This window comes from Achromobacter sp. 1012554356, from assembly GCF_059760815.1.
Window position 1 is genome coordinate 1 of the sequence record NZ_JCBANC010000023.1, and the last position, 84,189, is coordinate 84,189.

Annotated in this window: 73 protein-coding genes and 1 pseudogene; 37 read left to right on the top strand and 37 right to left on the bottom strand. The window is 66.6% G+C overall.

From position 1 onward, the window contains the following. Positions 1-83 precede the first annotated feature (83 nt). Complete coding sequence (locus tag AC6LJW_RS13825) at positions 84-611, bottom strand: MgtC/SapB family protein (protein WP_498087569.1); 528 nt, start codon at positions 609-611, stop codon at positions 84-86. Positions 612-924: 313 nt separating this feature from the next. Between AC6LJW_RS13825 and AC6LJW_RS13830 the strand changes: the two genes are divergently transcribed. Next, the gene (locus tag AC6LJW_RS13830) at positions 925-1,707 is read left to right on the top strand and encodes an SDR family oxidoreductase (RefSeq protein ID WP_498087570.1); all 783 of its coding nucleotides are present in this window, start codon (positions 925-927) and stop codon (positions 1,705-1,707) included. A gap of 123 nt (positions 1,708-1,830) precedes the next feature. Here AC6LJW_RS13830 and AC6LJW_RS13835 read toward each other — a convergent pair whose 3' ends face one another. Continuing rightward, a complete protein-coding gene (locus tag AC6LJW_RS13835; RefSeq protein ID WP_427984414.1) occupies positions 1,831-2,523 on the bottom strand; it encodes an HAD family hydrolase in 693 nt (230 codons plus the stop codon). A 123-nt stretch (positions 2,524-2,646) separates the two neighbouring features. On the opposite strand from AC6LJW_RS13835, the gene AC6LJW_RS13840 reads away from it, so the two are divergent. Beyond that, positions 2,647-3,342, top strand: coding sequence for a 2OG-Fe(II) oxygenase (locus AC6LJW_RS13840; protein WP_498087571.1), 696 nt, complete (start codon positions 2,647-2,649; stop codon positions 3,340-3,342). A 24-nt stretch (positions 3,343-3,366) separates the two neighbouring features. Here the strand turns inward: AC6LJW_RS13840 and AC6LJW_RS13845 are convergent, their stop codons facing one another. After that, the gene (locus tag AC6LJW_RS13845; protein WP_056558332.1) at positions 3,367-4,350 is read right to left on the bottom strand and encodes a Bug family tripartite tricarboxylate transporter substrate binding protein; all 984 of its coding nucleotides are present in this window, start codon (positions 4,348-4,350) and stop codon (positions 3,367-3,369) included. 89 nt (positions 4,351-4,439) lie between these two features. On the opposite strand from AC6LJW_RS13845, the gene acnA reads away from it, so the two are divergent. The 3 genes from acnA to AC6LJW_RS13860 are packed head-to-tail and all read left to right on the top strand — an operon-like array spanning position 4,440 to position 9,063. After that, positions 4,440-7,070: an aconitate hydratase AcnA gene (gene acnA, locus AC6LJW_RS13850; protein ID WP_498087572.1), complete on the top strand. Its 2,631-nt coding sequence runs from the start codon at positions 4,440-4,442 to the stop codon at positions 7,068-7,070. Further along, the gene (locus tag AC6LJW_RS13855) at positions 7,067-7,963 is read left to right on the top strand and encodes a GntR family transcriptional regulator (RefSeq protein ID WP_427984420.1); all 897 of its coding nucleotides are present in this window, start codon (positions 7,067-7,069) and stop codon (positions 7,961-7,963) included. Before acnA ends, AC6LJW_RS13855 begins: the two co-directional genes overlap by 4 nt. A 50-nt stretch (positions 7,964-8,013) precedes the next feature. Continuing rightward, positions 8,014-9,063: a lactonase family protein gene (locus AC6LJW_RS13860; RefSeq protein WP_498087573.1), complete on the top strand. Its 1,050-nt coding sequence runs from the start codon at positions 8,014-8,016 to the stop codon at positions 9,061-9,063. On the opposite strand, the gene AC6LJW_RS13865 is transcribed toward AC6LJW_RS13860, so the two are convergent. From AC6LJW_RS13865 to AC6LJW_RS13875, 3 genes are all read right to left on the bottom strand, one after another. Then, positions 9,060-11,522 carry a TonB-dependent siderophore receptor gene (locus AC6LJW_RS13865; RefSeq protein WP_498087574.1) on the bottom strand — a complete coding sequence of 821 codons (2,463 nt, stop codon included), beginning with the start codon at positions 11,520-11,522 and terminating at the stop codon, positions 9,060-9,062. The two genes, AC6LJW_RS13860 and AC6LJW_RS13865, sit on opposite strands and share 4 nt — an antisense overlap. A gap of 94 nt (positions 11,523-11,616) precedes the next feature. Continuing rightward, positions 11,617-12,588, bottom strand: a complete 972-nt coding sequence (locus AC6LJW_RS13870; RefSeq protein WP_498087575.1) for a FecR domain-containing protein — start codon at positions 12,586-12,588, stop codon at positions 11,617-11,619. Further along, positions 12,585-13,103 (bottom strand): sigma-70 family RNA polymerase sigma factor, encoded by a 519-nt coding sequence (locus AC6LJW_RS13875; RefSeq protein WP_427984425.1) that lies wholly within the window; start codon positions 13,101-13,103, stop codon positions 12,585-12,587. The genes AC6LJW_RS13870 and AC6LJW_RS13875 overlap by 4 nt, the downstream gene beginning before the upstream one ends. A gap of 141 nt (positions 13,104-13,244) precedes the next feature. On the opposite strand from AC6LJW_RS13875, the gene AC6LJW_RS13880 reads away from it, so the two are divergent. Continuing rightward, on the top strand, positions 13,245-14,888 hold the full coding sequence (locus tag AC6LJW_RS13880; protein WP_498087576.1) for an ATP-binding protein: 1,644 nt from the start codon (positions 13,245-13,247) through the stop codon (positions 14,886-14,888). An 18-nt stretch (positions 14,889-14,906) separates the two neighbouring features. On the opposite strand, the gene AC6LJW_RS13885 is transcribed toward AC6LJW_RS13880, so the two are convergent. The 5 genes from AC6LJW_RS13885 to AC6LJW_RS13905 all read right to left on the bottom strand — a co-directional run bounded on the left by AC6LJW_RS13885 (position 14,907) and on the right by AC6LJW_RS13905 (position 19,852). Further along, entirely contained in the window at positions 14,907-15,254 is a 348-nt protein-coding gene (locus AC6LJW_RS13885) for a hypothetical protein (RefSeq protein WP_056558356.1), read from the bottom strand. Between the two features lie 71 nt (positions 15,255-15,325). Next, positions 15,326-17,797: a TonB-dependent siderophore receptor gene (locus AC6LJW_RS13890; RefSeq protein ID WP_427984428.1), complete on the bottom strand. Its 2,472-nt coding sequence runs from the start codon at positions 17,795-17,797 to the stop codon at positions 15,326-15,328. Positions 17,798-17,961: 164 nt separating this feature from the next. Then, positions 17,962-18,963 carry a FecR domain-containing protein gene (locus AC6LJW_RS13895; RefSeq protein ID WP_498087577.1) on the bottom strand — a complete coding sequence of 334 codons (1,002 nt, stop codon included), beginning with the start codon at positions 18,961-18,963 and terminating at the stop codon, positions 17,962-17,964. Between the two features lie 11 nt (positions 18,964-18,974). After that, on the bottom strand, positions 18,975-19,451 hold the full coding sequence (locus tag AC6LJW_RS13900) for a sigma-70 family RNA polymerase sigma factor (RefSeq protein ID WP_235511986.1): 477 nt from the start codon (positions 19,449-19,451) through the stop codon (positions 18,975-18,977). 158 nt (positions 19,452-19,609) lie between these two features. Next, positions 19,610-19,852: a hypothetical protein gene (locus AC6LJW_RS13905; protein ID WP_056558365.1), complete on the bottom strand. Its 243-nt coding sequence runs from the start codon at positions 19,850-19,852 to the stop codon at positions 19,610-19,612. A gap of 258 nt (positions 19,853-20,110) precedes the next feature. On the opposite strand from AC6LJW_RS13905, the gene AC6LJW_RS13910 reads away from it, so the two are divergent. Beyond that, a complete protein-coding gene (locus AC6LJW_RS13910) occupies positions 20,111-22,216 on the top strand; it encodes a PTS sugar transporter subunit IIC/EAL domain-containing protein (protein ID WP_056558368.1) in 2,106 nt (701 codons plus the stop codon). Here AC6LJW_RS13910 and AC6LJW_RS13915 read toward each other — a convergent pair. Then, on the bottom strand, positions 22,209-23,111 hold the full coding sequence (locus AC6LJW_RS13915) for a prohibitin family protein (RefSeq protein ID WP_056558371.1): 903 nt from the start codon (positions 23,109-23,111) through the stop codon (positions 22,209-22,211). The two genes, AC6LJW_RS13910 and AC6LJW_RS13915, sit on opposite strands and share 8 nt — an antisense overlap. Before the next feature lie 244 nt (positions 23,112-23,355). Then, positions 23,356-23,991, bottom strand: a complete 636-nt coding sequence (locus AC6LJW_RS13920; RefSeq protein ID WP_056566175.1) for a DMP19 family protein — start codon at positions 23,989-23,991, stop codon at positions 23,356-23,358. Positions 23,992-24,185: 194 nt separating this feature from the next. Between AC6LJW_RS13920 and AC6LJW_RS13925 the strand changes: the two genes are divergently transcribed. Continuing rightward, positions 24,186-25,250, top strand: coding sequence for a M4 family metallopeptidase (locus tag AC6LJW_RS13925; protein WP_056558373.1), 1,065 nt, complete (start codon positions 24,186-24,188; stop codon positions 25,248-25,250). Then, positions 25,247-25,579, top strand: coding sequence for a protealysin inhibitor emfourin (locus AC6LJW_RS13930; RefSeq protein WP_056558376.1), 333 nt, complete (start codon positions 25,247-25,249; stop codon positions 25,577-25,579). The genes AC6LJW_RS13925 and AC6LJW_RS13930 overlap by 4 nt, the downstream gene beginning before the upstream one ends. On the opposite strand, the gene AC6LJW_RS13935 is transcribed toward AC6LJW_RS13930, so the two are convergent. After that, a complete protein-coding gene (locus AC6LJW_RS13935) occupies positions 25,500-26,792 on the bottom strand; it encodes an MFS transporter (protein ID WP_498087578.1) in 1,293 nt (430 codons plus the stop codon). The two genes, AC6LJW_RS13930 and AC6LJW_RS13935, sit on opposite strands and share 80 nt — an antisense overlap. A gap of 142 nt (positions 26,793-26,934) precedes the next feature. Between AC6LJW_RS13935 and AC6LJW_RS13940 the strand changes: the two genes are divergently transcribed. Then, a complete protein-coding gene (locus AC6LJW_RS13940) occupies positions 26,935-27,741 on the top strand; it encodes an AraC family transcriptional regulator (RefSeq protein WP_056558383.1) in 807 nt (268 codons plus the stop codon). A 20-nt stretch (positions 27,742-27,761) separates the two neighbouring features. On the opposite strand, the gene tam is transcribed toward AC6LJW_RS13940, so the two are convergent. Both tam and AC6LJW_RS13950 read right to left on the bottom strand, forming a co-directional pair. Continuing rightward, positions 27,762-28,535, bottom strand: coding sequence for a trans-aconitate 2-methyltransferase (tam, locus tag AC6LJW_RS13945; protein WP_056558386.1), 774 nt, complete (start codon positions 28,533-28,535; stop codon positions 27,762-27,764). Between the two features lie 199 nt (positions 28,536-28,734). Then, entirely contained in the window at positions 28,735-29,721 is a 987-nt protein-coding gene (locus AC6LJW_RS13950) for a TerC family protein (RefSeq protein ID WP_056566177.1), read from the bottom strand. 108 nt (positions 29,722-29,829) lie between these two features. Between AC6LJW_RS13950 and AC6LJW_RS13955 the strand changes: the two genes are divergently transcribed. From AC6LJW_RS13955 to AC6LJW_RS13965, 3 genes are all read left to right on the top strand, one after another. Beyond that, the gene (locus tag AC6LJW_RS13955; RefSeq protein ID WP_498087579.1) at positions 29,830-30,723 is read left to right on the top strand and encodes a LysR family transcriptional regulator; all 894 of its coding nucleotides are present in this window, start codon (positions 29,830-29,832) and stop codon (positions 30,721-30,723) included. A gap of 86 nt (positions 30,724-30,809) precedes the next feature. Then, a complete protein-coding gene (locus AC6LJW_RS13960) occupies positions 30,810-31,208 on the top strand; it encodes a hypothetical protein (protein WP_056558392.1) in 399 nt (132 codons plus the stop codon). Positions 31,209-31,260: 52 nt separating this feature from the next. After that, on the top strand, positions 31,261-31,920 hold the full coding sequence (locus tag AC6LJW_RS13965; RefSeq protein ID WP_498087580.1) for a hypothetical protein: 660 nt from the start codon (positions 31,261-31,263) through the stop codon (positions 31,918-31,920). 73 nt (positions 31,921-31,993) lie between these two features. On the opposite strand, the gene AC6LJW_RS13970 is transcribed toward AC6LJW_RS13965, so the two are convergent. The 4 genes from AC6LJW_RS13970 to AC6LJW_RS13985 form a co-directional block, all read right to left on the bottom strand. Beyond that, complete coding sequence (locus tag AC6LJW_RS13970) at positions 31,994-32,395, bottom strand: hypothetical protein (protein ID WP_427984459.1); 402 nt, start codon at positions 32,393-32,395, stop codon at positions 31,994-31,996. 126 nt (positions 32,396-32,521) lie between these two features. Next, a complete protein-coding gene (locus AC6LJW_RS13975) occupies positions 32,522-34,891 on the bottom strand; it encodes a TonB-dependent siderophore receptor (protein WP_056558401.1) in 2,370 nt (789 codons plus the stop codon). Positions 34,892-35,117: 226 nt separating this feature from the next. Next, positions 35,118-36,119: a FecR family protein gene (locus AC6LJW_RS13980; RefSeq protein WP_498087581.1), complete on the bottom strand. Its 1,002-nt coding sequence runs from the start codon at positions 36,117-36,119 to the stop codon at positions 35,118-35,120. Beyond that, on the bottom strand, positions 36,106-36,660 hold the full coding sequence (locus tag AC6LJW_RS13985; RefSeq protein ID WP_427985944.1) for an RNA polymerase sigma factor: 555 nt from the start codon (positions 36,658-36,660) through the stop codon (positions 36,106-36,108). The genes AC6LJW_RS13980 and AC6LJW_RS13985 overlap by 14 nt, the downstream gene beginning before the upstream one ends. Before the next feature lie 77 nt (positions 36,661-36,737). On the opposite strand from AC6LJW_RS13985, the gene AC6LJW_RS13990 reads away from it, so the two are divergent. Both AC6LJW_RS13990 and AC6LJW_RS13995 read left to right on the top strand, forming a co-directional pair. Then, positions 36,738-37,316 (top strand): YdcF family protein, encoded by a 579-nt coding sequence (locus tag AC6LJW_RS13990; RefSeq protein WP_498087582.1) that lies wholly within the window; start codon positions 36,738-36,740, stop codon positions 37,314-37,316. Positions 37,317-37,356: 40 nt separating this feature from the next. After that, the gene (locus AC6LJW_RS13995; protein WP_498087583.1) at positions 37,357-38,400 is read left to right on the top strand and encodes a histone deacetylase family protein; all 1,044 of its coding nucleotides are present in this window, start codon (positions 37,357-37,359) and stop codon (positions 38,398-38,400) included. Between the two features lie 575 nt (positions 38,401-38,975). Here the strand turns inward: AC6LJW_RS13995 and AC6LJW_RS14000 are convergent. Beyond that, positions 38,976-40,310: an MFS transporter gene (locus AC6LJW_RS14000; protein ID WP_056566183.1), complete on the bottom strand. Its 1,335-nt coding sequence runs from the start codon at positions 40,308-40,310 to the stop codon at positions 38,976-38,978. A gap of 221 nt (positions 40,311-40,531) precedes the next feature. Between AC6LJW_RS14000 and cyoA the strand changes: the two genes are divergently transcribed. The 5 genes from cyoA to AC6LJW_RS14025 all read left to right on the top strand — a co-directional run bounded on the left by cyoA (position 40,532) and on the right by AC6LJW_RS14025 (position 45,477). Then, positions 40,532-41,575: a ubiquinol oxidase subunit II gene (gene cyoA / locus AC6LJW_RS14005; RefSeq protein WP_056558414.1), complete on the top strand. Its 1,044-nt coding sequence runs from the start codon at positions 40,532-40,534 to the stop codon at positions 41,573-41,575. A gap of 63 nt (positions 41,576-41,638) precedes the next feature. After that, complete coding sequence (gene cyoB, locus AC6LJW_RS14010) at positions 41,639-43,642, top strand: cytochrome o ubiquinol oxidase subunit I (RefSeq protein ID WP_056558417.1); 2,004 nt, start codon at positions 41,639-41,641, stop codon at positions 43,640-43,642. Continuing rightward, positions 43,635-44,276 (top strand): cytochrome o ubiquinol oxidase subunit III, encoded by a 642-nt coding sequence (cyoC, locus tag AC6LJW_RS14015; protein ID WP_056558421.1) that lies wholly within the window; start codon positions 43,635-43,637, stop codon positions 44,274-44,276. The genes cyoB and cyoC overlap by 8 nt, the downstream gene beginning before the upstream one ends. Beyond that, the gene (gene cyoD / locus AC6LJW_RS14020) at positions 44,273-44,698 is read left to right on the top strand and encodes a cytochrome o ubiquinol oxidase subunit IV (protein WP_056558423.1); all 426 of its coding nucleotides are present in this window, start codon (positions 44,273-44,275) and stop codon (positions 44,696-44,698) included. Before cyoC ends, cyoD begins: the two co-directional genes overlap by 4 nt. Then, entirely contained in the window at positions 44,698-45,477 is a 780-nt protein-coding gene (locus AC6LJW_RS14025; protein ID WP_056558426.1) for an SURF1 family protein, read from the top strand. The genes cyoD and AC6LJW_RS14025 overlap by 1 nt, the downstream gene beginning before the upstream one ends. A gap of 288 nt (positions 45,478-45,765) precedes the next feature. Here the strand turns inward: AC6LJW_RS14025 and AC6LJW_RS14030 are convergent, their stop codons facing one another. The 3 genes from AC6LJW_RS14030 to AC6LJW_RS14040 form a co-directional block, all read right to left on the bottom strand. Then, the gene (locus AC6LJW_RS14030; protein ID WP_056558430.1) at positions 45,766-47,466 is read right to left on the bottom strand and encodes a nicotinate phosphoribosyltransferase; all 1,701 of its coding nucleotides are present in this window, start codon (positions 47,464-47,466) and stop codon (positions 45,766-45,768) included. Positions 47,467-47,513: 47 nt separating this feature from the next. Further along, positions 47,514-48,359 carry a ribose-phosphate diphosphokinase gene (gene prs / locus AC6LJW_RS14035; protein ID WP_056558434.1) on the bottom strand — a complete coding sequence of 282 codons (846 nt, stop codon included), beginning with the start codon at positions 48,357-48,359 and terminating at the stop codon, positions 47,514-47,516. 102 nt (positions 48,360-48,461) lie between these two features. After that, positions 48,462-49,115, bottom strand: coding sequence for an NUDIX hydrolase (locus tag AC6LJW_RS14040; protein ID WP_498087584.1), 654 nt, complete (start codon positions 49,113-49,115; stop codon positions 48,462-48,464). A gap of 254 nt (positions 49,116-49,369) precedes the next feature. Between AC6LJW_RS14040 and AC6LJW_RS14045 the strand changes: the two genes are divergently transcribed. Then, positions 49,370-50,476 (top strand): porin, encoded by a 1,107-nt coding sequence (locus AC6LJW_RS14045; protein ID WP_056558441.1) that lies wholly within the window; start codon positions 49,370-49,372, stop codon positions 50,474-50,476. 53 nt (positions 50,477-50,529) lie between these two features. Here AC6LJW_RS14045 and AC6LJW_RS14050 read toward each other — a convergent pair whose 3' ends face one another. Beyond that, positions 50,530-51,213: an ankyrin repeat domain-containing protein gene (locus tag AC6LJW_RS14050; RefSeq protein ID WP_427984148.1), complete on the bottom strand. Its 684-nt coding sequence runs from the start codon at positions 51,211-51,213 to the stop codon at positions 50,530-50,532. 197 nt (positions 51,214-51,410) lie between these two features. On the opposite strand from AC6LJW_RS14050, the gene AC6LJW_RS14055 reads away from it, so the two are divergent. Beyond that, on the top strand, positions 51,411-52,745 hold the full coding sequence (locus tag AC6LJW_RS14055; protein ID WP_498087585.1) for a ParB/Srx family N-terminal domain-containing protein: 1,335 nt from the start codon (positions 51,411-51,413) through the stop codon (positions 52,743-52,745). Positions 52,746-52,795: 50 nt separating this feature from the next. On the opposite strand, the gene AC6LJW_RS14060 is transcribed toward AC6LJW_RS14055, so the two are convergent. Further along, a complete protein-coding gene (locus AC6LJW_RS14060; protein ID WP_498087586.1) occupies positions 52,796-53,170 on the bottom strand; it encodes a hypothetical protein in 375 nt (124 codons plus the stop codon). 171 nt (positions 53,171-53,341) lie between these two features. On the opposite strand from AC6LJW_RS14060, the gene gvpU reads away from it, so the two are divergent. Together gvpU and AC6LJW_RS14070 are read left to right on the top strand one after the other, a co-directional pair. After that, entirely contained in the window at positions 53,342-53,788 is a 447-nt protein-coding gene (gene gvpU, locus AC6LJW_RS14065) for a gas vesicle accessory protein GvpU (protein WP_200949347.1), read from the top strand. A gap of 5 nt (positions 53,789-53,793) precedes the next feature. Next, positions 53,794-54,489: a pentapeptide repeat-containing protein gene (locus tag AC6LJW_RS14070; RefSeq protein WP_056558451.1), complete on the top strand. Its 696-nt coding sequence runs from the start codon at positions 53,794-53,796 to the stop codon at positions 54,487-54,489. 22 nt (positions 54,490-54,511) lie between these two features. Here AC6LJW_RS14070 and AC6LJW_RS14075 read toward each other — a convergent pair whose 3' ends face one another. After that, on the bottom strand, positions 54,512-55,186 hold the full coding sequence (locus AC6LJW_RS14075; protein WP_498087587.1) for a DNA-3-methyladenine glycosylase I: 675 nt from the start codon (positions 55,184-55,186) through the stop codon (positions 54,512-54,514). Beyond that, the gene (locus AC6LJW_RS14080; protein WP_056558453.1) at positions 55,183-55,587 is read right to left on the bottom strand and encodes a lysozyme inhibitor LprI family protein; all 405 of its coding nucleotides are present in this window, start codon (positions 55,585-55,587) and stop codon (positions 55,183-55,185) included. Before AC6LJW_RS14080 ends, AC6LJW_RS14075 begins: the two co-directional genes overlap by 4 nt. Before the next feature lie 114 nt (positions 55,588-55,701). Here AC6LJW_RS14080 and AC6LJW_RS14085 point away from each other — a divergent pair, with 114 nt between their 5' ends. Then, a complete protein-coding gene (locus AC6LJW_RS14085) occupies positions 55,702-56,523 on the top strand; it encodes a metallophosphoesterase (protein WP_056566194.1) in 822 nt (273 codons plus the stop codon). Between the two features lie 514 nt (positions 56,524-57,037). Here the strand turns inward: AC6LJW_RS14085 and AC6LJW_RS14090 are convergent. From AC6LJW_RS14090 to AC6LJW_RS14110, 5 genes are all read right to left on the bottom strand, one after another. Continuing rightward, the gene (locus AC6LJW_RS14090) at positions 57,038-58,114 is read right to left on the bottom strand and encodes a polymorphic toxin type 44 domain-containing protein (protein WP_082578733.1); all 1,077 of its coding nucleotides are present in this window, start codon (positions 58,112-58,114) and stop codon (positions 57,038-57,040) included. Positions 58,115-58,398: 284 nt separating this feature from the next. Next, entirely contained in the window at positions 58,399-59,448 is a 1,050-nt protein-coding gene (locus AC6LJW_RS14095) for an NADP(H)-dependent aldo-keto reductase (RefSeq protein ID WP_056566197.1), read from the bottom strand. A 113-nt stretch (positions 59,449-59,561) separates the two neighbouring features. After that, positions 59,562-62,006: a TonB-dependent siderophore receptor gene (locus AC6LJW_RS14100; RefSeq protein ID WP_498087588.1), complete on the bottom strand. Its 2,445-nt coding sequence runs from the start codon at positions 62,004-62,006 to the stop codon at positions 59,562-59,564. A gap of 220 nt (positions 62,007-62,226) precedes the next feature. Next, positions 62,227-63,213 (bottom strand): FecR family protein, encoded by a 987-nt coding sequence (locus AC6LJW_RS14105; protein ID WP_056558455.1) that lies wholly within the window; start codon positions 63,211-63,213, stop codon positions 62,227-62,229. Next, positions 63,200-63,709, bottom strand: a complete 510-nt coding sequence (locus tag AC6LJW_RS14110; protein ID WP_427984163.1) for an RNA polymerase sigma factor — start codon at positions 63,707-63,709, stop codon at positions 63,200-63,202. The genes AC6LJW_RS14105 and AC6LJW_RS14110 overlap by 14 nt, the downstream gene beginning before the upstream one ends. Positions 63,710-63,879: 170 nt before the next feature. On the opposite strand from AC6LJW_RS14110, the gene AC6LJW_RS14115 reads away from it, so the two are divergent. Beyond that, the gene (locus AC6LJW_RS14115; protein WP_498087589.1) at positions 63,880-64,662 is read left to right on the top strand and encodes a bestrophin-like domain; all 783 of its coding nucleotides are present in this window, start codon (positions 63,880-63,882) and stop codon (positions 64,660-64,662) included. A 26-nt stretch (positions 64,663-64,688) separates the two neighbouring features. Here the strand turns inward: AC6LJW_RS14115 and AC6LJW_RS14120 are convergent, their stop codons facing one another. Both AC6LJW_RS14120 and uvrA read right to left on the bottom strand, forming a co-directional pair. Next, complete coding sequence (locus AC6LJW_RS14120; protein WP_498087590.1) at positions 64,689-65,138, bottom strand: GNAT family N-acetyltransferase; 450 nt, start codon at positions 65,136-65,138, stop codon at positions 64,689-64,691. A gap of 6 nt (positions 65,139-65,144) precedes the next feature. Beyond that, positions 65,145-67,781, bottom strand: a complete 2,637-nt coding sequence (uvrA, locus tag AC6LJW_RS14125; protein WP_498087591.1) for an excinuclease ABC subunit UvrA — start codon at positions 67,779-67,781, stop codon at positions 65,145-65,147. A gap of 334 nt (positions 67,782-68,115) precedes the next feature. On the opposite strand from uvrA, the gene AC6LJW_RS14130 reads away from it, so the two are divergent. The 3 genes from AC6LJW_RS14130 to AC6LJW_RS14140 all read left to right on the top strand — a co-directional run bounded on the left by AC6LJW_RS14130 (position 68,116) and on the right by AC6LJW_RS14140 (position 71,206). Continuing rightward, entirely contained in the window at positions 68,116-69,705 is a 1,590-nt protein-coding gene (locus AC6LJW_RS14130) for an FAD-dependent monooxygenase (RefSeq protein ID WP_498087593.1), read from the top strand. 87 nt (positions 69,706-69,792) lie between these two features. After that, on the top strand, positions 69,793-70,254 hold the full coding sequence (locus tag AC6LJW_RS14135; protein WP_056558468.1) for an SRPBCC family protein: 462 nt from the start codon (positions 69,793-69,795) through the stop codon (positions 70,252-70,254). A 163-nt stretch (positions 70,255-70,417) separates the two neighbouring features. Then, the gene (locus AC6LJW_RS14140; RefSeq protein ID WP_498087594.1) at positions 70,418-71,206 is read left to right on the top strand and encodes a hypothetical protein; all 789 of its coding nucleotides are present in this window, start codon (positions 70,418-70,420) and stop codon (positions 71,204-71,206) included. 144 nt (positions 71,207-71,350) lie between these two features. Here the strand turns inward: AC6LJW_RS14140 and AC6LJW_RS14145 are convergent, their stop codons facing one another. Beyond that, positions 71,351-72,115 (bottom strand): class II aldolase/adducin family protein, encoded by a 765-nt coding sequence (locus AC6LJW_RS14145; protein WP_427985054.1) that lies wholly within the window; start codon positions 72,113-72,115, stop codon positions 71,351-71,353. A gap of 167 nt (positions 72,116-72,282) precedes the next feature. Here AC6LJW_RS14145 and AC6LJW_RS14150 point away from each other — a divergent pair, with 167 nt between their 5' ends. The 4 genes from AC6LJW_RS14150 to AC6LJW_RS14165 all read left to right on the top strand — a co-directional run bounded on the left by AC6LJW_RS14150 (position 72,283) and on the right by AC6LJW_RS14165 (position 76,762). After that, positions 72,283-72,942, top strand: coding sequence for a glutathione S-transferase family protein (locus AC6LJW_RS14150; RefSeq protein WP_498087595.1), 660 nt, complete (start codon positions 72,283-72,285; stop codon positions 72,940-72,942). Positions 72,943-73,044: 102 nt separating this feature from the next. Continuing rightward, the gene (locus tag AC6LJW_RS14155; protein ID WP_498087596.1) at positions 73,045-74,772 is read left to right on the top strand and encodes an alpha/beta hydrolase; all 1,728 of its coding nucleotides are present in this window, start codon (positions 73,045-73,047) and stop codon (positions 74,770-74,772) included. Positions 74,773-74,790: 18 nt separating this feature from the next. Next, entirely contained in the window at positions 74,791-75,519 is a 729-nt protein-coding gene (locus tag AC6LJW_RS14160) for a hypothetical protein (RefSeq protein ID WP_498087597.1), read from the top strand. Positions 75,520-75,574: 55 nt separating this feature from the next. Further along, the gene (locus AC6LJW_RS14165; protein ID WP_498087599.1) at positions 75,575-76,762 is read left to right on the top strand and encodes a hypothetical protein; all 1,188 of its coding nucleotides are present in this window, start codon (positions 75,575-75,577) and stop codon (positions 76,760-76,762) included. 74 nt (positions 76,763-76,836) lie between these two features. Here AC6LJW_RS14165 and AC6LJW_RS14170 read toward each other — a convergent pair whose 3' ends face one another. Continuing rightward, a complete protein-coding gene (locus tag AC6LJW_RS14170; protein ID WP_498087601.1) occupies positions 76,837-79,458 on the bottom strand; it encodes a carbohydrate-binding family V/XII in 2,622 nt (873 codons plus the stop codon). A 413-nt stretch (positions 79,459-79,871) separates the two neighbouring features. Here AC6LJW_RS14170 and AC6LJW_RS14175 point away from each other — a divergent pair, with 413 nt between their 5' ends. The 4 genes and pseudogenes from AC6LJW_RS14175 to AC6LJW_RS14190 form a co-directional block, all read left to right on the top strand. Next, entirely contained in the window at positions 79,872-82,154 is a 2,283-nt protein-coding gene (locus tag AC6LJW_RS14175) for a phage tail sheath family protein (RefSeq protein WP_498087603.1), read from the top strand. Positions 82,155-82,221: 67 nt separating this feature from the next. Further along, positions 82,222-82,746, top strand: a complete 525-nt coding sequence (locus tag AC6LJW_RS14180; protein ID WP_056566211.1) for a phage tail protein — start codon at positions 82,222-82,224, stop codon at positions 82,744-82,746. A 12-nt stretch (positions 82,747-82,758) separates the two neighbouring features. Further along, a complete protein-coding gene (locus AC6LJW_RS14185) occupies positions 82,759-83,484 on the top strand; it encodes a hypothetical protein (protein WP_056558487.1) in 726 nt (241 codons plus the stop codon). After that, positions 83,481-84,189: pseudogene (locus tag AC6LJW_RS14190) on the top strand (hypothetical protein); the annotation flags it as partial. The gene AC6LJW_RS14185 and the pseudogene AC6LJW_RS14190, both read left to right, overlap by 4 nt.

Consider the following 84,189-nt stretch of genomic DNA (forward strand, 5'->3'; position numbering starts at 1 on the left):
CCGGTGTCTGACACCCGCTGAGACACCGCCGCAGACCGGAGAGCATCTCCCCAGGGTGTCAGACACCGGAACAGCGTGCGCTGCTACGGTGACCCCTTGTCGTCCGTCGAGATCACGCGCTTTTCCTGGCTTGCGGAAATGCGCGCCTCGACGCGGCGCAGCACGCCCAGCACGAAGAGCGCCATCAAGGTGCTGACCACGGCAGTGGCCTCGCGGCCCATGCCGGCCGCCACGCCGATGGCGGCGGTCATCCAGATGCTGGCCGATGTCGTCAGCCCGTGGATTTCGCGCTCGGCGCCCAGCTTGATAATGGCGCCCGCCCCCAGAAAGCCGATGCCCGCGATCACGCCTTGCAGCACGCGGCTCAGGTCGCCGACTTCCATGCCGCCCTGCAACGGCACCAGCACGAAAATGGCCGCGCCCAGCGCCACCAGCATGTGCGTGCGCAGCCCGGCCGCCTTGCCGCTACGTTCCCGTTCGTAACCCAGCAGGCCGCCCAAGAGGACGGCCATGCTTAAGCGCAGCACGATGCGCGTAGCCTCTGCCACGTCGGGAATATCGGCAAATTCAGTACGCACCGCCGTCCAGATTTCCAGCCAGATTTGCGACATCGACGAGTCCTTGGAACCGAGGAGAGAACGAGCATAGCAGGCCGGCACGCGGACGCGGCACACCTGCAACGCCGGTGTCTGACACCCTTGAGGCACCCGTGCGATATGCGCAGGTGTCTGACACCCTTGAGGCACCGTTGCGATATGAAGCCGATCTCACCAGGGTGTCAGACACCTTCTGGGTGTCAGACACCGTCGACACCTCACGCCGTCGGGCCTTCAAAAAACCTTCGTCGGGTCCCACAGCGCCGCGCATCCGGTTTACAACGTCTGCAAGGCCGCGCCGATCGGCGCGCATCGACAGGAGCGCTACATGGATCTGGAGCTGGCGGGTAAACGCGTACTCATCACGGGTGCCTCCAAGGGCATCGGCCTGGCGTGCGCCATCGCGTTCGCGCGGGAAGGCGCCGAGCCGATATTGGTTGCGCGCGACGATGCCGCATTGCATGGCGCCACCGCCGCCATCCGCGAGCAAACGGGACGGCAGGCGGGCGCGGTCACGCTGGATCTGGCGCAGCCTGGCGCGGCCGAACGTCTGTGCAAGGAGACGGGGCCCGTCGACATCCTGGTGAACAATGCGGGCGCCGTGCCGGGCGGTGCGCTGGATCAGGTGCAGGACGAACGCTGGCGCGCGGGCTGGGAATTGAAGGTGCATGGCTACATCAGCCTGGCGCGCCACTGCTATCCGGCGATGCGCGATGCAGGGTCGGGCGTCATCGCCAACATCATCGGCATGGCGGGCTCGGCGCCGCGCGCGGAATACATCTGCGGCGCGGCGGCCAACGCCTCGCTCATCGCGTTTACGCGCGCGCTGGGCGGCGAATCGCCGCGCCACGGCGTGCGGGTGTTCGGCGTCAATCCGTCGCGCACGCGTACCGACCGCGTGCTGACGCTGGCACGGCAACGCGCGCAGGCGCGCTGGGGCGACGAATCGCGCTGGCAGGAAACGCTGTCGGATCTGCCCTTCGGGCGGCTGATGGAACCGGCCGAGGTGGCCGACATGATCGTCTTTGGCGCCTCGCCGCGCGCGGGTTATTTGAGCGGCACCGTGATCGATCTGGACGGCGGCGAACAATACGCCACGCACGGCCGCTGACGGCCGGCGCGGCGCATACGCGTCAAGCGGCGGCCGCGTGAAAGCACATCAATCGGCAATCGCGCGCCCCTGCGTCAAGCGGCGGCCGCCTGACAGCGCATTGTGGCAATCGGGTCCGGCGCGTCAGGCAGCAGCCGCCCGCCAACCCGAAAGCAGCGCCGGCAATTCCCGCATGTCGGTGAACACGTGCGACACGCCCACGTTGCGCAGCGCCTGGGCGCCGCTGTGGCCCGGTTCACCCGGGCTGTAGCCGAACACGGTGGCGCCGGCGGCCACGCCCGCCGTTGCGCCGGTGACCGTATCCTCGACGATCGCGCAACGCGCCGGATCCACGCCCAGCGCCTGCGCGGCCGCCAGGTACACGTCCGGGAACGGCTTGCTGCGCGGCATTTCGTGACCACTGAAGACACGGCCCTCGAAGCAGTCTGCAATGCCCACCTTGGCCAGTTGCAGCTCGACCTTGCGGCGGTCCGCGCCCGACGCCACGGCGATGCGTCCGCCCAGCGCTTCGTGCAGCGCGCGCACGGCATCGGGCGCGCCGGGGATTTCGACGAGATCGCGGTCCAGCGCATCGTTGCGGCGCTGGCGGAACTGGTCGAACCACGCTTGATCGATCGTGGCGCCGGTGCGCGCCTCGATCAGCGGCAGCTCGTCCTTGACCGCCTTACCGGTGAAGATCAGCATCGTCTCGGCGTGCGTGATGCCCCAGCCCAATTCGTTGAGCATCTCGGTCAGCACGCGGCTGGTGATGGGTTCGGAATCGACCAGGACGCCATCGCAATCGAACAGCACGGCGTCAAAGGGAAAATCAGTCATTGCGGGCAGCGGGGGAGTGTCGATGAAGCGAGTAAGCATACTGCACGGCAACTGACCGCCGGCTGGCGCGGCCCTGCGGACAGCAAACGGCGGAGTGCCGGGGCGCGCCAGCGTGGCTAAGCTGTGGATTTGTACGACGACGACCGCATCCAAGACACGCCCACGCCCAAGACCATGACCACGCCCGCCTCTCGCCCGCTAGACCAATACGACTGGATACGCATCGCGCAAGACCTGAACGCGCAGGGCTGGGCGCTGCTGTCCGCGCTCTACGCGCCGGCTGACGCACGCACGCTGGCAGGGCTGCAAGTCCTGCCCGATCCCTTACTGCCACCGCTGGCCAGCCTGCGCGCCGATCTCTACGCGCGCCTGCTGCCGGTGGCGCGCGCCTGGGCAAGCGCCCTGGACGTGGATGTCTCCTACCCGGACGATCTGCCCGCCTACATCCGGCAGAACCGCCAATCAGGTCAAACGCGCAGCCTCTCCACGATCCAGCGCCTGCACGCATCCGGCTACCAGCCGCTGCTGCAGCATGCCGACGGCGCCAGGGTGTTTCCGTTGCGGCTGACCGTGCTGCTGTCCGAGCCCGGCGTGGACTTTACGGGCGGCGAACTCGTCATGACCGAGCAGCGTCCGCGCATGCAGTCGCGCCCGATGGTGTTGCCGCTGGGCCTGGGCGATGGGGCGGTGATCGCAACGTCGCACCGCCCCGTATCGGGCGCGCAGGGCATCTACCGCGTCACGGAACGCCAGGCAATCAGCCGTGTGCGCAGCGGTGAACGCGTCGGCCTTGATTTGATGCTGCACGACTCGCCATAGCGCCCACCCGCCGCGCAACTCGTATCAGTTCTCCGCCGTGATGTTGCCGTCGGCCACGACCTTGGCAAAGACCGCCGTCTGGGCCTTGATGAACGCGCGGAATTCATCCTGGCTCATCGGCTGCACTTCACCGCCCAGCTCGCGGATGCTGGCCACGAATTTCTCGTCCTTCAGGCTGCGGTCGATGGCGGCGGCCAGCTTCTGCTGCACGTCCGGCGGCGTATTGGCCGGCACGAACACGCCAAACCAGTTTTCCAGCGCGTAGTCCTTGAGCGGCGCGTACTCGGCCAGCGCGGGAATGTCGGGTGCGAACGACGCGCGCTTTGCGGACGTCACCGCCAGCGGCTTGACCTTGCCGCTCTTGATGAACGGCAAGGCCCCCGCCAGGCTGACGAACGTGAGGTCCACGCTGCCGGCCGCCACGTCCACCAGTTGCGCTGCGGCGCCCTTGTACGGCACGTGGACCATCTTGATGCCCGCCAGCGACTGCAGCAGCTCGCCGTTCAGGTGCTGCGGATTGCCCACGCCGCTGGTCGCGTACGTCAGCTTGTCGGGATGCGCGCGGCCATACGCCACCAGCTGCTCGACATTCGCAACCGGCAGCTTGGGATTGGCGACCAGCACGTTCGGCACGCGGGCAATCAGCGCGACCGGCGCCAGATCCTTTTCCGGCTGGTACTGCATCTTGCTCTTGAAGACGAGCGGATTGATGGCCGTCTCGCCGGCCGATCCCAGCAGCAGCGTCGCGCCGTCCGGCGCGGAACGCACGACCGCCGTCGCACCCAGCATGCCGCTGGCGCCCGGCTTGTTCTCCACCACCACGCCCTGCGGCAGTTCGCTGCGCAGACGCTCGGCCAGCAGCCGGCCCATGCCGTCCACGCCGCCGCCCGCGGCAAAAGGCACGATCAGGGTGATGGGGCGGTTTGCCGGCAGGTCGGCGGCGTGGAGCGGGGTTGAGGCGGCAAGCGCCAGGGCCGCGGCGGCGGCCAGGGTACGAATGGGGGGCATGGTCTGTCTCCGTTATGGCCTTGCGTCGATGCGCGGCCGGGTTTTTCCTTAATTGCATTTTATGCAGGCAATATGCAAAACTGGCAGCTATGGAAAACACCAATGCCCCGCTGCACTGCGCACACTTCACCCTGAACGGCGTGCCGTACACCTGCCTGGACCTTCCCGCCGAATACGGCGCGGACTACTTCCGGCTGCCGGTCGTGCTGCGCCTGCTGCTGGAGAACGCGCTGCGCAACATGCAGGGCGCCGAGCGCGACGCCGCCGTCGCCGCACTGTTCGGCTGGCTGGCGCACGGCACCAGCGAATCCGAGATCGCCTTCCAGCCGGGCCGCGTGCTGATGCACGACACCACCAGCACCCCCGCCTTGGTCGACATTGCCGCCATGCGCGACGCGCTGGCCGAGGCCGGCGTCGATCCATCGGTGTTGAATCCCGTGCTGCCGGTGGACGTGTCGGTGGACCACTCGCTGGCCGTCGAGGCCTATGCGCGCGCCGATGCGGCGCAAGCCAATCTGGACCTGGAACTGCGGCGCAACGCCGAGCGCTACCGCTTTCTTCGCTGGGCTTCCAAGGCGCTGTCGAACGTGCGCATCCACCCGCCCGGCACCGGCATCATGCACACGATCAATCTGGAGCAACTGGCCACGGTGGTCTGCCAGCAGCCGGGTCCCGCCGGCACGGCCCTGTATCCCGACATGATGATCGGCACCGACAGCCATACGCCGATGATCAACGGCATCGGCGTGCTGGGCTGGGGCGTGGGCGGCCTGGAAGCGCAGACGGTTATGTTCGGCATGCCGACGATGCTGCGCATTCCCGACGTGATCGGCGTGCGGCTGACGGGCGCGCTCCGGCCCGGCGTCACGGCCACGGACCTGGCCTTGACCGTCACCCAGCGCCTGCGCGCCATCCACGTCTCCGGCGAGTTCGTTGAATTCTTCGGACCGGGCGTGGCCACGCTGCCCGCCGGCAGCCGCTGCGTCGTGGCCAACATGGCGCCCGAGTACGGCGCGACCACGGGCTACTTCCCCATCGACGGTGAGACGCTGGCCTACCTGCGCCAGACGGGCCGTACTGAAGATCACATCGCGCGCGTGGAGGCCTACGCGCGGTGCACCGGCATCGCGCTGGATCCGGACGCCGAACCCCGCTATACCCGAGTGGTGAACATCGCGCTGGATGCCGTGCAGATGCACGTCGCCGGCCCCAAGCGCCCGCAGGATCTGCATCCCTACGGACAGACGCGCGAGATTCTCGCGTCGATGGAATTCACGCCGCGCGCGCACACACCCCTTCCCCGCCACGCCATCGCCATCGCCGCGATCACCAGCTGCACCAACACGTCCGATCCGCGCCTGTTGACGGCCGCCGGGCTGCTAGCCCGCAAGGCCCGACAGGCCGGACTGCGGCCGCCGCACTGGGTCAAGACCTCGCTGGGACCCGGCTCGCCCGCCGCCGCCGAATACCTGGCGCGCGCCGGTCTGCTGGACGACCTGGCCGCGGTGGGCTTTGATATCGTCGGCTACGGTTGCACCACCTGCATCGGCAATTCCGGCCCGCTGCCTCCGGTGGTGCGCGACGCCCTGGCCGAGGGCGCCATACACCCGGTGGCGGTGCTGTCCGGCAACCGCAATTTCACGGGCCGGATCCATCCCGATCTGGACCTGGGCTTTCTGATGTCGCCGCCGCTGGTCATCGCCTTTGCACTTGCAGGCGACGCGGAAAGAGACCTGAGCCGCGAGCCGGTCCAGGTGACGTCCGATGGCCGAGCCGTGCACCTGTCCGAGCTATGGCCGACGGAAGCGGAGATCGACGCCGCGCTGGCCGCCGGGCAGCGACCCGACGACTATCGCGCCGCGTTCAAGATCGCCAGCGCGAACCCCGCCTGGCAGGCCCTGCAATCGCCCGCGTCGGCGCGGTTTCCGTGGGACGCCGCGTCCACCGCGTTGCGCCGCCCACCTTTTGCCAGCACCGAGGCCGGCAGCCAACTGGGCCGCTACACCGCGTATCCGCTGCTGGTCGTGGGCGACGACGTCACAACAGACCACCTGTCGCCCGCCAGCGCCATCCCGCCCGACAGCCTGATTGCGGACTTCCTGGTCGAACGCGGCGACGACCGCAACGACCTGAACGTGTTCGCATCGCGCCGCGGCAACTGGGAAGTCATGATGCGCGCCGCGTTCTACAGCAAGAGCCTGTCCAATCTGCTCTGTCCCGCTGCCCCCGTCGGCCACACGTTGCACGCGCCCAGCGGCCGGCTCGAACCCATCTGGGACGCCGCCGCGCATTACGGCAAGGCGTCGCAGCCCGTCGTGCTGGTGGCGGGCGCGCGCTTCGGCACCGGTTCGTCGCGCGACTGGGCGGCCAAGGGCCAGCGCCTGCTCGGAATTCGCGCGGTGCTGGCGGTCAGCTTCGAACGCATTCACCGGTCAAATCTGATCGGCATGGGCATCCTGCCGCTGCGCCTGCCCGACGGGGTTACGCCCGCGACCCTGCAGCTGCAACCGGGCGACAGGATCGAGATCGACGCCGAGGCCGCCAGGCTGACGCCCCGTGCCGCCATCCCCGCGCGCATCCTGCGCGCCGATGGCCAGGCCGAGCCGCTGACCGCCACCGCCGCCGTCGAGACCCGGCTGGAGATCCGCCTATTGCAGATGGGCGGCGTCATTCCCGCTATTCTGTCGGACACCATTTCATCGGCCGTCCGCCACCCATGAGCGCGCAAACCAATACCGTCACGAAGATTCTGGACCTCATCAAGGAAGACCGTCTGCAGGAGGGCGCGCACCTGCGCGCGCAAAAGATCGCCGACCGCCTGCGGCTGTCGCGCTCGCCGGTCAACGATGCGCTGGGCATCCTGGAGCAGCACGGCGTGGTGGCGCGCAAGCCCAACCGCGGGTACTTCCTGCTGCGCGACTTTGACGTCGCGGGTGAGGCCCCCACCGATATCGCGCCCCCATCGGCGGACGACATCGTCACGCAGACGTACTTTGCGCTTGCCGATGAACTGCTGCGCGGTGAACTGCCGATGCAGTGCAGCGAAGCGCTGCTGCGCACGCGCTACGCGCTGACCAATGCGCAGACCCAAGCGCTGCTGGGCCGCATTTCGCAGGAAGGCTGGGCACAGCGCCGGCCTGGTTACGGCTGGGAATTCTCGTCCATGATGACGACGCCCGACAGCCTGCTGCAGTCCTACCGGCTGCGCCTGGCGCTGGAGCCGGCGGCGCTGCGCGAGCCCGGATTTCGCATCGAAAAATCCGTGCTGGCGCGCTGCCGCGCCGCAGAAATGCACCTGCTGAACGGCGGCATCGCCACCGACACCGCCGACCAGCTCCACGATCGCGGCGTGCGCTTTCATGAATCGCTGGTGGAAGCCTCCGGCAATCCGTTTTTCATCGACACGATCAAGCGCGTCAACCGCGTGCGCCGCCTGCTGTCCTACCGCTCGATGCAGGACCGCAGCCGATACACGCAGCATTGCGACCAGCACCTGGCCATCCTGGATCTGCTGGAACGCGAACGCAACGACGAAGCGGCCGACGCGCTTTCCGCGCACCTGCGCAGCACGCTCGACAACCTGGCCCGCATCAGCGGCATCCTGACTTCGTAGGGCCGCGCGTGGCGCGGCTGTTTTCAACTGGCAGAAAAGAGGCTCGCGCCATGTATGTCTATATCGGCTCCCGGACCACCCGGGAACGCAATGCCCGAGGCGAGGGCATCAGCGTGTTCGACTACGCGCCCGAAACGGGAACGCTGACGCTCAAGCAGGTCGTGGGCGGTCTGCACAATCCGTCGTATCTGCTGCCGCACCCGTCGCTGCCGATCCTGTACACCGTGCACGGCGACAGCAGCGAGGTCAGCGCGCTGCGCCGCGACCCGCGCGACGGCACGCTGACGCCCTGGCACATGCAGGACTGCCAGGGCCGCAACCCCGTCCATCTGGCGCTGGGGCCATCGGCGCGCTACCTGATGGTGTCCAACCACCTGACCGGCGCGCTGGCGGTGCTGCCCGTGGCGGCGGACGGCGCGCTGCAAGCCGTGTCGCAGACGGTGCCGCTGGCCGGCGAGCCGGGGCCGCACCGCAAGGAGCAGCCGTTTTCCAAGCCGCACTTCAACGTGCTCGACCCGTCGGGCCAGTATGTCGCGGTGCCAGACAAGGGGCTGGACCGGGTGTTTCTGTATCCCGCCGACGCGCACGGCATTGGCGCGCAGCCTGCCAGCGTCGCGGCCGCACGCGAAGGCGCGGGACCGCGCCATGCGGTCTTTCATCCGTCTGGAAAATGGCTGTATGTCGTCAACGAACTGGACAACACCGTCACGGTCTATGCCGCGGACGCGGGCGCGCTGCGCCCTTTACAGGTGCTGCCCACCCTGCCCGACACCTATACCGGCAACAGCCGCGCCGCCGGCATTGCGCTGGACCCCGATGGCCTGCACCTGTACGCGTCAAATCGGGGTGACGACAGCATCGCAGTGTTTCGGGTGGACGTCGCAACTGGCCGTCTGACCCTCGTGCAGCACGCCCATACGCACGGCAAGACACCACGCTTTTTCACGCTGTCGCCCGACGGCCGCTTTGTTTTCACGCTGAACGAAGACAGCGACACGCTGCAGCGGTTTCGTGTCGATCCGGCCAGCGGCACGCTGGCGCACGACGGCTATGCGCTGCCCGTCGGCAGCCCCGTGTGCATGGTGTTTGCCGGCCGTTAAAAGTCCATCGTCGCCGACAGCATGACGGTGCGCGGCACGCCCTGCGAGATCGTGCCGTACGACGCCACGCCGGACCAATAGGCGCGATTGAACACATTGACGACGTTGGCGCGCAGCGTGACGTCCCGGCCCTGAACCTTTAGGGCATAGCGCGCGCCCAGGTCGAACGTCGTCCACGACGGCACGGACTGCGTGTTGGCCTGGTTGATGTATTCGCGACCGGTGTAGACCATGCCGCCCGTCAACGTCAGCCCGGTCACCCACGGCGTGTCCCACTCGGCGCCCAGGTTGACGGCGACGGCCGGCACGCCCACGGGCCGGTTGCCCTGCGTGGCCGCGCTGTTGGTGCGCGTCAGCTCGCCATCCAGGAACGTCACGCCACCCAACAGGCGCAGACCGCGCATCGGTTCGCCGGACACGTTCAATTCCAGCCCGCGGTTGCGCTGCTCGCTATCGGCGGCGTACACCCCGTTCGTGAGCTGCCCGCTGGGCTTGGTGATCTCGAAGGCGCTCAGCGTCACCATCGCGCTGTCCAGCTCGACCTTGACGCCCACTTCCTTCTGCTTGGCCTTGTACGGCTTGAAGACCTCTCCCGCGTTGGTGGCGGTGGCGGGCGCCACGTCGCCCTTGCTCAGGCCCTCGATGTAGTTGGCGTAGAGCGAGACGTTGTGCCAGGGCTTGATGACCAGGCCCGCCAGCGGCGTGGTCGCGCTTTCGTCGTAGCTGACGGTCCGCACGCCCGTGGCGCCGTTGAAGTTGCGCGATTCGATGCGCTGGTGGCGCAGGCCCAGCGTCAACTGCGCGCGCTCGTCCAGGATGCTGAGCGTGTCGGCCAGCGCCAGTCCGGACAGGTCGGACGACGACACCTTGGGTACGTTGGCGGGCGCGGGAATGTGCTGTTCGGGACGCGTGATCGGGCGGTAGATGTTGGACGTGAGCGGTGTGCCGTTCACGCTGGCCTGCAGGTTGCGGTCGCTGTACAGGCTGCCCATGAAGCTGATCGCGTGGCGCACCGGCCCCGTGTCCAGCTTGGCGCGCAACCCGGCGTTGTAGGTGCTGCGGTTGACCTGAAAACGGAAGTTGTTGGGCGTCACCACGGTGTCGCCGGCCTCGTTCACGATGGTGGGCGTCTGGTCCGACAGGCGCGACACGGTGGTGTCCGAGCCGCCGGCGTCCGCGAACACCGTCAGGCGGTCGCTGATGTCGTATTCCACGCGCAGCAGCGCCGATTGGCCGTCAGACTTCCACCAGCCCCACGGCTGCGTGGCGTTGCGGCGGCCGTCCGCGGCGCGCGGCACGGCAATGCCCGGCGCCACCAGGAATGGCCGCGTCGGGGCGTCGATCTTCTCGTGCTGCGTCAAGAGGTCCAGCGAGGCGCGCAGCCGTTCGCCCTGGTAATCCAGGGACAGCGCGCCGATGGTCGTACGCGATTTCATGTTGTCCAGCGGCGTATCGCCCTGCCGCTGCATGCCGTTGACCCGCACGCCCCATTCGCCCGCGTCGCCAAACCGGCGGCTCAGGTCGACCCGGGCGCCGAACTGCGAGTCGCCGACGTAGTCGGCCGACACGCGGGTCAAGTCCTCGGGCAGCGAGCGCTTGGGCACCATGTTGATGACGCCGCCCACCCCGCTGTTGGGCGACATGCCGTACAGCAGCGCGGCCGGCCCCTTCAGCACTTCCACGCGCTCGATGTAGTCGGTGAAGACGTGATAGTTGGGCGCGACGCCATACACGCCATCAAAGGCGATTTCGCCGAGGTTGCCTTCGCCGATGGGAAAGCCGCGGATGTAGAACGAATCGGTCACGCCGCCGATCTGGCCGGTAAAGCGCACGGACGGCTCCACAGTCAGCGCATCGGCCAGGGTAACGGCCTGGCGGTTCGCCAGCAATTCCGACGTGTAGCTGGTGACATTGAACGGCGCGTCCATCACGTCGCGGTTGCCCAATAGACCCATCCGCGCGCCGCGAGCCACCTGGCCGCCCGCGAACTCGGCCGGCAACGCCGAGGGGCTGACGCCTGCCCCGTCCACCGTCACGGCGGGCAGCACGGTGGTCTCGCCAGCGGCTGCCGGCAGCTTGCGCAGCGAATACGCGCCGCCGCCCTGTTCGGCCAGCGCATAACCGGACCCCGACAGCAGCCGCGCGAACCCTTCCCGCACGGTGTAGTCGCCCTGCAGGCCGTCGCTGTGATGGCCCGCCACCAGGGCGGGATCAAACGACAGCGGCACGCCCGCACTGGCGGCAAACTGCGCCAGCACGTCGCCCAGGGGTCCCGGCGCAATGGCGTAGGACTTGCGCGGCGCGGCGCTGGCGGTCTCGGCCGCGAACGTGGGCGCCGGCATTCCCGAGGCCGCGAGTAGCGCCAGCCCCAGGCCGGCCGCCCGGACCAGCGACGCCGCGGGCGACAGGACGGCAATGCCGCGCGGCAGGCGGGGCGATCGGGAGAGTCGGGAAACCATGAAACGATCCTTCGTGGGTAGGGGTGGCGCGCATGTCGCGGCGGTTCACCCGGTACACCGGACGAAGCGGAAAAAAGTGTCAGCCGATCGGCGATTAATTTGTAACGGCGGCGCGCGGCGCAATCGTCGTCCACCACGGGGTCACGCGGCTCACCCGAACCGGCAGCGTCTTTTGCAGCAGACGCAGACTGGCTTCGATGTCGTTCAACGGAAACGCCCCCGACACGCGTAGCTCGGCCACGGCGGGATCGCAACGCAGCACACCGTGGCGATAGCGGCCCAGTTCAACCACCAGATCGGCAAGCCGCCAGTTGCGCGCGGCCAGCATGCCGTCCGCCCACGACGCCGCCAACGAATCCGCCGGGACCGGCGCCGCGGCCCCGCTGGCCGTGAAGACGGTCTGCTCGCCCGCCGCCAGCACCAGGGCGCTGACGTCCGCCCGGGCCGGCCGGACCTCGACCGCGCCCTCGTACACCGCCACCCGGACGCTGGCGCCTTCGTCGCGGACCATGAATCGCGTGCCCAGCGCCCGCAGCACGCCCTGCGTCGTCTGCACCAGGAACGGGCGCGGCGCCGGCGCGGGATCGCGTCCCGTCGTCAGCAGGATTTCGCCCGCGCGCAGCCACAGCACGCGTTGCGTCGGGGTGTAGTCGACGTCCACGGCGCTGGCCGTGTTCAGCACCAGTTGCGTGCCATCGGCCAGTTCGACGCGGCGCTGCTCGCCGGTCGCCGTGCGCAGGTCCGCGCGCCATTCTCGCCAGGGCAGCTCGCGCACGCCCAGCCAGGCGGCCGGCCCCAGCACCAGCAACCCCGCCAGCGCGCGCACGGCCTGGCGGCGTCCGGTGCGGTCTGCCTGCCGCAGCGCTTGCCTGCCAATCCGCGGCGGCACCTGGCCAAAACCGCGCAGCATCGCCTCGGCGCGTTGCCAGGCGGCTTCATGATCGGCGCTGCGCGCCCGCCAACGGGCCAGCGCCGCGCGATCCGCCGCCGACAACGTCTCGGACTGCAGACGCACCAGCCAGCCGGCCGCTTCGTGGAGGATGACGGGGTCGATGGCCGCGTTCACGCGTCCGCCTGATAGGCGATCAGGCACGCGGCAAAGGCAGCCTGCATATGGCGCTTGACGGTCGACAGCGACACGCGCAGCTTGCGCGCGATCTCGTCATAGCCCATGCCGTCGAACTGCGACAGCAGAAACACCTCGCGTGTGCGGACGGGCAGCGAACGCAGCGCGGCGTCGATGGCGTGCAGCGTTTCCAGGATCAGGGCGCGCGCTTCCGGCGACGGGGCTTCAGCCTCGGGCACGTGTGCCACGGCCGCCAGGTAGGCGTCTTCAACCGCGCGGCGGCGCCAATGGTCCGCCACCAGGCCCTTGGCGATGTGGGTCAGCAGCGCGCGCGGCTCGGCGCCGGTCTCTTCGCGGCGCCGGCCCGCCATCAGCCGCACGAAGGTGTCGTGCGCCAGATCCGCGGCGTCGAAGGAACTACCCAGCTTCTTGCGCAGCCACATCGAGAGCCAACCGTGGTGCTCGCGATAAAGCTGGGTGACGTTGTCGGCGGATGGGGATAGCGGCGCAGGCAAGGCGCACCTCGGCATATATGCAAATAGGAATTGTTTTTATTCTATACGAGCCGCCTGCCCGCGCACACGCGCCCAGGCGCTGGGATAGAATCGGTCACCTCCCCCGCCCCCCTATCGAGCGCCATGCAGAACGACCCGTCCATGCCTCTGTTCCTTGCCAGCGGCGGGGAAATGGGCGCACGAGTCAGCCGCCACGACTGGTCGGCCACGCCGCTCGGTCCCATCGCTTGCTGGCCCGCCTCGTTGCGCATTGCCGCGAGCATGGTGCTGTCATCCCGGTTCCCGTCCTGTCTGGTCTGGGGGCCCGAACTCATCTCGATCTACAACGATGCGTTCGTACCCATCCTGGGCGCCAAGCCTGACGCGCTGGGCCGCCCGTTCGATGAGATCTGGCGCGAAGCCTGGTCGCTGATCGGCCCGTTCGCCGAACGCGCCTACGCCGGCGAGGCTACCTTCATCGAGGACTATCCGCTCGTCGTCCACCGATCCGGCCGCGCCGAGATGGCCAACTTCACGTTCTGCTATAGCCCCGTGCGCGATGAAAACGGCGATGTCGTCGGCATGATCGACACCGTCATTGATACCACCGCGCGGGTCGGCGCCGAAAAGGCGCAGGCCGACGCGCTGCGCCTGACCGAAGATGCCTTGCGCCAAAGCCAGAAGATGGAAGCCATCGGCCAACTGACGGGCGGCGTCGCGCATGACTTCAACAATCTGCTGACGGGCATCTCCGGCAGCCTGGATTTTTTGTCGCAGCGCCTCGCGCAGGGGCGGACCGATGACCTCGGCCGTCATATCGCGGTCGCAAAAAGCGGCGCCGACAAGGCGGCCGTCCTGACGCGCCGCCTGCTGAACTTTTCGCGCCGCCATCCGCTGGAGCGCAAGGCGGTGGACATCAATGATGTCATCGCCGACATGGAGGCGCTGATCGCGCGCAGCGCCGGATCGGCGGTCACGCTGGACTTGGACTGCGCCGCCGGGTTGTGGCCGGTCTGGGTAGACGCGCACCAGCTAGAAAATGCGCTGCTGAACCTGTGCCTGAATGCACGCGACGCGCTGTCCGCCAGCGGCACGCTGCGCATCGCGACATGCAACGTGACCCTGGACGCCGAGATCGCGCGCGAGCGCGGTCTGCAACCGGGGGACCACGTGCGGCTGCGCGTGTCCGACACAGGGTGCGGCATGTCGCCCGAAACGATACGCCGCATGTTCGAACCCTTCTACACCACCAAGCCGGCCGAGCGCGGCACCGGCCTGGGACTTGCGCTGGTTCACAACTTTGTCCGTCAATCCGGCGGACATATCCAGGTGCGCTCGCAACCGGACCGGGGCACGGATATCGACCTCTACTTTCCGCGCCATGGCGGCGCCCGCATCGAGGTCGCCGCCGACACGGCATCAGCCCTGCCGCCGCGGGCCCTGCAGGGCGGGACGGTGCTGCTGGCCGAGGACGATCCGGCCGTGCGCGAAGTCACCGCCGAACTGCTGATGGAAATCGGCTTCGACGTGATCGAAGCGACGGACGGCGCCAGCGCGCTCAAGCATCTGACCACACAGGACCGGATCGACCTATTGGTCTGTGACCTGGCCTTGCCGGGCGGCGTGAACGGGCGGCGGGTGGCGGAGACCGGCAGGATATTGCGGCCGGGAATGAAGGTGCTGTTCATCACGGGCTACGGCGAAAGCGCCGAGGGTGACAACGCGCCGGCGGCAGGTACGCCCGTGTTGCAGAAGCCATTCACGCTTGATGACCTGGCGAGCCAGGTGCATGCGCTGATGCGCTGAAACGCGGCCGGCGGGTACTCACGCGGACGGCAGGCGCCGGGTCGTGCGGATCCAGAACAGCCCCGCCCCCGACAGCAGCATGGCGAACAGCAGATACGCAAAGCAGATCAGCAGGCCGAAAAAATAATAGCGGTCATAGACGCTGGCCGCCCACCACGCCACGCCGCCATACACCGCCATGACGATGAACGGCAGCCACAGCACCGCCACGCCGGCGCGGCGCCAGCCCGGGGTGTTCAAGCGCGGAAAGCGATGCGGCCGGGCGCGCAGAAGCAAAGCCAGCGCCGACAGCGCCGGCAGCACAAAGGCCAGCACCGCCAGCACCAGCAGGCCGGCATCCAGGAACGTCGCCACGGACTCGCGCAAAATCAGCTCCTTGCACGGCGCGCACGGGTGGCGCCGTCCCGGACGTTATACACGAGCCCCCGCGCGCGTCCTTACAGCTTGGGCGCGTAGCGCACGGTCAGCATCACATTGCGAGGCTCGCCGTAGTAGTTGTTGCTGGACAGCGTGTTGTACGAAGGCACGTAGTACTTCTTGTCGAACACGTTGTTTACGTTCAGCCCGAAGCTCAGTTCCGGCGTGGCCTGGTAACCCACCCGCGCGTTCCAGATCGTGAATCCCGCCAGCTTGAATTCGCGGTCCGAGCTGATCGTCGACGTCTGCGTATTCACGCCGGCGCCCACGCTCAGGCGGTTCCACGTGCCCGGCAGCCTGTAGTTGGCCCACAGGCGCAGCATGTGCTTGGGCGTCCAGGTGTTGAAGACCTTGCCCTGGTTGTCCGGATCTTCCAGGAACTTGGTGGTGTTGTAGGCGTAGCCGGCATACAGCTCCAGCCCCTTGACCACCTCGCCGGAAATCTCGGCCTCGACGCCCTGGCTGCGGACCTTGCCGGCCGCGCGCGAGCAGTACCAGCCGTTGCAGGCGAACCCGGCGTCGTAATCGTTGACCGCACGGTTCTTGTGGTCGTAGCGGAACAAGGCAAGCAGCGTATTGACCCGGCCGTCCGCCAGTTCACCCTTCACGCCGACCTCGTAATTGTTGCCCTCGATCGGCTTGAGCAGGCTGCCCGACACCGTGCGCTCGGTCTGCGGTTCAAACACCGTGGTGTAGCTGCCATACACCGACCAGTTGTCCGTCAGCGAATACACGATGCCGGCGTACGGAATGAACTTGCCCGAGGTCGACGACGTCGTGGTGTCGCCTCCGCCGCTGTAGCTGTAGTCGAACCAGCCGACGCGGCCGCCGCCGATCAGCGCCAGGGATTGCGTGGGCTTGACGCGCCACGTGCCGTAGATGCCCTTCTGCCGGATGTCGTAGGCGCTGCGCGAATCGTAGCCGCTGGCGGCGACGATGGAATCGATGTCCTGCCATGGACGGTGATGGTCCAGATCGAAGATATTGCCGCCACTCTCCCACGAGCGGGTGAACCGGTCATTCGTCGTGAGCTTGGAGTAGTTGGCGCCGATCACCACTTCCTGCGCCATGCCCCAGGCGTTGAAGTCACCCGCCACCGACATGTCCATGCCGCGCTGGCGGCTCGTGAAGTCCACGCCGAAATTGCCGTAGTCCATTCCGCTGCCGTCACGCTGCACGGGTCCGGTGACGCGCTGGTGCACGGTCGTGTTGTCTTCGTCCATCGCCACGCCGGCAAGCCGGAAGCGCCACGAGGAATTGAAGCGATGCGTGACGTCGGCGTTGAAGATGGTCTGGTCGTTGGTGGCCCGGTTCCAGGTCGAGCCGGTGAACGTCGAGCGCGGCAGGTCCAGGCTGCCCCCATCTTCATAACGGGGATAGCCGACGAACATGGGCCGCGACCGGCTGTACCGGTTGCTGACACCCAGGCCCACCGTCGTGTTCTCGGTAATGTCGTAGTCCAGCGCGGCGTACAGGTTGCGCGTCTTGTCCCACACGTAGTCGATGTACGAATGGCTGCGGTCTTCATCCAGCACCACGCGCCCGCGCAGCGTGCCCGATTCGTTGAGCGGGCCGCCTGCATCCAGCGTCAAGCCATAGTGATCCCACGAGCCCACCTTGCCCGTCACGACCACCGACGGTTCCGCGCCGCCGCGCTTGCGCACCAGGTTGATCGCGCCGCCGGGGCTGCCCGCGCCTTGCAGCAGGCCCGCCGCGCCGCGCAGGATCTCCACGCGGTCATAGAACACCAGCGAATCCTGTTCCCAGTTGCCCAGGCTGTAGCTGTTGCGCAGCAGGGACACGCCGTCGTATTGCAGCAGATCCACGGGGAAGCCGCGCGAATTGATCGCGACGCCGGCGCCCACGCCCTGCACGCCGACCATGCCCGCCGTGTTGTTGACGGCGTCGGGCAGGCTGGTCATGTCCTGGTCGTCCATCCGCTGCCGCGTCAGCACGGTGATGGATTGCGGAATGTCTTTGAGCGCCTGCGCCGTCTTGCCGATGGTGACCGCCGGCGACGTGTAAGAACCCGTGCCGTCAGTCGTGGTGTTGTAGGTGCCCGTCACCGTCACGGGCGCCAGCGTCGCGGCCGCCTCGGCCGGCGCCTGCCGCAGGCGATAGCCGCCCTCGGCGCGCGCAACCGCTTGCAGGCCCGTGCCTGCCAGCAGGCGCTCGAGCGCGGCGTCCACGGCGTACGTGCCCGTCAGTCCCCGCGTCGTGGCACCGGCCGTCAGGCCGGGATCGGACGCCACCATCACGCCCGCCTGCACGCCAAACGTGCCCAGCGCCGCGCTCAAAGGACCCGCGGGAATGCTGAACGCAACGGCACGCGGCGCCTGGCCCTGAGCCTGGGCATGCACCGCCACCGGCGCCAGGACGGCAACCGCGGCAAGCGGCGCGAAACGCCGCAATGCGGCGCTCAGCGCCGTGCGGCGCAGGGGGAGACGGACAAGCGCCGCAGCGCTCGCGGCGCGGACAGGACGAGGTGACATGAAAGGGTTCCCAGGCTCATGAAAAGTCGGCGCAGCCTCGACATACCGGGCTGCTTTCCTTACATGAAGCGCGAGATCGGGATATCCGCCGTTGCTGTTACAAAAAAGCCGGCGATGAAGGAACTGCGACTCGCCGAGGGATGAGAATCACAGGGCAACGCGGTTCACACGTGGCTCACCGTCACCCAGTAGCGGGTGTAGCGGCGCACCTGCACCGGCAGGATTTCTTCAAGCATGGCCAGCACCTTGTCGGTGTCGCCCAGCGGGAACGCCCCCACCACGCGCAGCCCGGCGGCCGCGTCCGTGCAATGCAGCAGGCCCGGGCGGTAGCGGCCCAGTTCGTTCAGGAAGGCCGCCATGGGCATCTCGTCCGCGATCAGCATGCCGTCCAGCCAGGCGGACACGCCGGGTTCCAGCGTCCCCGGCGCAAAGCTGCCGCCCGCGGTGAATTCCGCCTGTTCGCCGGCCCGCACGCGCCGCGGCACCGTGTCCGGCGCCAAGCCGCGCACGTCCACCGCGCCTTCCAGCACCGCCACCCGCATGCGTCCGGCCTCCAGATCGCGCACCAGAAAGCGCGTGCCCACCGGCGTCACCACGCCCCCGCGCGTGCGCACGCTGAACGGCCGGCCGTTGGCATCGCGCGCCGTCGCGATCAGGATCTCGCCTTGCAGCAGCACGAGTTCGCGCTGGCTCGCGGTATAGCGCAGATCCACCGCGGTGCCGGCGTTCAATTCGACCTGCGTGCCATCCGGCAGCGTCACTGACCGGCGTTCGCCCGTGCCGGTGCGCAGGTCCGCCGACAAGCGGCGGATCGCGTCGCGCTCGCCCACGGCCCAGGCGCCCAGACCGACACCAACGGCGGCGAACATCAGGCGCATTGCGGTACGGCGGGATTGGATCAGCGGCGCCTGCAGCAAGGTGCGCGACGCCACCGACGGCCCCGCCTGCGCCACGCCCGCCGCCACGTCGCGCGTCAATGCGCCCAGCCGTTGCCATGCCAGTTCGTGGGAAGGTTCCGCCCGCCGCCAGCGCTCGAAACGATCGCGGTCGGCGGGGCTGGCGTCTTCGCGCAGACGCGCCCACCAGTCCGCGGCCTGCCGGATCACTTTGGGATCGATGGCGCCGGCCTCGGGCGCGTGCGGCCGCAGCAGCTTGGCGTTGTCCATATATCCGGGGATCAGCCGTAGACGGCCGTGTAGCAGTGCACCAGCGCGCGCGCCAGCGACTTCTGAACGGCGTTGGGCGTCAGGCCCAACTGCTGGCCGATCTCGGCATACGACAGGCCGTCGATCTGCGCCATCAGGAAGATCCGGCGGCTGGTCATCGGCAAGGCGTCCAGCAGTTCGCAGACTTCCGCAAGCGCCTCCAGGATCAGCGCGCGGGCCTCGACCGAGGGTTCGACCGCCACGGGCTGCAGCGACAGCGTCTCGGCGTAGGCGGCTTCCAAAGCGGCGCGGCGCGCCCGGCCGATCAGCAACCGGGTGGCGATGGTGCGCAGGTAGGCGCGCGGTTCATTGAGCGGTTCGCGGACATTGGCGCGGATCAGGCGCTCGAACGTGTCATGCGCCAGGTCGGCCGCATCCGACGCATTGCCCAGCTTGCGGTGCAACACGCCCCGCAGCCATTGATGATGGGCCTGATAAACGGACTGCACCTCTGCACGAGAGGCAAATGAGGAGGATGGCATGGCGGTGCGGCCCGGCGTCGCCGCCTGAGAGCAAGACGAGATGAAAATGATTCGCAATTATAGATGCGGTTTCCGTCTTTGCAAGGCTCTGCCCCACACGCCAGCCGTCTGGCGGCGTGGCGCCGCTAGTAGTCCATCGGGATGTGGCTCTGCGCGGCGCGTATCTCCTGTATATGGCGTTCGGCTTCCTGGCGTTCGACGGCGGGGGGCAGCGCGCGCCAGCTCACCAGGTTGCCCGGCGTCTTCAAGGGCATCCAGCCCAGTACGCTATACAGCGAAATCGCGGTGCTGCCGGTATCGAGCCGCGTCTCGTAATAACCCTGGCGGTCCGGCACGGTGTCGCCGGGCGTCCAATCCAAATGAGGCATCCAGGTCTCCTCCTGGTGAAGCTTATGTGCAAGGACGCGCTGTCCTCGCAGGGTGGATCACACCGATCGTATAGCGTCCGGTCCCGCTTGTCCCCTGTCAAAAAGACCGAGTTTCCTATTCTTGACAGAGGGGAATCCCTAGGCTGCCCACACGTTTTTGCATTGCTAAAGCCCAAACACAGGCGCTAGCATGCGGCAACGGATTTTTACCCCCGGACAGACACGAATCGCCCGGGCCCCTTGCGTCACACGACGGCCATGCCGAAATCGATCTTTCCGCAGTACCCAAGAGATCGGCTGGCCGCCCTGGCAAGCGCCAATTCCCTGCGCGCCATCCGCGAAGGCCTGCTGTGGGCCATGCCATGCCTGCTGGTCTCCGCCTTGTTCCTGGTGCTGTCGGTCTGCGCGCGGCTGCTCGGCCTGCCCGACGGCATCGCCGACCTGCTGGCCGGTCTGCACCGCGCACTGTCGGGCGTCATGCCGCTGCTGACCGGCACGGCCATCGGCTACATGTTGTCGATCCGCCACCGGCTTCCGCACCTGCCCACCGCGCTGCTGTGCCTGTGCTTTGTCGTCATCGCCGAAACCCTGCTGGCGCCCTACCCCCGCGCGGCCTCCACGCTTACCTTGTTCATCGCGATCGCCGCGCCGATCGCGGCCGTGCCGACGATGGCCTGGCTGCACCGGCGCCGCTGGACGCAACTGGCGCCTGACGGACTGATCGGCGAAAACGTCCGCGACTCGCTGAACATGATCGTGCCGGGCTTGCTGACGGCCGGCCTGGTGATGGCGGCGCTGTCGGCCGCGTTGCGCATCCCCGCGGTGGCGCAGGTCGACATTCCGCTGAGCCTCGCGTCGCTGGACAGCCCCTACACGTCCGGCGCGCTGGTGGCCGCGCTCAATTCCCTGTTCTGGTTCTTCGGCATACACGGCGCGCAGGCCATGGCGCCCATCATGGACGTGATGGACCAGGCGACCCGGCTCAACGCCACGAGCGTGGCCGCGGGCTACGAAGGCGTCTACGCGCTGAACGGCACGCTGCTGGGCGCCTTCGTTTTCATTGGCGGTTCGGGCGCGACATTGTCGCTGGTGGTGGCCATCCTGCTGTTTTCGCGCAGCGATTCGCTGCGGGTGCTGGCCCTGGCCAGCATTCCGGTGTCGCTGCTGAACGTCAACGAGATCCTGCTGTTCGGCCTGCCGCTCATCCTGAATCCCCGCCTGTTGCTGCCCTTCGTGCTGACGCCCGTGGTCAACGTGCTGATTGCGCTGGCCGTGGTGCAGCTTGACTGGCTGACCCCCGCCACCGTGGCGCTGCCCTTGACGTCGCCCGTGCTGTTCAACGCGTACCTGGGCGCCGGCGAGCACCTGGCGGGGATCGTGCTGCAGTGCGCGCTGGTCGCGCTGGGCGCCTGCATCTATGTGCCCTTCCTGATCGCGCTGGAGCGCCAGCGCCAGGCCGACGCCACGGTGTACTTCAAGTCGCTGGACACCACCTTTCCGCAGTTGCAGGAAGAATCCCTGCTGTATGCGCATGACCCCGTCGCGTCCACCTACGCCACGCGGGCGCGCCGCCAGGCCGAGGTCGCGCGCATCCGCGCCATCAGCGAATACGATTTCTACCTGGAGTTCCAGCCGCAGGTCTCGCTGCGCACGGGCCTATGCACCGGCTGCGAGGCCCTGCTGCGCGCCACCGGCCCTGAAGGCACGCAGCAGGCGCCGCTGGAATTCTTGCGCTGGCTGGCGCGGGCAGACCTGATGCGTGAAGTCGATCTCTGGGTGGCGCGGCAGGCCGTGCTGCAATGCCTGGCGTGGCACGCGCAAGGCTTTACGATGCCGATGACCATCAACATCACGAGCGGCACATTGACGTCGCCGGCCTTTCTGGACCGGTTGATCAAGGTGCTGGCGCAGGCGCAGGGCCAGGTCTCGGTCGAGCTCACGGAAGACGCGCTGGTCGAGGACGCCGACGCATTGCACACGGCGTTTGACCGCCTGCATGGCATCGGCGCGCGCATCTATATCGACGATTTCGGCACGGGGTATTCGGCGCTGAGCTATCTGCACCAGTTCCAGATCGACGCCGTCAAGATCGACCGCAGCTTCGTGATGGCGCAGAGCCACGACCGCGGCGCGCTGGTGATGAGCGGCCTGCTGCGATTCTGCGAGGCGCTGAACCTGCAGATCATCGTCGAGGGCGTGGAAACCGAGGGGCAGTTGTCCGCGCTGGCGTCCAGCGCGGAGATCGTCGTGCAGGGCTGGTATTACAGCAAGGCGGTGTCCGGCGAACACATCGTGGACTTCGCGCGCCGGCGGCGGGAGCTCTCCGCCCTGCCGGCGCATCCTGCCAGCGCGGCCGCTATTTGATGCCGATGAACGGCAGCGCGGCACCCGGCACTTGGGTGGACGGCAGCACGCCATCCCACTTTTCCACAGCGTTCAGGCTGACCAGATTGGTGTTGGCGGCCAGCGCCTCGGCCTTGGCGCGGATCGACGCCGCTTCCGCCTCGCCGCGCATGCGGATGCCATCGGCTTCCGCGGTGAACTGCTGACGGCGCGCATCGGCTTCGGCCTTGGCCTTGACCACCTGGATCTCAGCGGTGATCATCGCCGTTTCCTTTTGCTGACGCGTCGTCTCGATCTGCACCTGCGCCAGCATGCGCTGTTCGATCGAATGCTCGTAAGCCTGCGAAAAACCCACCTCTTCGATCTGCACGCCCACCACCTGCACCGGCGCGCCTTCCATCGTCTTGAGCACGGCGTTGTTCACGTCCAGGCCCAGCTTCTGGCGTTCCTGAATGGCGCGCACGGCCGTGTACTGGCCAAACACGTTCTTCACCGCGTCCGGCGTCTTGCGTTCCAGCACGCGCATTTGCAAGTTGGCGATGGTGCCGTACTCGGAATAGAGCTCGGCCACGTGCTCGGACGGCACGCGGTACGTGACCGACACGCGCAGCGTCGCGGGCTGCTGGTCGTAGCTGTAGGCCTCAAGCTTTTCGAACACGAAGGTGTGGTCGCGCACGGACACCGTCATCACGTTGTCGATGAAGGGCGTCTTGAAATCCAGGCCGGGTTCAGCCACGCGCACGAGCTTGCCGTTGCGCAGCACCACGCCGCGTTCGCCTTGATCCACCTGAAACCACGATCCGAAGGCGATGAACAGGATCAGCAGGAAGATGAGTGCGGTGCCAACGGCGAATTTCAGGTTGCGCGGCTTGACCGCGCCGATCGTCTTGACCATCTGGATATCTGTCGGCTTCATCTTCACTTCCAATCCCTGTCTGTTCTTTTGCGTTTACGGTCCGAGAGCACCGCAGCGATGCCGCGCGCGAGCAGATAGGCGATCACCGCCGCCCCCACCAAGATCAGGAAATACCGCATCGAGCGTCCCCCCCGGGAAAGAAGGACGGGATTCTATCCCGCAGCAGGCGCGCCGCCGCAGGCGTGTATCGACGTAATGTGGCGATACGTTTCTGAAAGTTTCTGTGGCGGAGATCGAGACGGACTTACGCGCCGTACCACCGCAATCCCAGCCGCGACAGCGAGTCCGGATATTCCCAGAATGCGTGGTCCAGCGCCTCCATCTGTTCCTGCTCTTCCTCGGTCATCGCGCCGTAGATGTCGTTGAGCTGGACCACCTCGGGCGAGGCCTCGAAACGGTCGATCAGTCCGCGCATGCGCGACAGCACATCCAGCATGTGCACGGCGCCGATCTTGCGCAGCGCCTGCAACGCCAACTGGCAGGTCTGGTCGCCCCAATTGCACAGAAACTGCATGAAGCCGCCATTATTGATGTCGGCCTCCATGCGCCACAAGGCCACCAGTTCCTGGTCGGTTTCCGACAGCCGGTCGAGCTTCCATTCCGCAGCTTGGAGCGTCGCCATGGCTTGCTCGTAGCGCAGATCCCACAGCAGATCGTGCACGTTCAGCATGCCTTCCGGCACGGGTGCGGCCAGCGCGGGCCACACGACGCCATGCCCATCGTCCACGAGCTGCCATTGCGCGCGCGCCTCGGGTGCCGCCTCGTGCAGGCGGATGTGCCGCCGGATTGGCTCCTTGACCTCGCGGCCGTCGGCAAGCGTCAACAGCACGTGCGTATCGGTCAACGACAGGGAAGTGATGCGGTAATCGGGAGTAGGCATGCAGCGGTCCGGCAAAACGGGAAAGCGCAAGACGCTACCGGATCGGCGCGGCGCTGTCGAGCCGCGCCCGTCGTCGCAGCGCATTGCGCCGCATCCTGCGCGGCGCATCCTGTTACCGCACGCCGTCCACCCATCTGCTACGTTAACCAGGCACGCGCCGGGGTCCCCTCCGGCGCCCTTGCCGGAGACCGACCATGCCCCGCCCTTCCGAGTCCGCTCCATTGATCGGAGTGGTCCCGCCGTACATGCTGGACCGGCTTGCGCAGCACACCGATGCGCGCGTCAGCATGCCCGCCGTCAAAACGATGATCATCGATCAGCAGCAACGCAGCCTGCGCGAGATGGCCGAGCAGCCGCCGCGCGCAACGCTCGCGCCGACGCGCCAGATGGCGCCGGCCGGCACGCCCGACCGCGCCGTGCATGACGCGGGCAACAGCACGTCGCTGCCCGGCAAACTGGTGCGGGCCGAAGGCGCGCGGCCCAGCGGCGATGCCGCGGTCGACGAGGCCTACGCGCACCTGGGTTCGACCTACAAGCTTTTCTGGAACGTCTACAAGCGCCACTCCATCGACGCGCACGGCCTGCCGCTGATCGGCACGGTGCACTACGGCGAGGACTACGAAAACGCCTTCTGGAACGGCGCGCAGATGGTGTTTGGCGATGGCGACGGCGAAATCTTCAACCGCTTCACGGTCGCTGTCGACATCATCGGCCATGAGCTCACGCACGGCGTGATCGACACCGAAGCGGCCCTGCTCTATCAGGGCCAATCGGGCGCGCTGAACGAATCGCTGTGCGACGTGTTCGGCGCGCTGGTCAAGCAGTATTCGCTGGGGCAGACCGCCCGGCAGGCGGACTGGCTGGTGGGCCAGGGCCTCTTCACGGAAAAGGTGCGGGCGCGCGCGCTGCGCTCCATGGCCGCGCCGGGCACCGCGTACGACGATCCAGTACTGGGCAAGGACCCGCAGCCCGCGCACATGCGCGATTACGTCGATACGCCGCGCGACAACGGCGGCGTGCACATCAACTCAGGCATTCCCAACCGCGCGTTCCATCTGGCCGCCACGGCGCTGGACGGCAATGCATGGAACGGCGCCGGCCAGGTCTGGTACGACACACTGTGCGACAAGCGTCTGCGTCACGACGCCGGGTTCAAGGATTTTGCGGGCCTGACGATTGAGATCGCGGGCGAGAAGCACGAGGCGGCCGTGCGGCGCGCCATCGAAGAGGCCTGGAAGGCCGTGGGAGTGCTGCCATGATTGAACTGCCCTCGCTCGATCTCGCCCAACTGGTGCGCCTGACCCGCGAGGGCGGCCTGGCGTATCTACCCGGCCTGGCGCAGCCGCGCCACATCGACATGACCGCCTGCCCGCCGGGCGTGCGGCAGGAAGTGTGCGAAGCGCTGCTGCATGCCGCGCCCAAGGCCGTGTCCTGCGGGCCGGATGCGCGCGGCGACCAGCGCTATTTCCACGTTGAAGTGGAGTTCGCAGGCGCGCACGCGCCGCGGATCACTTTTGACGTGCCCGAGGCGGATGCGCCGCAGACGCTGGTGCAGCTGTGGAAGCGCCAGGCCGGCCAATCTGAATAGCGCGCCCGGCGTACAGTCCGGCCAGCGCCATCAGCGCGCACAACGCGGCGCACACGCCCAGCGCGACGCCCCAGCCGCCGAGCGCGTCATGCACGCTGCCCACCAGCGTGGGGCCCGTCGCGGCGAACAGATACCCCACGCACTGCGCCATGCCCGACAGGGCCGCCGCCTGTTGCGCGTGGCTGGCGCGCAGTCCGACAAACGCCAGGCCCAGGATGATGCCCGCGCCGGTGCCCAACCCCAGGAACGCGATCCACACCACGCCCCATGCGGGCGCGGCGATCAGCCCCATGAACGCCACGAACGACGCGCCCGCCGCGCAGAACGCCGCCGCGCGCTGGTCCTTCAACCGGCGCAGCAACGGCGCCAGAAACAGCGCGGGCGCCGCGGACGCCAATTGCATGAAGCCGTGCAGCGATCCCGCGCGCTCGGCCGAAAAGCCCGCGTCGTGCAGGATGGCGGGCAGCCAGCTCACCGCCACATAGAACACGAAGGAATTGATGCCCAGGTACGCCGTGACCTGCCAGGCCAGCGGCGAGCGCCACAGACGCACGCCGTGCGGCGCATGCGCGGTGGTGGTGGCGGGCGGCGTATGGTTGCCAAGCTGCGGCAGCCACAGCAAGAGGCCGAGCAGCGGCAAGGCCAGCATGCACAGCGTCGAAAACCGCCAGCCGCCCAGTTGAAAGCCGGCCAACGGCAGGTCGGCCAGCGGAATTGCAATGGCCGACGCCAGCCCGGCTGCCAGGCCCATCGTCAGCACATAAGCCGACGTCAAGCCCGCCAGGCGTTGCGGAAAATCGCGCTTGAGCAGGCTGGGCAGCAGCACGTTGCCCAGCGCAATGCCCGCGCCGATGATGGCCGTGCCCGCGTACAAGCCCACGGCGCCGCCCAGCACGCGGATCCCGATCCCGCCGGCAATCAGCAGCAGCGCCGCAAACAGCGTGCGTTCCAGCCCGAACCTGCGGGCCAGTCCGGCGGCAAACAGTGACACCACGGCAAAGGCCAGCAGCGGCAACGTGATGAGCATTCCCGCCGCCGCCGACGACAGACCCAGCTCGGCGCGGATGAGGCCGATGAGCGGCGGCACGCCGGTGAACGGCGCGCGCAGGGCCATCGCGATGCAGAGGATGCCAAGGATCAGCAGCGCGGGGCGGCTGGCTGTGGGGTGGCTGAATGTGGGGTGGCTTGGCATCGGGTGGCGGGAGGCTTGCATGGGGTCAGCGTGGAAATTCTTCAGGCATGGAGGCCCTATTCGATCCCGCCAGCTTACGCATCGGCCGCTTTACCGAATTTCGAGATAATGACAAACTCTCTCGCAATCCGGCCAACTATGCCCTGCTCCCCGGCCGACGCCCATGCGCACGCCCGACACGCCCCCCGCCCCTTTTGATCCCGATAGCCCCACACAATGGGCATTCGCCATGCCCGTGCACGCGGCCGAGCGGGACAACGAATCGCCCACGCATCAGCATCAAATGGGCCAGCTCGTCCTGGCGCTGCGCGGCGGGGTCACATGCTCGGTGGCGCAGGGCCTGTGGATGGTGCCGCCGCAGTGCGCCGTCTGGATTCCCGGCGGCGTGCCGCACAGCAATCGCGTCACCGCCAATGGCCGCGTGTGCTTCCTGTTCGTGCCGGCCGACGCACCGCGCCTGCCCACGGCTTGCTGCACGCTGTCGATCACCCCGCTGGTGCGTGAGCTGGTCGTGCACCTGGCCCACCTGACGCCCGACGAGGCCGCGGCAGGCGCCAACCGCAAGCTGGCCGACGTGCTGCTGGACCAGTTGTCGCACATGCCCGCCGAGCAGCTGCACCTGCCGATCTCCGACCATCCGCGCCTGCGCGAAATCGCCGGCGCGCTGAACGCGGATCCCGCCGACCGCAGCACCGTCGCGCAGTGGGGCAAGCGCGTCGCCATGAGCGAACGCACGCTGGCGCGGCTGGTGCAGCAGGAGGTCGGCATGAGCTTCGGCCGCTGGCGCCAGCAGTTGCACATCATCCTGGCGCTGCAGCGGCTGTCGGCGGGCGTGTCGGTGCAACGCACGGCGGAGGACCTGGGCTATGAGTCGGTCAGCGCCTTCATCACCATGTTCAAGAAAACGCTGGGCAAGACGCCCGCGCGTTACTTTGCGGACAAGACCGACGGGCAGGCGGGCGTGCAGTAAGGGAGCCAGGCGTTGCGCCACTACGCCTGTTTGGCGCTCGCCACGATGAAAAGCCGCGGAAACGGCAGCAGCACCGTGCCGTCCGCCAGCGCGGGATAGGCCGCTTCGATCAGCGACTGATAGCGCGCCAGAAAGCCCGCCTGCTCATCGGCGTCCAGCTTGTCCAGATACGGCCGCAGCGCCGTGCCCTTGAACCATTCCACCACTGCCGCGGCGCCTGCCAGCGGATGGTGATAGGTCGTGCGCCACACATCCAGCGTGCCGCAATGCGGCTTGAGCAATTCGTAGTACCACGCCGCGCTGTGCCGCGGCGGATGCTTCACGCCGCCGGTCTTGGCAGCCCAGGGCGCCTCGCCGGCCACCTGCCGGGCAAGACGGTGCGCGGGCTCTTCCAGGTTGTCCGGCGTCTGCACCGCCAGGCTGCCGCCGGGCGCCAGCTTGGCCACCAGCGCCGGGTACAGCGTGGCATGGTCGGGCACCCACTGCAGCGCGGCATTGGCCAGGATAACGTCGAAGGCCTGCGGCGGATTCCAGCTGGCGATGTCGGCCAATTCGAACGACAGCGACGGCATGCGCTTGCGGGCGGCGTCGATCATGTCCTGCGAACTGTCCATGCCTGAAATCTCCGCATCCGGATAGCGGCTGGCCAGCACTTCGGTGGAATTGCCCGGCCCGCAACCCAGGTCCACGGCGTGCTTGACCACCAGGTTGGGCAGCGCCGCCACCAGGTCCCGCACCGGACGCGTGCGTTCGTTTTCAAAAGCGGAATACTGCTTGGCGGACCAGGTGTTCATGATCGTTCCTTGGTTTCGACTGACTGGCGCTGAGTGGCACTGACTGGCCACTCATTAGCCGCCGACTGTACGCCTGGCCCTCTCCTCTGACAAATCCACAAAGCCGCAATCTGCCATATCCCGCGCATATGGCGCCCCACAAAGAAAAACCCGCCCGCCGGATTTGCCGGCGGGCGGGTTTGCAGGGCGGGAAGCCTGATTACTGAGGCTTCAGCTCATCCGTGCGGGTCTTCCACAGCGAGAACAGCACGCCGCCAAGGATCAGGCTGAAGGTCACGCCCAGCGAGATCGCGGGAGGCACCTTGCCGATGAAGCCGACCAGGAAGATCTTCGTGCCGATGAACACCAGGACCAGAGCCAGGGCGTACTTCAGGTAATGGAAGCGGTGGATCATCGCCGCCAGGGCAAAGTACAACGCACGCAGGCCCAGGATCGCAAAGATGTTGCTCGTGTACACGATGAACGGGTCGGTCGTGATGGCGAAGATTGCCGGCACCGAGTCCACGGCAAACACCAGGTCGACGAACTCGATCAGCACCAGGGCCAGCAGCAGCGGCGTCGCATAACGCACCTTCTTGGACGTCGCCGGATCGGTCTCGGTCACCATGAACGCGTTGCCGCGCAAGCCGTCCGTGACACGCATGTGACGCTTCAGGAACTTCAGGATCGGGTTGGTCGCGATGTCAGGCGTCTGGTCCGCAATCATCCACATCTTGACGCCCGTGAACACCAGGAACAAGCCGAACAGATACAGCAGCCAGCCGAAATTGCTGACCAGCGCGGCGCCCAGGCCGATCATCGTGGCGCGCAGCACGATCACGCCCAGGATGCCCCAGAAAAGCACACGGTGCTGGTACTGGCGCGGAATCGCAAAGAAGCTGAAGATCAGCGCGATCACGAACACGTTGTCCATGGACAGCGATTTCTCGATCATGAAGCCCGTGTAATAGGCCATGCCGCTCTCGGCGCCCATGTTCCACCAGACCCAGCCACCGAACAACACGGCGGCGGAAATGTAGCCGGCGGAAAGCAGCAGGCTTTCACGCACGCCGATCTCGCGGTCTTCCTTGTGCAGCACACCCAGGTCAAAGGCCAGCAGGCTGACGACGATGCTGATGAAGAGCAGCCAGCTCCAGGTTGGCGTGCCGAGGAAATCGGCATTGAAGAAGGTGATCAAAGTGTCCATGATTGCCCCGCTAGATTCGAAGGTGCCCATGATCCGGATCCGGCGCAAATGGAGAAATCAGCCTGAAAGTGAGTTAAGGTTCGAAAAAACCGAAGTGAGCCGACACCCATGCTGAACTACCGCCACCTGTACTACTTCTGGATGGTCGCCAAAGAGGGCGGGTTTTCCCGCGCCGCCGAGCGTCTGGACATGGCCATCCAGACCATCAGCGCGCAGGTCCGCGAACTGGAAAAGAACCTGGGACATCAGCTGCTCAAGCCGGCCGGCCGCGGCGTGACGCTGACCGATGCCGGCGAAGCGGCTTTCGCCCGCGCCGAAGAAATCTTCCAGATCGGGCAGGTTTTGCCACAGGAAGTGCGCGCCGCCGCCACCAAGCCCGTCGTGCGCCTGTCCGTGGGCCTGTCGGACGGCATCTCCAAGCTGGCGGCACACGCCTTGCTGGGGCCCGTGCTGCACACGCCCGATCTGCATTTGACCTGTCATGAAGGTGAAGTCGAGGAGCTGCTGGGCGAGTTGGCGCGGCATCACCTTGATCTCGTGCTGGCCGGCCAGGGCGCCCCCGCCAACCCCAACCTGCGGCTTACCAGCGACCGTCTGGTGTCGTCGCCGGTGGACTGGTACGGCCCGGCCAAGCTGGTGCGCAAATCGGACACGCTGGACTTTCCGGGCTGTCTGGCGCGCCTGCCGGTGCTGCTGCCCACCGGCCACTCGGTGCTGCGCCAGACGCTGGACCGCTGGTTCGCCGAACAGGGCGTCTATCCGAACGTGGTCGGCGAGTTCGAGGACAGCGCGCTCATGTCGGTGTTTGCGGCGCGGGGCCTGGGCGTGTTTCCCCTCAGCCGGCTGGGCGGGGACGATGTCGCCCTGCTGCGCGGCCTGCGTCCGCTGGCGCGCTGCGACGACGTGCACGAGGAAATCCATGCCATCCGCAACCGCCGCGGCCAGCATCACCCCCTGGTCCGGCAGATCCTCGCACAGGCGAAAACTTCGGTTTTATCTTAATGTTTGTCACATCCACTCTGGTTTTTCAGAAATAGAATCCCCGGTATCGTGGCCGTTCTTTTTGAGTCATCGGAGTACCTAATCAAATGAAGAAAATCATCTGGCTCGTTTTTGCCGTTCTTGCGGCGCTCTGGACCGGGCTGGTGGCGCTGACCCTGCAACTGACCGACTGGGTGCTGGTCACCATCGCCACGGCGCAGGTGCCCGGCACCGCCATCGACACCTCGCAATGGGTGGCGCCGGCCTGGGCGGCGCCGTGGGTTGACCCGGCATGGCTGCAATCGCTGCAAGGGGGCCTGGTCTGGGCCGCGCAAGGCCTGAACCAGGTCCTGCCCTTTGCCGGCAGCCTGGGTTCGCTGATCACCGTGCTGGGCTGGATCTGCTGGGGCTTCATCATGGCGGGCCTGCTGGTGCTTGCGCTGATCCTGCACTGGCTGGCGGGCAAGCGCGAGCAGCAGGCGGCCCCGGGCCGTCAAGTGGTGTAAAAAGGGGCAGGCGACGCGCCGCCCGGCACGCTGCCATCAACCGGAGCGTGCCGTGCCCTCTCGATCTACCCGCCGTCTGATCCTGCCGTTTGCGGCGCTGCTGGCCAGCGCCGCCGCGACGTCCGGGCAGGCGGCGCCTTCGCAATCCCCATCAACGCAGGCCACATCAACGCAAACCGCGTCCCCCCACGGCATCGAAGTGTGCACGGTGACGGGGACCTCGGGGCAATACAGCGTGCGGGTGCGAAACACCAGCGACAAGGCGCTATCCCACGCGGACGTCGTGGGCGTGCATCTGAACGCCGCGGGCCAGGGCGGCGACACCGTCACCGTCAACCTGCAGGACGTGCCGCCAGGCAAGTACAAGACCGCCGTCCTGGCGCGTCACGGCGAATCGGCGGCCCTGGTCAGCATCGCCACCTACCAGACAGTCAACGGCGTCGACACGCCGCAGCAGGAGCTCTACGCCGGCAAGGTCGCCCACGTGGCGCCCGGCTCGGCGTTGCAATACACGCTGGCACCGCTGGCCCTGCGCGGCTGGACCGTGGCCTATGGCACGGCGCAGAGTCCCAAGCTGGAACCCGGCAGCGCCGTGCTCCTCATCTATCCCGCGCGCACCGGCAAGAAGCGTGACGTCACGCGGCCCGATGCCGGGCGCACGCCGGCAGATGTGGTGCCATTGCATTCCTGCGCGACGCCCCGCAAACACTGATCGCGTTCATTTACCGACGCGGAACCGCTCCGGTGCCGCGCGATCGCCGTCCAAAAGCCGCCTCGATTTCCCCTCACGTACCGCTCAGCAGGTCGCGCTCGTTCAGCAATGCGTAGACGATCTCGGGCCGGTTGTCGAAACCGCGACGGATGGCGGCGGGCAGCGACGCCCGCGTCTTGCGGCACAACCCCGGCAATTCTTCAAGCTGAATGGAAATGCCGCGCGAGGTCCGCACCTCGTTTTCGCTGGGCGTGATGTGGATGACGATGCCAAGCTGCGCCTGAATGCGCCCCTGCATCGCCCGCAGGTCGTCCAGGCTGGTGATGTTTTCCAGCCGCGCCACCAGGCGCTTTTCTTCCTCGCGCGTCAGCCGCAGAACGCGCAGGTCCGACGCCGGATTTGCCAGCAACTGCTCCCGGTCGCACACACAGGCGCCGGGAGGACATTCTTGGCGGATGGGAAACGGCAGGTTCATGGAGACGGTGCGCCAGCCAAAACGGCGCGGGACGGTATCTTCCGGATTCTAACCAGGATGAACGACCGCCCGCGGGCGCGCACTGCTCGTTTACCCGCAAGCGCGGGCCGGCCCGTCCCTGTCCCGCTACCAGTAATAATTCAGGCTCAGCATCGCCTCGCGCTCCATGCCGCGGAACGTGTAGGTGTAGTAGCGCTTGTCGAACACGTTGTTGACGTTCAGCGCGATGCGGTAGCGCGGCGTCTCGTAGGCGATTGCCACGTCGGCCAGCGTGAAGGCCGGGTTGTATTGTGTGGTGCCATCGGCCGCGGTGTTCAGCGGCGCCTTGCCCCGATAGCGCAAGCCGCCGCCCAGCATCAGGCCCTGCACCTGCTGCGGCCGGTAGTCCAGCCACAGGCTTGCCGTCTGCCGCGCGGTCTGCGTGAGCTGGCGGCCCACGTCCTGCAGGCGGTTGCTCTTGGTCGTGCGCGGGTCGATGTAGGTGTAGCCGGCCATCACGCTGAGTTCACGCGATAGCGGAAACTTGGCCTCCAGTTCGACGCCGGTGGAACGCACCTCGCCCGTCTGGACGCTGAAGCGCGGATGGTCCGGGTCCTGCGTCGTCACGTTGGTCTGGCGGATGTCGAAGACCGCCGCGGTAAAGAGCGCATCGGTGCCGGGCGGCTGGTATTTCAAGCCGACTTCGTACTGCTTGCCCTCGCGCGGCTTGAACGCCGTGCCGTCGAACTGCTTGCCCGTGATCGGATCGAATGCCGTCGAATAGCTGACGTACGGCGCCACGCCGTTGTCAAACAGATAGAGCAGGCCCACGCTGCCGGTGGTGGCCGAGTCGCTGATGCGCGGTTGCGTGGTGCTGGTCTGGTTGGTGCGCACGAAGTCGCGCCGCAGGCTCACGTTGCCGACCCAGTTGTTCCACTTGAGCTGGTTCAGCGTGTAGATGCCCGTCTGCTTCAGATCCGTGCGGGACGGATCCAGCTCGGGATACTCGATGTTCTGACCGTAGACCGGCGCGTAGATGTCGAGGTTGGGCACATCCCAGCCAAAGCCCAGTGCGTCGTTCTCCTTGTAGCGCAGGTAGTCCACGCCCAGCGCAAAGGTGTGCTGTAGGTCGCCCCACTTGAAGTCGCGCGACGCGCGGCTGTCCACGGCGAACGTCTTGCCGTTGGTGCGTTGGGCCAGGCTGCCGCGCGTGACCGTGCGGCGGTCGTCCAGCAGGTCCATCGCGTAGATGTGCCGGTAGTCGATGTCGATCTCGGAATAGCGCAGGTTCTGGCGCAGACGCCAACCGTTGTCCGTGTCGTGCTCAAAGGCGTAGCCGATGGACTTCGTGTCGCGGTCGAAGCGGTCGAAATCCGGGTCACCGGCGGTGCGGCTGAGCGGCAGGTCACCGATCTCGGGATAGGTATACAGATTGGGCCACCAGCTCTTGGGCGTCGCGCGCTCCTTGGAATACGTGCCCAGCACGGTCACCCGGGTCTGGTTCGTGATGTTCCACAGGATCGACGGCGCCACCGAGATCCGGTCGTCGCGCGAACCGTCCGTGCGGCCGTCGCTGTCGCGGCCCAGCACGTTCAGGCGATACAGCACCTTACCTTCGGCGTCGAAAGCGCCACCCAGGTCCGCCGTGAGCTGGCGCCGGTTGTACGTGCCGTAGCTGGCGCCGACGCTGTTGACGTGATCCGCGGAGGGCCGTTTGGAGACCACGTTGATGACACCGCCCGGCCGCCCCTGGCCGAACAGCACCGACGCGGGTCCCTTCAGCACTTCGATGCTGTCGAGCTCTTCGATGTTGTCGTTCCAGGACGCATACGTACCGGTCGACAGTTGCTTCAGGCCATCCTTGAAATAGGCGCTGCCGTCGCTGAACCCGCGAATGACGGCGCCCGTCATCCGTGCGTCGCTCGACCCCGACACCTCCGTCTGCACGCCGGGCGTGTAGGCCAGCGCGCTTTCCAGGTTGCGCGGCGCCTGCACCTTCAACTGCTCCTGCGTCACGATCGACACCGAACGCGGCGTCTCGATCAGCGGCACGTCCAGCTTGCCGCTCTGGCTGGACAGCGCCACGTAGCTGTCCGCCGTTCCCACCGCCACGCCGTGCACCGTCACCGGCTCGAGCTGGGCGGAGCCGCCGGACGGCGCGGTCAGCGACACATTGCGCCCATCACGCTGGAACGCGATGCCGGTGCCCGCCAGCAACCGGCGCAGCGCCTCGTCCGGCGTCAGCTGTCCCGATACCGCAGGCGCGGTGCGGCCGCGCACGGTTTCGGGCAGATAGAAGATCACCAGCGACGCCTGCTCGCCCAACTGGAGCAGCGCATCGCCCAGCGGCTGCGCCGTGATGCTGATCTGCACCGGTGCGGTCTGCGCCACCGCATCGTTGGGCATGGCGCCCCACGCCAACGCCAGGGAAATCGCCAGCGCGCCGCAGGCGCCATGCGCACCGCGTTTGGCGGCCTTGCGCGCCGATGCACGCTGCTTAACTTGCTTGTCCATCATCAGTAGAAAATTCCGGTACAACTGCCCGCGCATTGAGCGCCCGACACCCTTGGCCAAAGGTTGCTTCCAGGGTCGATCGGCTTCGCGCGTACGGCCCCTTTCATCGGATAGACGCCGCAGGCCGGAAAAAACCGGAATGATTCTCGATAGAATATTTGAAACAAAATGATTCAGGCTGGCGGCGGTCGCCTGGCGGCTTTCCGCGCGGACTTGGCCGGGACCAGCCCTAGCGCGGCGCCAGCACCGCACCGCCTCCGGCGGGATACAACACGATCACCGGGGCGATGTGAGGCAGCACGTCCAGCACCGATTCGGGCTCATCGATCGGCAGGGTGCCGGCGACGCGCAGTTGCGCGAGCTTGCGGTCGTCGATCCGCAACGGAATGCGCAGATACCGGTTCAACTCGGCCACCACCTGCGCCAGCGGCGTATCGCGGAACACCAGCCGGCCACGCTGCCAGGCCGTGATCGCAGCCACGTTTTCCTGATGCGGCGCGTCCAGGGGCGCGCCGGGCGCGTAGCGGGCGGCGAAGCCCGCCGTCAGGTGGCGCGTGGTCCTGTTCCACCATGAACCTGCGGAAAACGCCACGCTGCCCTCGTCCACCGCCAGCGCCACGGCATCGCCCTCGCGGCGGACGTTGAAACGCGTGCCCGTCACCCGCACCTGCGCCGCGCCCGCGTTCACCGTGAAGGGCCGCGCCGCATCGGGGCTAACCGTGAACAAGGCCTCGCCCGCCAGCAGTTCGACCTCGCGCCGGTCTGCATACAGCGCGACATGGAGCTGCGTGTCGGTGTTCAGCTCCACCAGGGATCCATCGGGCAAGGCCACGCGCTTGCGCTCGCCCCGGGCGGTCGCCAGCGATTGCGTGAAACCGGGCGACGGCGACCACAGCCGCGGGGCGATCACACCGGCGGCAAGCGTCAAGGCACAGGCAGCCGACAGCCCCACGGCGAACCTGCGGCGGCCCGGCCGCGCGGGGCCCTCGCCGGATCGCGCCAGGATCTCGCGCATCTCGTCTTGCGGCAGACTATCCGCCACACGCCACAAGGCCTGCATCGCGCGGTACTGGCGCGCGTGCTCCGGGTCCGCCCCCAGCCACGCATCGAACGCGCGCCGTTCGGCCTCGTCCAGCGCGCCCAGTCGCTCGCGCGCGAACCAGTGCGCCGCCTGGTCCCTCGGCGACGCAGGCGTGCGGGAGGCGTTCACGCGGGAATCAGTGCGGGGCATGATCTTGCAACCGGTCATGGATATGGGTCAGCGCGCGCTTCATGTGTTTTTCGACCGAGCTTTGCGTCAACCCGAGTTTGTCGGCGATTTCGGCCTGGGTGTAGCCCTCGAGCTTGTTCCACAGGAACACCTGCTGGCATTTGAGGGGCAGCTCGGACAGCGCCGACTTTAGCGCATCGGCAAGCTGCGCCGCGCGTATGGAGGATTCGGGATCCGCGTCGACGGGATGCTCGGCATCCGTCAACGTGTCCAGGCTCAGCACCTCGCGCCGCGACTGGCGGCGGAACTCGCCGTTCAGGCGGTTCTGGCTGGCGCCATACAGGTAGGCCTTCGGGTCCAGCACCGCGGATTCGCCATTGCGCAGCATGTTGGCCACGACATCCTGCGCGGCGTCCTCCGCATCGTGCCGGCTCGAGCTGCGCCGGGTCCACGTCCCGATCAGCTCGCGGTAATGCGCGAGCCAGCCTTTTTCGGAGGGCGGTGGACGGGACATGGTGAGCAGCAGCAGGTTGCAGGCGGAAAGGGCCGCATTATCAATCATGATTCTCATTACGACAAATGCGGCGGCAACGCCTTTTGCCGTAAGCTCCTGCCCTCGCCCTCTTTCCCACACACGACATGACGTTTTCGATCTGCCGATTTGCGACCCGCGCCGTGTTGATTCTGGCCGCGCTCGTGTTGCTGGCGGCCGCCGTGCTGGCCGCGACCGGCCTGTCGGCCAGCGCACGGGACGCCGACGTGGCGGTCGTACTGGGCAACACCGTGCAGCCCGGCGGCCAGCCTTCACCGCGCCTGGCCGCGCGGCTGGACCGCGCGTTCGACTGCTACGCCGCATCAACATGCCGGGTCCTGTTCGTCAGCGGCGGCGTCGATGCCGCCGGCACGGACGAGGCCGCCGCCATGCGCGACTACCTGCTGGCGCGCGGCGTGCCCGCCGACTGCATCGTCGTGGACAGCGGCGGCGTCGACACCTGGGCCACGGCCCGCCACGCCAGCGCCTACATGCGCGAGCACGGCTACACGCGCGCGCTGGCCGTGACGCAATACTTCCATGTGCCGCGCACAATGCTCGCGCTCAAGCGCCAGGGCGTCGCGGACGTAAGCGGCGGCTATCCGGCATTCTTTGAATTGCGCGACGTCTATTCCGTTTTGCGCGAACTGCCCGCCGTGGCGCTGTATATTTTCCGGCCGCTGTAGCGGCGCATCCGCCTGCCCTACCCTTCCAGGACTTTCCATCGTGCTGATCTTCCACAATCCCGTTCACGACAAACACAGCGGCCGCCAGGAGATGTTCCGCGGCAAGCTGGTGCCCTGCCACGAAACGCCGGCAAGGCTGGAATACTTGCTGGACGCCTTGCGCCAGCGCGGCATCGGTGAATTGCGCGCGCCCTCCGCGCCCGACATGGATTTGATCAAGCGCGTGCACACGCCGCGCTATGTGGACTTTCTGGCAAGCGCGTGGAGCGAATGGATTGCGCTGGATCCGGCCAACGCCGACCTGGACGTGCTGCCTTCGATCTGGCCCGTGCGCGGATTCCGGCACGACATCGAACCCACGAATTTTGCCGCGCGCGTCGGGCTGTTCTCGTTCGATAGCGGCTGTCCGCTGACGGCCGGCACCTGGGAGGCAGCCACCGCGGGCGCCGCCTGCGCCATCGACGCCGCGCGCGCCATTTCCCAAGGCCAGGGCCAGCGCGCCGCCATGGCGCTGACGCGCCCGCCCGGCCATCATGCCGGCGCGGACTTCTTCGGCGGTTACTGCTTTTTGAACAACGCGGCGCTGGCGGCCCAGGCGCTGCGCGACGCCGGCGCGCAGCGCGTTGCCGTGCTGGACGTGGACTATCACCATGGCAACGGCACGCAGAGCATCTTCTACGACCGCGGCGACGTGCTGACCGTATCGGTCCATGGCGACCCGACCACCGAGTATCCGTTTTACCTGGGATACGCCGACGAGCGCGGCGACGGCGCAGGCCAGGACTGCAACTTGAACCTGCCGCTGCCTGCCGGCAGCGAATTTGCAGCATGGACGGCGGCCTTGCAGCAGGGCCTGGACGCGGTCCGCGCGTTCAAGGCCGATGCGCTGGTCGTTGCGCTGGGCGTGGATACCTACGAGGGCGATCCGATATCCAAGTTCAAGTTGAAAAGCGCCGACTATCTGCAGGTCGGCCGCCTGCTGGCCGGCCTGGGCCTGCCCGCGGTGTTCACGATGGAAGGCGGCTATGCGGTCGCCGACGTGGGCGTCAACGTGGCGAACGTGTTGGAAGGATATCTGGGCTGAACGCCGGTGCGGCATGTCAAACACCGGGGCCAGGTCATCCGCTGCAGGTGTCTGACACCCTAGGCACACCGCAGCAAACCCAAGACCATCTCACCAGGGTGTCAGACACCGGGGCAGCAAGGTCATCCGCAGCAGGTGTCTGACACCCTAGGTACACCACAGCAAACCCAAGGCCATCTCACCAGGGTGTCAGACACCGGGGCAGCAAGGTCATCCGCAGTAGGTGTCTGACACCCTAGGTACAACGCGGCAAACCCAAGGCCATCTCACCAGGGTGTCAGACACCGGGGCAGCAAGGTCATCCGCAGCAGGTGTCTGACACCCTAGGTACACCGCAGCAAACCCAAGACCATCTCACCAGGGTGTCAGACACCGGGGCAGCAAGGTCATCCGCAGCAGGTGTCTGACACCCTAGGCACACCGCAGCAAACCCAAGGCCATCTCACCAGGGTGTCAGACACCGGGGCAGCAAGGTCTTCCGCAGCAGGTGTCTGACACCCTAGGCACACCGCAGCAAACCCAAGACCATCTCACCAGGGTGTCAGACACCGGGGCAGCAACTCGCTGCCCCACATTCAATCGCGGGTTTCAAGCACCTTGTTGATGCGCAGCGCAATCAACGTGCAAGCTACGCCGGACAGCAAATACACGCTGACCGCCACCAGCCCGAACCGCGCCGACAGCCCCAGTGCCACGACCGGCGCGAACGCCGCGCCGACCAGCCACGCCATGTCGGACGTCAAGGCCGCACCGGTATAACGGAACCGCCGCGTGAAGTTGGCTGTGACCGTGCCGGATGCCTGTCCATAAGACAGACCCAGTAGCGCGAAGCCGATCAAAATGAAGGCATCCTGCGCCTTCGGCCCGCCGCCCAGCAGCCAAGGCGACACGATCGCAAACACGCCGATCAGCATGGCAAGCAATCCCAGCGTGGTACGCCGCCCGATGCGATCAGCCAGCCACCCGGACGCGATCGTGCCCAGGATGCCAATCACCGCGCCGATGATCTGAACGATCAGCACATCCGAAATCTGTTGCGTGCCGCTGACAGCGATCCATGACAGCGGAAAAACCGTGACGAGGTGAAACAGCGCATAGCTGGCCAGCGCGGCGAAGGCGCCAATGAAGAGGTTGTAGCCTTGCTGGCTGATGATCTCGCGGATACCGATGGGCTCGAGTTCGCCTTCTTCAAGCAGCTGCGTGTATTCCTCGGTGACGACCAGCCGCAGCCGCGCAAACAGCGCCACCACGTTGATCGCGAACGCCACGAAGAATGGATAGCGCCAGCCCCATTCAAGAAAATCGGCCTGCGTGAGCGTCACATGCAGATAGAGAAACAGCGCACTGGCCACCAAGAAGCCGACGGGCGCACCAAGCTGACCCATCATCGAATACCAGCCGCGGCGATTGGGCGGCGCGTTCAACGCCAGCAGCGACGGCAGGCCGTCCCACGAGCCGCCAAACGCCAGGCCCTGCAGGCACCGGAACACCGCGAGCAAGGTGATGGCGTGCACGCCAATGGATTCATAGCTGGGTAGGAACGCCATGCCCACGGTCGCAGTGCCTAGCACGAACAAGGCGACGGTCAGCTTGGTTGCGCGGCCCCATCGGCGCTGAACCGCCATCGACAGCGCGGTGCCGATGGGACGCATGATGAAGGCGAAAGAGAAGATGATGAAGGCCGACAGCGTGCCTTCCAATGGGCCTTCGAAGGGAAAGAACACCTTCGGAAAAACCAGCACGCACGCAATGCCGAAGACGAAGAAATCGAAGTATTCAGAGGCGCGTCCGACGACCACCCCCACGGCGATTTCACCGGGCGCCACCTTGGCGTGGCTGGCTCCGCCGCTGATCGCCCCGGGACCGGATCCGGGAGCGGGATGACCAGGATACTGCGTGGTGGTCGACATGGATTCGCTCGCAAAAGAAGGTTCTGGATACGCCTTGTCTACGATCTTGCAACACACCAGCACCACGGTACGCGCATCATGCCGGACGCCGCAAGCGTTTTGGCCCATGACTGCCCCGCACGCGTTCCCGTGCATACTTTTGCTCTTTTTACCCTAGATTTTTCGCGGCTTCCAGCGTAGTGTTTCGTTTACTTCGCACGGTTACGTTTCGGGGTATGACTATGTCGTCCTTCGCAAGGCTCCGCGGATTGATCCTGTTTGCCGCCCTGCCGCTGCTCGCCGGGTGCAATGCGGTCCTGCTGTCGCCATCGGGTGACGTGGCCGTGCAACAACGCAACTTGATCATCATCTCCACCGGCTTGATGCTCATCATCATCGTGCCGGTCATCATCCTCACGCTGCTGTTCGCATGGCGCTATCGCGCCAGCAACAAGGAAGCCGCCTACGATCCCGACTGGAACCACTCCACGATGCTGGAGCTGCTGATCTGGGCCGCGCCGCTGCTCATCATCATTGCGCTCGGCGCGCTCACATGGGTCAGCACGCACCAGCTCGATCCCTACCGGCCGCTGGCGCGCCTGTCCGAAGGCCGCGAAGTGCCGCCCAACACCAAGCCGCTGGTCGTCGAAGTGGTTGCGCTGGACTGGAAGTGGTTGTTCCTCTATCCCGAGCAAGGCGTGGCCGCCGTCAACGAGATGGCCGCGCCGGTGGACCGTCCCATCCAGTTCAAGATCACCTCGTCGTCGGTCATGAACTCGTTCTTCGTGCCCGCGCTGGCCGGGCAGATCTACGCCATGCCCGGCATGCAGACCACACTGCACGCGGTCATCAACCACCCCGGCGAATACGAAGGCCTGTCCGCCAATTACAGCGGCTCCGGCTTTTCGGGTATGCGATTCCGCTTCCATGGCCTGGATCAGAAGGGCTTTGACGACTGGGTCGCGCAGGCCCAGAAATCGCAGGCCACGCTGGACCGCGCGGCTTACCTGAAGCTTGAACAACCCAGCGAGCGCAACCCGGTGCAGCTTTACGCCACCGTTGCGCCGGGCCTTTTCGACGCCATCGTGAACCGCTGCGTCGAACCCAACCGCATGTGCATGCGCGATGCAATGGCCATCGACGCGCAAGGCGGCGCCGGCATACCGGGCGCGCACAACCTCACCACCCTGGACCCGCAAGTGCGCGAGCAGTTGGGACTTACGGAAACGCCGCCGCGCAAGTATGTCGGCGCCATGTGCACGGCCTCTGAAGGACTGGTGCTGTAGCGCGGCAGGTTTTTCGGCACGCGACGTGCTCCATGTAAACGCGGTTTTTTTGCTGGAATCGAGATGCCTGATCAACCTGACCTCACCAAGCTGATCTTCGGCCGGCTTACCTGGGACGCCATTCCTTTTCACGATCCCATTCTGCTGGGCACCTTCTTCGTGGTGGCGGCGGGCGGCATCGTGCTGCTGGGCTCCGTCACGTACTACAAGAAGTGGGGCTATCTGTGGCGCGAGTGGTTCACCAGCATCGACCACAAGAAGATCGGGATCATGTACGTGATCCTTGGCATCGTGATGCTGCTGCGCGGCTTTGCCGACGCCATCATGATGCGTTCCCAGCAGGCCGTGGCCTTCGGCGACTCCACCGGCTTTCTGCCGCCCCACCACTACGACCAGATCTTCACGGCGCACGGCGTCATCATGATCTTCTTCGTGGCGATGCCGCTGGTCACGGGACTGATGAATTTCATCGTGCCGCTGCAGATCGGCGCGCGCGACGTCGCGTTTCCGTTCCTGAACAATTTCAGCTTCTGGATGACCGCGGGCGGCGTAATCCTGGTGATGATGTCGCTGTTCGTGGGGGAATTCGCCCGCACCGGCTGGCTGGCGTATCCACCCTTATCAGGCATCCTGCACAGTCCGGACGTCGGGGTCGACTACTACATATGGGCATTGCAGATAGCGGGCGTGGGAACACTGCTATCGGGCGTGAACCTGTTGGTCACCATCGTGAAGATGCGCGCGCCCGGCATGAAGATGATGCGCATGCCCATCTTCACGTGGACCGCGCTGTGCACCAACGTGCTGATCGTGGCGGCGTTCCCCGTGCTGACGGCGGTGCTGGCGCTCTTGTCCATGGACCGCTACGTGGGCACCAACTTCTTCACCGCGGACTTCGGCGGCAACGCCATGATGTACGTGAACCTGATCTGGATCTGGGGCCACCCCGAGGTCTACATCCTGATCCTGCCCGCATTCGGCATCTTTTCCGAAGTGGTGTCCACGTACTGCCGCAAGCGCCTGTTCGGCTATGCGTCCATGGTCTACGCCACGGTCGTGATCACCGTGCTGTCGTACCTGGTGTGGCTGCACCACTTCTTCACCATGGGATCCGGGGCCAGCGTGAACTCGTTCTTCGGGATCACGACAATGATCATCTCGATCCCGACAGGCGCCAAGATCTTCAACTGGCTGTTCACCATGTACCGCGGGCGCATCCGCTTTGAAGTCCCCATGCTCTGGACGCTCGGCTTCATGGTCACCTTCGTGATCGGCGGCATGACGGGCGTGCTGCTGGCCGTACCGCCCGCCGACTTCGCGCTGCACAACAGCCTGTTCCTGATTGCGCACTTTCACAACGTGATCATCGGCGGCGTGCTGTTCGGGCTGATGGCCGGCATCACGTACTGGTTCCCGAAGGCGTTCGGCTACAAACTCGATCCGTTCTGGGGCAAATGCTCGTTCTGGTTCTGGCTCGTGGGCTTTTACGTGGCCTTCATGCCGTTGTACGTGCTGGGCCTGATGGGCGTGACGCGCCGCGTGAACCACTTTGAAGACATGTCGCTGCAGATCTGGTTCCAGATCGCGGCCTTCGGTGCGCTGCTGATCGCATGCGGCATCGCCAGCTTCATCATCCAGCTCGTGGTCAGCTACCGCCGCCGCGACCAGTTGCGCGACACCACCGGCGATCCTTGGGATGGCCGCACGCTCGAATGGTCCACCTCGTCGCCGCCGCCCGTCTACAACTTTGCATTCACGCCGCGGGTGCATGACCTGGACGCCTGGTGGCAGATGAAGCAGCATGGCTACCAGCGTCCGCAGCAGGGCTTCATTCCGATTCACATGCCGAAGAACACCTGGGCGGGCATCGTGCTTGCCGGGATCAGCGTGGTGCTGGGCTTTGCCCTGATCTGGCACATGTGGCCGCTGGTGGTGTTGTCGTTCGCGGCGCTGATCCTCGTGTCGATCATCCATACCTTCAACTACAAGCGCGACTACTACGTGCCGGCCGCTGAGGTCGTCGCCACGGAAGACGCCCGTTCAAGGCTGCTAGCGCAACATGTCTGATACCCTCGCCCACCCCATGCCCGGCGGCGCCGCGCCGTCCCAGGAACCGGTCTTCTACGTTCCTGGCGAACATCATCCCAAGAACGGTACGCTGCTTGGGTTCTGGGTCTACCTGATGAGCGACTGCCTCATCTTCGCGTGCCTGTTTGCGGTCTACGGCGTGCTGGGCCGCAGCTTCGCGGCGGGCCCGTCCGGCGCGGACCTGTTCGACCTGCCGCTGGTGGCCGTGAACACATCGCTGCTGCTGCTGTCGTCCATCACCTACGGGTTCGCGATGCTGGAGATGCGGCGCAACCGCATCGGCGCGACGCAGTTGTGGCTGGCAGTGACCGGCATCCTTGGCCTGGGCTTTCTGTCGCTGGAAATCTACGAGTTCTGGCACCTGATCCATCAAGGCGCCGGCCCCCAACGCAGCGCCTTCCTGTCGGCGTTCTTCACGCTGGTCGGCACGCACGGGTTGCACGTGACGTTCGGCATCGTGTGGCTGGTGACGCTGATGCTGCAGGTGCGCATGCACGGCCTGATCCCTGAAAACCGCCGCCGCCTGATGTGCCTGTCGATGTTCTGGCACTTCCTGGACCTGATCTGGGTGGGCGTGTTCACCTTCGTGTATCTGATGGGAGTGCTGCCATGACGTCGCACATGGATAACCTGGCCGACACCGGCCACGGCGGCCACCACGGCCACGATCATCACGATGGCCACCATGACGATGACGACGGCGCCGGCCACGGCACCTTCAAGAGCTACATGACCGGCTTCGTGCTGGCGGCCATCCTGACGGCCATTCCGTTCTGGCTGGTCATGGACCGCGTCATCGACAGCTCGCGGGTCACCGGCCTGGTGATCCTGGCCTTTGCCGTCGTGCAGATCGTGGTCCACATCATCTACTTCCTGCACCTGGACACCAAGTCCGAAAGCGGGTGGAACATGTTGGCGTTAATATTCACGCTCGTGCTGGTCGTCATCACGCTCAGCGGATCCATCTGGATCATGTACCACTTGAACTCCAACATGATGCCCATGTCCCCGCATGACATGCGCAAGATGCCCTGATGGCTGTAGTCAAAGACATTTCTTCACGCGACACCTCCCGTAATCCGCGCAGCAAGGCAACCCTGGTCATCCTGGGGTTGCTGGCTGTTGCCATCTTCGCCGGGCTTTGCGCCCTGGGAACCTGGCAGGTACACCGGCTGGCCTGGAAGCGCGCGCTGATCGCGCAGGTGGATCAGCGGGCCCACGCCCCCGCCACGCCCGCCCCCGGCAAGAACGAATGGGCGCAGTTGACGCAGGACAACGCCGAATACCGCCACGTCACCGCGTCCGGCACTTACCACTTCGACAAGCAGACGCTGGTGCAGGCCGCCACCGAACTGGGCAGCGGCTATTGGGTCATGACGCCGCTGCAACTGGCGGACGGCGGCACCGTGCTGGTGAACCGAGGCTTCGTGCTGCCGGCATGGCGCAAGGACGCGGCCAATAGCGCCCAGCCGCCGGCGCCGGGCCAGGTCACGGGATTGCTGCGCATGGGCGAACCGGCCAGCGGCTTTCTACGCAACAACGACCCGGCCGCCAACCTCTGGTATTCACGCGATCTGCCCGGCATCGCGGCGGCGCGCGGACTTGCCGACGTGGCGCCCTACTTCATCGACGCCGATGCGGCATCCAGCCCCGGCAAGGATCCCGCCCGGGAGCCGGTGGGCGGGCTTACGATGATCAACTTCCCGAACAACCATCTGACGTACGCCATCACCTGGTATGCGCTGGCGCTGATGGTGATCGTGGGCGTGGTGATCTTCGTGCGCGAGGAAAAACGCGCGCGCCGGCCGGGCTGACCTGCTGGCACGCAAACATAACGGCGCCCCTCAAGGCGCCGTTACTGTTTCCAGGACGGTGTCAGACACCCGGCGAAGATGCCGTCAGCTTGGGGAGCGGAGCAGTGGGTGTCAGACACCTTGGGTCCGCTCTGCAAGGTGTCTGAGACCCGTCAGCAACGACCGTCAAGTTGAGCAGGCGCCACAAGGGTGTCTGACACCTTGCCCCACGAAGACCGGTCTCGCCAGCAACAACGGCGCCCAAAGGGGCGCCGTTGTCGTTTGATCTGCCGGCAAACACCTGCGGGATCAGCAGGCCGGCCAGCGGATGCTGCCGGGTTCGGGACACACCCACGATCCCTGCAGCCGCGCCCGGATTTCCGCCAGGCTTTGTTCCACCAGCAGCTCGCCATCGCGGAACACCGGCGCCAGCGCGCCGCCCGCCGCCTGCTCGGGCGTCTGCTGGTCGTGCAGCACGAAGCCGTCCGGCGTCTCGTCCACGCGCAGCAAACCCTTGGCGGACTTCTTCACGCCGGAATCGGTGACCGGGTCCTTGACCAGTTCCTGCGGCTCGCCGTTGACCTCGGCGTACGTGGCCTTCAGCGCCCAGCCGAAGGTGTCGCGGGTCAGGTACTGATAGGTGTACGACCCGATGCCCAGCACCACGTTGCCCGACGCAAAGCCCTTGCGTTCCAGGCGCACCAGGATGTCGCGCGCCCGCGTCAGCGTGATGGAATCGCCGTAGATCAGGCCGACGTGCGGATCCAGCAGCTTGTAGCCGCGATCGGTCTCTACGCCGCCGAACGTGTCCCACAGGCATTGCACAGCGCCCTTCACCTCGGGCGCGCGCAGCGTCTGCTGGGCGCTGGCGTCCTCGCCCAGCAGCCAGTACGTCCCCGTGGCCGCATCGCGCACGGCCTCGAAGCCCGCGGCCTGCGCCGCTTGCAGGGCAGCGCGGTCCTGCACGCCCGGCACATCCGTGCAGAAGTAGCCGGTCAGGATCTTCACGGGGTCGCCGGAATCAGGACGGAACACGACCTTGGCGTTGCCCAGCGCATCCGGCTGGCGGCTCATGATCTCGGACTTGAGCGCCGCGGCAAAGTCCGTCACCACCTGCCAGAAGTCCCAGGTGTCAGACACCACCGACACGATGCCCGCCGGATACACCTGCTTGACCAGGCGGCGGATGGTCTCGATCTCGCCTTCCTTGCTGCCCAGGCACATCACGGAGTGCTCTGTCGCGGGCACCGAGCCGCCGATGAGTTCCCGGTCGGAATCCGCGTTGTAGATGTCTTCCAGGTAGTCGATGGCCGGGATCGTGTCGGTGCCGGTGAAGGACAGCAGGTGACCCGCGCCGCACTTGCGCGCGTCGTACAGGCCGGCCATGCCGCGCATCGAAAAGTCGTGGCCCTGCCAGTCCACGAACGCCATCGGACTGCCGGTCAGTTGCGCGAAATAGGTCAGCAGCTTGCGGTATTCGAAGGCGATGGTGGCGACGGTGGACGGCTTCCAGGACTCGCAGCTGAACAGGGTTTCGATGTAGGTCACCAGCCAGGCGAATTCCGGCCGGGTGTTGATGAAGGTGACTGGCGGCACGCGGATGTCGACGCGCGCGCCTTCGGGCACCGAGCGGATTTCCAGCGGCAGGTAACCCAGGTCGTGCAGCGCCTGCAGGTGATCCACCGTGACGGCGCCCTTGCCCAGGGCGTTGTCCACGCGGCGTTGGTACTGGCGCACGGCCGTGGTGGCGGGTTTGGCGAAGAACTCGCGGTTGAACAGGCCGATCAGGATTTCCTTGATGAAGCCCTGCAGGCCGAACCAGACGATCTTCTCGTCGAACAGTTCCGGTAGCACCGGCGCCAGGCGCGCCGAACGCGGCGTGAAATTGGCCAGGATCTTGTTCGTGCCCTTGGGGTACTGGAACGGGTGGCCGGTCTTGTAGAAATCCGCCTGCAGGAAGGGATTCAGGCCGTTCTTGAGCGCGGGGGCCAGGGTGTCGGGGGCATTCATGGCGGGTTCCTTCTTAGTTGACCAGCATTGTTCGTTGACCGGAATTCTCAGTTGACCAGCACGGCGGCGGCGCCGGGCGCGGCGGCCGCTTCCGTGCGGGTCCAGTCGTAGGCGGTGAAAATCTCTGCGTAACGGGCCTTCAGTTCCGTCAGGCCCTTGCTGAAGATGCCGTGCGTGACATACAGGTAGAGCGGCTGGCGGGTCTTGCCGGCCAGGGCGGCGGCCAGTTCCAGGAATGTGCGTCCGCCGTCGCAGATGTCGTCGACGACCAGCAGTGGCTGGTCCGGGATATCGTCGGGCACGCGGGTTTCAGTGATGCGGCCGGTCTGCGGGTCGCGGACCTTTTCCGCGTAGCGCACGTCCGCGACGCCCAGTGCCTTGGCCAGCGCCTGCACCCGCTTGCGAGCGCCGGCGTCCGGGGCCATCAGCGTGACGCCCTGGGCAAAGGCCGACGCGGCCAGCGCATTCTTCAGGAACGCGGCGGCGTCGACCACCCGCACCCGCTGCAACAGCGCCGGCGTGACGTCGCTGTGCGGTTCCACGATGGTGACGGTGGCGTACTGCTGGTCGTTGATGAGCTTGCAGAACACGGAGGCGCCCAGCGCCTCGCCCGGGTTGCAGACGCGGTCCTGGCGGGCGTACGGCACGTAAGGCATGTCCAGATGCACGGGCGCGGCGGGGTTCAGGCGGCGCAGCGCGTCGGTCAGCAGCAGCAACTGCATGATGTCGTCGGCCGACTTCAGCAAGGCGTGGATGCGGAATTCGCGCGCGGCGTCGGCTTGTTCGCGCAGGCCGGCGGGAATGGTGACCTGCATCTCGCCGCCCGGAAACCGGAACGCGGCCGGCGTATCGGTCGTGCGTTGCCCTTCAATGACTGCGGTGATGGTGAACATGTTCGCCCCTTAGTGGCATTTCAAAACTAAGTGGCGCCAGTATAAGCTCACTTATTGTCGTTATGCAACTATCTTTGCATTGGAAAGGTAGCGGCCTCGGCATCAGCCGACGCTACGATCGAAAAACGTGAAATCCTTCAACCGGTAAAGGCGCGCCGGGCGCTGCGCGCCTCCGACCACTTCGTCGGTGGCCTCGAGCGCGCCCCACGCCTCCATCTTGCGGCGGAAATTGGACTTCTCCAGCCGGGTCTGCAGGATCGCCTCGTAGGTGTGCTGCAGTTGGGTCAGCGTGAAGCGCTCGGGCAGCAGGAAGAACGGCAGCGTGGAATAGGTGGACTTGCTGCGCAGCCGATCCACGGCCGCCGTGACGATGTCGGCGTGGTCGAACGCCAGCGGCGGCAATGCGTCCACGCTGACGAAACGAAACGCCGCGCGCGTGGCGGCGGCCAGTTCGGCGGCGGGCACCAGCGCCACATAGGCCACCGACAGCGACCACTGCCGGGGATCCCGGTCCCGGCCGGAGAACACCTGCAATTGCTCCAGATAGCGCGGCTCGAAGCCGGTCTTGTCGCGCAACACCCGCCGGATGCTGTCTTCGGTGGACGTGTCCTCGTCGGCGTGCACCACCCCGCCGGGCAGCGCCATCGCGCCTTGATAGGGCTCGCGGTCGCGCTGGTGCAGCGCGACTTCCAGACCGGTTTCGCGCAGGGTGAGAAGGACGGCGTCGACGGTGACGAGCGGCTGGGGGTAGTCCAAGGCGCGGCTTCCAGGAGTTCAGGTTTTGGGCAAGATGCCACTATGAGGCGGCGCGGTCAAACCGGCACCCCTCGCCCCCCGCGGGCTCACCCAAGTGCGTCACTAGAAAGTGTTCGAATTTTGCCAAGAATTGACGGCGGATAACGACAATTAACGCATTGTTCTACACTATGCGCCGAGGAACACCGTCGGGTTGATTGCCTGGCGTCGTGTTCCTTTTGCTTTTCTTCAACTGCTACACAGGAGTTTTCCGGATGAAAAAGACGCTGCTCGCCGCGGCAATGCTGGCTTCTTTCGCAGGCGTTGCCCAGGCAGAACCGTCAGTCACTCTTTACGGTGTCATCGACACCGGCCTCGGCTACAACAAGATCAAGGGCGATGGCTACAGTGGTTCCAAAGTCGGCATGATCAACGGCATCCAGGCCGGCTCCCGCTGGGGCCTGCGCGGATCCGAAGATCTGGGCGACGGCCTGCGCGCCGTCTTCAAGCTGGAAAGCGGCTTTGACTCCGCCAACGGCGGCCGCGGCCAATCCGGCCGCCTGTTCGGCCGCCAAGCCACCATCGGTCTGGCCAACGACGCCTGGGGCTCGCTGGAATTCGGCCGCCAAGCCACGGTCGGTTCCAACTACCTGGCCGACATCGATCCCTTCTACACCAGCTACACCCAATCCAACCTGGGCCTGGGTTTCAGCGCGGCCAACACCATGCGCTGGGACAACATGGTCATGTACCGCACCCCGTCGGTGAACGGCTTTGAATTCGCCATTGGCTATTCGTTCAATGCGGACGACACCACGGCGGACCAGACGGGCTTCCGCACCGCGGACAACACGCGCGGCATCACCACCGGCCTGCGCTACGTGCAGGGTCCGCTGAACGTGACGCTGACGTACGACCAGTTGAACGGCGCCAACCGCAGCACCATCGACAATGGCGCCACGCCGCGTCAGTACGCCTTGGGCGCATCGTATGACCTGGAAGTGGTCAAGCTGGCTGCCGCTTACGGTCGCACCACCGACGGCTGGTTCGTCGGCCAGGACCTGCCGGCCGGCACGCCGTTCAGCGATGAATTTGGCACCAACCGCTTCGTGGACGGCTTCAAGGCCAATTCCTACATGTTGGGCGCCACCTTCCCCGTGGGCGCTTCCGGCAGCCTGTTCACCTCGTGGCAGCACGTGGCTCCGTCCAACGACAAGCTGACGGGCGGCGACGCCAACATGAACGTCTACAGCGTGGGCTACACCTACGACCTGTCCAAGCGCACCAACCTGTACGCCTACGGTTCGTACGGCACGGACTACGCGTTCATCGACGGTCTGAAGAGCACCGCCGCCGGCGTGGGCATCCGCCACCAGTTCTAAAGTTGTCCCGGGCCGGCCGCCCTGCGGCGCCGGCCCATCTTGCCGCCCGGGTGCTACCGCGCCCGGGCGCGCTCCAGCATCTGCACGATTTCCGTCTGCCCGCGCTGACGCGCGTGGTGCAATGGGGTGCGCCCCTCCTTGTCGGGCAGATTCACGTCCGCTCCCCCCTCGATCAGCAACGCCACGATCGCCTGATGGCGCGGTCCGCCGTCGCTCAGGATGATGGCCTCGAGCAGCCCCGTCCAACCGAGCCGGTTGACATGGTTGGGATCCACGCCGGCCGCCAGCAGCCGCTTCACGACCTCGACATGGCCCCGCTCGCACGCGGGAATCAAGGCCGTGCCGCCATAGCGGTTGGTGCTTTTCAGGTCGGCGCCGTGCGACAGCGTTAGTTCAAGGATGTCGCGATAGCCCTGCGCACCCGCCAGCAGATACGCGCTGTCCTGCATGCGGTTCTGGGCGTTCACGTCGGCGCCGGCTTCGATGAGCGCCGCCGCGGCCGGAGCGTGGTTGCCCTGCGTGGCGCGCAGCAGCGGCGTGTTGCCCTGCCCGTCCCGCGTCTCGATCGGCGCGCCCTCGGCCAGCAGCTGGCGCACGCGCGCCGTCTCGCCGCTACCTGACGCCTCCAGCAATTGCGCACCGCGGCCATTCGCGGCCCGATCGTCCGCCGCGGCGCCAAAACCGATTGCGCTCAGCGTCAGCACGACGCAGGCGCGCCAGAAGTTGATGTAAGCCATTGCCGGCAGCCTCCTTGGTGTTATTTGAACGAGCCGCACGGTGATGGGCCGGGCGGGCGCGCTGCCATTATCTCCTTGCCCACGGCCGTGCGAGCGCCCTATGCTCGGTCAGATTCTCGGTGACGTGCAATGCGCAGGAAACACGCGTCCGGCATGATCGGCCTCCCTTACTGATCGCAGCCCCCCCAAGAACTGCCATGCCCTCTCGTTCCGATTCCGAGCTTTCCCCCCTCGTCCGTCCCGCGCGCCTGATGCGCGCCCTGGCTTTGGCTTTGTTGCCGCTGGCCCTGGCTGCCTGCAACGGTGGCGGCGATGACGACGACGATGCCGCCCAGCCGCCGGTCGCCGAAACCCCGGCGCCGCAGCCCGCCCCGGAGCCGGACCCCGAAACGCCTCCGCGCAACACCGCCTATCTGCAGAAAAAGCCGGGCGACGTCATTCAGGTCCGCATCGAGGAACTGCATCCCACGCAGGCCGCGATCGGCTATGACCAGATCTACTACAAGCTCGGCCGCTGGCAAGGCGATTTCGACCGCGCCACCTGGGCGGCCGATCCCGTGCTGCAACTGGATTACCTGAACCGCACAGTCGGCAAGAAGTTCGATGACTACTGCGAGGACGTGGGCGGCGCCGAGCGCGCGCAGAAGTTCCAGAGCATCGCCGAGGCCCGCGCCGCCCGCCTGGACCAGCCCAACACATTCGCGTGCATGGACGCGCCGGGCACGAACACGGCCAACCTGAAGACGGTGGTCGTGGGCTGGGACGGCAATCTGTACCTGACCGACGGCCACCACACGTTCTCGTCGCTGCGCGAGATCTTTGATGGCGGCCCGAAGCTCCCCGTTTGGGTGAAGGTCGACGCCAACTACAGCGACCTTACGACCGCGACGGCCTTCTGGCAGCGCCTGGTGGACGAGCGCCGCGCCTGGCTGCGCGACGGCCAAAACCAGCCGATCACCGTCGACCAGCTGCCCACGCGAGTCGGCCTGCCCCATGCGCAGGAACCGGGCGGCATGCAGGAAGACCGCTACCGATCGCTGGTGTACTTCACGCGTGATATTGCCTACAGCAACGGCAACCTGCCCGAGTTTGCGGAATTCCTGTGGGGCGACTGGCTGCGCCGGCAGGCCGCGGCCGGGCAGCTGCTGGGCCTGGACCAGTACAAGATGCAGGCGCCAGCCACGGCCGCCGAAATCCTGGCGGTCAGTACGCTGAACAAGGACATCCTGCCGACCGGGGCCAACGACAGCTACGCCGCCGCCGTGCGCGATGCGTCGCTGAAGATGAGCGCGTTGACTGACACGGATATCGTGTTCGAAGACCGCGACGCCGCCAGCCTGGGCCGCATCACGCTGGAAGCCAACGCCGCCAGCGGCTCGCCCACCAAGACCGCGCGCGACACGCTGGAAGAGCTGCCGCGCAACGACGTGAAAACGGCGGACTCCACGCCGCGCGGCGCGGGCAAACTGTGGTTCGCCGTCAATTACCGCACCTGCGGCAAGCCCGCGGCCGGCACCTGCTGGGGCTGGTAATGTGAAAAGGCCCGCGCAAGCGGGCCTTTTTGCATGGGGCGGTCAGCGCCTCAGAGCACTTCCTGCGTGTTGTCGGCCTTGGCCAGTTGCTGCATGGCCAGGGCGACTTTCTTGGCGACTTCCAGGCGTTCGGCGGCCGACATGGCGTCGTATTCTTCCTTGGAAATGCCCAGGCTCGCCAGGGCCGCGTAGAACATCTTGTCCTCGATCGACATCCCTGCGTAGTCCATGAATTCCTTTTCGGCCTGCGAGGGTGCGGCCTGCGAGGCGCCGGACACGCCGTGACCCATGGCCGAACGATTGCGCTCGGTGGCGTCGGCGAACGCCGCGCGGAAGCTGGCGCCGGCACTGGCGTTTGCATGTCGGGCGGCCGAGCCGGGCTGGCCGTCGCCGGCGTTGATACCCAGGAAATTCACACTTCTCATGGATGCTCCAAAGGGATTGACGGTCAGGGTGCCAACATACTCCCCGCACTCCCCGCCGGAAGACCCGGTCAGGCGCCCGAACGGCCCGTTTCTCTCCGAATTGCGGCGCGACCATTTTTAGCGCCCTTCGAGTATCTTGTGCCTCTTGCAAATCTTTCAGAGACCCCGCTCATGAGCATCGACACCACCCCCGGCCAACCCGCCGCCGCTGCGCCCGCCGCAGACGCCTTTCTGCAGTTCCTGGTCAACCTGGTCAACAACGGCAGCCAGATCGAAAGCATTGGCGTGACCCTGCAGATGGGCGGCATGCTGGTGTCCGGCTCGATCGTCTCGGGCGCCGAGTACTTCGACACCTTCGCAGCCAGCTTCTCGGGTTCGCTGGCGTCGCTGGACCCCGACACGCGCCAAACCGTGCACGCGTCGCTGGCCGAACTGGGCGACGTGTTCCGCCTGCCTCAGCCCATCGATCCGCTGCCCAACTACATTCACCTGGCCGACGCTCTGTTCTTCACGGCCGACGGCACGCCCATCGCCGGACAGCCGACCCTGTGGCGCGGCCGCACCAGTGCGGTGGATGGCTTCATCCTGGGCCGTTTGCAGTCCGACGCCTCGGCCTGACCCGCATGACGCAACCGGTTTCTCCGCCGATCGAAGGCCAGGACATCGACCGCAAGGCCATGCAGGCCTTCATCGAGACGGCGGCAGGCAAGGCGCTGTCATTTGTGGATTGCGACTTCCAGGAGGCGGATTTTTCCCGCCTGGAGCTGCGCGGCTTTCAGTTCAGCGGCTGCGCCATCGCGGGCGCCTCTTTCCAAGGCGCGGATCTGACCGACACCCAATGGCTCCGCTGCCGCGGCGGCTCGGCCAGCTTTGCGTCGGCGGACGCCAGCGAGGCGACCTTCCAGAGCTGCGATCTGAACAACGCCAACTGGCGCCGCGCGCGGCTGGCCAGCGCCCGGTTCCGCGCTTGCAAGCTGACGGGATCGGACTTCGACGGCATCGCTTGCCTGGGGTGGTCGCTTGAGGAATGCCTGCTGGTCGGGGCCCTGCTGCGCGGCGTGTCGTTTCGAAAGTGCAATCTGCTGCAGTTGGATTTCTCGGACGCGGACCTGTCGGGAAGCGATTTCCGCGAGACGGTGTTTCACGGCGGCAGCCTGCGCAATGCCACGTTGAAAAACGTCCATTTCGAAGGCGCGGACCTGCGGGAAGCGGACCTTGGCGGATTGGATCTGACGGCGGCCGCCCGGCTGGCCGGCGCCACGATTTCCAAGACCCAGGCGGCGGCGTTGCTGGCTGAACTGCGGATCAGCGTGGTCTGACGGGGTTTAGCCGGTCAGCTGTTCAGCCCGGCCGCCGGAAGTACTTGCGCGCCGCCTCGATCTGCCCATGGCAGACGCAGCCGCTCATGTGCTCGTTCACCATGCCCACGGCCTGCATGAAGGCGTGCATGGTCGTCGGCCCCACGAACGTCCAGCCGCGCCGCTTCAGCGCCCGCGAGAGTTCGTTCGACGCCTTGGACGTGGGATTGTTGTCCCAATAGTGCCGGTCCACCGCCGCCGGACGATCCTGCGGCGGCGGCTCATGCGCCCAGAGCCAGCCGGCCAGCGAGCCGGTCTCGTCGGCCAGTTCGCGCGCGCGCTGCGCATTGTTGATGGCCGACACGATCTTGGCGCGGTTGCGCACGATGTCCGCATTGGTCATCAGGCGCTCGACGTCGCGCTCGGTGTAGCGCGCCACCCGTTCCATGTCGAAATCGTCAAAGGCTTCGCGAAACGCCTCGCGCTTGCGCAGGATGGTGATCCACGCCATGCCGGCCTGAAAACCTTCCAGACAGATTTTTTCGAACAGGCGCCGGTCGTCAACAACCGGCCGGCCCCATTCATGATCGTGATAGTCCGGCATGGAAGGCTGCCAAAAGCAGCGCGGCTTGCCATGGTCGTCGACGATCAGGCCGGTGTCGGGGATGGTGACTTCCGGGCTGGCCTGATGTCCGTCCGCCTGCTCGGCAGCCTTCATGGCTTGCGGGGCACCGGGCAGCTCGTGTCGCCTTCCTCGCAGGCGAGATACGCGCGCAATTCCTTGGTACGAGCCTTCGTGAGCTTGTCCAGACACATGCTCAACACCATCGGATAGGCGCTGCCGCCCGTCACGCCTGTTGACGAAAACGCGCATTCGGCATCGCGAAAGAACAGCCACGCTTTCTGCGCCGCCTGCAGTTGCGTCAAGGCGTCCTTGCTGTCCTTCAGGCGCTCCGTCGCTTCCTTGTACGCCGCGTTCAACTCGGCGTCGGACTGGCGATACGCCTGATCCGCGCACAGGTTCATGTCGGTCTGGGTGGACGCCTGGTCACACTTGAGCACTTGGGCCTGCGCCCCCGCTGCAAGCAGGAGCGCGGCGGCGGCAAAAACAATACGCATGTTAGTTCCTCCTTATCCGGTGGGTGGGTTTGGGGTGGGTCAACGCTTGGGGGAAAGTGTCGCATGGATGCCGGCGCGGCGCAGCGCGGCTGTCCGTCGCCTAAGATAGCCCCCATGAAGATCCAACTGCTTTCCGACTTGCATCTTGAAACCGATCCCACCTTTGTGGCACAGCCGTTGGCGGGCGCCGACCTGCTCGTGCTGGCCGGCGACATTGGCTCGTACCGTCAGGGTTCGCGGCTGGAACGGGACGACTTCGGCCTGGGCGACTATTCGCCGCGCCACGGCTGGCCAACGCCCGTCCTGTACGTGCCGGGCAACCACGAATACGACAACGTGGATTTCGACGAGACACATGCGCGCCTGCAAGACCTGTGCAACGCGCTGGACATCCAGTGGCTGGAACGGGAGACGGCAGTCATCGGCGGCGTGCGCTTCGTCGGCACGACCTTGTGGACGGACTTCGACGCGCTTGCGGCGCCGGACGACACGATGGGTGATGCGCTGAAAAAGCGTGCCAAGGCGTTCAGGGCGGCGGACTTCTATCTGGAGAAAGCCGAGATGCGCCGCCATGGCGCGCCCTTCATGGCCGAGCAGATGCGCGAGCAGGGTCTGGCCTGTCAGCAATGGCTGGACGCCGCCCTGCGCGTGCCGTTCGACGGCACGACGGTGGCCGTCACGCACTTCGCCCCCACATTGGCCAGCGCCGATCCGCGTTACGGCGTCACACCGGGCACGGCGGGCTTTTGCAATGCGCTGGATGGGTTGCTGCCGCTGGCCGACGTGTGGATCCACGGGCATCTGCATTGTGCGCAGGATTACGTGAAGGATGGCTGCCGGGTGATTGCGAATCCGCTGGGGTATGCGAAGAAGGGGGAACAGGCGGATTATGCGCCGGAGAAGTTGTGGGAAGTACCGGTGCGTCGACAGATGTGAATGCGGGGTCTGGGGGGATTACGACGGGCGGATTCTCGCTTGCGTGGCCAGAACCGTTGCTCGCACGCTCTGATTTTGCGACTAGCAGCCGGCCTTTTATCGCTCGTGATCAGAATCCTTGCATGACTCAATTGGCGACGTGAAGCGCGCGAAATACTGGTGCCTTGTGTGGGCGCTAAACCGCGCTTGTGCACTGATGCACACATCGACTCGACTGAATTTGCCCGTGATTTCCACGCCTCCGCGATTGACGAATGGCGTGCTGACCTCAATCCACGATTCCGGCGACGCGAACATCGTGGTCGAGAATCTGACTGACTCGCCGGGATGAATGGTTTCCCTCGTGAGGCGATGGTTGTCATTGAAGTAAACCACCACAGGCGCTGCGGCGTCCTGCGCATAGTGGAGTACAACAGTAGGCGTCAGCGAGCCCCAAAGGACGAGACTTGCACACAACCCTCCTAGCACGGCAAGCAGGATGCAAATTGACCTTTCGAGACTCCGCATATTTCGCCTAACGCTTGCGTTCACAGTCGTGCAATTCTTTTGAACTTCCCCGGCTGTTTCCCCAAGGCAACGGTACAGCTTCAACGGTTCCAAGCAGGATGTCCGGGGTCAGCGCATGAGGTTTGACGTCTGTATACAAGTCACACTCCAACTGAATTGAAATGTGATCCGGCCTATCATCTGCGCTGGCGGGCCAATTGCCATTTTCGGGATGATTCTGCATGGTCGGCATTCGGCGTCTGGCCAACGCCCCCAAAGTGTCATGCAATGCCTGAGCGATCCCTGCTCCGTTAATCAGTTCATCAGGGGTGAATCCGACCGCCACACCAACATAGCCGTAATGAATGTTCGACCAAATGTCGTAGAAATATTCATAGGCGCCAGATTTGTGCCAGCCTGAATTCCAAACATCTTTAAGCATTTTTTGCAGCACCGGCTTGTGATCCCACGGCTGCCCAGGTCCGACAATATCGGCCCAAAGTGCATATGCGCGGAGTTTTTCTTCGGCCAGCGCCTCCACGTAGGTAGGGCGCGAAGATAGTTTTCCGTACCAAGGAGATTCGCGCCACTGCTTGTGATATGCCCCAAGGTCGAAGTGATTCGAGTCATGAATTTGCCGCCCCCGAATCGAAAAAGGATTGGTCTTCATCTCTCGAACGATGTACTCGGCAGGGATCATTGCCGTGTCCGCGTGTTCACAACCAATCTGCCGCACGCTGTTGGACAGCAGCCAATCTGACCCTGCTCCGCCCTCAGAAAAGCCTTTTGAGAGAGCGCCCCCATTGCTGGAAACTCGAGCGGTGCCACTCGCATCCGGAATCACCAATGCAATATTCTGACTGGCGATCAACGTTGCCCCGCAGGCCGTCCTCATCCCCTCAATGGCGACGTATCCATCGTCGATAGCGAAGCTCCCAACCCCCTCTACGATGGGGAATACCCCCTTGCATTTAGGGCAGTCCACCATGTGGCCCAGGCCTGCTGCCGCTCGGCCGTCGATGTCGTAGGACGAAAACCCCTCCAACACCGTTCCGCCATGGGTCGTCTTGTCACCAACACGAATGATCGGGCGCGCTGTCATCATTGCTCCAGGCAATTACTGATGCGCGAAAGTCTGAGCGTGGCAGAAACCGACTTGAATCAAATAAACGTGAAAATCGTCTGACGCACTTTCACCCGGTGATGCAACGCACGACTTGAAGCCGTCCACCTTGAAACATGCATGCCAGCGGTTGCCTTCCAGGAAAAGCCCCGGACAAACAAAAAGCCCACTGCAATCGCAAGTGAGCTTTTCGGATGTCGACCTCCAAGGAGATCAACCGCTTTCCATCAGGCCGCGAACGTCTTTCCCGTCCTGCCCCGAACGCCTCAAGGCGCCGGATTCGGATGACGCACGTGAATCTGGTTGATCGCGTCCAGCACCTCAGCCGGCAACGTCACATCAACACTGTCGATGTTTTCCTTCAACTGTTCCAGCGACGTCGCGCCGATCAGGTTGCTGGTGACGAACGGGCGTTGATTCACCCACGCCAGCGCCAGGTGCGTCGGCGAAATCCCATGCGCGCGTGCCAATTCCACGTATTCGCGCGTGGCGGCTTCGGCCTGGGGGTTGCTGTAGCGGGTGAAGCGCGAGTACACCGTCAGGCGCGCGCCGGCCGGCTTGGCGCCATCCAGGTACTTGCCGCACAGCATGCCCATCGCCAACGGCGAATACGCGAGCAAGCCCACGCCTTCGTGGTGCGTGAATTCCGACAGGCCGATCTCGTACACGCGGTTCAGGAGGCTGTAGGCGTTCTGGATCGACGCGATGCGCGGCAGGTCGGCGTTCTGGGCATGGCGCAGGAACTGGCTGACGCCCCACGGGGTTTCGTTGGATACGCCCACGTGGCGCACCTTGCCGGCACGCACGAAGTCCTGCAGCACCGACAGCGTCTCTTCGATCGGCACGGTGTGCTCGTCTTCGACCCACGGGTAGTTGAGCTGGCCGAACGTCGCGGTGGTGCGGTCGGGCCAATGCAGCTGATACAGGTCCAGATAATCCGTCTGCAGGCGCTTCAAGCTGGCGTCCAGGGCTGCGGTCAGGTTCTTGCGGTCCAGGAAGGTCTTGCCGTCGCGGATGTGGCCGGGGCGCTTCGGATCGCGCACGGGGCCGGCCACCTTGCTGGCCAGCACGATGTCCTGACGGCGGCCGGTCTTGGCCAGCCACGTGCCGATGTACGTTTCGGTCAGCCCCTGGGTCTCGGGCTTGGGCGGCACAGGGTACATCTCGGCCACGTCGACCAGGTTGACGCCGCGCTCCAGCGCGTAGTCCAGTTGCTGATGCGCGTCGGCTTCGGTGTTCTGCTCGCCCCAGGTCATGGTGCCCAGCCCGATCAGGCTGACATCCAGGTCGGTACGGCCGAGTTTGCGGTATTTCAAGTTCTGCTCCGTGCGGGTCTTGGGGTTGGGATGCGACACCTTACTCCAAGATGTTGGCGTTTCGCTGACAGGATCGGCCTGGGGGCCGGCCGATCCTGCCGGCGCGCCCGCCCTTAGAACGTTCCCCGCAACGTCAGCATCGCATTGCGCGGCGTGCCGTAGACGTTGTTGCCGTTCAACGTGCCCACCTGCTGGTAGTAGACGCGGTCGGTCAGGTTGTTGACGTTCAGCGTCATGTTCCATTGCGGCGTGAGCTGGTAGCGCACCATGGCGTTCAGGATGGCGTAGCCGCCCTGGTTGAAATCGAACGGCGCGAAGGCGCCGCTCGCATCGCGCGCCGTGCCGGACACGTAGCTTGCGCTTTGGATGAGCATGCTGCCGCCCACCGTCCACTTGGTCCAGTCGCCCGGCAAGCGATATGCCGTCGCCAGCTTGAACAGGTGCTTGGGCGTCACGCTGCTGTAGACGCTGTCGGTGCTCTTGTCCTTGGTGGTGTTGAACGTGTAGCCCGCGGTCATCTGCCAGCCCGTGGCGAGCTCGCCGCTGAACTCGACATCGACACCCCGGCTCACCACCTTGCCCTGCGCCGTGTAGCAGCAGGCTCCGTCATAGGCGCTGCTGCTGCTGTCGTAACGGGGATCAAGGACCGCGGTGCCGGTGCGTTCGACGTTGAACAGGCTTAGCGTGGCATTGGCGGCGCCGTCGAACAGTTCGCCCTTGATGCCGGCCTCGAAGCTCTTGCCCTTGATGGGCGGCAGCGAACTGCCCGGCGGCGGGCCTTGCATGACCAGCGGCTGCGGCTTGTAGATGGCCGAATAGCTGCCGTAGACGGACCATTGGTTGTTCAGGTCGTAGATCAAGCCGCCGTATGGAGTGATCTCGGTGGATTCCTTGAACTGGGCATCCTGGAAAAGTTGCCAGTCCGCCGCGCCGCGCTTGGTGCGGATGAGCTGCGAGAACTCGTAACGGCTGACGCGGGCGCCGGCCACGACGCTCAGGCGGTCGGTGGGATGCAGGCGCAGCAGGGCGTACCCGCCGACCTGTTCCTGGCCCCACGGGCCGTAATGCGCGCTGTAGTTGTAGTCCGCGTCCGTCCTGCTGGGATTCCACGAGCCCGGGTTGAACGGATCGACGGGATCCTTGTAATTGATCGCGAGGTTGGAGTTGACCCAGTCGCTACGCACGCGCTGCCAGTCCGCGCCCACCACGAATTCGTGCGTCTGGCCCAGCAGATCGAAGGCGCCGCTGAGGTTGGCGTCCACCATGTCCTGCTTGTTCTCGGAGTTGGCGCGGCCGGCGCCCCACGTCAGTCCCTTGTAGGTGATGGGATCGACGGAACCGGAGGTGTAGTTCCAGATGCGATCGGTCTTCTGGTCGGTATGCGTCGCGTTGAGCTTGGCGATCCAGCCATTGCGGAACCGATGCTCCAACTGGCCGAACACTTCCCAGCGATCGGTGTCGTCGTACGCCCAGGGTTGCGATAGGTTCGCGCTGCGCGACAGGCCCAGATCGGCGCCGTTGCTGTAGCGCGGCAGTGTCGGCGGCGCGCCGTCATTGTTGATCTGGCTGTAGTTGCCGCCCACGGTCAGCAGCGTATCGGGACCGAGGTCGGCTTCCAGCACGCCGTACAACGCGGGCCGCTCGGTGCTGCGGTGATCGATGTAGGAGCCGCTCTTCTGATAACTGAACACCCCGCGGGCGCGCACCTTGCCGTTTTCGGTAAGCCGGCCACTGGCGTCGATCTCGCTGCGGTAATCGTCCCAACTGCCGGCGCCCAGCGTCACCTTGAGCTGATCCTGCGCCAGCGGCTTTTTGCGCACCAGATTGATGATGCCGCCGGGATCGCCCACGCCGCCCAGCAGGCCCGAGGCGCCGCGCATGACTTCCACGCGGTCGTAGAAGGCCATCTGCTGCTGCGGATCATAATTGTAGGAGCCCAGCGCCAGCGGTGCGCCGCCGTCGAGCTGCATGCTGGTGATGGCGAAACCGCGCGAAAAGAAGTCCACGCCGTTGTACGTGATGCCGGGCACGGCGAGCAGGGCCTGGCGCACGTCGGTGATGTTCTGGTCTTCCATCTGCTGCCGGGTCACGACCGAGACGGATTGCGGAATCTCGCGAAAGCTCTGCTCGGTCTTGGACGCGATGCTGGTGATGCGCGTCGTGTAGGAACCAGTGTTCTCCGTCATGCTGCGCCGTTCCGCCATGCCGATGACGGTGACCGCGTCCAGCACGTCGGCGCCGCCTGCCGACAGCAGGTAGCGATCGCCCTCACGCCGATACTGCAAGCCGCTGCCCTTGAGCAGCGCAGCCAGCGCCTGATCGGCGGTGAAGCTGCCGCGCAGCGCCGGCGCGGCCTTGCCGGCCACGAGGTCCGGCGCGAACAGGATCTGCAGCCGCGTCTGCTCGGCCAACTGGAGCAGCGCTTCGGACAGGGGTTGCGGAGCGATGTCGACCTGGACCGCGGCGGGCTGGGCGTGAACCGGGGAAGCGCCCAGTCCGCCGGCCAAGGCCAGCGCGACCGACAGCGCCAGGCTGCCCACGGTCAATCTGGCCGGCAAGGGACGCCTGCGCGGCGCATGAAGGGTGATACGGGAATGTGGATTCAAGACAGGACTCGTTCGATGATTGCAGCGGGCGCTTTGCGCCCGATCCCTTGGCCAAGGATCGTGACGGGCCGGACGGGTGCAAATCGGCGGCCTGCCATGTACTACGAATCAGCGAGCAAAAGTCCTGAATGATTTCCGCGGCACAATTGTTTCTGTTTGAAACAACGCAGCATCAGGCCGATTCCGGCTTGAGATCCAGCAGGATTCCGCCTGCCGGCAGGCGGTGCAGCACGACGGGCAGCACGCCCGGCAGACCCTCTACGATGCCTTCGGGATCATCAAGCCTGAACGAGGCGGTCAGGCGGAGCCTGCCGACGCGATCGTTGGCCAGCCGCAAGGGTTGCTGCAGATAGCGGTTGAGCTCTTCGACCACGGCCGCCAAGGGCGCATTGCGAAACACCAGCCGGCCGTTGACCCACGCCAGTTCGGCAGCGAGGTTGACGGCCTGCGGGCCCGGCTGGCGGCCGTCGCTGTCAACGAGCGTGCCCTGCCCCGCGCTCAACAGGTTGCGGCTGCGATGCCACCAGGGTCCGCTGCGGACCTGCACCGCGCCCTGTTGCACCGCCACGTGCACGTCCTGCGCGCCCCGCCGGACGTTGAATCGCGTGCCGGTGACCTGAACGGTTGCGGGACCGGCTTCCACGTAGAAGGGCCGAGCGGCATCGGGCCTGACGTCGAACAGCACCTCGCCGCGCGTGAGCGTCACGACCCGTCTGTCCTCGAAGAACGCCACGGCAGCCTGGGTGTCCGTATTGAGTTCAAGCACGCTTCCCTCGGCCAGGGACACGCTGCGCCGTTCGCCCTTGCGCGTGGACCATTGGGCGGCGTATTCCGGCCGGCCGGGCCCGCCGCCGAAAGTGAAAGCGGCGGCGCCCGCGGCGCCCGCGCAAAGCAGCACGGCGCCGGCGCGCATTGCCCTGCGACGCCCCAGATTCGGACGTTCGGGCAGTTCTCCTCCGTACAGCCGGCGAACCGCGTCGTCGGGCATCGCCAGGACTGCGCGGCTCACCATCTGCTGCGCCTGAAACTCGGCCTCGTGTTCAGGCCGGGCGCGCCGCCATGCCAGCAACTCGGCATGCTCGGCAGCGCTCATGTCGCCAGCGTGCAGGCGCGCGGACCAGCGGATCGCCTCGGCGGCGACGGGACTATCGCCAATCATGGGGATTCAAGGCGGCCCGCACATGCTGGCATGCCTGCATCACGTAACGCTCGATGCTGTTGACGGATAGCGCCAGCGTCACGGCGATCTCGCGGTGCGTCCAGCCTTCGATCCGGTTCAGCACATAGGCGCGCCGGCAATTCAGCGGCAGTTGCACCAGTGCGGCCTCGACGGCGGCCATCAGTTGCCGCGCCCGAACGGTCGCCTCGGGGCTGGGCACGCAGGGCTGGTCCTGCTCGGGCAGATCCTGCCACGCGATATGCGTATTGCGCGTATCCCGCCGCCACGCGTCGATGCGCCGATGCGCCGCCGCGCGGAACAGGAAGCGCCGGGCGTGTTCGACCGTCGTCACGTCGCTGCGCGACAACAATTGCTCGATGGCATCGTGCGCCGCGTCCTCCGCATCGCTGCGATTGCCGAAGCGATGCGCGAACGCCTGCATGAACTCGCCATACAACGCGAGCCAGCCGGAAAGCTGGGAGTGAGCCTGAGACATGTCGGATGCGGGATCGAAAGCAATCGGCAATTATTGCAAATCATTATCATTTCTTCAAACCTGATACGTGCGCAATACGTGGCAAGCGCGCCGCACATACTTTGGCTGACTCTTGTCGCCGCGGGGCAATCGGCATACTCTGGACCGCCCCATCCGCGCCAGGAAAAACCATGCTCAGGGAACTCGACGAGGTCATCCTCTTTTTCGTCGTGCTCATCATTTTCCTGGGCGTCATCGAGGTCGGCTACCGCCTTGGCCGCCGGCTGCGCAAGCCGGCCGACGAGGCCGCCAAGACGCACATCACCGCGCTGCAGACCGCCCTGCTCGGCCTGCTGGCCCTGCTGCTGGGGTTTACGTTCGCCATGTCGGTCACACGATTCGAAACGCGCAAGAACCTGGTGCTGGAAGAGGCCAACGCGATCGGCAACGCCTACTGGCGGTCGCAGCTCATCCCCGCCGAGCACCGGCCGGTGGTGGCAAAGATGTTGCATGAATACACGTCGGCGTCGCTGGACTACCACTTGGCCGACCAGGATTCGCCGCGTTTCGCCACCGCGAACGCCACTGCGCGCCGCATCGAACGCCAGATCCGGGCGGCGGTGGCGGCGCGGGCCGAGAATCCGCCCTCCATCTCCACGATCATGTTCATCCAGGCCATCAACGAGATGGCGCAGATCAACGAAAAGCGCCGCGTCGCGCTGGAAAACCACGTGCCCGAGCCTGTGTACTACCTGCTGTTCATCGTGGCGGGCGGTTCGATGGGCTATATCGCGTACGGCACGGGCCTGTGCGGACGGCGCCGGCCGATTTCCACGGGGATGTTTGCCGCGCTGATTGCCCTGGTGCTGACTTTCATTCTGGACATCGATCAGCCGGGCAGCGGCTTGATCCAGGTGGGCCAGGAAAGCATGGAGCGCATGCAGGCCACGCTTGCGCAGGAAATGCAGCAGTAGGAGTGCGGGCGTTCACGGCACGAGTTTCAGGCAAGCAGCTCCAGCACCTCGTCGCCCCGGTCGTCGAACTTGCCCGTGGACGTCCAGCCCAGGTGCCGGTAAAAGCCATACGAGCGGACGGCCGGGTCGCTGGCGCATCCCAGGAACAGCCGCTGAAATCCCAGCGCCTTCAGATCGCGCACGACCAGATTCAAGAGCGTCTTGCCCGCGCCATGCCCCTCGAAGTCGGGCAGCAGCGCCAGCACCACGATTTCACCGGCCTCGGTGTCGCCAAAACAGTATCCGGCAACCTTGCCGTCGACGGTTGCCACATAACCGGGCAGCGATCCGTCCTGCACCGCCGCCGTCCATGATTCGAGCGTGACGCCGGCCTCGGCGAGGTCCGCCGCGGAAAACGCGTTCTCGCGGGTCTTTCCCCGGATGTCGATACAGACCGCCACGTCCTCGCCGCGCGCGGGGCGGTAGATGAATTCCATGTTTCCTCAGTCAAAAAAGCGCCGCAGGAATGGAGCAGTCACGCCCACATCGCCGCGGCTGACGGCTTGCGGCGTGCCGGCCGCGACGATGGCGCCGCCCGCTTCGCCGGCGCCCGGGCCGACGTCCAGCATCCAATCGCTGCCAGCGACCACGCGCAAGTCGTGTTCGACCACGACCACGGTATTGCCGGCATCGACCAGGCCGTGCAGCTGCGTCATCAGCTTGTCCACATCCGCCGCATGCAGGCCGGTGGTGGGTTCGTCCAGCACGTACAGCGTGTTGCCGCGCTGGCTGCGCTGCAGTTCGGTGGCCAGCTTGATGCGCTGCGCTTCGCCGCCGGACAGTTCCGTGGCGGGCTGGCCCAGGCGCAGATAGCCCAGGCCAATCTCTGCCAGCAGCGTCAAGGGGCGAGCCACCACGGCTTCGTCGTTGAAGAAATCGCGTGCCTCGTCGACGGTCATGTCCAGCACCTGGGCGATGTTGCGGCCATTCCACTCGACTTCGAGCGTCTTGGCGTTGTAGCGGCTGCCGTGACACGTGGGGCAAGGCGCGTACACACTGGGCATGAACAGCAGTTCGACGTGGACGAAGCCTTCGCCCTCGCAGGTCTCGCAGCGGCCCTGGGCGACGTTGAAGGAGAAGCGTCCGGCGCTGTAGCGCCGGGCGCGCGCGGCCTTGGTGCCGGCAAACAGCTTGCGCACGTGATCGAAAAGGCCGGTGTAGGTGGCCAGATTGGAGCGCGGCGTGCGGCCGATTGGCTTCTGGTCCACGTTGACCAGCCGCTTGATGGCCTGCCCGCCCGCGTGCAGCCGGCCCGTGGTGCGCGGCAGGTTGCCGGGCTGCGGCAGGTCGCTGTCGGGTTCGTCGGCCGGCAGTTCCTGGCCCAGGTGTTCGCCCACCAGTTCGACCAGCGCCTGGCTGACCAGACTGGATTTGCCCGATCCGGAAACGCCCGTCACCGCCGTGAACGCCCCGAGCGGAAAGCGCGCGTCCACGCCATGCAGGTTGTTGCGGTGAATGCCGCGCAGCTCGAGCCACCCGGCGGGTTCGCGCGGGGTGCGCCGGCTGGCGGGGCGCGTGTCGAAGAGGTATTGGGCGGTGATGGAATCCTTTACCTTGCGCAGGCCTTCGGGCGGGCCGCTGTACAGCACCTGGCCGCCGTGCTGGCCCGCGCCCGGTCCCACGTCGACCAGCCAATCGGCGCGGCGCAGCGTGTCCAGGTCGTGCTCCACGACAAAGAGTGTGTTGCCGCCGGCCTTCAACTGGTCCAGCGCGCGGTGCAGCGCCTGGCCGTCCGCGGGGTGCAGGCCGGCCGACGGTTCGTCCAGCACGTACACCACACCGAACAGGTTGGAGCGGATCTGCGTGGCCAGCCGCAAGCGCTGCAACTCGCCCGGCGACAGCGTGGGCGTGGACCGGTCCATCGCCAGATAGCCCAGACCCAGCGCCTGCAGCGTGCCGATGCGTTCGACCAGATCGTGCGCGATGCGCTGCGCTGCGATGCGTTTCTCGGGCGACAGATCCGGCGTGCGCCGCACGTCGCTGCTGCCTGCGTGCGACAGCCCGCCCGCCGCCACGCGTTTGGCGTTGGCGCGCACGCCCGCGGCCTTGCTGCGCGTCGACCCAGCCTGTGCCGCGTGCTCGTCGAACCGGCCCTCGGCGGCGGGCGTCAGCACCTCTGCGATACGGGCAAGCGGCAGTTGCGACAGGCTGCCGATGTCCAGGCCCGCGAACGTCACGGACAGCGCCTCGCGCTTCAGGCGCCGGCCGCCGCATTCCGGGCAGGGCGCGCCGGTCATGAAGCGCGCCACGCGCTTTTTCATCATGGCGCTCTGCGTGGTGGCGAATGTGTGCATGACGTACCGGCGCGCGCCGGTGTAGGTGCCCATGTAGCTGGGCTCGGCCTTGCGGCGCAGCGCCGCGCGCGTCTCGGCCGGCGTGAAACCGGCATAGACCGGCGCGGTGGGCTGCTCGTCCGTGTAGAGGATCCAGTCGCGATCCTTCTTGGGCAGGTCGCGCCACGGCTTGTCCACGTCGTAGCCCAGCGTCACCAGGATGTCGCGCAGATTCTGGCCATGCCAGGCGGGCGGCCACGACGCAATCGCGCGCTCGCGGATGGACAGCGACGGGTCCGGCACCATGGATGCCTCGGTGACGTCGTACACGTAGCCCAGGCCGTGGCAATGCGGGCAGGCGCCCTGCGGCGTGTTGGGCGAGAAGTCTTCGGCGTACAGCATGGGCTGGCGCGCCGGATAGGTGCCGGCACGCGAATACAGCATGCGCAGCATGCTCGACAGCGTGGTGACGCTGCCGACCGTGGATCGCACGTTCGGCGTGCCGCGCTGCTGCTGCAATGCCACGGCGGGCGGCAGGCCGTCGATGGCGTCGACGTCGGGCACGCCCACCTGGTCGATCAGGCGGCGGGCGTATGGCGACAGCGATTCCAGGTAGCGGCGCTGCGCTTCGGCGTACAGCGTGCCGAACGCCAGCGACGATTTGCCCGATCCCGACACGCCGGCGAACACCACCAGCGCGTCGCGCGGGATGCTGACGTCCACGTTCTTCAGATTGTGTTCCCGCGCGCCTCGCACGCGGATGCAGGCATCGGGGCCCGGCTTCGAAAGATTCTTGCGCTGGCTCATGGCTGAAATAGTAATGGACTGGATGGCGGATGCCCGTTGCGGGCCTGCCCAACCGTCGACGAGGCGCCTCATCCCATCGAATGAGGCTGCTTGCACCAATGCCTGCATACCGCTCAATCGCCTGCCAGCTGCGCGCGGCCCCCAGGCCGCGCAATGCCGTTGACGGCGCCACGGCGCTGCTTTAATTTCGCATCACGCGAAATGGCAGGGGCGGCGCAATGCGCCGCCTTTGTCGTGCTGCCGGCTCCATCGGCGCGACCGCGCTGCTTCCGACTGCCGGGCAGGCTGCATCCCTTGCGGCAGGACTTGATGACCACATTGCTGAGGGCAAGACATGGTGATCTCGATTTCCGTCCTGGTCGTGGGCGCGGGCCCGGCCGGCCTGTTGACCGCGTCCGAATTGCAGCGCCGCGGCGTCGACTGCCTGCTGATCGACGCGCACGAACGCCCGCTGGATTGGGACCGCGCGACCGTCGTGCATCCGCGTTCCCTTGAAATCCTGGATGCGCTGGGCATCATTGAACCCCTGCTGGCCGCGGGCGTGAAGCAGCGGCGCGCCCGCATTCACGCGGGCGGCAGCGAACTGGGCATCATCGACCTGGAGCTTGCCGACAGCCGCTATCCCTTCAACATCGGGATCTCTGAAGAAGTCACCGAGACGGTGCTGGCCGACCATCTGGGGCGGCTGGGCGGCAAGGTCACCCGCGCCACGAAGCTGGTGGGATTGCAGGAACAGGACGACGGCGTGCTGGCCACCGTGGAGCGCGGCGGCAAGCTGTCGCAGGTGCTGGCGCAATGGGTCGTGGGATGCGACGGGCACCACAGCACCGTGCGGATGCTGACGGGCATCGAGCAGGACGGCCACGACATCAACCAGCCGTGGGCCGTGTTCGACGCGACCATCCCCGACTGGCCGGAGGCCTTCGAGGCAAATTACGCCTATCTGGACAAGATTCCGGTGATTCTGACCGCGCTGCCTGGCGAGCGCTGGCGCGTCTACCTGCGCCCCAGTTCCGCGGAGTCGGACCTGGTCGAAGACGCGCTGTCCACGCTGCGGCGCTACCTGCCGGACGCCAGCTTTTACAACGTCTCGCACCCGGCGCGATTCGAATGCCACACCAAGGTCGCGCGCACGTTCCGGTCCGGCCGCGTGCTGCTGGCGGGCGACGCCGCGCACACGTGCAGCCCGGCGCAGGGGCATGGCATGAACACCGGCCTGCAGGATGCCTACAACCTGGGATGGAAGCTGGCGCTGGTCTGCCAGGGGCATTGCTCGCCCGCGCTGCTGGACAGCTATCACGCCGAACGGCGGCCGGTGGCCGACATGGTGATGGCTTCGGGCGATGTGGCTGAAAGCGCGCAGATGGCGCAGGGCGCGCAAGAGCGGCGCACGCGCGATCTGGCGATCCGCGCGGCTTTCGGCAACGCCGAGGCGCGGCACCGCGAGGCAGTGTCGGAAGCCGAGCTCGACATCGACTACGCCGGGTCGCCCATCGTGATGGGAGACCGGCACGCCGCCATCTGGCCCGGCCAGCGGCTGCCGGACCATATCGACGTGCGGTTTTCCACCGGCGGCCGGGGCAAGCTGCATGACTACGCCAAGCGGCGGGGGCACACCGTCCTGCTGATCGGCGGTCCCGGCACGCCGCAGCAGCCGCTGTCGGACCTGCGTCGCGAACTGGCGGCCCTGTCTGACGGGTACATCATCGAGGTCGTCGTGGCGCTGACCGCCAGCGACGGGGTGACCGACGTGGACGCCTACCTGGAGCCCGCCGCGGCGGCCAGGCTGGGCGTGGGCGACATGGTGCTGCTGGTGGTGCGGGCAGACGGCCACGTGGGCCTGCGCGCCGAAGCGCGGCACGCCGAAACGCTGTCGGCTTACATCGAACGGCTGCGCCAGCCCGCGCAAGATGCCGCGACCTAGGGAAATCCCTAAAAGGATTCATGTCGATTCGGGTGCCGGCGGTTCGTCGTAGTCATGCACCCACCCTCATTCAAGGCGGACTACACCATGACTACCGGAACCGTACGACACCTGCGCGTCCTGCGCGCGCCCCCCGACCGCGTCTATCGCGCCTTTCTGGAACCCGATGCCGTCGCCAAGTGGCTGCCGCCGTATGGCTACACCTGCTCGGTCCAGGAACTGGACGCGCGCGTGGGCGGCAAGCACAGGATGGCGTTCCGCAACTTCGCCACCGGCCACCTGGAGCCGTTCGGCGGCGAATACCTGGAGCTGGTTGAAGGCGAGAAGATCCGCTACACGGACCGCTTCGACGATCCCGCCCTGCCGGGCGAGATGACGACGACCATCAGCTTGAGGCAGGTCTCGTGCGGTACGGAACTGACCATCGTGCAGGAGGGCATTCCCGAGGTCATTCCGACCGAGATGTGCTACCTGGGCTGGCAGGAATCGCTGCTGCAACTGGCCCGGCTGGTCGAAACCGATGCGCCGGATGGTCCGGTGCGCGACTGACGCCGCCGGCGTGGACCGAATCGTCGCCGATACGTTTCTTCATGTTTTGACACCATCAGGTCGCGCGCAACGGCGCGACTTGCTACAGAATGTGGCGCGCTCATGCAGCGCTGCGCGGGCCGTTACAAAGGGGCCCGCGCGCATCCCACAAGAAGGAAGAACCGTGTCAAAAGTGTTTGCCCTGCTGCTCTGCGCCGCCCTGCCCGCCACGGCATTGGCCGCCCCCAATACCGAGCCCCTGAAGCTGAACGCGGACAACAAGCTGTATTGCAACGACCAGACCGACTGGTGCGTGGGCATCAAGACGGACGGCGCATTCGGCGAAAACGGTCCCTTCGCGACCAGCCGGACCCTGCGCGCCGACTACCGGTTCTGGGACTCGCCCGATGTGCCGGACTTCAAGCATTTCACGGTGTGGCCGGAACTGATCCGCCTGAGCGAGGAGCGGGCGCTGGTGGGCGTGGTCGGCCCGGCGGAACCGGACTTCAAGGCGTCGACGCCGTTCTCCGGCGGCGGATTCGAGCGCCGAGATCTGTATCTGTATGACGTCAACCTGGGCGAGAAGACCGGCGCCAACCTCGTGCTCGTCATGCCCTACACGGCCGACGCATCCATCCGGGCGTGCTTCAACGAGGCGGATCAGGAGAAGCGTGCCGGGCAGTGCAGCGATGTCTATCAATTCACGGCATCGTTGAAGGCCCTGCCGGGCAAGGAATTGCCGGATCTGCAGGTGCAGACGCAGGCGACCCGTTCGCCCGCGGGGGCTAGCCGTTTCGCGGATTCCAGCGCGCGGCCCGCGCTGACCAAGGCGCAGCTTGCGCCGCAGGCGGACAAGCAGTGCAGCTACACCGTCACCTACACATGGAAAGCCAGCGACGCGTCGTACCAGCCGGCCACGCCGCTGCCCGACTGCGCGGAGTTCTTGTCGGCGGATCCGGCGGCGAAGAAATAAGCGGTGCGCTGTTGAACGGTGTCTCTGTTGAACGGTGTCTGACACCCAAGGGAGAGGATCTTCAACGCGTTGCTGCGTCTCCGTGGGTGTCAGACACCTCGCAAGGCGGTGCTATCGGCCGGTGTCTGACACCGGCGCTTCCCGTTACTCCGCGTACCCAGGATTGCGCCGATCCAGTCGGCGCAGCAGGCCCGGCCAGGCGAGCTGGGCCTTGTGCGCCCGGTCAGCCGGTGATTCCACCGCGGCGCGAGCCAGGATGTCTGCGGGGATGTGGGTCAGTTCGCCGCCCGCCTGCGCGCGCACCTGCACCATGCAGGCGGCTTCAAGACGATGCATGGCCTGGAAGGCTTCGGCCATGCTTTGGCCCACGGTCAGCAGGCCGTGGTTGCGCAGGATGAGGTAGTTGTTGGCGCCCAGGTCGCGCACCAGGCGCGGCTGCTCGTCCGGATTGAGGGCCAGGCCTTCGTAGTCGTGGTAGCTGAGCGAGCGCAGCACGATGAACGCGAACTGCGACAGCGGCAAGAGACCGGCCTTCTGCGCCGACACCGCCACTCCGTTGATCGAATGCGTGTGCAGCACGCACATCGCATCCTTGCGGGCCGCATGGATACAGCTATGGATGGTGAAACCGGCGGGATTGATGTCGTATTCCGAGTCCATCACCTTGTTGCCGTGCAGGTCGATCTTGACCAGGCTGGACGCGGTGATCTCGTCGAACATCATCCCGTAAGGGTTGATGAGGAAATGCTCCGTGCCGGGCACCTTGGCGGTGATGTGCGTGAAGATCAGGTCGTCCCACCCAAAAAGCGCCACCAGCCGGTACAACGCCGCCAGGTCCTTGCGCACCTGCCATTCCGTTTCGCCGACCTGTTCGCGCACGCTGGCGCCCTGCTTGCCTGCCGTATCCATCCTGTCTCCGTATTGTTGGTGTCGGCCCCGAGCCGTTGCGCCGGGATCCGTCATGCACTGTATTCCTTTTCGCACCCGGCGCGCACGGCGGCGCCGGGCCGGCGTCCGTCTGGTGAAACAGCCCGAGACCCATTAACCTGTGAGCCACGTCCGAGGAGACTCCGAGAATGCTGCCTGCACTTTACGGTCATCCCTTTTCGTCGTACACGCAAAAAGCGCTGATCGCGCTGTACGAAAACGCCACGCCATTCGAGTTCCGCAGCATCGGGCCCGAGACGCCCCAGCATGCCGCCCACTGGATCGAGCGCTGGCCGCTGCGCAAGTTTCCGCTGCTGGTGGACGGCGAACGCAACGTCGCCGAGTCCAGCATCATCATCGAATACCTGCAACTGGCCCATCCCGGGCCGGTCCGCCTGATTCCCGCCGACCCGATGGCCGCGCTGGACGTGCGCTTTCTGGACCGCTACTTCGACCTGCATGTCATGTACTGGATGCAGCATGCGGTGAACGGCGCGCTGACCGGCGACCCGGCCAAGCGCGACGCGGCGCGGGCGCTGGCCGCGCAGAAGCTGGAACTGGCCTACGCCTGGATCGACGCGCAGCTTGCCACCCGGACATGGGCGGCGGGCAGCGACTTCACCCTGGCCGACTGCGCCGCCGCGCCCGCGCTGTTCTACGCCGATTGGACCCATCCGATCGGCGACGGCCATCCGCATCTGCGGGCCTACCGCGCGCGGCTGCTGGCGCGGCCGTCGTTCGCGCGGGCGGTCGACGAAGCCCGGCCCTACCGGACGCTCTTTCCGCTGGGCGCACCCGACCGCGACTGACAGAGCCGCCCATATCGGCACCCGCCGACATCGAGACCCGCGACCGTCGCACGGCAACGTGCGAGAATCCCCGCCATTCCCTCCCGGATGAGGACGCCCACCGTGCAGCAGACCTTGCCCCGCCACCTGCCTACCTTCCTGCGCTCGCATCTGGAGTCCCTGTCCGGCGTCGGCCTCATGCTCGGCACGCTGTTCTTTGCCGCGGCGCTGACGCCGACCCTCATCCCCCGCACCCACGTCACGCAGGGCGTGCTTGCCGGCACCTGCCTTGCCGCGGGATATGGGCTGGGCGTGCTGTGGCATTGGCTGTGGGCCTACATGGAACTGCCCGAGCCGCGCGGCCGCGCCGCGCGCATCATCAATGCCGTCATCGGCCTGCTGTGCGTGTCGGTGGCGATCGTGTTCCTGGGCCGCGCGGCCGAATGGCAGAACACCATCCGTGCGCTGATGCAGATGGAGCCCGTGACCAGCGCGCACCCCATCAAGGTCAGCCTGATCGCCCTCGCGACCTTTGCCGTGCTGCTGGCGCTGGCGCGGTTGTTCAAGCTGATCGCGCGTTATCTGGCCAGGCAGGTGCGGCGCGTGGTGCCGAGGCGGGTCGCCAACGTTACGGGCGCGGCCATCGCCATCCTGATCTTCTGGCTGCTGGCGACCGACGTGTTCTTTCGCGGTGCGCTGCACGTGCTGGATGCGTCGTTCCGCGAATTCGACGCGCTGCTGGAACCCGAACGCCCGCAGCCCACCGCCGACCTGAAGACGGGTGGACCCGCGTCGCTGATCCGCTGGAACGAACTGGGTCGCGCGGGCCGCGAATACATCGCGTCGGGCCCCACGGCCAGCGAGATCACCACGCAGTCCGGACGCGAGGCGCTGGAACCCATCCGCGTCTACGTCGGCCTGCGCGGCGCGGCCACCCCGCAGGCGCGCGCGCAGCTTGCACTGGACGAGATGAAGCGCGTGGGCGCCTTCGACCGCTCGGTGCTGGTCGTGATCACGCCGACCGGCACGGGATGGGTCGATCCCGCCGCCGCGGACTCGCTGGAATACCTGCTTAACGGCGACGTGGCCAGCGTGGCGATGCAGTATTCGTACCTGTCCAGTCCGCTGTCGCTGCTGGCGCAGCCCGAATACGGCGCCGAGGCGGCGCGCGCGCTGTTCCAGGCGGTGTATGGCCACTGGACCACGCTGCCCAAGGACAAGCGGCCTCGCCTGTACTTGCACGGCCTGAGCCTGGGCGCCATGAACTCCGCCGGATCGGCCGAACTGTTCGAGATGATCGGCGACCCCATCCAGGGCGCGCTATGGAGCGGCCCCCCGTTCGAGAGCCGGGTTTGGCGCAAGATTACGGACGCCCGCAATCCCGGCTCGCCCGCGTGGCTGCCCGAGCTGCGCGACGGCGCCTTCGTGCGCTTCATGAACCAGAACGGATCGCCCGTGCCGGCCGACGCGCCGTGGGGGCCGATGCGCGTCGTCTACCTGCAGTACGCCAGCGACCCGGTCACCTTCTTCGACTATCGCGACCTGTACCGTCCGCCCGCGTGGATGAGCGCCCCGATGGGTCCGGACGTATCGCCCGAGCTGCGCTGGTATCCCGTGGTGACGATGTTGCAGCTGGCGCTGGACATGGCGGTGGGCACGGCCACGCCCATGGGCTATGGGCACGTCTATGCGCCGCAGCACTATGTCGATGCGTGGGTCGCGGTGACCGGCGTGTCGGACTGGACGCCCGATGGTCTTGAGGGCCTGAAGCGCTATCTGCTGGAACGCGCCCAGGCCGCGATGGAAGACGAGGACGGCGACGAAGGCGCCTACGAAGGACGCGGAGGATAAGCGCGGCAGGCGCAGCTCATGAATCACCCATTGCAGGATCGATTGACGTCGTTCTTTTATTCGCGCAATGACGTCATGCGCAGCCGCAGCGTCAGCAGCCGGCTGCTCGCGGGCCACCTGGACGTGCCTGCGCCGCCGGCGCGTCTGCTTGCCGATTGGGATCGCGAGATCCGCACACGGCTGCAACTGGAACCTGGCGACGTCGAGCAGATGCCCCTGTCCCGCACCCGCGCTCGTTGGCCGGAATTCGGCCTGTGCGTGCAAGCGATGCGCGACTGGACGCGCGCGCTGGGATTGGGCGAGGTGCTGGCCGACAGCGACATGGCGCTCATGGCCTGCCGCGGCGCACGGTATCACCACGACGGCAGTCAATACGGCGGGGCGGCGTTCTGCAATCTGTTCCTTAGCGACGACAAGGGCCTGGACGTGCATTTTCCCGGAACGGGGCATCGCATTGCGCTCACGCGCGGGGTGGCCATCGTCTTCGACACCTGCCAGCCGCACGCCGTGATTCCCCGCCAAGCAAGCGGCTACGACGACGCGGACTTCGCCGATGCGCAGGATCTGTCGCAACTCTTTCTGACCTGGGAGCTGCCGATCGAAGACCTGGCGGTCGCGCAGGCGCTTGGCATTGAACTCGACATCGACCCGTCGGCGGCCTCGCCGTTGGACGAGGAACAGGTCTGGGCAGAAGGCGCGCGCGTCGGCGTGGACCCCGGCGTTGGACGATGGCGGCCAGCGGATTGAACGCCTGATGCGTCGGGTATATTGACCGGCCACCGTCTCAGGGTCCACTACGCAGATGCCTTTTCCCTTTGCACGCCCGCTTTCGTTTCCGTTAGGCGCCTTGGCGCTGGCCATGCTGCTGCAGGCGCCGGTCCTGGCCGCCGAGCGCACCGTCTACACCGGCACGCTGCAAGGCGCGGGCGACATCGTGATGGAGCTGGACAGCGCGACAACCGATGGCGCGCTGACCGGACGCTACTTCTACCCCAAGAACGGTGTCGACATTCCGCTCAAAGGCACCGCCAAATCGCTGGCCGAGCCGCTGACGTACCCGGCCGCGAAGGAGCCGGGCGCGCTGCCTGCCGCCACCTGGCAAGGCACGCGCGACGCGCAAGGCTATCGCGGCGTCTGGATCGACATGCGCACGGGCAAGCAGCGCAGCTTCACGCTGCAACGGGTCGCGCAGTACGACGCGAGCGCGCTGACGCCCGACGGCGGCATCGGCTTCGACGTGGACATCGATGCGACCCGCGTCCCCTACGACACCCTCAAGCTCGCGGGCCATGCCGAGCCCGTGGGCGACGACATCGGCAGCGCCACGGTGGCCTATCGCATGTGGCGCGATCCGCGCACGCAGTTCAGCTATCCGCGTCTGTCGCGGCATCCGGACAAGGCGGTGATGGCGCGCGTCAATCATCTGCTGGAACAGCGCCACTGGCGCATGAGCCACGCGGCGCTGGCCTGCAAGGCCTCGGCCTACACCAGCGACGGCCCGTCCGCAGGCACGCTGGGCAACTACGAGGAAGAAATCGTCAACGTGCCGTGGCTATCCAGCGCGATGATGACGGTGACCGAATCCGGCAGCCTGGATTGCGGCGGCGCCCATCCCAACAACCACTTCGATCCCTACACGCTGGACCTGCTGCGCGGCGAAATCCTGGATTGGAATCGCGTGTTCGATGCCTACGCGCCGAACTCCCGCGAACCGCGCCCCGCGCTGAAGGAGCTTGTCGGCCAGGTACAGAAGACCCTGGCGGCGCGCGACGAGGCGGGCCTGACGGAAGACCGGTCCAAGGAAGGCTGCTGGGATCTGTGGCCGGGCTACCTGGCGTTGGGCGCGGCCGCGCCCGGCGCGCTGAGCCTGTCGGTGTCGGGCGTGGGTCACGCGTCGGGCGTGTGTCTTGGGACGCTGGCGCAGGTGCCGTTTGGCGATCTGACGGCGTATCTGAAGCCTGGCGGTCAGGCTTACCTGGTGCAGGACTGACCACAAGCACCGCGCGTGCCGGCCGCCGGACCGGCACGCGTTGCGCGCCACGCAAGCGCGCTGCCCGGACACGCCTAGCGCCGGAAGCCGCCGCCGCCCCTGAACCCGCCAAACCCGCCAAAGCTGCGCCCCTCCATCCCGCGGCCTTGCCAGCCGCCCTCCCCGCGTCCCTGCCACCCGCCTTCCCCGCGTCCCTGCCAGCCGCCATCGCTGCGGCCTTGCCAGCCTTCGGCGGACGCGTTCGTGCGGTTCTGCCAGCCGCCGCCATACGAATCGTCCGTGTGCGGCGTCGAATAATCGCGCGCCTGGCGCTGCGCGTTCAGGTAGTTTGACTGCGTGTTCGGCTGAACCGGCTGCCAGCCCGACGACGTGTGCTGCTGCCAGCCGTTGTCGTTGTGTTCGTAGACATTGCCGTTGTGGTCCGCATACACGTTGCCGTTGTTCCACGCCGCGCCGCTGCCGGTGTTGCGGTCGTACGTGGCGCCCCGCCGGTCGACGCTGTCGGCGCCCTGTCCCGCCGTGCCCGTCGCGCCTGCGGCGGAATACGTGGTGCGGCCGGTGTTGGGGTTGGTGCGCACGTTCTGCCGGCCGGCGGCCCATTGGCCATCGTCGTTCTCGACCGCGCCCGCCCGCCCCGCGCCCGACGCGCCCGTGACCGGGTCGGTATAGGCGCCGCGGCGTCCGGCGGCGGCGTTGCCGGTGTATTCGTTGTACGCCGCGCCGCGCGTGCCCTCGAACGCGGCGCCGGTTTGCGGGTTGTAGCCTTCGGCGTGCGCGCCCTGCCATTCGGTGCCCGTCCAGCCGTTCCAGCCGGCCGCGTGCGTGACCGTGCCGGAGCCGCCCCAAGCGCCGTAGACATCGACCTTGTTGACGTCCACGCCGCCCCAATGGGGCGCGCCATAGTACGGCCCCCAGTACGGCGCCGCGCCGCCCCAGGCCTCGGCGGCGGCAAACCCGAAGGCAAAGCCGGCGGCCGAATCGAAGGCGGCGTTGTAGCCATAACTGGGCGGATAGCCGACCCAGGTGTTCTGCACGATCGTGGGCGGATAGGAATAGCCCGTGCCGTAGACGACGGTGCCGTCGGGTGCGACCACGACGCCCATGTAGCCGGGTGAATAGCCGAACACCACGCTTTGCGGCGTGGCGCCGTAGACCTGCACATAGGTCACGTAATGCAGCGGGGAGCTGGCGGGGATGGTGTAGATGGCCGCCGGCACATGGTCGGCCACGCGCCACGGTCCGGTGGGCGAATCCGACACAAACCACACCGCGTTCGACAGCGCGAAATAGCGGCCGTCGGCCTGAATGACCGGCACCGGCGAGTTGGCCGCATAGTGCAGGTCAGTGCCGTCGATGGGCCGCAGCACGGGCGCCCCGCCGGCGTACTCGACCTGCAGCTTGGCCGCGCTGCGCGACACGGTGGCGGTCTGCGGAATGGTCGATGCAATGACGGCTTCGCGGGCCTGCGGCGTGCCGGGCACCGACACCAGCACTCCGCCCTGCGGATCCTGCGGCGGAATGCGCGCGAAGTCGCGCGGCAGGTCCTTGCCCGGCACATACGTCCACGGCCCTTCCAGCCGCGCGCCGCGGAACCAGCGGCCGGACACCAGCAGGTAGTAGCGGTTGTCGCCCGGGTTCATGAACACGGCATGGTCGGCGTTGGTGACCGACAGCAGCGACGTGCCGGACACCGGCCGCAACTCGGCCTGGCCGATCGTGATCAGCAGCTCCGCCGGCACGGTCGACACCTCGATGTCGGGCGCGCGATGCGGCGCCTTGCCGTCATGCGGCATCAAGGGGTCCGCCGCCGGGCCGCGGCGCGCGGCGTCGGCCGCCGAGAGCAGCGCGGGCGACGGTTGCGCAACGGTGCGCCAAGGTCCGTTGATGTCGCCCGCTTCGTACCAATGTCCCGCGGCCTGCAGGTACAACCGCCCGGCGTTGTCGCCCAGGATCAGCGCGCGCGAGTTGACGACGCGGCGCCAGCCCTGCGTGTCGGGCAGCGGCGTCCACGCGGGCGCGCCATCCACCAGCACCAGGATTGCCGGCACCGTGCGGTAGATGATGCGCGGCGGCGTGTTGTTCACGGGCACGGTCTTGGCAGCCGGGTTGTTCTGCGACAGCGCATAGCTCAGCTGCAGCGCGTCCAGCGGCGTGACCACGCCATTGGCGGGGATGCGGGCTTCGAGCGCGCTGCGCAGGCGCGCGGCCTCTTGCGGCGCGGTGGGCACCTGCACGCGTTCGACGCGGATATCGGACAGGCGCACCAGTCCGGCGGACTTGTTCACATCGGCGCGCGCGGAGAATTCGGCCACGCCATAGGTCGGGTTGCCCTTGGCCGGTCCCACCGCCACCGCCATGCGGCCGGTCAGACGGTCGGCGGTCCAGGTGTCGATCTGCGGCTGGTAAAGCTCCACGCGCTGGCCGTCGGGCGCGGAGAAGCTGCGCGGCCACTGCAGCGCGCGCGCGGCGGACGTGTCGGGCTGGCCGGCGCCGGGCTGCGCGCTGGCGGACTGCGGCGCGGCGGCGGACTGGTTTGGCACCTGCGGCTGCGCCGCGGCGCCGAACGCCAGCGACGTTCCCGCCGCCACGCCCAGGACGATGCGCGAGAGGCGCAAGCGGCGGCCGGTGTTGCCGGAGGTGGCAGGCAAGCGGGAAAACCAGTCATGCAAATGCAGCAATCGGGACACGCAATTCATCTCACGCTCCTTAAGGTTCGGACCGCCTGCCTGGCCGGCTTGGGCGCACCGCCGCCCAATGGATAGCGGACGGCGCCGCTTCGGGTTATACGCCAGCGCGCCCTCGGGTTCAATTGCCGGAAGACCGGAGCTGACCGCCCCCTGAATAAGCAACAGATGGTTAATGCCGTTAAAAAGCTATTGATCGCATCAGGCAGAACTTCTATAACTCGTTCCTACCAGGGCTTGCTGCTTTTGCCCGATTGCCTTTCCGCTGCAATCCAACTAGAGCGGCGTAACGCCCGCCACCCCGCGCAAGCCTCGCGCGAATCGCCAGCCTTTTCCTGCCCCTCTCCCGTGGCGCGCTGGCGGCTCTCTAAGCCTCTCCTACGGCAAGGACACCACGTCCAGACCGCCGTCTGAAGGAGCAGCTCATGGCCCTTACCCTGTCCCATCCCGGGGTTTATATCCAGGAAATCCCCAGCGGCGTTCGCACGATCGCCGGGGTTGCGACCTCGGTTGCCGCCTTTCTTGGCGCGGCCCCGCGCGGTCCCGTCAACAAGGCGGTCCGGATATTCAGTTTCTCCGACTATGAACGCGCCTTTGGCGGGCTGGCCGACGATTCCGAGCTGGGCTATGCCGTGCGCCAGTTCTTCGTGAACGGCGGCACGGACGCCTGGGTCGTGCGCGTGGTCAAGGAAGCGTCACCCGCGCAGCGCACTTTGCGCAGCGCAACAGCGGTGGACGTGCTGACGGTGCGCGCGCTGGATCCGGGCGTGTCCGGCAACAGCATCCAGGTCCGCGTGGACCACGCTACCGCCGTGCCCTCCAGCACCTTCAACATTCAGTTCATCCGCGGCAGCGACGGGCGGGCGGAAAGCTACGCCAACGTTTCGTTGAACGCCAAGGATCCGCGGTATCTGCTGGATCTGGTGCAGGGCGTGTCGCAGCTCGTTCGCCTGGAGCGGATGCTGTCGCAGGGCGCGCTGGATGCGCTGCCGGCGGGCACCAGCGTCAGCGGCACGCTGGGCGACGTGCAGACGCTGCTGGATGCGACGCACACCGATTTCCGCGTGGCCGTGAACGGGCTGGAACCCGTGGGCGTCAGCATCGCGCTGCCCGGCGACATTGCCGGCGGCACCGCAACGCAGCGCCTGACCGCGCTGGCCGCGGCCATCCAGGCCAAGGTGCGGGCGCAGGCGCAGGGCCGGCCGGCGCTGGCCAACTTTACCGCCGCGCGCAACGGCAACACGCTGGTGATGACATCCGGCGCGGGCGGTGAAAACGCCAGCGTCCGCGTGCTGCCCGGCGCACGCAACAACGCCGCGGGCGTGCTGATGCTCGGGTCGCTGGCGGGCGGCATCGAAACCGACGGCGCGGCCATCATCCGCCCCGCGCCCACGCCCGACGCGGCCACGCTGACCAGCGACGCCTTTGGCGCGACCGACCTGGACGCGCTGCCCGACGCCACGCACACCAGCCTGCGCATCACGCTGGACGGTCTGGGCCCGGAACTCGTGAGCCTGGGCGACGCGGGGGCTGCGGGCGGCTCGCTGGCGGCCAAGCTGGAAGACGTGGCGGCGCGCCTGCAGGCCGCCGTGCGCGCGCTGCGGCCTGGCACGCCCGCCTTCCGGGACTTCACGGCGCGTGTGCAGGGCAGCACGCTGGTGCTGGCAAGCGGCTCCCGCGGCCTGGGCTCGACCATCGCGGTGGCCGCTGCGCCGGCCAACGATCTCGCCGCTTCGCTGCACCTGGTGACGGGAGCCGTCGCCTCGCCGCCGCCGGTCGATGCGCTGCTCGAAGGCGGCACCGAAACGCCTTACGGACCGGACGACGTCTATGCCGCGTTCATCGGCAGCCGCGCGCTGCGGCAAGGTCTGTATGCGCTGGAAGACGCCGACATCTTCAACCTGCTCTGCCTGCCGGCCATCACGCACAGCGGCGTGCTGGCCGATGCCGCGTCGTACTGCGAAGAGCGGCGCGCCTTCATGATCGTGGACGCCCCACCCACCGCAACCGATCCGGCGGCGATGGTGGCGGTGGCCAACGGCACGGCGCTGCCCAAGTCGGATCACGCCGCCGTCTACTACCCGTGGACTTATGTGTCCGATCCGCTCAAGAACGGCAAGCCGCGTCTTGCGCCGCCGTGCGGCACCGTCGCCGGGGTGTATGCGCGCACCGACGGCAACCGGGGCGTGTGGAAGGCGCCCGCGGGCACCGACGCCAACCTGACCGGCGTCATCTCGCTGGCCACGACGCTGACCGATGGCGAGAACGGCAGCCTGAATCCGCTGGGGGTCAATTGCCTGCGCACGTTCCCGGTGTATGGCGCCGTGTGCTGGGGCGCGCGCACGCTGCGCGGCGCGGATCAGCTCACCTCGGAATACAAGTACGTGCCCGTGCGGCGCCTGGCCCTCTACCTGGAAGAATCGCTGTATCGCGGCACGCAGTGGGTAGTGTTCGAGCCCAATGACGAGCCGCTATGGGCGCAGATCCGCCTGAACATCGGCGCGTTCATGAACACGCTGTTCCGGCAGGGCGCGTTCCAGGGCAGTTCGCCGCGCGAGGCCTATCTGGTCAAGTGCGACCGGGAAACCACCACGCAGGACGACATCAATCGCGGCGTGGTCAACATCCTGGTGGGGTTTGCGCCACTCAAACCCGCCGAGTTCGTCGTCATCAGCATCCAGCAACTGGCCGGCCAGATACAGGCCTGAGCCCGGCCCGCGCCGGCGCCGCATGCGGCCCGGCGCGTTTGCCGACCACGGTTACCAGGAGATTGCCATGGCGCAGTTCACCGTCAATCCGCAGCGCTTCGACCCCTACAAGAACTTCAAATTCCGGGTGAAGTGGGATGGCCGCTACGTGGCCGGCGTCAGCAAGGTGTCGGCGCTCAAGCGCAGCACCGAAGTGGTCGAACACCGCGAAGGCGGCGACCCATCCAGCGGGCGCAAATCTCCCGGCCGCAGCAAGTTCGAAGCGGTGACGCTGGAGCGCGGCGTCACGCACGACCGCGAGTTCGAGCAGTGGGCCAACAAGGTGTGGAACTTTGGATCGGGCCTGGGCAGCGAAGTGTCGCTCAAGAATTTTCGCAAGGACCTCATCATCGAGGTCTACAACGAAGCCGGACAGCTCGTCCTGGCCTACAAGGTGTTCCGCTGCTGGGTGTCGGAATACCAGGCGATCCCCGATCTGGACGCGAACGCCAACGCCGTCGCGATCCAGACCATCAAGCTGGAAAACGAAGGATGGGAACGCGACTACGAAGTCGCCGAGCCATCCGAACCGAGTTTCGTCGAGCCGGCCTGATGGAGCGTCGCAATGACCGCCCTGATCGAATCGCAGATTCTGGCGCTGTGGGAGTCAGGTCGTGACTGCCACCCGATAGACCGCGGCCTGCGCGCGCTTGCCGTGGCGATGCCTGACGTGGATGCCGCGTCACGGCCGGTCGGATGGCGGACCCTGGCGTTGCTGCGCCTGCGGCAAGCCACGTTCGGGCCGCGGCTGGCGGCGTGCGCTGATTGCCCGGCGTGCGGCGCAGCGATGGCGTTCGACCTGGACGTGGCCGCGCTGCTGGAGACGGTGTCCGCGCCGCCGGAGCGCGCATCGGCCGAACCCATGTTCGACGCGCACGGCGCCGCCTGGCGTCTGCCCAGCAGCCGCGACCAGGTGCAGGCCGCGATGGCCGCCGACAGCGACGCGGCGCTTGCGCTGCTGCTGCGCGCGTGCCGGGTTGGGGCACCGCCCGACGCCCGCCTGCCGCAGGGCGCGGCGCTGGAGGACATCGAAGCGCGCATGGAAGCGCTGGACCCCGCCGCCAACATCGAACTGTCGCTGCGCTGCGCGGACTGCGCCCATGCGTGGACAGTGGCGCTGGACGCCGACGCCTGCGTGTGGGACGACATCAGCCTGTGCGCGCGCGGTCTGCTACGGGACGTGCATCGTCTGGCGCGCGCCTACGGCTGGACCGAGCCGCAGGTGCTGGCGCTGGGACCCGAGCGGCGCGCCGCGTATCTGGAACTGGCCGACAGCGAGGCGCTGCCATGAGCGGCTTCCTGCGCCAGCTTGCTAGCCGCAGCGTGGGCACGGCGCCGCGCCTGCGCAGCGCGCCGTCGCCGCGGGCGGTGGAGGTTCTTGGGGCCGGTCTGCGTGATGCCTGGCGGGGCGATGCGCGGGACGCAGCGGCCGCTGCGGAAGCGTTTGTCCGAACCGCCCGCAACGACGCGGAATCCGGTGGCGCGCGCTCGTTGCAGACGCCGTCGCGCGCGCCGTGGTCTGCCGGGCTTGGATACGCTGAACGGAATGCGCAAACGGCCGGTGCGAATGGACGCGGCGCTGCGGACGTCGCCAGCGTGCATGTTGTGCATGCCAGCGTGACGCCGCCGCTATCCGAAGCAGACCGGCTAACGCGCAGCGCGGAGCAGGCCGAGCGAGTCGCGCTTTCGCCGGAGCGCCACCTGCGCGCGCTTGGCCCCATCGAGGCCGACAACGACGCCGCCGAAGCTCAGCACACCCGCCCGGCAGCCGTGTCGCCAATCACACGGCCCTTGCCGGCGGCGGCACGCGGCGCGCATGACGTCACGGCCCTCGCCCGCCCGGCTACCGCGCCCGGCTCGGCCTTCGCCGCCGATGCACGTGTCCTCCCCGCACGCAATGCACGAAGCGCCCCCGCCGATGCTGCCTCAGCCACCAATCGCCTCGCACAGCCGCCCTCCCCGCCCGACGTCCACATCACCATCGACCGCCTGGAAG

Excerpts from the sequence above, each read along its gene's own strand:
- AC6LJW_RS13975 (WP_056558401.1), bottom strand. The coding sequence starts at position 34,891 with ATGATGGACAAGCAAGTTAAGCAGCGTGCATCGGCGCGCAAGGCCGCC.
- cyoC (WP_056558421.1), top strand. The coding sequence starts at position 43,635 with ATGTCTGATACCCTCGCCCACCCCATGCCCGGCGGCGCCGCGCCGTCC.
- AC6LJW_RS14170 (WP_498087601.1), bottom strand. The coding sequence starts at position 79,458 with ATGAATTGCGTGTCCCGATTGCTGCATTTGCATGACTGGTTTTCCCGC.
- AC6LJW_RS14090 (WP_082578733.1), bottom strand. The coding sequence starts at position 58,114 with ATGATGACAGCGCGCCCGATCATTCGTGTTGGTGACAAGACGACCCAT.
- AC6LJW_RS14080 (WP_056558453.1), bottom strand. The coding sequence starts at position 55,587 with ATGCGTATTGTTTTTGCCGCCGCCGCGCTCCTGCTTGCAGCGGGGGCG.
- AC6LJW_RS13845 (WP_056558332.1), bottom strand. The coding sequence starts at position 4,350 with ATGCCCCCCATTCGTACCCTGGCCGCCGCCGCGGCCCTGGCGCTTGCC.
- gvpU (WP_200949347.1), top strand. The coding sequence starts at position 53,342 with ATGAGCATCGACACCACCCCCGGCCAACCCGCCGCCGCTGCGCCCGCC.
- AC6LJW_RS13940 (WP_056558383.1), top strand. The coding sequence starts at position 26,935 with ATGCGCACGCCCGACACGCCCCCCGCCCCTTTTGATCCCGATAGCCCC.
- AC6LJW_RS13985 (WP_427985944.1), bottom strand. The coding sequence starts at position 36,660 with ATGATTGATAATGCGGCCCTTTCCGCCTGCAACCTGCTGCTGCTCACC.
- AC6LJW_RS13890 (WP_427984428.1), bottom strand. The coding sequence starts at position 17,797 with ATGTCACCTCGTCCTGTCCGCGCCGCGAGCGCTGCGGCGCTTGTCCGT.
- tam (WP_056558386.1), bottom strand. The coding sequence starts at position 28,535 with ATGAACACCTGGTCCGCCAAGCAGTATTCCGCTTTTGAAAACGAACGC.
- AC6LJW_RS14060 (WP_498087586.1), bottom strand. The coding sequence starts at position 53,170 with ATGAGAAGTGTGAATTTCCTGGGTATCAACGCCGGCGACGGCCAGCCC.
- AC6LJW_RS13980 (WP_498087581.1), bottom strand. The coding sequence starts at position 36,119 with ATGCCCCGCACTGATTCCCGCGTGAACGCCTCCCGCACGCCTGCGTCG.
- AC6LJW_RS13860 (WP_498087573.1), top strand. The coding sequence starts at position 8,014 with ATGTATGTCTATATCGGCTCCCGGACCACCCGGGAACGCAATGCCCGA.
- AC6LJW_RS13930 (WP_056558376.1), top strand. The coding sequence starts at position 25,247 with ATGATTGAACTGCCCTCGCTCGATCTCGCCCAACTGGTGCGCCTGACC.
- uvrA (WP_498087591.1), bottom strand. The coding sequence starts at position 67,781 with ATGAGCCAGCGCAAGAATCTTTCGAAGCCGGGCCCCGATGCCTGCATC.
- AC6LJW_RS14130 (WP_498087593.1), top strand. The coding sequence starts at position 68,116 with ATGGTGATCTCGATTTCCGTCCTGGTCGTGGGCGCGGGCCCGGCCGGC.
- AC6LJW_RS13910 (WP_056558368.1), top strand. The coding sequence starts at position 20,111 with ATGCCGAAATCGATCTTTCCGCAGTACCCAAGAGATCGGCTGGCCGCC.
- AC6LJW_RS14175 (WP_498087603.1), top strand. The coding sequence starts at position 79,872 with ATGGCCCTTACCCTGTCCCATCCCGGGGTTTATATCCAGGAAATCCCC.
- AC6LJW_RS13935 (WP_498087578.1), bottom strand. The coding sequence starts at position 26,792 with ATGCAAGCCTCCCGCCACCCGATGCCAAGCCACCCCACATTCAGCCAC.
- AC6LJW_RS14075 (WP_498087587.1), bottom strand. The coding sequence starts at position 55,186 with ATGAAGGCTGCCGAGCAGGCGGACGGACATCAGGCCAGCCCGGAAGTC.
- AC6LJW_RS14180 (WP_056566211.1), top strand. The coding sequence starts at position 82,222 with ATGGCGCAGTTCACCGTCAATCCGCAGCGCTTCGACCCCTACAAGAAC.
- AC6LJW_RS13825 (WP_498087569.1), bottom strand. The coding sequence starts at position 611 with ATGTCGCAAATCTGGCTGGAAATCTGGACGGCGGTGCGTACTGAATTT.
- AC6LJW_RS13855 (WP_427984420.1), top strand. The coding sequence starts at position 7,067 with ATGAGCGCGCAAACCAATACCGTCACGAAGATTCTGGACCTCATCAAG.
- prs (WP_056558434.1), bottom strand. The coding sequence starts at position 48,359 with ATGTTCACCATCACCGCAGTCATTGAAGGGCAACGCACGACCGATACG.
- AC6LJW_RS13905 (WP_056558365.1), bottom strand. The coding sequence starts at position 19,852 with ATGCCTCATTTGGATTGGACGCCCGGCGACACCGTGCCGGACCGCCAG.
- AC6LJW_RS14165 (WP_498087599.1), top strand. The coding sequence starts at position 75,575 with ATGCCTTTTCCCTTTGCACGCCCGCTTTCGTTTCCGTTAGGCGCCTTG.
- cyoB (WP_056558417.1), top strand. The coding sequence starts at position 41,639 with ATGCCTGATCAACCTGACCTCACCAAGCTGATCTTCGGCCGGCTTACC.
- AC6LJW_RS13970 (WP_427984459.1), bottom strand. The coding sequence starts at position 32,395 with ATGAACCTGCCGTTTCCCATCCGCCAAGAATGTCCTCCCGGCGCCTGT.
- AC6LJW_RS14025 (WP_056558426.1), top strand. The coding sequence starts at position 44,698 with ATGGCTGTAGTCAAAGACATTTCTTCACGCGACACCTCCCGTAATCCG.
- AC6LJW_RS14070 (WP_056558451.1), top strand. The coding sequence starts at position 53,794 with ATGACGCAACCGGTTTCTCCGCCGATCGAAGGCCAGGACATCGACCGC.
- AC6LJW_RS14050 (WP_427984148.1), bottom strand. The coding sequence starts at position 51,213 with ATGGCTTACATCAACTTCTGGCGCGCCTGCGTCGTGCTGACGCTGAGC.
- AC6LJW_RS13895 (WP_498087577.1), bottom strand. The coding sequence starts at position 18,963 with ATGGACAACGCCAAGCTGCTGCGGCCGCACGCGCCCGAGGCCGGCGCC.
- AC6LJW_RS14030 (WP_056558430.1), bottom strand. The coding sequence starts at position 47,466 with ATGAATGCCCCCGACACCCTGGCCCCCGCGCTCAAGAACGGCCTGAAT.
- AC6LJW_RS13830 (WP_498087570.1), top strand. The coding sequence starts at position 925 with ATGGATCTGGAGCTGGCGGGTAAACGCGTACTCATCACGGGTGCCTCC.
- AC6LJW_RS13865 (WP_498087574.1), bottom strand. The coding sequence starts at position 11,522 with ATGGTTTCCCGACTCTCCCGATCGCCCCGCCTGCCGCGCGGCATTGCC.
- AC6LJW_RS14115 (WP_498087589.1), top strand. The coding sequence starts at position 63,880 with ATGCTCAGGGAACTCGACGAGGTCATCCTCTTTTTCGTCGTGCTCATC.
- AC6LJW_RS14045 (WP_056558441.1), top strand. The coding sequence starts at position 49,370 with ATGAAAAAGACGCTGCTCGCCGCGGCAATGCTGGCTTCTTTCGCAGGC.
- cyoA (WP_056558414.1), top strand. The coding sequence starts at position 40,532 with ATGTCGTCCTTCGCAAGGCTCCGCGGATTGATCCTGTTTGCCGCCCTG.
- AC6LJW_RS13920 (WP_056566175.1), bottom strand. The coding sequence starts at position 23,991 with ATGCCTACTCCCGATTACCGCATCACTTCCCTGTCGTTGACCGATACG.
- AC6LJW_RS14055 (WP_498087585.1), top strand. The coding sequence starts at position 51,411 with ATGCCCTCTCGTTCCGATTCCGAGCTTTCCCCCCTCGTCCGTCCCGCG.
- AC6LJW_RS14135 (WP_056558468.1), top strand. The coding sequence starts at position 69,793 with ATGACTACCGGAACCGTACGACACCTGCGCGTCCTGCGCGCGCCCCCC.
- AC6LJW_RS14000 (WP_056566183.1), bottom strand. The coding sequence starts at position 40,310 with ATGTCGACCACCACGCAGTATCCTGGTCATCCCGCTCCCGGATCCGGT.
- AC6LJW_RS13915 (WP_056558371.1), bottom strand. The coding sequence starts at position 23,111 with ATGAAGCCGACAGATATCCAGATGGTCAAGACGATCGGCGCGGTCAAG.
- AC6LJW_RS13950 (WP_056566177.1), bottom strand. The coding sequence starts at position 29,721 with ATGGACACTTTGATCACCTTCTTCAATGCCGATTTCCTCGGCACGCCA.
- AC6LJW_RS14150 (WP_498087595.1), top strand. The coding sequence starts at position 72,283 with ATGCTGCCTGCACTTTACGGTCATCCCTTTTCGTCGTACACGCAAAAA.
- AC6LJW_RS13880 (WP_498087576.1), top strand. The coding sequence starts at position 13,245 with ATGCCTCTGTTCCTTGCCAGCGGCGGGGAAATGGGCGCACGAGTCAGC.
- AC6LJW_RS14085 (WP_056566194.1), top strand. The coding sequence starts at position 55,702 with ATGAAGATCCAACTGCTTTCCGACTTGCATCTTGAAACCGATCCCACC.
- AC6LJW_RS13925 (WP_056558373.1), top strand. The coding sequence starts at position 24,186 with ATGCCCCGCCCTTCCGAGTCCGCTCCATTGATCGGAGTGGTCCCGCCG.
- AC6LJW_RS14105 (WP_056558455.1), bottom strand. The coding sequence starts at position 63,213 with ATGATTGGCGATAGTCCCGTCGCCGCCGAGGCGATCCGCTGGTCCGCG.
- acnA (WP_498087572.1), top strand. The coding sequence starts at position 4,440 with ATGGAAAACACCAATGCCCCGCTGCACTGCGCACACTTCACCCTGAAC.
- AC6LJW_RS14120 (WP_498087590.1), bottom strand. The coding sequence starts at position 65,138 with ATGGAATTCATCTACCGCCCCGCGCGCGGCGAGGACGTGGCGGTCTGT.
- cyoD (WP_056558423.1), top strand. The coding sequence starts at position 44,273 with ATGACGTCGCACATGGATAACCTGGCCGACACCGGCCACGGCGGCCAC.
- AC6LJW_RS14145 (WP_427985054.1), bottom strand. The coding sequence starts at position 72,115 with ATGGATACGGCAGGCAAGCAGGGCGCCAGCGTGCGCGAACAGGTCGGC.
- AC6LJW_RS13990 (WP_498087582.1), top strand. The coding sequence starts at position 36,738 with ATGACGTTTTCGATCTGCCGATTTGCGACCCGCGCCGTGTTGATTCTG.
- AC6LJW_RS13835 (WP_427984414.1), bottom strand. The coding sequence starts at position 2,523 with ATGACTGATTTTCCCTTTGACGCCGTGCTGTTCGATTGCGATGGCGTC.
- AC6LJW_RS13955 (WP_498087579.1), top strand. The coding sequence starts at position 29,830 with ATGCTGAACTACCGCCACCTGTACTACTTCTGGATGGTCGCCAAAGAG.
- AC6LJW_RS13960 (WP_056558392.1), top strand. The coding sequence starts at position 30,810 with ATGAAGAAAATCATCTGGCTCGTTTTTGCCGTTCTTGCGGCGCTCTGG.
- AC6LJW_RS14185 (WP_056558487.1), top strand. The coding sequence starts at position 82,759 with ATGACCGCCCTGATCGAATCGCAGATTCTGGCGCTGTGGGAGTCAGGT.
- AC6LJW_RS14110 (WP_427984163.1), bottom strand. The coding sequence starts at position 63,709 with ATGTCTCAGGCTCACTCCCAGCTTTCCGGCTGGCTCGCGTTGTATGGC.
- AC6LJW_RS14160 (WP_498087597.1), top strand. The coding sequence starts at position 74,791 with ATGAATCACCCATTGCAGGATCGATTGACGTCGTTCTTTTATTCGCGC.